Genomic DNA, 113,809 nt, shown 5'->3' with positions numbered 1-113,809 from the left:
ATTGTTTATTGCTTCTAACTCTTTATTCTTTTGTCCCCAATACAAAGCAGCACCTAATGTCTGATATTGTTCTTTAATCAATTGGTCAATTACTTTTATTCCAACAACTTCAATTGTTTTAGTTTGTTGATTTTTTCGGCCTTCTTCAATAAGTTTTGTTTCTTCTGCATCACCACTATTAAAAAAACCTCTTCGTTGTACCAATTGGTAAAATATTCTACCTAATAGCTGCTTATTATCTTTTAAGTAATTTTTGTGCTCTTCTTTATTACTTACAGCAAGCCATCTAAAAGCATAGCAGTTGTCGTGCTTGCTTAGCCCATATTGCTCAAAATCAGGCTTCCCATCGCCATCAAAATCAAAACGTAACCAATCAATAAACTCTTTTCGTTGTGGATATTTTCTTCCAGCACCTTTTTTATAATGTCTCCATTCGTTTAATTCATCAATAGTTAATGGACACATTTCTTTGTGTATTAAACACTCTAATAGTTCGTATTTTCTATATTTTTCTGCTTGATAGTTTCTGCGTTTCCCTCTACTTTCAGTGCGCTTTTGAACCATTGGATGTTCGCCAGATTTATCTTCTGTCACACCCTTATCAAAGGTCAACACACCTTTATCAATTATTTGATTCTCTATTTCATTGTTTATCTCTCTAATTGCCCATCCAATTGAGTTTGTGCCTAAATCAATTCCAAGAATTTTTTCCATTATATCGTTTATTTAAATGTTCACTATTATATTTGTCTTCGAAAGCTTATCACAATAAGGCTATAAGCCGAAGATTTTTTCTTAAGCCCTGCATATTGTGGGGCTTTTTTATGCCCTCTCTTTCCCCCTCAAAACTCATTACACATATCCATACTGCACAAAGCACAGCCCATTGCACAGGGCATGTTTGTGTAGTGATACATCCAACTTATATTCGGGGGGTAAAATTGAGAAACTAAAATAAGGCTTTATTTGATATGTGCAAATTATTAAACAAGGTTTTCAATAAACGCCAATAAAAAAGCGTCAATTATCATAAGAATAATTAACGCTTACACAAGAGTTTGTCAGGGCATATTAATTACCATTCAGCTCTTGCAGTTGGGCTTACACTTAAATCTGTAAAATCACCTGCTAAATATTTGTAGTAACCAGTAATAGCAATCATGCCAGCATTATCTGTACAGTATTCAAAAGCTGGTATATGGGTTTTCCAGCCTTTCTTTTTACCCATGTCTTGCAAGGCTTGGCGCAAGCCACTATTGGCACTTACACCACCTGCAATAGCAATGTTTTTTACACCTGTTTGTTGTACGGCTTTGCTTAGTTTCTTTAATAAAATATTGATAATTGTATGTTGTATAGAAGCACATAAATCGTTTAGGTTGGCTTCTATAAAACCTGCTTCTTGCTTTTGCAAAAAGTATAGAATAGATGTTTTTAAACCACTAAAACTAAAATTCAATTCAGGTATTTGTGGCTCTGCAAATTTGAAAGCTAATGGATTGCCCAGCTTAGCATATTTATCTATTAATGGGCCGCCAGGGTAGGGTAGACCAAGTAGTTTCGCACTTTTGTCAAATGCTTCACCAGCCGCGTCATCAATGGTTTGGCCAATAACTTCTAGCTCTAAAGGTGACTTTGCTAGTACTATTTGTGTATGGCCCCCACTTACTGTTAAGCACAAAAAAGGAAATTGAACGGGTTCGTTTACTGTGCCATCTGGCAGTTGCTGTGGAATAATATTGGCCAATACATGCGCTTGCATATGATGCACGGCAATCAATGGCTTGTTAAGTGCTAAAGCCAAGCTTTTGGCAAACTGTGTGCCTACTAATAAACAACCTATTAAACCTGGTGCTTGTGTAAATGCAATGGCGTCAATAGATGATAGTTGGCAGTTGGCAGATGCAAGTGCTGCATCTACTACTGGCACTATGTTTTGCATATGCGCTCTACTAGCAAGTTCTGGCACTACACCACCATATTGCTCATGAACCGATTGATTAGCAATAAAATTGGATAAGATTTTTCCATCTACACATACCGATGCAGATGTTTCATCGCAAGAAGATTCGATAGCGAGGATTGCCCCCCCGCCCCCCAAAGGGGGGATTTGAGCAAACGAAAAAGTATTATCTAAAATATCAGACATTAAATTTATAAATCAAGGTTTTAAAAATTCCCCCTTTGGGGGATTTAGGGGGCTACTTCGTTCTTATCGCCACTACAGGATCCATTTTAGCTGCAATTCTTGCAGGAATAATACCTGATAATACACCCAAAACAATACATAGCGACAATGCTAGAATCACAATGTTTGGTGCGATATAAATAGGAAAAGGTAAAATATTACTTAATACTTGGGTTAAAATCCACACAAAAGCCAAACCTATTAAACCACCTAAAATACATAAGAAAGCGCTCTCAATTAAAAACTCAGTAAGTATGGTTCTGCTTTTAGCGCCAATGGCTTTTTTAAGTCCTATTTGACTGGTTCTTTCTCTCACAGTAACAAACATGATGTTGGCTACGCCAAATGCGCCTACCACTAAGCTTAAACCAGCAATAGCCCAGCCGCCAAGGTTAATAGAACCGAAAAGCGATTCAGTACTTTCAGCAAATGAGCTAATATCATTCAAGCTAAAATTATCTTCTTCCGATGGGCTAAGGCGCCTTATTTGCCTTACAACACCAGTTAACTCGTCTTGCAAAGCTTTGGTAGTTACACCTTGCTTGCCTTGAATTAAAATAGATGGCTGCGATTTATCAGCTTCATAAATGCTTGTAAAATACTCGTAAGAAGTAATAGCAGCATTGTCAAAATCAAAAATATTCACTAGCGATTGCCCTTGTTTTTTAAGCACGCCTACAATCTCAAGTTTCCTACCATTGTACGTTAATTCTTTACCCACAGCTATTTCTGGCTTACCATACAATTGAGTAGCAACTTCGCTGCCAATTACCACACTTGGTGTGCCTCTATCAAATTCACCACTAGAAATATATCTACCATTATCAGTTTCTAATGATTGTATTTTGCTAAAATCCTCAGATGTACCTAAAAATGTAATACCACTCAATTGATTATCTCTGTAACTCGCATTACCATTGCCTCTGCACAAAAATGCAATATTGCCAGTGAGGTACGATTTGGCTTTTATAAACTGCATTTCTTCGTACTTAGGCACAGGTCTGTTGGCATATTTCCACCAAGGATAGTCGTTACCGCCACCATATTGCCATTTATCTAAGTACAAACTATTAGACCCAATCGATTTCAAATCCCCTTGTACCTTACGCTTTAAACTATCTACCGTAGCCAATACACCAATGATACAAAATATACCAAACGTGATACCTAGCAACGATAAACTAGTACGTAATTTATTGGCCTTTAACTCTTGAAAAGCCATTTTAAAACTGTTCCAAAGTATGGTGAGTAATTTCAGCATGTTGTAAAAGTAATTAATGAGCCGCATTTACAAGGGCAAAATATTAACACATAGAATCAGAGGATAAAAAGTAAACATAGCAAAAACTATGTGTGCTAAACTATCTATGTGCCTATGTGTTAAAAGGAGGCATTACATTTAACCCATGATATGCACATTAACCATTGTACGTTATCCTAAATACTTCGGCTGGGCTGGTTTTTTATCAATGGCAGTGTTTCATTTTCCATTATTTCTCAGTAAAAAAATTAGCTTTTACAAGTTAATGGGCTGTGGAAAAAACGGCACGTTCGATAAATCACCCGATTGGCGTCAGTGGGCGGTTTTAGTAGTCAATAGTCAGTGGTCAATGGTCAATGGTCAAGAACAGAGAATACAAAACCCAGAACTCAAAACACAAAACCCAGAACTCAAAACTTCAAACTTCCTCAATGCTTGGTTCAAGTTCTTCCGTGCAGAAGTATTAACCATCGTGTTACAACCAATAGAGGGTCATGGTACTTGGGATGGTAAAGCAGTATTTGGAAAATTGCCCAAACAAACAGATTATGAGGGCTTAATTGCAGTATTAACAAGAGCTACTATTCGCTTAAGTAAGTTACAAAATTTTTGGGCAAATGTAGATGCAGTTGCTAGTCAAATGCTTGCTGCTAAAGGCTTTGTAACATCGTTTGGTATTGGTGAAGTGCCTTATATAAAGCAGGCTACTTTTAGCATTTGGGATAGCAAAGCCGACATGAAAAACTTTGCTTACAACTTGCACCAACACAAAGATGTGATTCGTAAAACGCACAAAGAAGATTGGTATAGTGAAGATATGTTTACACGTTTTATACCCATTGCCTGTTATGGAACTATTAACGGCAGCAATCCTTTGGCAGGAAAACTGTAAATTGCACATAAGTATTTTGGAATAATAAAAATGATTTTTTATGTCTGTGATAGAAATTGATAATAAAATTTTGAATGATATAGTTTCTGAAGTAAAAAAATTAGATGAAGTAGAACAAAAAGTTCTACTTACTAAGTTGAGAGTTAAACGTTTGGCCAGTAAAAAAAATAGCATAGTTGCTAACTACGATGCAACTAAAATTGCTTCACCTACAATGGCACAAATTGATAAGTGGAAGCACGCAGCAAGAAAATTAAATACTAATGCGAAGTAATCGTTATGTATTTGATAATAATATTTGGATTAGCTATTTTATCACTAACCAACAGCATAAAATCATAAATATTATAGACGTTTATGAGATTGAAGTATTTATTTGTGATGAGTTAATAAAAGAATTTGAAACAGTTTTAAAATATCCGCATCTCAAGAAATTTAATATTGATGTAAAGAAATCTATAAAGATATTAAGAGCAATTACAACCAATTTTAAGCTTATTTATCCTATTAAAAATTATGTGCCAGACGATATAGATGATAATTATGTTGTAGCGTTGGCTTTGCAAACCAATGCTGGATTTGTAACAAGTGGCGATAAACATATTTTATCGCAAAAAGAAATACTTCAAAAGAAATTTACTAAGCTAAAAATTATTACCAAAGCAGAATTTGAAAAGAGATTCTATGTATAATTTCAGCAATCGCTTTACAAAACTGTAAATTGCCATCACTTTATGCATCACTGCACTACCATATCGTTTTTAACTGCACACTTTGCTTGGATGTATCGTGGCTTAAATTCAATGCCCGATTACTGACGAGGCAAATCAGTTTAGAGTTTGTAGTTTAAATAGTTCAAGGTTTAATTTTTTTGACGTTTCACTTTTCACGTCATTCACCATTCACTTTTCACTTTTCACAATTTACATGTCATAGTTTATGTCACAGATATCTGTTACCTCAGAAGTAGGTACACTTAAGCGTTTATTAGTACACAGCCCAGATAGTGGTTTGGGTAAAGTAGTGCCTTCAAAAGCACAGGATTGGTTGTTTGAAGATATTGTACATCTTGAAACCATTCGTAAAAACGAGTACGATTATTACACCAAAATCTTACTCTATTTTCTTGACCCAGAAAAGATAAAAGGTAAGCTTGCCGAAATAGACAGCGAAGCCAACGACAGAGCTTTTTATAAGCCAGAAAACGAACAGTTTTTTAAGAGCGATAAAGTGATAGAATTACAATGGTTACTAGCTGAAATTTTAGAAGACACGAATATTAAAACTGAATTGGTATCTTCTGTTTGCGCTATTGAAGGCTGTACCTATTTAACACACAAAGTGCTGCTAAAATACCCTGCAAAAGAATTGGCAAAAACCTTTGTTTCTGGTACTTCTAGCGATAAGCAGTTGTTGTTTGCGCCCATACCAAATTTTATTTTTACAAGAGATATTGGTATCACCATCAACAACTATGTACTGCTAAATAAGCCGGCTAAAAAGGCTAGAACAAGGGAAGCTTTGCTGGCAAAATATATCTTCTTCAATCATCCATTATTTGCAGATTATAGAGATAATATTATTGAACTAAGCGATAGTCAGTACAGCTTTTTGTTACCTAAAGAAGATGACGACAAAAAAGTAACTTTAGAAGGCGGTGATATTATGGTGGTAAGCGACAAACATTTACTAGTTGGCGTCAGCGAACGTACTTCATCTGAAGCGGCTGTAAAAATTACCAATACCATGTTTGAGAAAGGTATTGTAGAAAAAGTAACCATCGTGAAAATTCCTAAAAAGCGAGATTACATGCATATTGATACCGTGTTTACGCAAGTAAAACGCAATGTGTGGGTAATGTTGGGTAATTTTTCTCGTAAGGCAGTAAAGCACGAAGATGAAAATGCCATTGAACGCATTTTAGAAATTAAGAAAGAAGAGAAGATTAAGATTTTACAGTTTCATAAAAAATGCCCCGATAACCCTATCAGCTTTGATAGCTTGGAAGATTTATTAGTAGATATCAGTAAAACTGATTTGCATTGTGATGAAGAGGTAAAAATTATCTTTAGTGGTAACAATGAGTTTCCTTACAGCGCAAGAGAACAATGGACTGATAGTTGCAATTTATTGGCTTTGAAAGAAGGTGTTGTATTAGGTTATGATAGAAACGATAAAACCACACAAGCTTTTAAAGAGAATGGTTTCAGCGTTATCTATGCCAAAGATTTAATTGCTCAATTAGAAGCAGGAACAATAGACGTAAATACCATTACCGACACCGTTATTCTCATGCCATCAGCAGAATTATCAAGAGCAAGAGGTGGTTTTCATTGTATGAGTATGCCTTTGTTGAGAGAAGGATTGTGAGTTAAAGGTCAATAGTCAAAAGTCAATGACCAATGACCAATTTTCAGTCTTTTAAGTTACGTTTTCAATTTTAATTTATGACCTCTAATATACTCATGATACGCCCTGTGCAATTTGCTTACAACGCTGAAACGGCTGTGAATAATAGCTTTCAAGTGGCAAGCAACGATGCATCGGTACAAGAAAAAGCCTTGCAAGAGTTTGATGGCTTTGTCTCCAAATTACAGGCCAATGGTATTGACGTAACTGTTGTGCAAGACACGGCAGAACCACATACACCTGATTCTATTTTTCCCAATAATTGGATGTCGCTTCATAGTTATGGTACTATTTGTTTGTACCCAATGTTTGCCGTAAACCGCAGGCAAGAAAGAAAGCAGCATGTTCTTGATGCTATTGATGAAAAATTTGTTGTTGATGCCCAAATTGATTTTACAGGTAGCGAAGCCAATAATATTTTTTTGGAAGGCACAGGCAGTATGGTGCTCGATAGAGACAAACAAATAGCCTACGCTTGTTTATCACCTAGAACTGATAAGGGTTTGCTAGAATTGTTTTGCAAGCAATTCAATTACACGCCTGTCGCTTTTATTGCTAACGATGAAAATGGTAGCCCCATTTATCACACCAATGTAATGATGTGTGTGGCTGATAAGTTTGTGGTGATTTGTCTAGATAGTATTACTGATGCAAGTGAGAAAAATACAGTGATTAAATCAATAGAAAATAGCGGTAAAACCATCATCGATATTAGCTTTTATCAAATGAATCATTTTGCAGGTAATATGCTACAAGTGTGCAATCAACAAGGTGACGCTTTCTTGGTAATGAGTAGCCAAGCTTACCAGAGTTTAACTGCTGCGCAAATTGCAACTATCGAAAGCTATCAACCTATTATTCATGCAGATATTACTACTATAGAAACCAATGGCGGCGGTAGCGCTAGGTGTATGATGGCAGAAGTATTTTTAAAGAAGAGAAATAATATCTAATGATATTATCCCCATTAACGTTTGCACCTTAAAATGATATTTAGATGTGTAATAAATACATTTAGATTAGCAGTCTAAAATTGTCATTATGAAAAAACATTTTTTTGCTGCTTGCTTTGCTATAACTGTTGCTGCTAGCCAATTATTAGCACAAGGCGATCCTAAAGCCACAGAAGTTTGGTCACCAGTACCTAAAATTGTAACACCTGGTAAAACGGCTGCTGATGCACCGTCAGATGCGATTGTATTATTTGATGGTACTAATTTAGATAAATGGGTTTCTACAAATGACAACACTAAACCTGCTGAGTGGCTAGTGAAGAAAGGCATCATGACGGTAAATAAAAAAGCAGACAATATACAAACCAAGCAAAGCTTTACAGATTACCAATTACATCTTGAATGGCGCATACCTAAAAATATTACTGGTGAAGGGCAGGTGCGTGGCAATAGTGGTTTGTTCTTAGCATCAACTGGTGCTGGTGATTTGGGCTATGAAGTACAAATACTAGACTGCTATAACAATACCACTTATGTAAATGGACAAACTGGTAGTGTGTACAAGCAAGCCATTCCTTTGGCAAATGCTTGTAAGCAACCGGGTGAATGGCAGACCTATGATATCATTTGGACGGCGCCTCGTTTTAATGCTGATGGTTCTTTAAAATCTGCTGCAAGAGTAACCGTAATACATAACGGTGTTTTGCTGCAAAACAATTTTGAATTAAAAGGTGCTACTACTTATGTCGGTGCACCATCTTATAAAGCGCATGGTGCTTCACCTATCAAATTACAATCGCATGGCGACCCAAGTGAGCCTATAAGTTTTAGAAATATTTGGGTGAGAGAGTTATAGGTTCATGTGTCTCAGATTGCGCAGATGAACGCCGATTTTTGAGTCTGTGTGGTTTTCTGCGATAATCACCGATAACCACGTGCAAAATGAAATTGATAAAGCCAACATAACATAATGTGTTGGCTTTATTGTTTGTAAAGCAATAATATTGCGTACATAATTTTTTAAGTTGTATTAATTGATGTGTTATGGTAAATAGTTTGGCAGTTTTTTGTGGTAGTAAAAGTGGTGTAAACCCTTTGTTTTTAAGTCATACAAATACTTTGGGGCAAATGATGGCTGCTAGAAATATAAAGCTTGTATATGGTGGTGGTGGTGTAGGCTTAATGGGCGCTATTGCTGATAGTGTAATGCAGAATGGTGGTGAAGTAATAGGTATAATACCAGAATTATTAATGGCTTGGGAACAAGGTCATAAAAGTATTACCGAGCTAAAAGTAGTGCCAGATATGCACGTGCGTAAGCGCATGATGTACGAGCTATGCGATGCAGCCATAATACTACCGGGCGGTAATGGTACACTAGATGAACTCTTTGAAATGCTCACATGGAACACTTTAAAAATTCATTCCAAAAAGATATTTCTACTCAATTCTGATGGTTATTACAACCACTTAGTAGCACATATTAGCAACATGCAGCAAGAAGGGTTCTTGTATGAGAACTGGCAAGAACGTTTAATTATATGCGATACACCTGAAGCTATTTTTGCTTTTTTGGACGCAGATAATAAGTAAAACCTGCTCTTATAACTGGTATTGCTTGTGTAGTACCTGTTGGATTACCAAAAGCATCAGTTGTTACTTGGCGATAAGGCGAAGAATTATCTTGACCTAAGTCTAATAAAATGGCTGTATAAAAACCGCTTTGTCCTACAATACGTCTACCATAACCAAGGCCCACTAAAAAGCTCGGTGCTTTTTGGTTTAAGCGTAAAACACCGCTGTTAAAAGTATTGGTGAGTTTTGTACTAATAAAATTATACTCTGGTTGTACTTGAATAAAAAATTCTTGTAGAGGGTAGGCTCTTAAAAATACGCCACCACCATAGTTAAAGCTGCGTTGCTTGGTAGTACCGCCACCTGTATAACCGTAGTTGTAAGAATAGTAGTTAAGGTTTAATGATACACCTGCATCTAACCAACTATTTAAAGAGTAGCCTATTTCTGGTGTAATGCCAATATTGAAATTACTACCATAGGTGCTACTACTAAAGCCAAGACCCACACCACCACCAATAAACACATTTTCTCTTTTAAAATGCCCTGGTTCTTCTTCTTTAGATAAGCGTTTAGGCTTTTCATCTTCTTGCGAAAAAGCTGATAACACGAGTGCAGTACAAAGCATTGACAATAATAGACGCTTCATAATAATTACTTTAAGGTAGTTGATATCTTAAATTACAAAAACACAGAGTGACAAAGAAACACAAAGTTTGCTTCCTAGTCTCATCTGTGTTTTTGTACAGCTAATTTTAACATTATTTCAAATCGAAGATTTTGCCAGCGTTTAAAATATTATTTGGGTCAAACACTTTTTTAATACCTCTCATAATGTCTAAATTGGCTTCTTTAAATACAATATCCATGTATTTTTTCTGAATTAAACCAATACCATGTTCACCACTAATAGTGCCGCCAAGGCTATACACTAAATCGAACAAAGCACGTAGAATATTGGTCATTTCTTCGTTGCCATAACTATTAGGTATACCTTCTTTGTGAATGCGAACGTGTAAGTTACCATCACCAGCATGGCCATAACATACTGCATGGAAATTGTATTTTTTACCTAATGCTTTTACGCCTCTAATTAGTGCTGGCAATTCAGCACGTGGTACTACTGTATCTTCTTCTATGGTGTAGCCTACAGATTTTACAGCTTCTGCGGCTCTTCTGCGAAGTTTCCATAACTCGGCTTTTTGCTGTGCATCATCTGCAAAAAATACTTCACCACCTTCGTAAGTTACCATTAGTTCGGCTATTTGTTCCATCTCGCTCATTAGCACATCCATATTGTTACCATCTACTTCTATAATTAAGTGTGCCGCAATATCTGGCGTTACTGGTACAGCGTGGCTATCTACCATTTTGGCTACAATTTGCAGCGCATCTATTTCTATTAATTCTAAAGCGCTAGGGGTGAAGCCTGCTCTAAAAATGGCACTAACCGCTTCGCTTGCTTTTTCTAAATCTACAAATGGCACAAGCATTAATAAGTCGTACTTAGGCAATGGAATCAACTTCAATACAATTTTGGTTACAATGCCTAATGTGCCCTCGCTACCTACCATTAATTGTGTAAGGTTGTAGCCTGTTGAGTTTTTAAGCACATTTGCGCCGGTCCAAATAACATCACCTGTAGGTAATACTACTTCTAGGTTTAGTACATAATCTTTTACCACACCGTATTTCACCGCTTTAGGGCCGCCACTGTTTTCGGCAATATTGCCGCCAATAAAGCAACTGCCTTTGCTGCTTGGGTCAGGTGGGTAAAACAAACCTTTTTCTTTTACTGCATCTTGTAAAACCTCAGTAATTACACCTGGCTCGGTGGTAACTTGTAGGTTTCTTTCGTCTATTTGAATGATTTTATTCAAGCGCTCAGTGCTTAGCAATACACCACCTAAATGTGGTAATGCACCACCACTTAGGCCTGTACCGCCACCCCGTGGGGTAACTGGAATAATGTGCTGGTTGCACAATTTCATAATGGCTGCAACTTCTTCAGTAGTGGCTGGTTTTACAATCACTTCTGGTAGGTATAATAATTTTTCAGTTTCGTCGTGACCGTAGTGTTGCAAATTTTCTCGGTCGGCTAAAATGTATTGCTCGCCAACAATTTGCTGTAAGGTTTCAAAAATTTCTGGGGTAATTAGTCCTTTTGTTGCAGTTGCTTCCATTAAAAAAAATTTTCGCAAAAGTAATGGTTGTGTGGCTAAGTATTGGCACATCGATAACACAGATTGGCTAGATTGTATTGGATATTGATAAACAAAAGCGATGAATCGTTAGGTATTGATAACATTTGATTTTATTAAAAAATGTAAAACCCGTAAGCTGGTAAGGCCTTACGGGTTTTGTGAAAATATGCTGCGAAGCGATAAGAACGTACAAGTGAGATGCTTCGTAAACTCAGCACAGGCTACACGAACGCTATATAGTAGTACAACTGCTGGTTACCCAAAAGACAACTACTTACAACTTAGCGTGTATTATTTTTTTAACGATGCAATATCGATGACAAAGCGGTAGCGAACATCACCTTTTAACATACGTTCGTAGCTTTCGTTTATTTTTTCAATATCAATTACTTCTACATCGCTTACAATATTGTGTTCGGCACAAAAATCTAGCATTTCTTGGGTTTCTTTAATGCCACCAATTAGTGAACCGATGATGCTTCTACGTTTCATGATAAGGTTAAACGCAGGTACTTGTGCCGGTGCTGGTGGCACGCCTACTACAATCATAGTACCATTGGTACGTAATAAATTGAGGTAAGTATTGTAATCGTGTGGGGCAGAAACGGTGTTTAAAATAAAGTCGAAACTGTTTTGAAGACCCTTCATTGTTTCAGGGTCGCTAGTAAGCGCAAAGTGATGTGCACCAAGCCTTTCAGCATCGGCAGCTTTTGATGGCGAAGAACTTAACATGGTAACTTCTGCACCAAAAGCCACGGCAAATTTTACCGCCATGTGGCCCAAACCACCCAAACCTAAAACGGCAACTTTGTGACCTTTGGTTACACCTACATGGCGCAAAGGTGAGTAAGTGGTAATACCTGCGCAAAGCAAAGGCGCTACACCTGCAAGCGGCAATTTGTCTGATACATGAAGCGTATAGTTTTCATCAACCACAATATTGGTACTATAGCCACCATAAGTAGGTGCGCCGGTTAATCTTTCGCGGCCATTGTAAGTGCCTACCATGCCTTCATCGCAGTATTGTTCTATACCATCCTTACAGTTTTGGCAAGTGCGGCAAGAATCTACAAAGCAGCCCACACCAGCTAAATCGCCTACTTTAAACTTGGTAACATGGCTACCCACTTGTGTAATGCGACCTACAATTTCGTGGCCAGGCACCATAGGGAAAATAGAGCCGCCCCATTCGTCACGAATTTGGTGTAAATCTGAGTGGCAAACACCACAGTATAAAATTTCAATTTGTACATCATGCGCACCAGTTTCTCGTCTTTCGAAACTAAACGGTGCCAATGGCGCAGTTGCAGATTGTGCTGCGTATCCTTTAGAAGCTATCATAACTAATTGATTTATTAATGTTTAAACAACAAAGTAACAGCTGTATAGTTTAACAATGCGTTGTAGCCTGTTTAATTAGCGGTAAAATTTCCGATTACGAAACAGCGTGACAAGCAAAAAAAGTTTTTAGTGAACACGCCATTTTAAAAAAATCATATCACATTTAATTTTTAGTGTAGTTTAGCCACCTTGATAAACTGCCCACACTATGCTAAAGAAAGAAAGACAAGCGTATATACTACAGCAGATAAATATCCACAACAAAGTACTTTCAAGCGATTTAAGCATTCAAATGAATGTGAGTGAAGACACAATCAGAAGAGACTTACAAGAACTAGATGAAGAAGGCAAACTAACCAAAGTACATGGTGGCGCATTGTCGAAGTCGTTTCATTTTACAATACAGAATAACGATATATACTCACTACCAGAAAAGAAAGTGATTGCTCACAAAGCTGTGAAGCTGATAAAGGATGGTATGTTTATAGTACTTAGTGGCGGTACTACTATAAGAGAACTTGTAAAAGCCTTGCCAGAAGATTTGAGCGCCACATTTATTACACCTAGTGTGCCTACAGCATTAGAACTACTGAACCACCCAAACATTGATGTGATATTTATTGGCAATAAGCTACTAAAATCTGCTCAAATGAGTGTGGGTGCAGAAGCTGTGATGCGTTTAAAAGATATTAAAGCAGATTATTGCTTTTTAGGTACTAATAGCATTGATGCCAAAGAAGGTATTACCGACCTAGAATGGGAAGTAATTGAAGTGAAAAAAGCGATGATTGCTTGTGCTAACAAAACGGTGTCGCTAGCCATATCTGAGAAACTAAATTCGGTACAGCGTCTAAAAGTGTGCGATGTAACTGTAATTAATACACTTATTACTGAGTTGCCACCAGATAGCCCAGCATTAAACGACTACAAAGCTGCTGGCTTAGAAATTTTGTAGATTGATTATAAATACTCTTCTTGACACTGATTATACTGATAATAATTAGTTAGTTTCTCAAAAACGTTAAAACACCTACAATTTTATACACAGTTACGTGCTACGTTTAGTAAAGGCATTACTTTAGCCAATATCTAAATTCAGTACGAATGTATTATTTGTTGCAAATAGGAAATACCATAGCCGATTCAACCCAAAAAGTAGCAAACGCAGCCGCCTCTGTAGAAAGCAAAATCTCACTGTGGGATTTATTGCAAAAAGGTGGCTTCATTATGTATCCACTGTATGTGCTGTTAGTCGCTACCATTTTTGTTTTTTTCGAGCGTTTAATAGCCATCAACAAAGCGTCAAAAATTGACGTAAGTTTCATGAATATTATTCGTGACAATATTATTACAGGCAATATTTCTGCGGCTCGCAATTTGGCAAAAAATACCAATAATCCGGTTGCCAAAATGATTGATAAAGGCATACAGCGTATTGGTAAGCCCATCGATGCAATTGAAAAAAGCATGGAAAATGTAGGCAAACTTGAGATGTATAAAATGGAGAAAAACCTCTCTATTTTATCACTTATTGCAGGTATTGCGCCCATGTTTGGCTTCTTAGGAACCATCTTTGGCATGGTGCAATTGTTCTATGGCATCGCATCTACAGGTGAGTACACGCTAGGCACTATTGCAGGCGGTATTTACACCAAAATGGTTACCTCAGCAACGGGCTTAATCATTGGTTTAATGGCTTATGTGGCTTACAGTTTTTTAAACACGCAAATAGATAAAACCGCCAATAAAATGGAAGCTGCAAGTGCCGATTTTATTGACATTTTGCAAGAGCCAACAAGATAGGTAGAAGGCAAAGAGGCATGAAGATGTAAGGCAAAGAGGGGCTAGGCAAAGAGGCAGAAAGTAATAGTAGCGAATGATTTTTATGTAACCAGCAGTAGTAATGCTTTTCATCGTCTGTTGCAGCCTGTGCTGAGTTTACGAAGCATCTCACTTGTACGCTCTTATCGTTAATCAACTTTTATCTAAGCGTAAACCTTCGTGACAAGAAAATTCGTGTAATTCGAGTAATTGGAAATAATTCGTGAAATAAAGAATATATGAACATCCGTAAAAGATTAAAAGCGCATCCTGAAGTACATACTGGTGCTTTAAACGATATATTGTTCATCCTTTTATTATTCTTCCTTATCGTGTCTACTTTGGCCAATCCAAATGTCATTAAGGTATCAAACCCAAAAGCCAAAGCCGATACCAAAGCGAAGCAAGCTGTTGTAATTACGGTAGATAAAGACCAGCAATTGTTCATTGGTCAAAAACTCATTCCTTTCAGTGAATTAGAATTGCAATTAAAAGAAGTGTTGTCTAAAGAAACCGAGAAACCATCAGTCGTTATTAATGGCGATAGCACTTCGCATTTGGGCACAACTATTAAAGTAATGCAAGTAATTAAAAAACTTGGTGCTACACCTGTTATGGCTGTTGATAATAGTGGTGCACAATAATTTGTCATGCTCAGGTACAAAGCATTTGCCGATATGCAAACCTTACTTTTTCCGTTTCGATGAATCTCTTACAATTAACTCTGAAGGCACAATAATTTGCTCTTGTTTATTAATGTTCTTCTTGGTTTTTAGTTGCAGTACTAGTCTTTCAGCTATGGTTCTACCCATTAGTTTACCAGGGTAATTAATAGTGGTAATGTTTGGTTCTACCATGCGACTAACTACGTCATTATTAAAGCCTACTACAGCAATATCTTTTGGTACTTTTATGCCAGCTTTTTTCAATTCAGCAATACATACGGCCGAACAAAAGTCGTTGGTTACAAACAAGCCATCTGGTTGTTGTTTCATGGCAAGCATTTGTTCTACAATCAATTTGCCAGTATCTTCTTTAAAATCATTTACCAAAACCAAGTCTTCTTTATACGGCAACTTATGTTCTAGCAAAGCTTTTTTGTAGCCAGCAAGCCTATCTGCATATACATTACGTTTAAGATTGGCAGTAGCATGCACAATACGCTTACAACCCTGCTGTATTAAGTGTTTGGTAGCTTGGTAGCCAGCTTCAACATTGTCAATAACTACCTGTGTTGCAGCAATGCTATTATCAATTCTATCGAAAAATAGCAATGGAATGTGTTTTTTTATAAATGGGTCAAAGTGTGTTAAATCATCTGTATCATAAGCTAGCGAAGCGATAACACCATCTACTCGTTTGTTAAACAAATTGTGTGCATTGGTGCGCTCTTTAGCTACTGTTTCGTTTGAGTGTGCTATTAAAATGTCATAACCGGCTTCGGTTAATACCTCTTCAATACCAGCTAGCACGGCCGTCATAAAATAGCTGTTTAGCTCATGTACAATTACGCCTATGGTATTTGTTTTTTGCGTACGCAAATTGCTGGCAAAAGCATTGGTACGGTAACCTTTTTTTGCGGCTAAATCCAATACTTTTTTTCTAGTATCAGCATTAATAATGGGATTGTTTTTTAAGGCACGGCTTACCGTTGCTGGCGATAGGTTTAATTCTTCGGCTAGGTCGTAAATAGTAATATCCTTTTGTGGTGTCATGCGATATTTCAAACGTAACACAATGCATTTAAAAAAGAATAAAATATTTCTTTGCAATCGGTTACAAAATCAAAATAAACCTATAATTTAGCACCTCGCAAGGGTTAAATGAATCATATCTTGTATGATTTTGTTTGCTAAAAGCGTATCATAATATCTAAAATTATTTAAAACAACAATTAAATATGTCAACCGTAATTACAGGTAGTACAGAGTTCTTTAAAGGCATTGGCCAAGTAAAATTCGAAGGTCTAGAAAGCGACAATCCTTTAGCATTTCGCTGGTACGATGAAAACAGAATAGTAGCTGGTAAACCTATGAAGGAATACCTGCGTTTTGCATGTGCATACTGGCATAGCTTCTGTGGCAGTGGTGCCGATCCATTTGGCGAAGCCACCCATATTTTTCCTTGGGGCGTAAAGGCAGATCCTGTGGAAAGAGCAAAAGACAAAATGGATGCAGCATTTGAATTTATCACCAAAATGAACCTGCCTTTCTATTGCTTTCATGATGTAGATGTGGTAGATTATGGTAATAATGTTTTGGAAAATGAAAGACGCTTACAAGCTTTGGTAGCTTATGCCAAAGAAAAGCAAGCCGCTAGCGGCGTAAAATTATTATGGGGCACTGCAAATTTATTTTCTCACAGGCGTTATATGAATGGTGCAAGTACTAATCCTGATTTTCATGTATTGGCACATGGTGCAGCGCAAGTAAAATCTGCCATTGATGCTACTATTGAATTAGGTGGTGATGGTTATACTTTTTGGGGCGGTAGAGAAGGTTATATGAGTTTGTTGAACACCAATATGAAACGTGAACAAGAACATTTTGCTAAGTTTTTACATACTTCTAAAGATTATGCTCGTGCTAATGGCTTTAAAGGTGTGTTTTTTATAGAACCTAAACCTTGCGAACCAAGCAAACACCAATACGATTACGATAGCGAAACAGTTATTGGCTTTTTGCGTAAATACGATTTACTTGAAGATTTTAAACTAAACCTTGAAGTAAACCACGCTACATTGGCTGGTCATACCTTTCAGCATGAAGTACAAGTGGCTGTAGATAACGGTATGCTAGGTAGTATGGATGCAAACCGTGGTGACTACCAAAATGGTTGGGATACTGATCAGTTTCCTAACAATATTAATGAACTAGTAGAAACTATGTTGATAGTACTTGAAGGCGGTGGCTTACAAGGTGGCGGTATCAATTTCGATGCAAAAATTAGACGTAATAGTACAGACTCTGCTGATTTGTTCTACGCACACATTGGTGGTATGGACACATTTGCAAGAGCGCTAATTGTAGCTGATAATATCTTACAAAAATCTGACTACAAAAAAATCCGTAAAGACCGCTATGCAAGCTTTGATACTGGTGCAGGTGCAGATTTTGAAGCAGGTAAATTATCATTAGCCGATTTACGCCAATATGCAATAGACCATGGCGAGCCTGCAACTATTAGCGGTAAGCAAGAGTATCTTGAAAATATCATTAATCGTTTTATTTAAACAGGGTTTATTATTTGGTTTAAATTACAACATAAGGTCGCTGATTTTCAGCGACTTTACTTTTCTTGTACATATTATGTTGATGACGTTTGCTAAAAAATATTTTTTTATTCAGAAATAAGGAATAGTTTGCACTCAAGAATATTTGTAACTTCTGCGTTTTTAACGATTGCTATCTTGCTATAATCTTAGAAATAAATTAGAACTTAAGCAGTATTCACAACATCTTATAAATCCTAAATCCTTTTAGAAATGAAACAACCTCTACTAGCTTCCTACCTCCCTTTGCAACAATATTTAGCAGTTTTAATTCAATAACGTATCTACTTCGCGTTAGAAATTTACTCTAAGAAATAAAAAAGTAAGTCTAACGTTAAGTATCCGTGTATTTATTCAATCCTTTAAAATACCAAAACAAACAATTATGATGAAACGTTTACTGATGCTAATGGTTCTTTTTGCAACCATTACTAGTGTTTCTGCTTCGCACTTTAGGTACGGTTTGGTTACAGCCACCCGATTATCTGAGACGAGTACAACTGTTACTTACCGAATTAATTTGAGTGAATCATGGCGACTTGGTGCTGCACCAGGAAGCTCTTACTTTCAAATATCTGGGGGCAACACAGGTAACTTTAGTATTGCTACAACTACTGTTACCGATCCATCTGGTGGATGGTCTAATAGCACTGGTAGTACTACAATAACTTTAAACAAAACAGCAGTTGCTACTAGAATTGAATCGGCAAGTTGTTGCAAAATTCTTACCAATGTAAATAATAGTGGTTTAGGGTGGGATGAGTACATTATCCTAAACACAAATGCAGCAGGTAGTAGCCCTGTATCAACATTGCCTGCTATCATTAATATGCCTATTAATGCTACTGCAGCTACTTACACCATACCTGCTTCAGATCCAGATGCTGGTTCTACATTAACCTTTGGAACGCCTAGTTTTACTGGTAATCTTGCTGGCGAGTCTGAGCCATCAGGCTTTTCTGTAAATAGTACAACTGGTCAAATTACTTTAAATACTGTAGGTAAATCTGTTGGTCAAACTTATAATGCTTTGGTTACCGTTACAGATAATAATGGTAATCAAGTTATGCTGGATTTTATTATTCAAATGGTTGGCCCTTCAAATCCTCCTGTATTTGATTATTCTGTAACACCTGCAAATGGTGCAGTGTACAATGTAATTGCAGGTCAAAATTTATCATTCCCAATTAAAGCAACTGACCCTGATGCAGGTAGTACAGTTGGTTTTTCAGTTTCTGGATTACCTAGCTATATTACTACATCTAATTTTAGTCCTGCATTACCATCAACGGGTAATCCTGCTACTACTAATTTTAGTTGGACACCTCAGGCGGCTCAGGCTGGTACTACTAATATCATTAACATTATTGCAACTGACAATGTAGGCGTGCAAACAACGACTTCTGTTACAATAAGAGTGGTATCAGAACCTGCTCCAGTATTTATTAGTCCTACACCTATACAATCTTCTTTAAGACAAATTCAAACTGGTGTATTATTTAAAGATACGATTGTTGCACAAAGCAGTCTTGGGTCTAATGTATCAATTGCATTTGCAACGGTACCTTCTGGTGCTACATTGTCGCCTACAGTGCCTACTAGTGGTGCAAACCCTGGTCAAACAATTATGAGTTGGACGCCTACAGCAGCAAGTTTTGGTCCACAGAACTTAAGCTTTCAAGCAACAATTACGGCATTTCCTTCAATTTTTACAAGTCGTAGTTATTCAATAATTGTAAATACACCGCCAGCATTTTCTTCGTTGCCTACAACGCTTAATGTGCTTCCAGGGCAGTTATTTACTTACAATGTAACTATTGCCGATGCTGATATACCTTATGGTGATGTGGTGGATGTTGTTGGTGTTACATTGCCAAGTTGGTTAACTTTAACGAGTACTGGTAATGGTACGGCTGTATTAAGCGGTACACCTACTATAGCAAATTCTGGTATTAACCATGTACATCTTGAAGCAGAAGATACTTACCACCATGGTAATCCAGAAGAGGTTATTCAAGAATTTGATATTAATGTAAATGCAAAACCTGATGCTGGTGCAGACCATTCTGTGCTTTGTGGTGGTTTAGCATTAACCGATACGTTAAGAGCTGTTTCACCTTTAACAGGTGTATGGTCTGCCATGTCTACTAACCAAGGTGGTGCTACCATTAGCTCAACTACAAATGGTGTAGCAGTAGTAACCCTACCTGTAGCACCGTTTACTGGTACGTTACAGTTTATTTATACTGCCGATGGTGGTACTGATACAATGAGCATTGTAGTTGGTGGCCCAAGCAGTCCAATTATTGAAATTCATACAGGTTCACCAGTATTATGTGCTGGTTCTACTGTACAACTTTGTCCTTTAAACTGGGGCTTTAGTAATTACCAATGGTATAAAGATGGTAATGCTGTAGCTGGTGCAACAGGTACAAGCTCTTGTATTACTGTTGATGCAACTGGTATTGGTAGTTATTCTTTAGCTGGTACTAATGGTTCTGGTTGTTGGAGTGTTCCTTCAACGGCTGTAGCAGTTACAAGTGTTAGTTCTTTTGCTAAACCTACAATTACTGCAAATGGTACGGCTGCATTATGTAATGGAGGTAGTGTTACACTTACTTCATCATCTGCTGCTGGTAACCTTTGGTTTAAAAATGGTAATTCTACTGGCGTTACCACTGCAACATTTACTGCTACTGAAGCTGCTGATTATACAGTATTAGTAACCAACGGTACTTGTACATCGGCTGTATCACTACCATTTAATGTAAGTGGTAGAATAAATGCAGGCTTTGGTGTAACCAATGCTACTAACAATTGCGATACTACGTTACGCTTTACATCTTCTGCAACGGCTGGTACTACAAGTACATGGTCGTTTGGTGATGGTGCTACTGCTACAGGTAATATAGTTAATCACAAATATGCTAGCGCTGCTACTTTTAATGTACAACAAATTGTTACCAATAGTGGTGGTTGTACTGATACTAGTAAGCAAACGATAACTACTTATAGCTGTGGTACTACTACACCTACTTGTAATATTACTGCTGGCTTTAGCGTTGTTAATAATGCCAGCAATGGTGGTAGCTATACTTTCATTAGTAACTCTACAATTACTAACGGCAACATGACATATTTCTGGGATTTTGGTAATGGTATTACATCTACACTTATCAATCCTACATTGTCTTTCTTAACAGGTACATACACCGTGAAACTAGTAGTTACTGGTAGCCTTGGTTGTAAAGATTCTACATCTCAAAACCTTACAGTTGCTATACCTTGTACACTACCTGTGGCAGACTTCATTATTAGTAATAGCACACAGTGTTTAGCATTTAATTCGTTCAGCTTTAGTAATACATCTACTGGTACAAACCCTGTATATGCTTGGAACTTTGGTGATGGTAGCCTAGGTGTAACCACTACTGCTGCTGGGTATAGCTATGCAAGTGCTGGTACCTATACTGTAACCTTAGTAGCTAGCAATGGTTGCGGTAGCAATCAAGTAAGTAAAACTGTTACTGTAAATAGTGCACCTACTGCACCTTCACCTATTAGTGGTACTACTAGCATAGCTACTGGTGCTACTACTGCTTTATCTACTGCTACTACTGGTGGTACATGGTCTAGCAGCAATACCTCTGTAGCTACTGTAAATGCTAATGGTGTTGTTACGGGTATATCAAATGGTTCGGCTGTTATTACTTACACTGTAAATAATGCATGTAGCGCTGCAAGCGCATCAGTAACTGTTACAGTTTCTGCGGTGGTTGTACCATGTACAACGCCTGCTGCGAGCTTTAGTGTAAATACTGCTACACAATGTTTATCTGGCAATGCCTTCACATTTACCAATAACACCACTGGTACTGCACCTACTTATGTTTGGTACTTTGGCGATGGTGGTACAAGTGTAGCAAGCGCACCTACTTATAATTATGCAAATGCCAATACTTATACTGTTACGCTTATTGCTACTAATAGTTGCGGTACTAGTCAAGCAACACAATCTGTAACTATTAACGCAGCACCTGCAACGCCTGCTTCTATTAGTGGTGCTACTGCGCTTACTGTTGGTAATACTTCTACATTCTCATCTGCAACCGCAGGCGGTGTATGGTCTACTAGCAATGCGGCTGTGGCTACCGTAGCAAGCAATGGTGTGGTTACAGCAATAGCTGTAGGTAATGCTACTATTACTTATACGGTTACTAATGGTTGTGGTAATGCTAGCACAACACTTGCGGTAAACGTAACGCCAGTAGTGCCAGTATGTACTGCACCTGTTGCTGACTTTGCTGTAAATACTGCCGCACAATGTTTGGCTGCTAATGCCTTTACATTTACCAATAGCTCTACAGGTACTAGCCCTACATATACTTGGAACTTTGGTGATGGTACTGCTACAAGTACTGCGTCAAATACTACACATAGCTATGCAAGTGCCAATACTTATACCGTTACATTAACTGCAAGCAATGCATGCGGTAGCCATCAAGTTACAAAAACTGTAACTGTAAGTGCTGCACCTGCTACGCCTTCGCCTATTAGTGGTCTTACTGCTATTACTACTGGTACAAATACTACATTATCTATTGCTACACCGGGTGGTGTATGGTCTACTAGCAATGCTGCTGTAGCTACTGTATCTAGCAATGGTGTGGTGTCTGCAATAGCTGTAGGTACTGCTACTATTACCTATACAGTAAGCAATACTTGTGGTAATGCTAGTGCAAGTGTAGTGGTTACGGTAAGTGCACCAGTGGTTACACCTGCACCTTGTAACTTACAAGCTAGCTTTACTATCAATAACCCAAGCCAATGTGCTGTAGGTAACCAATACGTATTTACCAATACATCTACTGGCGGTACGGCACCATTTACTTACCTATGGGATTTAAATGATGGTACTACTGCATCTACGCAACATGTAACTAAAACTTATGCTAACTATGGCGAACACGATGTAACCTTAAAAGTTACAGATGCTAATGGTTGTGTAAGTAATGCTGCTGCACAACAGATTTATATAGGTGCAACGCCTAAAGCGAGCTTCTCGGTACTTAACAATACAGGTAGTGGTAAAAGCAAAACCTTTATTAGTTCTAGTACAATAGCGGCAGGCACTATGGCTTACCTATGGAATTTTGGTAATGGTACTACTTCAACTGCTGTAAACCCTACAGTAACCTTTACACCGGGTACTTACACCGTATCGCTTGTGGTAAGTGGTTTAGGCACTTGTAAGGATACAGCTACACAGTCTATTACTGAGTATGTGGTATCTAACGTAAATGTTTATCCTAACCCTATTATTAATGTGGTAGAAGTAAGTTTCCGTGCAGCATCTACTAGCTTAACTACTATTAAAATTACTGACTTGCAAGGTAGAGTGTTACAAACACAATCTGTAATACCTACAGCAGTTGGTGCTAATGTAGCAGCATCTTTAGATACTAGAGGCTTACAAAATGGTACATACGTTATCTATATTTCTGACGTGCAAAATGGCTTCTTAGCTACTAAAACTATCTTAAAACAATAGTTGTAATTGCATAGTGTACTTATAAAAAATCCCCTTGCTGATTACAGCAAGGGGATTTTTATTTGGTCTAATCCAAACATCACAAATTCTACATCACATATCCATTCCTATGCTTTCTCTAAAGTAATATCTACTGCTAGGGTAGTGCCTTCATATTTGGCAGTGGTGGTAGCGGTTTTGTAGCCAGCTATGGTAAACGTAAGGGTATAAGTACCATTGGCTAATTTGGCAAAGCCGTATTTACCATTACTATCGGTAGTGGCAGTATCAGTGCCATTACTTACTTGTACATCTGCTATGGCCTTGCCTGTGGCTTTATCCGTTACCGTACCTTCTATGCTGTAAGTAGTGGCAGCTTCTTCACTTGCAGGTAGTAAGTATTGCTTGTACTTAGCATAATTATCTGCAAATATTACTTTGGCAGCTTTGGCTACTTTGGTTCTAAACGTCCATACTGCATTAAGGCTTATTACACGGTTTTGTGTAATACCCAAACGGCTATTTTTAACCACTTCTTGTTGGGTTTTAGCCTCAGCAAGTGTTTGGCGTTTAGTAGCAATGGCATCAATATTTGCCTGTGTATATTTTGCAGCTAGCAACTGTGTTTTATATTTTAGGGCAGTTTTACCAAACACATCCATAAATACTATCAGCTTTTCTGGTACTTGCCTTGCGGCATCGTAATTATCGTACCCAAACTCGTTCCAGATGGCTTTTTTATTAGGAAAGGCCTTCTCAATGGCATACTTAGCTTGTTGAAAATGGTTTCTACAATCGTCCATAGCATCTTGCACAGCCGTTGTAAATCCTGTTTGCACATCTACAGTTTGTTCATCGGTGGGGGCTGCTTCGGCTGTGGTAATAGCTGCTTCCCAATCGGATGCATAGGGGTCTTTAAAATCATCATCTAAAGTAATAAACAAAGCTTTGTCTGCTTTAAAATGCACCACTGTTGTTCGGCTATCTTGCAACATGCTATCGTCTGAAATTTTGAAATCTCTGGTAATTGGTGTGGGTGTGGACATATGTTTTTTATTTTGTTAAGTGGAAATTAATCTACAATTACATATAGCTATTAAAATATGCTGTTAAAAAATTATTAAATAAACCAGAGCTGCACCGCCAATTGGTAAGGTTACAGTTACTCGTTATACGGTTGTTATTACTCGCTATACGGCAGCCTTTGCTCGCTGTACGGCTGCATCTGCTCGGTGTACGGAAGCTATTGCTCGTTAACGAGCAATGGCTTCCCGAGGGCGATGCATAGCTGCCGCAGAGCGATGAATGGCTACTACTAGGGCTAGTAGTAGGGTTGGGGTATGTGGCAATTGTAAAACACCTCTGTCTACAACTACCCCTCTACACGATGGTAATTATTCGGTGTGGCGTTCTTTCAAAATTATACCTAGTTAGTAACATATTCTCTCAACATGAGGCTTTGCTTACGCTGTTACACAAATCATCCGTAGCAACTTATCTACTCAAAACCTCAAAATCATCCCTCATACATTACTTTTACCACATGAAACGCCTATTCTTTTGTAGCATATTGTTGTGGTCTATCAGTGCATCGGCACAAATCAATACTGATAATATTGTAATGCCCTGCATTAAAACAGTAAAACTATTTCAGCAAAACAACCAAGAAAGCCTGCCTATTATCAACCTTAATTCTACCGATTTGCTAGAGCTGCATTTTGATGATATGGATGGCTATGTAAAAAACTATTACTACACATTTACCTTGTGCAATGCCAATTGGCAACCTGCTGACTTGAGCGGTTTTGACTACTTAAAAGGCTATCAACAGCAGCGCCTGAATCAATACAGACCATCATCTATTGCACAAACTAAGTATGTACATTACCAAGCCACACTGCCCGATAGAAATTGTACACCTACCAAAAGTGGCAACTATTTACTAAAAGTGTTTTTAAATGGCGATACCACACAGTTGGCTTTTACCAAACGTTTGTATGTGCTTGATAGTCGTGCTAACGTGGGTGGGCGCAGCATGGTGCCTTTCGATAATCAAATAGGTAGAACACACCAAAAAATACAGTTTAGTGTAGATGTAACGCAGCTAAATGCACAAAACCCCATGCAGCAAATCACCACTTGTGTGATGCAAAACAATCGTACAGACAATATGCATTACAATGTGCCAATAGCTTTTGTACGTGGCAACTTGCTAGAATACGATGGTGAACGTGGCGGCATTTTTGAAGCAGGTAAAGAATATCGTTGGGTTGATTTACGCAGTTTTCGTTTTGAAAGCGAACGCATTGCTAGCATTGATAAAAATTCGCAACCCAATAACATCATTGTAAAACCTGATGGCCCAAGAGTAGCACAGCGTTACTTGTATTATAAAGACTACAACGGCTGGATGAATATTCTTACCACCGAAAATGTAAATAATTGGTGGCAAACAGATTATGCCAACATTACCTTCACATTTGTACCTGAAGGCAACCAACCTTATGCTGGTAAAGACATTTACTTATTAGGCGAATTGACAGACAATAAACTCAACAGCAATAGCCTACTTGAATACAATGCAGCCAAAGGTGTGTATGAAAAAACACTGTATTTAAAACAAGGCTTTTACGATTACACCTATGTATCTAAAGACAAAGCCAGCAAAAAAACTGAAGCCACGGTCACAGAAGGTAATTATTGGGAAACAGAAAACGACTACACCATTTTTGTGTACTACCGCAGCTACAGCGAGCGCCACGATGAATTGGTAGGTATAGCAACTGTAAATTCGAGAACAGGTAGAGTTGGGTATTAGTTTTTCTCACCACATAGGCACAAAGCCACAATAGATAATTAAGGTATTGACTTAAATGTTTAAGAATGCTGCTCTTTATGAAATCTATGTGTCTATCTGTCTATGTGGTTCATTAAAAAACTTACAAAGCCTAACTTTAAATTTTCTCACTCCATAGGCTCAAAGGCACAATAGAAAGTAATGCGCTTTACAAACAAATCTATGTGTCTATCTGTCTATGTGGTGAAAGATAAAATCAATTACTTTCGTTGCAAATAATAGCTTTAGTATGAAGGTGAATACAATGGCAGAAATGATGGCTTCTGGACAAACACCAGATGTATTATTTTGGGTAGGCTGTGCTGGTAGTTTTGACCAAAGAGCCCAAAAAATAACCAAGGCATTTGCCACCATTTTAAATAAAGTAGGTATTAACTACGCCATTTTGGGTAAAGAAGAAGCTTGTACTGGTGACCCTGCAAGACGTGCTGGCAATGAGTTTTTGTTTCAAATGATGGCTTACCAAAACATACAGGTATTGAATGGTTATGGCATCAAGAAAATTGTCACCACTTGCCCACACTGTTTTAATACGCTTAAAAACGAGTACCCTGAATTAGGCGGTAATTATGAAGTAATTCACCATACCACTTTTTTACAACAACTCATTAATGAAGGCAAAGTGGTGCTACAAGGTGGTGGTACATTCAAGGGTAAAAAAATATCGTACCACGATAGCTGTTACCTAGGCCGTGCTAATGATATTTACGAAGCGCCAAGACAAGTATTAGATGCTTTAGACGCTGAATTAATAGAGATGAAACGCTGCCGTACCAATGGTTTGTGCTGTGGTGCTGGTGGTGCGCAAATGTTTAAAGAAGACGAACCTGGCGATAAAAGAATTAATATAGAACGTGCCGATGAAGCCTTAGCTACAGGTGCTAGTATTATTGCTGCTGCTTGTCCTTTTTGCAATACCATGATGAGTGATGGTGTTAAAAACCGTGAAAAAGAAAATGAGGTAGTAGTAATGGATGTTGCAGAATTAATAGCTGAAAGTTTGGCTTAATTAGTTATATCATTTAGACCTGTCAGGTTTTAAAACCTGACAGGTCTTGCAAAAAATAACACATGAAACATTCGATTAACTGGAAGAAATTGGCAACTTGGTTTGTAATACTATTGCCTATTTTATTATTGATAGATATTGGTTTTGATGCTGCAAAAGGTCCTATCAAATGGGATGAAATTTGGGCCATGAAAAACTTATTTTTCAAAGTAGCAGCAGCTTTAGTTGGCGGCTATTTTATCAGTACCTTCAACAATACACCTACAAAAAAAGCGTAGTTATTTCAACACATAGAGGCATAGATAAAAGCCAAGAACACATAGATTAAACTATGTTAGCTTTTTCTAACTATGCAACCTATGTGTTACAAAATCCTCTTTATGAACTTAGATTTTCAACAATACTTACCTACAGATTTTCACAATAATTCAAGGGTTTGGATCTACCAAAGCAGCCGCTTGTTTAGTATGAGTGAAGCTTTTGAAATAGAACCAATGCTTAACAGTTTTGTGGCTGACTGGAAAACGCATGGCACGCCTGTAAAAGGTTATGCCAATTTATTCTTTGGGCAGTTTATAGTAATTATGGCCGATGAAACGGCTGCTGGTGTAAGCGGCTGTAGTACTGATAGCAGCGTACGATTAATAAAAGATATTGAGCAACGCTTTAAGGTAGATATGTTTAACCGTCAAAACTTGGCGTTTGTACTAAAAGACAAAGTAGAATTACTACCATTGGCACACTTAAATCATGCCATAACTAATGGATTTATAAAACCAGAGACTTTGTATTTTAATAACCTTGTAGCTACAAAGCAAGAGTTAGAAACCAAATGGGTTACACCAGCTAATAACAGTTGGTTAGCCAGCAAATTTGTAACAGCCACACAAGCGTAAACTATGAAATACAAAGCATTAACCCCAATGTTGTGGACGGCTGAATTGCAAGCTACCATTGAATTTTACACATCTGTTTTGGGCTTTCAATTAGATGAACTGAACCAAGAATGGGGCTGGTGTAGTTTGAGTAAAGATGCCGCAAGCATTATGTTTGCTACGCCTAATGCACACATGCCTTTTGATGGGGCTAAACTTACAGGTTCTCTGTACATAAACATTGAAGAAGTAGATACGCTGTGGGCTAAACTACAAGACAAAGCCACTATTTTTTACCCAATAGAGAACTTTGAACATGGCATGAGAGAATTTGCCATACTAGATAATAATGGCTATGTACTACAATTTGGTAAAGAGATAGATGAGGAAGAATAGTTTGTAACAAAAAATATTTATTTTAGTAAAAAAATAATGACAATCGATATCAACACATTGCTCAATCTGCCTCAAAAACAAAGGCGTGACATAGCTGAAAAGCTATGGAAAAGTTTGTCGCCTAATAATGGCGTAAGCAAAGAAGAAGCTTCTACAATTGTGTTGCTTGAAAAAAGATGGCAAGATATACAAGCGCAAAAAACAGCTTTACTTTCTCCAAGTGATTTAAGAGCTAAAATTCAAGAGCACCGAAGCAAGAAGTAAATTGGAACAATATATAGTACAATACCATGCTGAGTTTTGGGATGATTTAAAAGCAATAATTGACTGGTATGACGATGTTGCACCTAAAATCACAGATCAATTTCTATCTCAGTTTTATGCAATAGAAAAGCGAATAAGCAACAATCCTTACGCATTTCTAAAAGTCAGTAACACTTCATTTAGAAGAGCATTACTAAAGCAATTTCCATTTAAAATTTTCTTTAAAATTGATAATTCAAAAGTATTTGTCCTCGCCTTAGTACATACAAAACGCTCAAATAAGTTTATAAAAAAGCAGCTTAAAAGGGGATAGTTGTAACAAAATGCGTGCATATACTCACTTCAATCAAAGCCGAATAAAGTTATGGCCGTACAAGTGTGCGACGCAACAGAAGTAAAATAATAGTAATACAGTTGGTTAACGAAGTCTCCCTCAGGCTATAAAATTTAAGTTCAGCCGAGTTATTTCTTACTCTTAAAATCGCCTCTTTTCCATGACTTGATGAAATCTGCCCAAGCAAATGGATTTAGAATATTCATTGGGGCAGTTTGCCCTGCGTAGTAAGACTTAGTAGCTTGCTGGCGCAGTTGATAATTTACGGCTTCTTTACCATCAGCAGGTAGTGTTGCTAGCAGAATTCTACGGGCAGCTTCGTTGGTATTTTGACGTGCAATTTCATAAGCATCATCTGGTACACGGGTATTTACAAAGTCACGCTCAAACTGCTCACGTGTAGGTCTTGGCTTTAAGATAGTTGCAGGTAAATATGTGGTATCGTTTACCAACAATTGAATAACACTGTATTGATTATCAGTAAGATTGGTAGGAATATCAATTTGCTTGTCTTTAAAACCAATAGATGAGAACAAAATTCTATCTCCTTTCAATACCGCAATAGAAAAAATACCATCGTTATTGGTAATAGTACCACGGCCTTTGCCCACTACAACAATACTTGCAGATGGCACGCCACGTAAGCTATCGGCCGTCATTACCACACCAAAAAGCTGTATCACAGAATCTTTAGAAGGCAGTGTTTGTTGGGCTTTTGCAGTGGTAACACCTGCAACAATAACAAGCAATAAAATGATGTGTATAGTTTGTTTCATGCGGTATAAAATTACAGTACTTTCTATTAAAATACAAAACAGGGTTCAGTGGTTTTTGTTGATAAGCTTTTGCATTTCGCAACAAAGTAAAGCGGTGAGCCGCTAATTTTGCCACCTATTATCTTTTTTAACAAAAACTTGCGTGATGACAGAAGCAGCGATATTACAAGCTTTGAGTAATGTACAAGAACCGGATTTAGGTAAAGATTTGGTGACGCTAAATATGGTGAAGGATATAAAAATTGATGGTAACAATGTTGCATTTACCATTATTTTAACCACACCAGCTTGTCCAATGAAAGATATGATGCGTACCGCCAGTGAAAATGCAGTGCGTTTATTGGTAAATAAAGAAGCCGTAGTTACAGTAAATTTCACTTCTAATACATCTACAAATCGTAAAGATGGGCAGCAAATATTGAGTGGTGTAAAAAATATTATTGCAGTAGTAAGTGGTAAAGGTGGTGTAGGTAAAAGTACCGTATCGGCTAATTTGGCTTTGGCCCTTGCAGAAGGCGGTGCAAGTGTGGGCTTAATGGATGCAGATATTTATGGGCCAAGTGTGCCAATTATGTTTGGTGTGCGTGGTGAAAGACCAATGATGAAAGACGTGAATGGCAAAGGTGTAATAATGCCTTTAGAGAAATATGGCATTAAATTAATGAGCATTGGCTTGTTAGTTGATGAAAGAAATGCGGTGGTTTGGCGTGGCCCAATGGCTAGCAGTGCTATTAAGCAATTTGTAACTGATGTTGATTGGGGCGAATTGGATTATTTGGTAATAGATATGCCGCCAGGTACAGGTGATATTCACTTAACATTGATGCAAACTGTACCTGTAACAGGTGTGGTAATTGTAACTACACCACAAGCTGTGGCGCTTGCAGATGCAAAAAAAGGGATAGCCATGTTTGCGCAAGCGCAAATAAATGTACCTATTATTGGATTGGTAGAAAATATGGCTTACTTCGTACCGCCAGATGCCCCGATAGCTATCGGGGTGCCAAATAATAAATACTATTTGTTTGGTAAAGAAGGTGGTAAGCGCTTGGCTGATGAATATGAGTTGCCGTTTTTAGGTCAAGTGCCGTTGGTGCAAAGCATAAGAGAAGGTGGTGATGTAGGTGTGCCAGCCATGGTTGGTACCGATGTATTATCTCAACAAGCATTTAGAGATGTAACTGCAACAGCCGTAAGAAATATTGCCATGCGTAATGCTAATGTGCCAAAGACTAAGATGATAGAGGTGATGGCGTAATGTTTTTTGATAGTTAAATAGTCTGAAGTTTCCATTAAAGCATTACTAGTTTTGATGGAAACTTTTTATTTTAAAAGAAATTGAATGTACAATTTAAAACATTTTAAAGCTGATAGCGACTTAGAGGTATTGGCTTTTATGAAGGCGCATCCTTTTATTACACTTTGTGGTGTTGATGACAATAATATGCCTGTTGCCACGCATTTACCAGTATTGTTTGAAGAAAAAGACGGTAAGATTTTTTTATTGGCACATGCCATGCGTAAGCAAGATCATACTATTGCATTTGAACAGAATCCAAATGTATTGGCTATTTTTAGTGGTGAAAATGCTTATGTAAGTGCAAGTTGGTATAACAATAAACAAGTGGCTAGCACTTGGAATTACAAGGCAGTTCATGCAAAAGGTGTCGTGAATTTTTTAGATGATAAAGGCTTATATGACGTTTTGGTAAAATTGACTAATCATTTTGAAGGCACAACCGAAAGTCCTGCCGCAGTAAAACAAATGGATGAAAAATACATAGCTGATAACATGAAAGCCATTGTTGCCTTTGAGATAGCATTAACTGATATACAGCATGTGTTTAAGTTAAGCCAAAATAGGCAAGAAGCGGATAAATCAAGGATAGTGGATGCACTAACTACTACTAATTTAAATGTAAGTGAATTAGTGAAATAGCACTTTGTATATACAGATTAAATTTATTGTATTAACGTCTTGATAATTTCATATTATATACATAAATACACCACATTTGTGGTAGAGCAAAGCCATTTGTACAAGCGAATTAATATTTTTTAATATATATCATCCATTTCAATACCAATTTTACGCATTAAAATAGAGGCATTGAGGCTTTCGCAAATGCCATTTTTCAACTTGTAATCAAAGTACAATTCATCATTTGCTACTTGAACATCAAAGTGGTAATTGGTAATATTTTTTGGATAGTTATCTGCTTGCTTGGCTAGTTCTACATCATGTGTGGCTAGTATGGCAACAGCGTTTTGCTTGATGAGTTGTTGTATTAATGCTTTGCTGCCTGTATGTCTATCAAGCGAGTTGGTACCACGTAGAATTTCGTCTAGCAAAATGAACAGTTTTTCATGGTTGTTAACAGCTTCAATAATGCTTTGTAGCTTCTTTAATTCTGCATAAAAAGTAGAGGTATTTTCTGCTAAATTATCTGCAATACGCATACTGCTCATCAAGCGAATATGCGATGTGGTAAAGCTTTCAGCGCATACAACGCTGCCCATTAAGGCCAACACTGTATTGCATCCAATGCTTCTTAGAAAGGTGCTTTTACCAGCCATATTACTACCTGTGATAAGCGTAATATTTGCTTCGCCAGTTGTTGTGAAATTATTGGTGACACACTTATTATCTGAGATGAGTGGATGGCCAAGTTTGCTAGCGCTACATGTAAAATTTGTATCAGCAATCGTTGGTACACACCAAGTTGGATGATTGAAAGCTAGTACTGCTAATGTATTGATTACTTCCATTTCTGCAATTACCTCAAACCATGTTTTTACATGCTGTTTGTAAGTGGCTTTCCATTTGTTCAGAGCTCTTATTTGCCAAACATCCCAAAGAAATAGGGTGTTTAATGCGAGAAATAAGTATACGTTTAGTCTTACATCAAAACGGTTAAGAATTTGCTTCAATTCATTAATAGCTTTTGATGCTTTTATGTCATCAATATTGAGTTGTGATTGTAAATTTTTTAATGCAGCTACTTCAAAATTCGATTGCTCTATGGTTGTAATTAATTGTTCTGCTACGCTTAATTCCTTTACAATATTGTTGAGTAAAGTGTAAGACGCCATTACTTTTTTACTTTGGGCAAAAGCAAAAATTAAGCACAATAAAAGTATGCCTGAAAATACAGGTGTTGAAAGCACATCAATAGTGTAAAGAGCCACACAAGTAGTGGTGAAAATGCCATAGAGCGGTAATACTATTTTCCAATAGTTGGCTTGTAAATGCTGTTCTTTATTTTGTAGCCATTGGTTTATTTTTTGTTCGGTTGAAATAGTTATTGCTGATTGTAGGCTAAGTGCTTGAAATTGCTGCTGCCATTGTGCTTGAGCGTGTAATTCTTTAATGGCAGATTGCCTGTTTTGTATCGCTTCCCTGGCAATGGCTTTTTGTAAATTGTCTGCTAGTAGTGCCTTGCCTTGTTCGGTATTACAGCGGTTGATGTATTGGTACAATGATGCTTTGCCAAAAATATCTAGATCGTTAGTGTAAGTATGTGTAGGCTGCGCAAATTGGTCGCCAGATTCTCTGTGGAAATATTGATAGTTAAGTATTGCGAGCTCTTGATGGTTGATATCAATAAGCGTATTGGTATGATTGATGGCTTTATTATTGGCAACATCTTTAGCAATGAAGAATAAGAAAATACTGATGCCAGGTATAATTGTAATAACGCCAAATAATATGTCTGCTTCAAAACCTTTGAATGCGCCGATTACGGTGGCAATGACTGTGATAAACCTGAGCCATGCAAGCCTAGTTTTAGTTTTTTGTAAGGCTTGTAATGTAGCTATATGTGCTTGTAAATATTGCTGATATGTAGTTGCAGGCATAGTAAATGTTATAGGCGCTGAAAGTAGGTAATGATTGATTAGTGTAGAAAGAAATTTGTACCTATTTTTGCCAACTGACTTTTATGTTAGACTTGCCAAGTTTCAAAAACTTAGTAAGTCTAATCGCTTCGATAAAAGTTTCACAAAGTATCTAACAGTACATACCGATAGCTATCGGTAGTGCGACGCAACGAAGTAAGATTGAAAGTATGCAGTTGGTTACAAAATATTTAACCAAACGTATAAGGTTTTGCAAAATCTTATACATTGAAAATAAAATGGGGCTGTACTGGTTTCGACAGCAATCCCGATAGCTATCGGGACTTTGTATGTATAAGGATGCAGTGCGTTGGATAATTAAAATAGGTAGATATGGCAGTTGTCTATATTCTTTATTCAATGCAAATTGATAAATACTACATTGGTAGTTGTCTGTCACTCGAACAAAGGCTTTTAGAGCATAAACGGAAAGCCTTTGAAGATTGCTTTACTACCAAGGCGAATGATTGGGTAGTGTATCTTTCAATAGATAAATTAGAATACGCACAGGCAAGGAAAATAGAGAGTCATATTAAACGAATGAAAAGTAGAAAGTATATTGAGAATTTAAATAACTATCAAGAATTAATTGATAAACTCGTTTCAAGATTTTCTAGTTAGCTTTAAATATTAAAAATGGGGCTGTACTGGTTTCGACAGCAAAGTTCTTTGTAGGTATAAGCATGCAGTGCGTTGGATAATTAGCACTTAAATCTGAATATTCAAAACTCAAATGGCAATACACAGTATGCCATGGCTGCTTAATCAGTGATTAAGTAACCATTCGGGCCGCCAAACAGGTTGTTCTGTTACCAAGTTTCGCCGCCGACTCAAACTAAACACAGGATGCTGTTTCAGAAGGCTGTGACTGCGACAAAAGACTATTCAGCTAAGGATAAAATTGGTTTGTTTATTTCCGGTTTTATCTCGACAATTAATAATGAACTAAGCATGTAGAAGACTTATGGCGGATTTGTTTGGACAGGGGTTCGACTCCCCTCAGCTCCACTTTTAAAATTTCCTTCCATTCTAAAGGGTTGTTGGTCTAAAACCAACAGCCCTTTTTCTTTCATTATCAGCGTGTTGTGAGTAAATATAGGCATCATGTAAGGGGTTCGATACGTTCCCCCAGAATAGTACAATCTTGAATCGAACCCCAGTCTAATTAACTGTTGTTTGTCTGTTGTACTTCCTATTTGGTACAGGTAATGCAAATCAGACAATTTTTCCAATTCGTCTTGTACCAGGTACCAAATGTGTTTTTCTTCCTGTTGTAACTTGTCAAGCTGTGCGTTTAAAGCGATGCGCTGTTGACTGTGGTGTGAGTGCCAGCGTTGGTAGCTTTCAAAATTCAATTGATTAGCTATCCATTTTTCTTCTACGCTATACAATTTGGCTTCGCAGTCTTCCAAATCTTTAGCAAGTTGCTTAATCCGGTGCTTGTTTTCTTTTTGCGTAGCTTCTAAATCTACTGTTGTTTGGTGCTTGATGGCAGTGATCAGGCGCTGTGGCAGGCTCATTAGCTTTAAAACTTCCATCAGCTGGGCATGCGCTTTCTTTACACTAAGGTTTAAGTGTGTACTGGTAGCGCATTTGTAATAAAAGAATCTACCACCGTGGCGGCCCGTACTAGCTGCACCGGTTACAGCTTTACCGCAGTGGCATTTTAATACACCACGAAGTGGCATTTCATCGCTAATGATAACCTTGGTAGTACCACCTTTCAATTTTTGCTGAGTGGCTAGCCATTGTGTCCGCATTATAATTGGCTCATGGCTTGCCTCTACAATTTCGGCTGGTCTATCTTGGTAAGCTTTCACCGTTAATAAACTGGTGTAAGCTTGCCTAGTAAGTATTTTAGTAATGGCGCTATTGCCACTTTGTTTAAAGCCCATTGCAGCAGCTTGCTTGCGTATTTCTTGCATTGGCATATCTGCATTGTAGGCGTCAAAAATGAAGCGTACAATTTTGGCCGGCTTTTCATCTATCACCATTATAGGTACTTTCTTTTCATTCAGTACCTTTTTATAACCGAATGGCGCTGCACCAATATAGCGGCCTTCTTTCTTTTTGGCAGCATAAATGCCTGAATTTATTTTGCCTGACCTTCTAATGTTGTCATCTTCAGCAAGCAACAGTTGCAAGCCAGTACGAAAGAAAGAACCAGGATTATCGTAATCGAAGGTTAAGCCTTCGTTTACACCTACAATTTGAATGCGGTATAGCTTCTGCAGCTGCTTTATCATTACAATCGCTTCGCCAGCATCACGGCTAAAGCGATCTAGTTCTTGCACTACCAGGTAATTAACCGTTTTGTAGTGCTTTTGTATAAATGCTTTTAGCTTGGCCATATCGGGCCTATCAAATGTTTTGGCGCTGTAACCTTCATCTATAAACGTATCTATCACTCGCACATTATTCCTCTCGCACCACTCTAAGGTGCGCATGTCCTGACCTTGGATAGAGTAGTGGCTTTGCTTGTCTGTGCTGATGCGTAGGTAACGAATGGCTGTTTTCTGAATCATAAGCTTTGCTTTTGCAATGATTAATGATAGCTTTAGAAAATAAAGCTACGAGTTGCGCTTCTTCTTGACTCAACGAATTTTCGGCGGTGGTAAGGGGTAATATTTTAGCATTGGTTGGCATTTATGATAATTCTTCTATTTCAGTATCATAGTCAGAGTCTTCACTTATAATTTTTATGCTCAATCCTTTTGCATAATCTTCATCAGTAAGCAGCACAATTTGTCCGTTTTCTCTTTTGAGCCCTTTGCTATGGCTGCCATCTTTTCTGAACTTTTTTACCCACCCATAACCTTCAACAAAATCGCTATCAACTTCTCTCATATAGGCTCTTGCAAGGTGTCCTGCTACATCTTCTAAAGAATCTACTTGACCAAATGACTCGCTAAAATCTTGCATGTAAGATTCATTTATCACTTCGTCGTCTAGCTTAATATGGTATTCATCCGTTCTCGTAACGGCTACCTTAAACTCATGTACTGCCATAGTTTTTGAATTGATTTTTAAATAGAGGCCTGTAGAAACAAGCCTCGGATTTTAAATAAAAAAGAACGTGATATTTCGCACCTCAAAACCCCGTGCCTTGTGGGGCTACGGGGCAAAAGGGCTAGTGACCCACTAGCAGCGTGTACTACTTTGTTTTAACAGCAAACAATAATCTATTTCACTTATTAGTTCTGTTGGGCTGCTTTCGCCTTGCATTACCGCCCGTTGCTTTTTATGGTAGGACATTTCCAAACGGTAACCTTCTTTAGTCCTTGTGGGTAGAGCAGGATTCGAACCTGCAACAGACAATGCACATATGATAGCATTGGATTTCTCTTTATTGGAACTCTGATTTGCAACTCAGCTAACATCTTTTCTGTAACCGTGTCATATCACGGCCTGCGTCTACCAAGTTTGCAAACTCTACTTCAATTGCGCTCTATTCTTCATAGCGAACTCCTTCCTTGGTTTTGTTTGCAATCATTCCGCCATCTACCCAATTGTGAGCAGGGTAGAAACCCCGCTCTTGCCTGTAAAATCCAAACCCTTATCCGAAAACAGAAGCGCTGACAGGACTCGAACCTGTGACCTCTGGGTTATGAGCCCAGTGAGCCGACCAACTGCTCCACAGCGCATATAATGATTACCCGTTAATAATGTTAGCCATTAATTTACCATAGCGAGTATGCTGCTTATGCAGTGTTTGCCAAAGGTTGTAAACATCTTCTGGCAGTGCTTTTAAATCAAGATGATTTACATTATGGTCAATAAAAATTTGCTCCATCCTTTTGCTGATAGCATCTGCTTGGTTAAGTAATCGGTCAATTTTCGCCCCCTTTGTGGATAGGTCTTTTATGTCATCCAGTATATCTTTATAAGCACAGGCGCTACACAAATTTTTCTCTACCCAAAAGCAGGGTTCACCAGTTTTTTCAATGCAGGTTTTACAGTTATTATCTGTACAGCCACATTCTCTACATACTTGTTTTTTAAGCTTTGCCATTATCTCATTTTTTTAATTTTTTTAATTACCTTGTTACGATCAAGCTTTCTTTCGTCAACTTGTATTGGTAGGCTGGCCATAAATTCTTCTAATGGCTTTTCTGCTACTTGCAATGGTTCAACTGTAAATACTCTCTCGTAAGGGTTAGAGATATTTTTTATGAACGCATTTGCCAAAGGCTTGGTATCAAATATTTCAGCATCTACTTGCTTGGTGCTGTATTCTACCTGAAGCAGATTACCTGTGGTTTTGCCAGTACCAACTAGGTAGCGCTTTTGGCGGCCTATAAATGTGGTTACAATGTATTTAGTGGCTATCATTTTGGTATTTCTTTCGTTGTTTACGATCGGTAATGGCTATCCATAATAGCCAGGCTACAAGGCCAAGTGTAAGGGCTAGTATTACTAGCAGCCAGTACAGTAGCGTGTCGTGTTGCAGTTTCATGTTATTGGTTTAGTAGTAAATGTTTATTTCGGTTTTTGCCAAGGCTTGCATTTCGGCTCTGTAAATTTTTTCGGCTTCATCACTAATAAATGCCTGTACAAGCTTGCTTTTATCTTCACTAGGCGTTAACACTATTTCGCCTTTATCATCCTTCTCTACAAATGAAGCGTTAAGCCCATCTACTATATTTTTAAAATAAGCTAAGGCTTCGGCATTTGTTTTATAAAAGTTTTGTACCGCTAGCTTATTGATATACGCAAACCAAGGTGAGGCTTTGCATTGTTTAAGTACATCTAACTCAATGTTGATGAGTTGCTGAATGGTGCCTTTGTAACTATTCATTGTTCGGATTTTTGTTAATGGGTTAAAAATGCGCCACCAATACTGTGGCGCCTATGGTCACTCATCACATCTATATAGGGGGTAATTAAAGGGCTAGTAGTTAGTTAATTCTTGGCGCCAATTTAGTAGGCGTTCTTCCATAAACTTGGCTATGTAGCCAGTTTGTACAGCATAGTTGCGTTGCTGCCATTGGTACACTACTTGAGTAAATTCGGTAGATGGCTTTACACCGCCATGCACTTTCTCGTTGTAAACAGATTTAAGCCATCCACAAAACTTAGCAGCGTGCATACCTGCTGTGGTAAAGCTTAATACATCACGGATGGCTTCGAGGCGGATATTTTTGGTGGCTACAACTTTTGCAAAGCCGAAGCTTACACCATCTACTACAATTTCGTGCACATCGCCTACAAAGTATTTATCATCGTTGCGAAGGCGAACGGTTTCGAAATTGTCGGCAAAAATTTTACCGCCCCATATTTTATCAAACTTGGTAGTTGTGGTTGCAATAGTTGATGCCATGGCTTAATTGTCTGAATCGGTGAAAACATCTAATTGGTTACTTAGCATTGCCTTGTCGAGGCTATCAAGGCTTTTTTTGGTAAGGCGTAGTTTGCTTTGCAAATGCTTTAGCTGTACAAATGCTTCGTTAGTAGCTAGTTCTTGTTTTATTGTATCCATACTTTCTAGCAACTCTACCTTTTGCTGTAAAAACTTGTTACGCCTTGTAATTGTGCCGTGGAAATAATTGTAAAGCAGTTCGTAGCATTTCCATTTATAAAATAGTAATTCTTTACTATCAGATACTAAACCAAAAATCCAACCGTACACATAAAATTCAGGCAAGCAAACCATTTCTCTCATCTTTCCATCGGCTGCAACTATGGTCTGTAGAGACCATAGTTGACCAAGAATTTCGTTGCTTTTTAAGGTGCGAACTTGTCTTGAATAGTCAACATTTAAAGCCTCACAAATTGGTTTAATGGCTACGTAGTAAATGCCTTTATCGTTAGTGAAATAGACATTTTTACCATTAAACTGTAAAAACTTTTGAATATCTGTTTGCATTACTAAAATTTTGGTGGTTTAAAATGGTAGCTAGCTTACACTAGCTACCTCTACTTGGCACGTCGAAGTTTTCGCAAAACGCTTATATAAATGTTGTTTGTGGCTGTGGTATTCTTGAAGGGTCTCTTTCAGGATTAGTAACATAAATTAATGCAGGGCTATAATGCTCAACAATCCCTTTAGCAGTATGCTTTTCTTGAATCCTCAAATTTGCAAGCAACTTGCTATTAGGGTTTTCTTGACTCAAAAGATTGATAAAATTTGTTAATTGAATGAAACGTGCCTTGCTTACGAGCCACTCTTTCGTAATTTTATTTTTCACTGCTTGAGCCTGTGATTCATTAAATTGCACAGAACACCATTTACCTATAGGATATTCATAAAAACCTAAAATGTACTCTAGCTTTTGTTCAAGCGTTAAAGCTTTTACTTCTTCTTTAGTGAAAAATCTGTCTTCAAATTTTGGCTTTGCCATGTTTTCGGTTTTATTGTTAAGAATGATTAAGCAGCTACAGAAAGTTTGTTTTCAAAATATTCTAGTAATTTTTTACCTACATTTTCTTTACCCACTAGCCCTTTTAGATAACGCTTTACAGTTTGATAACTTAGTGGCATTTCTAAAGCAGCTTTTAAAACCATTTCCTCAGTCACTTCATCAGCTATTTCAAGAAACTTTTTTGCTAATTCTTCTTCATTTCTGGTCATAAAACAATTTTTCTTTTTAATTTGCGTTTTGTTTTTGTTATCTTATTTGACGTTGTAAAAATATACCAATTTGGAATAAAAACAAATTTTTTATACCAAAAAAGTATATTTATTTTAAAATAATTTATATGATGCAGATTTCCAATAATTTAAAACAAGCTAGACAGCTTATAAATAAAACTCAAAAAGAGTGCGAAGACCTTTGCGGCGTTAATCAGAAAGAAATTAGTTTGTTAGAATCTGATAAAAGAGAATTTATCCCTAACGAATACCTATTTTTTCTTAATGAGAATGGTATTGATTTGAATACCATTTTTAAATACAATAGTGAAGTTGCATTGAAGGAAGCCAACGTTAATGTGATGAATGAACAACAAGCTACTTACGGTTTACCCAAAGAAGATAAATACATCGCTTTTTTAGAGCAAACAATGCAAAGTTTACAAGCAGATAAAACAAGCCTACAACGCACCATAGACCAGCTACAAGAGCAGCTAAAATATATGCGTAGCTAGGGTTACCTGCCTCTTATACCGCTTTGTTTTTTTGCATTATCAATATTGGTTAAAAAGCGTTCGTATTCTTTATTTGAGAAAATTACTTTAAACGTAGTGGCCCAAGTATTCATTTGCTCACCATTTCTTTTGTGCTCATCTAGTATTTGTTTCAGCAACAATGTTGCGTCATCATTACTCACAGTAGTTGTATCGGTACTTGTAGTTGTTTGAGGCTTGCTACTGCTTACACTTTGGCTACCGTATGCCACGCCACCCATTGCCATAATTTTAGGCATCATTGAGTTTAAGTACCTTGGTTGCTCAGTACGCCATTTTGGTGCACCAAAGGTTGCGCCCGGTGCCCAGCTAACACCATTCATGCCATTAAGCGCACTCGTTATTTGTGCAGGTGTGCCCGTTACCGTATAGGTATTTTTATCAGTCATAGTAGCGGCATTAATTACGGCTTCATCACGCTCTATTTTGGCATTAATACCCCCACTTTTATCGCTGTGTTTATCGCCTTTAGTAATCCACCCACCTGTACCAAGTTCTGGTAGCGGCTGTGCAGCAATAGTAGCCACATTGGCCAAGCCTAAAGCACCTGCAATAGCGGCTTGTACAAAGTTCCAAGGCCCTACAGGTTTTGCTGTTAAGAAGCCAATTACGGCTAAGGCTGTTGTACTTAAGCCAGCAGCAATATCTATGGCTTTTTGGCGTTTTGCTTGCTCGTAGGCAACTTTTTTCTTTTTCTTTTCTAGCTCATCATCTAATTGTGAGGTTTTTAAATTATACTGTTCTTGGCTAATCAATTTACCTTTTAGCTGCTTATCAAGGTCTTTTTTCTTTTTATCGTGCATGGCAGTTTCTTTAGCTAACTGCCTGTTTTCAATTGCATTTAATAGGTTATTTAATGTAGTTGTGTATTTAACTGCATCGTCTATTTTTCGTTGCCATTTTTTAAGATTGCGCTGCGTTTCATCATCATCATATTGAGCATCAACTTGTGCTTTTAATGCAGCATAATCATCATCAATTTGTTTTATGGCTTTTTGTTTGTCGTCTTCGTTTAGTTTAGCATCTTCTAGTGCTTTTAATGCTTCTGCTTTACGCAATGCCAATGCTTTTAAAGCCTGTTCTTTTTGAAACGCAATTTGGTCTTTCTGCGCTTGGTCGTTACCCTTGCTACCAGGTTTATTAATAATCAAGCGGCGTTTTATATCTGCTTCTTTAGCATCTTCACTAAGTTTTTCAAGTAATTTCTTTTCTGCCTCTTGCGCTTTTGCAGCAGCAATTACATCAGCCGTTTGCTTTTTAAGTTGTTCTGCTTTAAACTTAGTTACATCTTCGGCAGCTTTTTTTACTATGTTGGCATAGTCTTCTGCATTTTGTAATTGCTGGTTACTTGCTTGCAATTCAATAGCTGCAATATTAGCTTGATAAGTTTTTTCGTTTATCTCACCATCAACAAGTCTTTTTGCTTGCAATGTTTTTTGGCTTTCAAAATATTCATTAGTAAGCCTTAGTTGATTATCGTATTCTTTTTCAGCATTTTTTAAAAATATATCATGCTGCGCTTTATCCATCTCAATCATTTTTTGCTGAGTAAGCGTAGCAATTTCTTCTTGTGCTTTTGCTTCTAATTCTTTGGCATTTTTACCTTTCAGGCTATGTACTTTCATCAAATACTCATTAGCCTTGCCTAGTAAGTCAGCATATTTTTTTTGTACCCTAGCAATTTCTTTTTGGTCAATATTGGCAGCGTCAATTTCGTTATCGCTTTTAATTTTGGCTACTTCTTTTTCAAATTGCAATATTTCTTTTTTTAATTTTTCATAGTCACTTTCTTTAGAACTTGCGTTGCCACCTTTTGTTTTATCCTTCTTATCTGCTGGCGGCTCGTCATTTTTTACAGTACCTATAGTTTGTTGGTCAGCTCTAAATGTAGCTAACGCTTGCCCATTAATTTGTAAATTAGAAAACGCCTTTGCTGCTGCTTCTTTATAGCCTCTTAATCTAGCGGCCTTAAACGCTTCATATTCTTTATTTACATTATCCTGTAATTTCTTTAAAATACGTTGGCTTGCATCGGCTTTGCCTTGCTCTTCTTGTGTGTATACATCTATAATTGTATTCACCTTAGTATTATTGGCAGCTTGTGTTTTTTGGTCTGCTAGGTTTTTTCTAAGGTTACCAAGTTTGTTAAAATCTAGGGTTATTAATGCTGTACCTATACGCACTACATTACCAAGTGTTTTCAAAGCGCCTTCACCAAACTTTACTATGTTTTTTAAGAAGTTAGTAAAAGCGCCGCCTTCTTTTAAAAATTCAGACGCAGCAAGGTTTTTAAATCTTTCCCAACTGTCTATTAATGTATCGGTATTCGTTACAGCTTGCTCATGTGCTATACCTACTTCTTTTACTTGAGTAGCTAGTTGCTTATACCTATCAATATTTTGCAGTACAATTTGCGCAGCATTAAAGTTTTCTTTGCCAAATATGTTTACCAAAGCACTTGCATTATTGCTTACTTTGCTTAGTTCGGTTAATCTATCACCAAGGCTTAGGCTTTTGTCTTTTAGCTTATCCGTATTTACCCCTGCATCTTCTAGGCTTTGTATCGCTTTTTTATCTAGCCCATCAACCGCATTCATGGCAAGTAATACGTTACGCAATTTTACCCCTGCATCTGCACCTTTTTGCCCTTTTTCTGCCAGTAACTCAATAGCCGCTGTACTTTCATAAATATTAATATTGCTGCTTTTGGCTTGTGAGCCGAATTGCAATAAGGCATCTGTAATATCTGGTATTTCTGCTGCGCCATATTTTGCACCAGCCGCCAAAGCATCTATGTATTTATTACTTTGTCTAGCACTTGCCCCAAATTGGTTTAATGCATCGGTAAGTCTAGTAGCTGCATCTGGTAATTCTAAGCCACTTGCATCAGCTAGTGTGCTAGCTGCTTGTGTAACCTGTACTAATGCTTCTTTTTGCGTAAGCAATTCAGGCTTAGCACTAGCAATTAGCTTCATTGCTTCTACATAATCTTTGGCACTACGTGTACTAGAAGCAGATAAGTCAATAGCTGCATTTTTTAAATACTCTAAATCTTTACCTGTAGCACCTGTAATAGCAGATAGGTTGGCAACTGATTTTTCAAATTCTGCATTAAAACTTACAAATGCTTTTACCCCTGAAGCAATTGCTTGTACACCCATTGCAGCTGCGCCAGCAATACCAATACCTGTAAGGCCTGGCGCAGCTTTATTTAAGAAATAGCTAAACCCTTTGCCACTGTCACGTACTTCATTTAGTCGGTTAACTACTGCTTTTATCTGTTGGTCTAGCTGTTTAAACTCAGCACTCATTGGCGATACATTGCCCTTTAACGCTTTAAGTTTATTTAACTCTTGTGTCAATTCTTTAGTGCTTAATGCTGAAATACCAATCTGTTTTTTCTGTTTGTCCATTTCACCAGTCACCTCGGCTAGCTCTTTCTTTTTAGCTATATATTCTTCAGTACCCTTTTTAAGGCCTTTCATTTCATTGGTTATATCGCCTGCTTTCTTGCGTAAATCATTCAATTGCGCCTGTGCTTGATTGCCATTTACATTTACAATAAGATTCACCACATCATTACGTACACTCATAAAAAAGCTGCAAGCATTTGGCTTGCAGCTTTAAAATTGTTTTTATAAAATAGGGTGGTAAAGGACAACCGAGAATCAGATAACTACATTGGTATTAAATAAATTACCATTGGTTCGGTTTGCGGTATGGTTCTTTCGTTTTTTTGTACTAAGTATATTACACCATCAATTTCTACCTGTGTAGCTTGCTGTATTTGTGCCCACATTTTTTTATCTACCGTAATAGAAGTTTTAACTGTTTCAGCCTTTTCTTGTACATCCTGCCACTTAGTATGCATATTGGCTGCAAGCCCATCGCTACCATGCAGGCTAAGGCTATATTTTTCTATAATATTGTTGGCCGCATCATGGTTATGCGTAAAAGTTGTAGGTATGTTGTTGCCATTTATCACCTGCTTTTTTATGTAAAATACACTAAGGCCAAAGGTGGTATTTACACGTATGCCTTTGGCTGTGGCATAGCTGCCAATGCCTCTAGTACCAACGAATGGTTTTTTCTCGTACAGGCCAGTACTGTTATTCAATTCTACATAATTGCACAATGGCGCCATACCTAAAGTTATGGTTCGGCCAGGATCTTCATTTTTAGCATTGCGTTTTTCATAATCGTGCAAAGCTTCAGCATAAGCATCCCATTTTATAGGCGTACTTGTCGCATCTGCAACGCTGTAATAAATATTATCAGCTTGTACCAGTACACAATAATCTGTAGTAAGTGTAACGCCTGTAATTGTAAGTGTGGCCAAATCTGCAAAAGTGGCTACGGTGGCCAATAAAATTTTATCGCCTATCCAAGTTTCGTTATTTTGTTTAATGCTCAATTCTTTCACTCTATCGCCATGGTAGCCATCGTTGCTATCCCAACCAAACGCTAATTTGTAACCCTTGTTTTGGCTGTTGGTATCTATGGTACTGTCAAATTCATCAATTACATATTGGGTAATTGGTACCACATTTCTTTCGGTAATATTTCTATTGCGGTAGCGCACTTTTACCAGGTTATTTGCCCCATCAAAAACAAAGTAGGCATTGAAGAATGAGAAGGTGTTTTTGAGGAAGTCGCTAATGAGCATGTACGTGCTATTAGGTGTATTGGGCACATGATTAGCCGGGTTAATACTGCGGTTAAAATCTTGATGCTGTTGGTAAGCTTCAAGCGAGTAATTGTTAAATAAAAATAGGTCGTCAAAGTCGGTACCATCTACCACATCGCCTACAAGCGTAAAGCCAAATTCTTCAAACACTTTTTTAAGTAGCCACTTCAGCTGAAAAAATGGTACAGTTCTAAAATCTGCGTGTTCTGTATTGCCAATTACTGTAGGCGTATTAGGGCTGCTAGATTGTGGCCTTGCAAATTGCCAATCATCTGCACCACTACCTGTAACAACAATATTGTTTACCGTGTCTTTTACTAAAAATTCATTGGCATAATCGGGGCGGTTTTTATCAAAGTAGTTTTCTATGGCCACTGGTGCAAATGCCAAGAAAGGATATTGCGGGTAAAGGCCTTTCATTACATCGGTGGCAAAGGCTCTACTTTCAACAGTAGGCCAGCTGATGGCGCCGCCTAGTTTTAGGCTGTTCATTTTTTTGTTGTAGATGAGGCTGCCAAATAAGCCCTTGGTAGCGGCTATACTTACGTTGAATTTGCCACGCTTGTAACTGAATTTACCCACTTTTTCCAGTATGGTCATTTGTGCCGAAATGAGTTCTGGCCAGTCATCATCTAGCACGTCCACTTTCCAAGTGGTGGTATTGGTATTGGCATTTTCAAGCCTTTCAGCAAAGCCAAGTAATCGGCGGTTGTAATCAGTCCAGGGCAGCTCTAGCGGCAAACTAAAATCTCCAGTACTCAAATCATCGTCAAAAGCTTCAGCTAAACCTTCAATATCTAATTTGGCATTTTGGCCCAGGTATAAAAAGCCCTGCTCTGTAGCGCCGTAAACATAAACTTGTAGCATAGGGTAAAATTGCTGCTACAAGTGAGGGTAGGAAAGGACAAAGCCAACTACTGTTGTAATTGGCTTATCACTTCTATTAATTTGAGTAAATGTTTTTTAGGTATTTTTTGTACTGTACCGTGCCCATCGGTACGGCCAGCAAGGGCATTGTTTAATACAGAAGTATTAATATCGCTTGCCTTTGCAATACCACTAAGGTTAAGCAAATGCTTATTTTTATTAAGGTAAGAAAGTAGTTCGTCGTGTGTCATTATTTAAAATTAAAAATCATCGTCTTCATCCCAAGTTTCCATTTCATCCTCTAAAATTCTATCTTCTATAGCTAGATAATTCCAAGCTTGCGTTAATAGTTTTTGTTTTTCGCTTTCAGAAGGTGCTACACCATCAAGCCATTGCAACTCTACAATGCCATCAAAAAAATCTTCAAAATCTGCAAATTGCCCCTCAGCAGCTTTCCATTTTAATAAAAAGCGAGGAAATCCAAGATGTATGATATACTCAAATTCTGGATGTGTGATTTTGTTTTCGGCAAAAAAGAATGGCGCAAAATCTTCTGGTTTTTTGGTGTACTTGTAGTTCATAAGCGTTATTTGCCTACAAATTTACTTTCAAATTCAATCCAACTTTTGCTAAACTCATGATTGGCAAATGCCTGTTTTAAACCTGTTGCTTGTTTTAGCTTTAAAACTTCTTCCGCATCCATACCTAGGTGCTTTGCTATTTTATAGTCATCCCATTTAAGCTGCGCAAGTTCTAACACTATTTGGCTCATGCCTTTTATAGCATGAGTGCCACGAGCTCTATTGTGCCTAATAGTAGCTGCAATACGATTTTGCTTCCCTTTTTGGCTTTCTCTAATACTAACTAATGGTAAATAACCGTGTAGTTTTGTTTTAACTTCTTTAAATTCTTTACCTACTCTGTGCCGATGGTAGCCATCAACTACCTCTCTGTCATTATCAGCTATTTTATCGCTTACAATTGGTTGTGTATAACCATCTTCATCTATACTTAGCTTTAAAAGCTTCATTTCTGGTGGTGCTACTGCATTAGGATTGTAATCATTTGCATGTACATTATCGCATTTTACCCATTCTACAAAGTCAACCGGGTTATTTTTAAATGGACTAATGCCGTGCAGCATTTTTCTGGTATAGTTTAAGGCGTCTACTTTTTCGTGTAAATCGCCTAAGTCTTCAATTGCTAAAAGCAATTCATCTACAATACCTCTAACAAGCATTTGCTTGCGGAATAGTTTTTCAGATTTCATAGCCTATTTCTTTTGCGAGATTTTTCATCTCTTTTGTTTGATAATGTTCTAATCCCAATAAAGTACCCCATTTGTCTTTTAATCGCTCCATATCTATTTTATCCTGCTTAGTAATGCCGTAATTACAGCCAGTAAGTGCGAAGTCGTTTTTTTCAATACACTTTGCTATTCGCTTCCATTGAATCCATCTGCCGTTTTCACGTTTCTTTTCGGCAATAACAGTTTGTTTGTCAATTTCTTGCGGAATTTCATCAATAGAATTTATTCTTCCTTCTTCAATATAATGGTCAAGATAAATGCGTATTTTTTTATAGTAATGCTCCATCAATTCAGGGCTTTGCAAGCCTAAACTTTCGAGCAAAAAAACAAGGTATTCTTCCCACGTTAAATGGTCTGGTTTACTAGTACCATTGTTGCCTAACAAGGTAGTTTTTGCGTACATATTTCCAAAATTTGCTCCGCTCACACGATTTACAACTTTTTCCCAACTTTCAGGTTCTACAATACTCCATTGGTTTAAGCCTTGTATTTGTCTGAAACCATAAGGTTGTGCTATTCGCTGTTCGTGAATAGGAATACCCATCTTAAATAAAACCTCATATACTTGATTGTAACTTAGATTAAATTTTGAAACGGCAGCCCAAATATCTTCAGTTCGCCAATCGTAAATTGGGTAAAAGCTAAACGTGCCATCTTCATTATCGGTACTGTAATTAATGCCTTTGTATATTTTTTTACCAAACGCAACTGCCCTAAAGCGATTCATGCTTTCATCTGTACGTATGCCCTGAATATTGGCAACTTTATTGGTTTTATGATGTTGCATGTACCAATTGGAAAACATTTGAAATAAACCTCTTAAAAAAAGATTGTCATTATACAAATTGCCAAATGGGTGATTGTATTCAGTAATGGCATCTTGTGGCAAATCTCTCGTCCAAATGTTTTTAAAAGCTTTGTTCCAAGGATACCAAAAACGATTAAAAACACTGCATGAGTTATTGGCTTTAAATGGTAGTGCTATGTGGTAAAATGTACCAATGTTGGATAGTTTTTTTAGTTCATAAATATGATTAATAGTAGCCAAATATTGAGCTTCATAATCTATAAACATAACATCAAATGTTCTATTCAATTTTTTAGCTACTTCATTGGCAAGTTGTAAGGTAACACTGCTATCCTTGCCACCGCTAAGGCTTATATATACATGCTCAAACTCATTGAATATGTAAGCCATTCGCTGATTAAAAGCATCGTATACATTTTGGTCAAGGTATTTTTTCATAATTGTTTCATTATTTCTTTATAACCTTTTTCTTTAAAATAAGTAAGCAAAGCACCTTTTTTGGCAATGTTGGCGTTCATCAAATCTTCTAAGTTGCAGTTGCCAGTCATTTTTACAAAAGTGCATGTTTCAGTTTGCCCGGTGCGAAAAGTGCGGTGTTCGCTTTGGTCTTCTACAGCGTAATCCCAAGTTTTATCCCAATAAATGGTGATGTTATACTGCTGCATATTTAGGCTCATGGCGTGGCTTTGTATGCTAAGTACTGGTATATCGGGGTAACGCTTTTTAAGGGCTTCTTTACTTTCTATGAATTTACAGTAAATAATCACCTTACTTGTATCTACCGTTTTTAAGTAGGCATCTAGTACCTCAAATTTATCTTCGGTGCAGCAATATAGATGCTGCATTTTCATGGTTAATTCAAGAAAGATGTTGTTGTTTTTCCATTGCAAAGTCTCATCGTCAAGGTACTTAGTTTTTAGCTTTTGGTATTCCTCTTTGTGTTCGTCACTTAGCTTATAATCTAAGTCAATGTACTGCTTTCCTACTTCTAGGTGCAAGTTACAGTCGTACACATACGGTTCTATGATGCTAAACAAGTAATCTATATTGTGATAGCCTTTTAAAAATTCTTTGCTACGCCAGCTATTGCCAAAGCGTTTTTTAACGGTAATGTATTCGCAAATGGTATTCTTGTATTCAGCTTGGCTCATGTTCAGAATGAGTGGCGAAAGGAATTGCATTTGTGCCCACACATCTAGCAAGTTGCGGCTGATGGGTGTACCGTTGAGTATCATTTTGTACTCACACATTTTACCAAGGTCAATAATACGTTTGGTACGTTTAGCATCCCAATTTTTAATCTTTAGGCTTTCATCTACCACCATAAACGTACACCAGTTTTCGCTCAGCTTACGGTATAATTTTAAGTAGGCTCTATCGCTGCTACTAATAGTTTCAGGTGCAATAAAAATAGTTTCAATACCAAGGCCACCCCATTTTGCCACTTCATCTTTAATGCCGCTTTGCCCTTCTGGTGGGTTGATGGTACCAAATGGGGCAACCCAAACGCATAAATTGGCAGTGGTACTTTTTACAAGTTCCATAGTACTGCGAGTTTTACCAGTACCAGGCTCGCCAAAGTCAGCACCTACTTTAAGGTGCTGGAACTTTGATATTTTATTGGTTTGGTTAACGAGTAAGGGTTGCATCAGGCACGGCTTTTACAGGTTCTTTACGCTCTGGTATGTGATGCGTAATTTCAATATTATCGCTGTTAAAAGCCAAGGTTACTTTATGTGTTTCAGGATTATACCAACCTTCTTTTTTGGTAGAATAGGTAATGCTTTTTTGCTCTAAAATCCATGCGGCTATCCAATAAGCTTCTGATTTACTTACATCGTAATCGCAGCCAAATACTTGGCTTTTTGGTATTAAATCTTCATTACCGTTAAAGTCTGTGGCTTTGTAGCATTTGGCAGAAATACTGGTGAGGCTTTGCAACCTCACCGAGTAGACTTTTGTTTTTTTCATGGCTTAGAATTTAGAAGTCAAAGCCAAAAGTTTCTTTCAAATCTGTACCCCAGTTACCGCCTTGGCCTGCATTTTGTCCATATTTCTTTTTAGCAGCACCACAAACTGTACCACCTCTATATCTACGTTCTTCGGTTTCTTCACCTAAAGCTGGCATACCCACACAAGGAATGCCGCCTGTACCAGCTAAAGCCCAGTAAGGGTAAACACGTTTTAAATCCATTTCTTTTTTACCTTCTGTCAATTCTACACGGTAAGAAACACCGTTTTTAATAAATACCAAAGTGTCTGCAATTTCATCAATAAACTTTTGTAGGCGTTTAGAAACTGGCTTTGTGATGGTGTCTTTAATTTTGGTATTCATCAAGTAAATTTTACGGCAATAGTTAGCCCTATTTACATTAATTGATTGATGACCATGATTAGGCATAAATACATAAATCCATTCGTCGTTCATAACTTCTCTACCAGAACCTGTAACAATTGGCTTGTTTTTTACAAAAACGCCATTTACAAAAGAAGAATAAGTAAGTGGTTTTACTTTTAAATCAACGGTTACTGGTATTGGGCTGCCATCGCTACCAGAGGTTACTGTTCTTTTTGTTGTAGTTGCCATGTGAAGTTGTGCAAGTTTTGTATCAGGTTGCGCACCTGTTTTATTTTGATAGAACAAAAGTAAAGGTTTCTTTTTTACCAAACAATTTTATTTGGTAAAATTTATAAAATAATTTTTGGACAAAAAATTGGCCAGGGTAAAAACCCTAGCCGCAACCAAAACTAACTGCTTATGAGAAAATTTAAAATCTTATAAAATTCCGTTGAATACCAAAGCCCACAAATGGCTGTGGCTGTAAATTTTTACCCAAACCATAACCTACCATAAACCCAACACCCCACTTTTTAGGTTTGGCTTCATTTAGCTTAAAGGCTGTTAATCCTGTAAGGTGTGTATTTGGGTTAAAGCTAAAGCCATCTATATACAGTTCTCTAGCACTGTGCCAGTGCTTTCTTCGCCAATAAGTAACTAACGCAATACTATCAGTTACACGATATTGCCACGCACTATCAATATTTACATAGCCTTTCAGCTTTAGCCACTTGTCTTTGTAATTAATAATATAAGTAGGTGACTCGTAATGGTTCGTATCTAAGTAAACCGTATCTATTTTAGGTTTAAAGCTGCCATTGGTTTCTGTGCCAATAAGCGCCACATTTTGCACTGATTTTACTTTGGGCTTTGCCTTAATTACTTTAACCAAGCTATCAATCACTTCTTGGTAATAGTTGTTAATTCCTTCAATATCAACAGCGGTTTCAGTATGCACGGTACCACCATCATCAGTGTATTGTGTAGGTGGTTTTACAACTAAAGTAGTATTGCCGCTTGCTGGCTTTTGCTTTGATTTATTGCAGGATTCTATTGAGAGAAAAGCAAATAGGCAAATTAAACAACACAGTATAAATGATATCAATAATTGATAGTAGGTAGTTTTCATTATTTGTTTAAATTTTCGGTTAAGTCACTTGTGTTTTCTACGGCAAATTGTGCTACAAGTACCATTACAGCACCTGCAATTGCAGCATGGCCAGCAATAGCAACAATAGTTGCAGGCACATTAGGTATAGTTATTAAACCTGCACTTAACCCAGATAATGACAAGCCTAATCGGCGAAGTTTTTTGAAAAACTTTGGTGTTGGCGAAACGAGTCGCTCATACAAATGTTTCATTGGTTAACGTTTTATAGTAATGAATACTTTTTCTTTTTTAGTGGCTTCAGTAAGCTTTGCATTTAATGCTTCAAATGCACGCACACTATTTACCACCATGTCTTTAGTAATACCAGTACCAGGTAACAAACAGCCGTCTGTGTTAGCTGCATAGTTGCCTACGTGCATTCTAATACCATCAAACCCTTTTACATTCAATAACAATGGCAATAGGCGTTTAAAGCGATTGCTCCATGTAATTACCACTTCGTATCTACCAGCAGGGATGGCGGTTTTGCCAAACACCTTTTTTTCTGCTATTTCTGCCTCAGTCATAGATTGGTCTAAGCCTCTATCTACATCTTCTAAAATGAAACATTCTGGCTGGCCATCAATAAACAACCTGCTAATGGTTGTGAGGTCAGTTTTTGTTAGGGGTGTTAATAGTAATTCCACGTTGCTTTTTTATACGAGTGATTAAATTTTTACAACCTGCCCAAATTGCTTTCATAATGGTTTGGCCAAGCCAAGCAGCTGCGCCAGTAACCAAGGCAAGAAGTACTGCATTGATAGCTTCTTTTGTAACGGCTAGTTTTACTAAACCAACTACCCAACCTGCCATTACTGAAAGTGTGCTTTTGCTATCCATTTCTAAATTTCTTTTACCAAAAATGTGTTCCATCACCAAAATTTTAAAGGACAAAAAATTAAAACATGCCAAAGGATCCTTTCAAATCCTCATTGCCGTTTCGTGTACATTTTTCAGTTGTGGCTACAGGATATAATGGAAAGTCCGACGCGTTATTTTGCAAGTAGCCGGTTGCAAGATTCATCCAGCTTTGAGCGCTAGATGTGGCTTCTCTAATTAGTACAGATAAGCGGTTAGCATCTGCGCTTGTACGATTATTGTCATCATTGGTGCCAGAACTGCTAGTATCTACAACGGTAAGACCATTATCATCAAGCTTCACTGTCATGCTTGGTAGTGCAAATGTGATGGTGTAGTAAGCAATGGCTTTTTTAAGCATTACTAGTAGTTCTTTTTCTTTGTCACTCAATGTAACAGTGCTTGCTGCAAGCTTTGTTTTTAAGGCATTGTATAGCGCATCACCTAGTTTGGGCTTTATTTGTTGTGCTTCTACATCTACCATTTTCCAGCGCATAGCCCAAAAGTTGCGGTAAGGTGTAGCGGTATTGTATTGATCGTTAAAGTCGCTAGCGGTTTGTATAAACAAGCTGCGATACTTTTTAAACTCTGCACTTTCTACCCACTGTGGGTAGCTACTAAGGTTTTCCTCTAAAAATTGCAATAGCAATTCACTAGCTATTTCTGCTTCTTGCAATTCTGCTTGCCTAAACTTAGTTACCTGATACTGATAAGCGGTTTTTTCGCTATCTGTTTCTGTACGCCTAGCACCACTAGCCGTTAAGCTTATTTCTGCAATGGGTGCATAATAATAACCAAGGTAAGGGCCTATCACATTGCGGCATTCGTGTAGTAAATTTTTTAATGATTCGCTTAAATCATCTTCATTTGTTACACCTGCTAAAGCATTATTTAAAGTATTGTACAGGCTTGTGCCTATAAGCTTTTTAATGTGGTTTCGCTCAATGCTTCGCAATGTGCGCTTAATAGCGTAAAATTCTATTTTGCCCTTAAAAGAAGCGTAATCGGGTAACTTAGTATTGTCTTTAAATAACATTAGCTTACTTTTTTAACTGTTCCTGTATTTTGGTCAAGCGTTGTAAGTACAGTATCACGAAAGCGAAAAACAATGTCTTCTGCCCATTCGCTTACGCCACCTACTATACGGTTAAATTCTTTCATCAAATACAATGGCTCTAGTAGCACATTGCGTTCAAGCTGTAAGCCTGCGGTATACATAAGGTAAGCTTCTCGCTTATCGCTACCGCCACTGCGTTGCTGCCCACTGCCAAAGCTGCCTGCACCAAACAATACCGGATCTAAACCCATTGCAACCATTAATTGATTATCTGCTGCAGATTGTGTGATGATTTCTTTGTCGAGGTTGGTTTTGTCTTCTATTGGCGTTATTTTAATGCGGCCATATTCTACATTGCCATGCTTATCGTAGCTGAAGAATGATACAAATGTTTTGTAGGCGTTCTCGTTACCAGTCAAGTATTCATCCATTTGTTTTAGCAATTCTTTTTTGGCTTGCACCTGTTCATTACCGTTATTTTCACCCATGGCTGCCCATTTTTCTATACCATATTTTTCTTCAAAATAGGTTTCTGGTATTTCTACATGGTACTTAATGCTAAATGCTTTATCGTACAGCATTTTAATCATGCCAGGTATTTTGCTAGCAATCTCTACCCAGCCAGCCATACGAGCGCCATCCCAAGCAGGTACTTGGTAGTATGTTTTATTTACCGATGGATAGTTAACAGGTAATATGGCAGATTTAGCAGCTGTCAAGCCCTTACTAGCACGCTGATTTTGTGCAATTTCTTTAAGGCTTTCAAGCGCATCGTACATATCAATACAGTCAACCGCTTTAATAAACTTATTATCTACGGTTGATAAATTCTCAAGATTGTTAGGGCTATTAATTAGGCCACGGATAGTTTTTTTATCGTCGAATTTGGCGTATTGGTCACTGGAAGCACCCCATAATTTAGACAGATAGACTTTATCAATATCGCCTCTATCGTTCATTTGCTTAAAGCGGCTATCGCAGCTTTCTTGGTGTACCCATCCTGTAATGGTTTTAGCGTCGTAACTTAAAATTGCTTCAGAGAAACAGTTACCAAACCAAGTCCAATCTTGCAAGTACTCAAGCATAAAGCGGTGAAAGCGTCTATCATTTAGGGTTTTGTAGATAAGCGGATTATTGGATGGCTTTATCACCTCAAATACTTCTGTTCTGCCACCATCGGTAATATCTGTAACCTTACCAGCTATAATACCAGAACCCCAAAGGGCACGGGCTTTCCAGTCTAGCCCAGATTTACCCACACCACAGTATCGCATTTGGTTTTCAATGTTTTGAGGAAAACGGTTGTCTTCGCCCCAAAACGCCACATCTAGTAAATTCTGCAAGCTTTTAACAGCTGGTGCTGTACCACGAGGGTTAGATGAATAAGTACCCGCTGTAGTATTAATTTTAGAAAAGTACACAGCAGTATTGCTGGTACTTAAAAAGGCAATTGGGCCAGAAATGATTGCGCTTTCGCTCATAGCACAGGAATTTGATTGATATGGGTAATTAAAACGGGGTGAACACTGCGTATTTTTTTATTAGGCAACTCAATGTTTCTAGTAAAATTTAGGTTGTGATTGGCATTTTTAGGCGTGCTAGTTTTGGTAGCAATGGCTTCATCATCTGTAAGTTTAGCGGCCTGCTCTTGTGGTAGTTGGCGGCAAATGCGGCACTTTGGTATTTCAATAACTTGACCGCCTACACCTTTTTTTACATCGGCTGTAATAAAGCGTAGGCTTACCCATTGGTAGCTTTCTAAAATAGCAAGCGCCTCTTTGAGATTGATTGAATTATTTGCCATGAAGTAAAAGTGGCAAATATGATGTGTGATGGAAAGGACAAAAAAGAGACAAAATACCGCTATGGCTTTTGGCAAAATTTTTCGCAAGTGAGAGCCGTAGAAACGAGCGCAGCGAAAAATTTTGCCCCCACCCGCTGACGGATAGGGCAAAATTTTAATAGTTGACTAGTTTAAAAAGTCGTTAGCCGTGTTGCAAATTTCAAAAGCTTTGCGGCTGCGTTCGTTACCTGTACCAAACAAAAAGCCCCGTAGAAACGAGGCTCGGTTGCGAAAACTTCGGTTTTTTAGTCCGAAAGCTTTTCTAATTCTTGTTTGCGTTCAAGTTCATCGGCTGTAAAACGCTTGCCATTTGCATAATCTAACTCATGCAATAGCATATACAACGTACCAATTGGCTCTGTACGCATCACATCATTTATTTGTAATACACTTTGGCTACCCAAATGCTGCATTTGCGGTATGCCATTTTCTTTCTGCATATTGGCTTGTAAAAGGTGTAGCACTAGTTGGTGCTTTACTTCATGCACATTTTTAGCTACTTGGGTAAGCATTGCTTCTGCTTGCTCGTTAATTACTGCGGTTTCGTATACGGGTTTGTTATTTACTATTTTATTAGGTAACATGATTTTTAAGTTTTAAATGTTTTCGGAAATAAAAGAAATGGATTTTGTGGCTTACTCGAAATTCCAGAATTGTAGTTGCGTGCTTACATAATTAGCATCTAAACTATTTAAAGTAGCGGTAACAGCCTTTTTTGCCTGTAATAGCTGCTGCAACTCTTCGTACTCTGGTAGCTGCTTAATGCGCTGCTGCAACTCAATAATTTTTCTTTCCTGTAAGGTTTTTTCTTTTAATGCACGTTGCCTATTGGCTAATACACCGTGAAAATGCTCGTAAAGCACTTCGTAACATTGTAACTTAAAATTTTTTAATTCTGGGCTATCACTTTTGATAGAAAATAGCCAACCGTAGATAAACTTTTCGGGTAAACAAATCATTTCTTGACGGCGATTTAAGGTGTCACGCATATGCTGAATAGCATACACGTCTCTTAAAATTTCGTCTTCTTTAATATTCTTTTGCTGCCTGTCATAATTGACTTTTAAGGCTTCGCAAATGGGCTTTACAGCTACCCACCATTTGCCATCAACGTTGGCAAAAATGATTTCCCTACCGTTAACTTCTAACGTAGGTGTAGAGCTTTGCTCTTGTGTTTGTGTGTTTGTCATAATAAAATAAATATAGCCTAATAGCCAGGGTGACAAACACACAAACACGATTAAGTGAAGTATTAAACGGATTGACTACCGTTTCCCTGGCCATTAGGCTGTTAATAAATTGAATTTGAATTGAGAACATGCTTTGTGTGTTTGTCAATTCAAATGTATGTTAAGTTTTGTAACTACCAAAAATAATTTTAGTACGGTGCAATAACGTTAGAAATTCTAACATTATTGTGAGTGAGGCTTACTTTTATTAGAAATACTAATATTTTATTCTAGTACCAAAGTGGTTTTTTGAAAAGTAGTACCGTCTTTGTCGTAATACACATCGCATAGTTTTATAAAATCATTTGCTGTTATTGATGCATTTAAAAATTTACTAACTGCACTTTTAGGCGCAACCAATCCGATAAACTGATATTGTTTTTTGTCTTCATCATCTGTAACAAAATTTCTTATGCCGTAAAAACAAGAAACCGCATAGTATTTTATTGATGGATTTTTAACCTCATCAAATGCTTTCAATTTTTCAAGTAAAACATCTTGCGTAACTTTTGCTGCAATTTGTTTAGGCGTTTTCAAGTAGCTATTAAATATGCTTGTTTCAAAAATATTTGATAGGAAAAGACATAAGCCATTGTCTACATTTTTAGTTATTTCTATCGGGAAATTCAATTTGTTATCATACAAATAAAAACAATAACTATTTTTTAGAACGCTGTTTACTTCACTCAAATTCGCTTTTATAAATTTTATGTTATCATCCAATTTGCTTCTTTTAATAAAAGCTTGTAATGAATCTTCCATGTCTTCATAGTTAACTTTTAAAACACTTCTAGGATAGTCTGGGAAAATTAGCGCCCCAAACAAACTGCGAATCTTCATTTCAGTTTTAATATCGCCAATTTTCAATTGAGCAAATCCATTTGCGCAAATTAAAATTGCCAAAGAAAATAGTAGTTTTCTCATAATGTTAATTTTAGCTGCAATGTACAATTTACAGGCGTTAAAGTGGCAATCGTAGGTTAATTTTTCATACTTTTTAAGGGTTATCGTTTGGTTATCAATCAATTATTTTCAACCAATATTTTTTAAACCCCAAAAGCCCAAAGAAAACTGCCGCCCGCACTATGCCGTTGAGGCGTTCGCCAATGGTGCTTTTTATGCATATATGTAGGCTGCGCCTTCCCCTATGACTGCGAAGCACCATTGAAGCCCCTATGATGGCGATAGACAGCATAGGGTTGCCGGGCAGTCCTTAGACATGCCTGGCGTAACCATTAACGTATTGTGTACACATGAATGAGCGAGAGATGTACCCGGCGCAGCGTGGTACAAACGAGTGGATGAGTGGGTTCTGAATACGTGTGTTATGGATAGGCAGCAGTACCTTGTACTGCAGATAGCCCGACGGCTTGCCGTAACACCATAAACCTATCCAATAATAATACTATTGTTTGCTGTTAATGTAGTAAGACTATATTTTAATTTACTTTCAAGCATACCATACACTAGCATATCTAATGCATCGCTATAGTGTGTTGCTTCATCAGCTGGATACTTAGGGTCTTTCTCTGGGTCTTTATTCTTCTCAAATCCATTCTGACCATACTTAGTACCTGCAAGGTTCACTGACGTAATTAAACTCTTACAGTTCTCTCTATTAAACATTAGTACTCTATCATAGTACTTATCTTTTTGAAGTAAGTGGCCATACATTCTATACTTACCCTCATGGCTAGGCGCTTGCCCCATATACATAGGCTTAACTATCCATCCACCTTTACGTAATGCTGCTATTACATCATCACATATACGTGTCTCTTCCTTATCAGATACAGCCGTGTGATCATACCAGTAATAGATGAGCCGCTTCTTCAATGGCTTGTAGTAATCATTAAACTGTTTTAGTACATCTTTTAGTTTGGCAGGGTATAGCGAGTGTAAGCCATTTAATATCTTAATCTCGCTACCAGTATCTTGAGCAACAACTAACGGGTGTATGCGCCTGTTATAGTCAAGCGCTATATGCAAGGGTAGATTAGTGTTAAGGTCTTTATCCTTTCTGCAATCTAGAGTAGGGTTTAAAAAGTCAATATGGCTATTATCAAAGTAGCTTTCATTCTCACTGAAATAACCGTGATTCTCTTCATCAAAGTCAGGATAAAAGCCATCTTCAAGCTTCATTGGTCTAAGGTTTAATATCTGTGTATCAAACTGAAACTCTGATGTATCACGTATTTGTTGTTTAATGTAATCTATACCAAGTGCATGTATATTATCTAGGGTTGAAGCTTCATGGTAGTATAGTAACCCTTTACGTAAAGAATTTATTTCTTCATCCAATACAGCAATTTGTTTGCTTGCTTCAGCTTTTTGTTTGGCGTTTCCATTTTTAAAAATATGCTTTAACTTAAACCTGCAAACTTGAAGTTCCCAAATTTGGTTAACGACTGTAATATCCATGTCGTTCAGCTTATCCAAAATCCATCTACCAGAAGTACCAACAGGCATATCCGTAGTAAAAGTGATACCATGATGGTAAGGATTATTTTTAAACGCAGGCACAATACCACGATTTGCAGGCAATAACTCAGTTGTTATTTTTTCTTCGTTAAACAGTTTGGCTTCATCGCCTTTAATATGGTCAATGGTTAAACCATTAGAGGATCCTTTTCTGTCTTGGCTTATTAAGTGATTGCCAGAACCATTCCACCAACACATGAAGTACTTAAAGTTAAGTGGTCTTCTATAAGGGCCTTCCCATTTCCATTTTTTAATCCATGCTTGAGATGGTGTTTCCCCTATTAAATAATGGTGGCCATATTTATAACCAATTCGTTCTAGCCCAGCCATATAGCCAGGTAAGGTTCTAGTCAATAATTGCGTGAAAGTTGCACCTAATATTACACCAGTGCTGCGTGGCATTGTTCCTAAATAACAATTGGCATCTTTCGGCGCTAGTACACCTTCACTTTTACCAACACCTCTACCACCTACCAATATTTCATTTTGTGCGCCAATAGTATGGCTGCGAAGCTGTGGTTTATTAAAGTGTACCTGTTTAATCATTTGGGTTTACCTCCTCATAAGAAATATCTTCAAACATGTCTATTTTAATCTTCTTGCCACGTTTCTCATTCACCGCTTTAAGTACTTCTTTCATATCTACATCAGGTGCACCTAATTTACGAGGATCAAATACCGCCTCAAACGTATGGCCTTCAAATTCGTTAGCGCTTTCTTCTTCAATCTCTTCAATTTCTTTCAATAGGGCAACAGCACTTTTATAAATGCTACCATAGTTTTTCATGTCACCAATTTCTTTGCATCTGCGAAGCATTTTTTTGCCTTCTTCAAGCAAAAGCTTCATCTCAAATGCTTTATTGATTTTGATTACAGTGGTAAACAATTCTTGCGAACATTCTAGGTCCTCATAGGCTTGTGTAATGCCAATATCATAAATGCTACAAACCGTATTTAATACCTCAGCTTCTGAGTATTTGCCCGACATTAATTCGTTGTAAATGAACTGGTAACGTTCTAGTTTATCCTGTTGATGTTTAGTTAATTGAATTTTAGAAATACGATTGCTGATGTGTTCTTTAATAACCTGCCAATCCCTTGTTTTAGACACAAGAATGTCAGTAGCATTACCTATTTGTTCTGCTTTCTTCTGCAATGCTTTTCTAAGGTTATCGCTCATTAGTCTATCATCTTGCTTTTAGCCTGTTTCAAAATATCTAAAGCCATTGTTTGTGCTGGGCTGCTACCTGCTTTGGCCATTTTCATAATGCCGGTTCTTAAGTCAACTTGCCCCTGTAAGTAGCCATTATTGTAAGCATCAAAAATTTTACCGCTAGATGGCGTTTTAGTTTTACAAGCCATCTTAAATGCTACGTCATCAACCTCAATCATCAAAGCAATTTCACTTGGTGTAAAAAATAAGGCAGCCAAATAAGTAATTGTTTTCAATTCATCATTAGTTAAATCATTCAAAGATTTCGGCATTATCACAAGTTTTTTCTATCCAATCAATATGAAAATTCGCTAACTCATCGTTTACACAAATTACCCCTGCTTCTATGCGTGGGTTACTGGTAAAGTTGGCACTACCTACAATGGTTACACTACCTTTTGCACTGCGTATTACGGTAACTTTTGCGTGTATTTCGGTTAAGCGAATACGGTTAAAATTATTATTGGTCAACTGATATACTTCAGGCGTTCTTGTCTTAGCCCTAGCATCAAGCAGCATTGTTACACTTAGTAACTGTTTACGATCGATGGCGTTTATTAACTGCCTAGCGGCAAATTCTCTAATAGCATAAGTGGTGATGAAAATATCTGCAGGTGAGTAAATATGCAGCAGCTCTGTTACAAGGTCGTGCATGCTCCAATCGCCATCGCTTACAAAATGCACCGTACAACCTTCTTTTACTTGGTCTAGCAACCGCTTTAGCTTATCAGGACTTTTACAGATTACAAAATCTGTTGCGTCGCACACTTGTACGTTTAAAAAGTCCCCATCATTAACTATTGGTGCTATTGTTGGAATTTTAATAAGTGCCATCTTGCCTCCAATTTTTTAATGTTTGCTTCATGCTTTTGCAGCAGAGCCACACGCTCAGGTGTTTTTTCTCGCTGCTTCATTTTATTGTAATTCTTGCGCAAGTTGTCTAAGGTGCTTTTTACCAATTCATCCGGCACAGCATCCATTTCTGTTGCCTCGTCATGCTCAGTATCTTCATTGGGTAAGCGGCCGTGATCATGTACATATTTAGCAATGTCATACAGCTTACTCGCTCTTTGGTATTTTACAACTGCATCCACTGCAATGGGGCTTCTTTTCGTAACCAAATCAGGTCTATTCACATCTTCAAAGCCGTCAACTGTGGCTAGGCTAAAAGCAACGGCTCTCAAATTCATTGACTCCTTAAACATATTAGTAGCCTTTAATAAACAGGCTTCGTAAAGCTCTGGATTAGCCGGTTCTTTAGGCGTTGAAACCAACATGGCGCTTTCGGTGGTTCCGGTATTCTCGTTTGTCTTTGATGACCCAGTGGCGGTGGCGGGTTCTTGAATGTTGGAAGATTGTTGTGTTTGGGTGGTACTGGTATTACTCTCATTATCTATAGCTTTTAAACGGTTACATTCTGCTAGAAGTTCTTCGTATAATCGTTTATTAGTAAAGTCGGTTTTGCCTTTTTGCATCAAAGAAATTAACCTGGTATCAGGATTACACTGAGAATACAAAATTACCCCAGCCCAGTACTCTCTTTTACCATTTAGCCATAAACGTAACGCCTCTAACATATTGTAATATTAGAGGCTTTCGCTTTTCTTGTAAAGGACAATTATTTTACCATGTAAGTGTACGTAATGCTACTTGTGCTTTAAGCCACATTTGCATATCAAGTAACAAGGCAGTATTCAAAGTTTCGCCCGGTATTGGTACTATTTGCCTAGTGCCATTTATCAATTCTACTTTGGCTATTACCCTAGGCTCTAGTGTATGAGTGATATAATAGCCAGGATGCTTGGTATTAAGGCTTTTACTAAATAAGAATCGTGGGTATTGTCTAGCCATAAAATTGGTGCAAGTTTTACAGGTTGCGCCCCTGATTAAGGCAATAAATGTATAGAAACTTATTAAATGTTTACTCTAAAACCAATGTTGTTTTTTGAAAAGTTGATCCATCTTTATCATAGTAAACTTCACAGACTTTTAAAAACTGCTCTGGTGTTATACTAGCATCAATAAATTTTTGTACTGCAGCCTTGGGCGCAACCAGCCCAATGAATTGATATTCCTTTTTATCCTCACTATCTGCAAGAAAATTTCTAATGCTATAGATGCAAGAAACTGCATAGTATTTTATTAAAGGGTTTTTAACCTCACTGAATGCCCTTAATTTCTCAAATAAAATGTCTTGAGTAATTTTGGCTGCAATTTGTTTAGGGGTACTCTTATAACTATTAAATACACTTGTCTCAAAAATATCTGAAAGATAAAGGCACAGTGCATTATCTGTATTTTTAGTTATTGTAACAGGAAAATGAAACTTGCTTTCGTACAAATAGAAACAAAAGGTGTTTTTAAGAAGATTTTCAACGTCTGCCTTGTTACTTTTTAGAAACTTGACATTTTCGGTTATTTCTCTATTTACCAAATAGGCATTTAAAGAATCCCCCATGTCTTCATAGCTAGCCTTTAAAATACTTCTTGGATAATCGCTAAATGCAAATTTTCCAAACAAGCTATACATTTTCATTTGCGATTTTATATCATTAATTTTTGGCTGAGCATAAATATTTGTACTAATTAAAATAAATAGTATTGCAAGTAGTTTCATCCTGTTAGTTTTAGCCGCAATATATAGAAATGATTTCACTATATCACCACATAACCTGCACCTGGTAATACTTCAAACGTATCATTAGTGTAATATATTGATGGAAAAAGAGGTTCATAGATGCTACCATTATTTTTAGTACCTACAATTATAGAAGTACCTACAGCTATTACATTAGTTGTATTGCTGGTGCTGCCTGTGCTTCCGTTAAAATCTTGCGTGTCAGTAGTTTTTCTTACGTTTACTACTAAACCTGTACTAGTAACATCTATTGGTATAGTGCCAAATGCATTGCTGTAAAACTCAATGTACATGTCAGCATTATAGTAACTACTACCATCGCTACTAATACTGCCAATAGCATTTCTCTCTACTAGTTTCACATAAACTACCGCTGCATTTGCCCCAACATTAATGGTAACAGTTGCACTTACCGTAGGTGTGGTAGTGCCTACACGCCTTAATTGATAGGTAAATGTATCAATACCGCTAAAGCCTGATGATGGTGGTGTGTAGCTTATAATACCAGCCGTATTAATATCGTAGGTACCACTTTGTGCGGTACTACCACCTGTTACTGGTACTACTTCAATAGGGTTACCGTCAGGGTCGCTATCATTAACTAATACGCTACCACTTAATGTAATGGCAGTATTAAAGCCATTGTTGATACCGTAAGTATCATTTTGTGCAATTAAAGTACTGCTACCACTAATTGTTAATACCCTTGTAGTAAATGCGCCAGCATCTATAGGGTTGCTATCAGCATCACAAATTACTCTAGCTTTTATACTTATGTTAGCTGTGGCGCTACCAGTAATAGGGTTGTCGAATGGTTGTCTGATAGTGGCAGTGTTACCTTGGTATGTATAATCGTAGGTAGTAGAGCCTATAATCACCTGAACGTTACATAAATTGTAAGGTATTGGTAACGAATACATGATGAGTAAATAGTTTTTATTGACCTGCTTTACTACCAAACTTTCTACAGCTGGGCAACTGCGAGAGGCTGGCATTAAACCTTTTGGTGTGTAAGCTTCATTTTGATAGGCAGGCGAATAATCAATTTGTATACCATATTGCTTGTCTTTATTGCTGAAGAACTTGGTGTTTTTAGCAATTACTACAATGGGTTTTAAGCTGCCATTTTCAGCAACATAACATTCTCTCGTTAAGAAGATGTCACGCAACTTATCGGCTACATCTTTTTTTATAAAGCCTGTATAGGCGCTAAACTTGGTAGTTTCAAAAACGGTTGTTTGTATGTTTTGTGCCTGAACTAATACATCTGTAAATGATAATGGCGGCACTATTCTTTGTGCTTGCTGCCTATCATAATCTGCTTCAAAATCGCTTTGGCCACGAAGCTTGATGGTTTCTAAAGCCCCTAAACTATTTCGGTAATACAATTGTGTTGTGTTATAAAAATTGCGATACTCAACTTGTATGGCAGGCATATTTACTATTATGTACCCATTGTTACAAACTACTTGCACGCTGTACGATGCTATTAACAAGTTTGCAGATGAAGCTATAGAAGCTAAAGTTTGTGGCCCAATTGGCGCTATGCATACAGCCCATTTATCGCAAGTAATACCTACACTGTTTAAAGTGTAAGTTGTGGTTGTACCATCTTCAAACGTAATGGTAAATATTACTTTCTGCGGTTCATTATCTGCAAATGGGTAGAGCCAGTACAAAAATCGCTGTTCATCCATTGCAAATTTTTCATTAGCAATAAACAATAAGCCTTGCTTGTTTTGTGTAATGGCTACCTCGAAAAACTCGCTGGTGTGCCATGCCTCATAAGCTAGCTTTCCTTTAAGTGCTAGCCTATCGCCGCTAAAAGTAGAAGCCACACTGATGGCATTATCTACCGTCAATACCCAACTTATTTTGTAGCGTTTTTTATGGCCATTTAGTACCAATGGCTTTGCCAATGATAGTTTTGGTATGTACCAGTCAATATATGGTGTTACAATAGTGCTTACATCAAATTGCACTAGGCCATTGTTATTGGGTATAAATACCTGGCTTTTCTTCTCGGTAAATATGCCACTATTATACGTGTCTTCTACCCACACTTTCACCTGAAGCTTTATATCCTGCGATTTCTCAAATGTGTCATAAGGTGTTATGGCCAATACATATAGCATAGGGTTACCAGTGAGGGCAACTTCATAGGGTTGTTTCAATAATGTTACGTCCATTAGGTGGTGGTATTTTGGTACTGTAATTCTTTTTTAAGCATCTCAATAGTTTCTTCGGTATAGCCGTACAATATTTGGTTTTGTAGCCAACCAAGATTACCATAGGCGGTTTTACTATATATTTTTTTTGGTTTTCTCACCCGGTCTTTTACCAATACGCTACCAGATTGCCTACGGCTTTGTAATTCTACGGTCATGCTGCGTAAGCCACCTAAAGGATGCCCTCTACCAGCACCCATATCTACCATTCTTAGGTATTCTTTAAACGATAGTTTACTTACTGCACCATTACCCTGTGCAGCTGCTGTATAGGCAATAGAATTATAGGCATCATCAGTAACGCCAATTTTTCGCTTACGCATTAAGCCTTGCATCTGCGCTTTTACCATTTGGTTATACTGGGTAAGCGCATTTAGGATAAATGTTTGTTTTAAATCACCGTTCATTATAAAAATATGCCTTGTGGTAAATCTTGTGTGATGTTGTAATTGTTGCTAAGGGTAAATGAAAACTGAAACCGCCAGCCATAAGCATTGGTTAATACTGGGCCAATTGGTACACGTTCTGCACCTGCCAATTCAAAGAACTTAAATGGTGAAGCGCATAAGGTTTTGCCCTTGCCATAGTGATCATGCCAAATTTTGTTCAGCAACTGTTGCATAATGGTTTCAGTTGCTGCATAGGCTCTTTCTTCATCTTGTGGATCATTGGTTTTCGCCTCGCTGACTACCGAAAAAGCCCCCATCAAATTACACTGAACGTTAAAAGCATGTTCTGCTTTGTAATTTTCTTCATAAAGTTCTAGCAGCAAACAAGTAGGCGCAACAGATGTACGCATCCCTTTTATTAGGTCTGTAGCGTTCCAGCGGCTAAAGCTGCAACTGCCCGGTGAGCCGTTACCTGTTTCACTTGCAATGTTATGTACTAAATCTTTGTGCTTTACCGCTAATTGGCGGAAATAATCAATATAGCTTTCTACATTAGTTGCTGTGTTGCTCATACTGTGCCTCCATTTCTTTTGCGTGAATTGCCTCTTGTTCCATATCAAAGAAAAACTCGAGAATTTTAAGTTGTCGTATTTGTAAGCGAGTGCCATTTTTAGGGCCTGCACCTGCGTGAATGCACTTGGTAAAGGCTAATACATCTGGCTTGTTAGTAGTCTTGCCCCCTTCATGAATAGTTGGGAAAAGCAATGGTAACCTAGCCCTGCAACCATAGTACCACATAAACGCTGCGTACAATTGCCATGGTTGTAGCTTTAAAAATTGTGGTACCATCTTTTCGTATTGGTAGCGTTTTTCGCTGCCATTACTATTGGTTACATAAGGTTGGTTTGGCTTGCGCCAAAGTATGGCCATTAAGTTAGCCAAAGGCAATGGTCCAGGATCTGCAATAAATTCTGCAAAGTGTATTTCTGCATCTTCAAATTCGCCACAGGTAATATTGGCAAATGCATCTTGCGGGCCATAAAAAGTGCTAGAAAAAAAACTCGATATTTTTATTTTAGTAAGCGGCTGCTTAGTAAGTTGATTGTTGTCAAATAGAAATTGCAGTAATGCAGGTGCGTTGATGCTAAAATCTGTTACATCGATGTTTTGATGCCAATTACTAGGTAGGGTAATTTTTTGAAGCTTTGCCCTGTGTCTTATAATAAACAACAGCAATTCAGCCTTTGCCATGCCTTGGCTTTCTGCTGGTGCAATTTGTTGCTTGCACAGTTGAATGATTTCTTCGGTATGCAATTCTTCCCATGTTGATGGTAGCTCAATTGTTACATTGAATTTACCCGGCTGAAAAAGATTAATACTTACCATGGTACTAAAGTAGCGTGGCGGGTAGGGTAGGTAAAGGACAAGCTAGAGCTTACGCATCATCCATTCAAATTGCAATACACCATAGTCGTAAAATGTAAAGCCACATTCATGCAGCCACACGGCCACATCTTCACTGGTGTATTGGTAGCTTGGTACAAGCTTCTGCAGCTGTAAAAATATTTCGTTGGTACTGTAATGTAGGGTAGCTTCTTTGGGGCTAGTTACAGGCTCGTAATGCTGGCGAAGGATTTGTTTTACTTTATTAATTAATCCGGTTGGATCTGATTGGGGGTTTTTTGATGATTCTTTTGGTTGATCATCGTCATCATCTTCCTCGTCCTCAATTAAAAATTTCGCAGGTTTCATAAAGTAAGTGGTTGGTGTCTGCGAAAACTCCATCTAACGATAGTGTGCCAATAAAGGCCACCAACCACTATGAGGTTGTAGCCACTATCGTTTTTGTTCAATAAAGTTTTCGCACTTCAAATATAGGCACAAAAAATCCCCTACCAATTGGCAGGGGATTTTTGCATTTCTTAAACCTAATATTACGCTAACAACACAGGCGCTGCTGATACTTTGTAAATGCGTGCCTTGCCATCGTACATCGCTTTACATACATAGCCTTTAGTACCATCTTTGGTTGTACCAGTTTCAAAGTCACTAGTAACCCATGCACTTGTGCAATCGCAACCAAGTTGGTAATAAAAGTCGGCATCGCAATTAGCATCTGGTACTAAAATTACGTGCGGTACATTCATAATCGCTTCAACTTGCTCCATCAAAGCTGCTGAAATACCACCCATTACAAATTCAAGTTCCCAGTTTTGCTTGTTGCTACCAAGGTCACCCACGGTTTTTGCACCCAACTTATTTTTTTGCGGTAGCAAGTCAAATTTAGCAAAGCCATACGCTGAAGCTGGTGGCGCCGCAATGCTTACAGTAGGTGCGCTACTATAGCCGCTACCGCCTGAAGTAATTAAAATACTATCTACCACACCATCTACTAAAATGGCTGTAGCTGCTGCACCTGTACCACCACCACCTGTAATAGTTATGGCTGGCGCCACTGTACCATAGCCATTACCACCATTTGCAACGGCAATTACAGTTACGGCTTGTGCTGCCAAGGTAGCTGCACCTGCTGTAGCACGTACATTGGTATTTGCAGGTGTAATAAATGTGTGTGCGGCTTTAACCGTAACACTATCACCTGGCTTTGTAAATGGTGCCTGAGGCGAACTGATGGTATCAAACCAAGCCTTAGGCGCAATTAGCACATGCTCACCAATACCGCTATCGGTATTAATCGCATTGCCATTGCCTCTTATTTTATCATATACACCCATGATTGAAAAAGATTTTGTTATTAATTAATAATTTTTTACTTGTAACCCTAGTGTAACAAGACGTTACGCTTGTTCTACCAAAACGTTTTGACCAGAAATAGCTAATAGCTTTTTGATAATGTCTTTATCTAAAGCAGCCTCAGCAGCAATGTATAAAGTAGAATCGCCAAGCAATCTGAAAGTAGGGAAAGCCCACTTGTACTTTTTCTTACCTACCTCTACCAATTCTTCAGGTATAGTTGGCTTTTCAGCAACTTCCTTTGTTTTTAAAACGATGCCACCCAATTCAGCTTTTTGTAACTCTAGCTTGCCTATTTTTTCTGCTTGCTCTTTTTGCTGTGCCAATAGTTCAGCAATTGTTGTGTTTTGCTGCCCAATAAGAAGTTCTTGAGCATCAAGCTTTGCCGAAAGTGATTCTAAAGTGATTTCCACGATATAAAATTTAAAATAAGATAATAAGGTTTTGAGAAGCGGTTAAGCTGTCTACTCTTTCTGTATAGACTTTCGCTGTGTGACCGATCGCCAATAAATTGTGGTTGCGGCTTTCCCTTTTACACGTAGATATATTTTGTTACTGACGACTGAGATAGTAAATGTTGCTGTACCTAATCCTGAATCTGTAACTATTGCCGAAACGTCTGAAACTGTACCAAGTGTAACCGTGCCGTTTACTACTTTGTAACGATAGGCCTTAATACCTGTAACAGCATCAGAAGTGGCAGGGCTATAGCCTACAACATTTACTAGCACTACACCAGCTTCGTTGCTAGTGGTAATAATACTATCAATAGCTATAACGGTGCTATCGGTAGTTTTTAAGCTTTTGGCAAAACCTTCATCCGCATTACGGTTAAGATACTTTTGCGCTGATACTGAAGCTGTAACCATTGTACAGGCAAGCAGTAATAATAATGCAATTTTTTTCATGATTGTAAAATGTGGGAGATTTCTCCCCCGATTATGTAATAAGGTTTACGAGTGGCTTACGCTTGCTCGTTTACAAATAATAATTTAGGCTGAACGAATCCAATACCTGCGAACCAATCAGTCCACGCTTTTAGCTTTCTATCAACACGCTCAAGGTTGTAGGCATTGATGTTCTCAAAACCTTTAACACCCATGATTGCGTTGAATTTTGGTGTACACCAAATACGGTTTTTACCTTGCATACTCGCACGACCAACGATGGTGATGTTTTCAAAATCTACAACACTTGTTCTATCGCTTACTTGCTGATAGTTCATGTTGTATTTTGTACGCATACCCTCTTTAAACTTTTGTACCAAGGTTCTGTTCATGTTTAATTCCATTGGCATGAAGCGGTATTTCTCCTCAATAGATTTGATGAACGCTTCTACCTGAGTTACAAAGTCAACAGCACTAGAAGCAATAGTGCCAGTAGTAATTGGGGTTAAATCACCCGCAGCAATAAAGTCGGTAAATTGCTTTTCAATACCATCCATTACGCTTTCTGCTGGGCTTGCTACACCTTCTTCTGGCTCTACACGTACACCTTTATATATGGCTTTCATTTCCATATCCTCAAGGCTCTTCATGGTTAAGTACTCTTCAAAAATGTAACGGATAAGCGGCCATTCTTCCACCGTAGCTTTATTGGTAGCTAAAAAAGCTAACCAGCTTCTTTGTACAGCACCTGGGCGGATGTACTGATCAATCTTCATTTGAAATAGTGGTATGCGCACTGGTGCAAATGAAATGCTTCCTTTGGCCGTAAAATCCTCTTGGTAAGCTTGTAAAATTTCACCTACTTCTACATTCGCTTCTCTAAGCTCTGTATTATTAGTAGGCACAATAGTAAAGGCATCTCTTGTGCCAAAACTTTCGAAAGGTAACATGTGTAGGTTTTGTACACCTTGCCCTTCTGGTACATAATACTCACCAAAGTCTTGAACAATTTGTTCAATATCTACGGTTGTGGTTAACTTTAACGACATAATTAAAAGTTAATAAGTTATAAAATATTGTTTACTTACTCTGTTGTTTAACCAAGGCTTTAGCCGCTTGATTGGCTGGATGATTTGGCGAATCGTAACGAGGGCGCTCATTTTCTTTTTTCTCAGGATCTACCACAACATCTTCCTTACCTGTTACAATGCTGCCTTTTTTGCTACTAGCACCTTTGCTTAACACGGTTACTTGGTTTTGCAACTCAGTAATGGTTGCAGCTTGCGTACTAGAAAGGGCAGTTGCTTCATCTATACTAGCTTGCATGGCAGTGATGGTACCGTTTAATTCTTCAATTGTAGCAACATGAGTTTCTATAGTGCTATTCGCTTGCTCTAGTGCTGGTGCAGATGTTGCAAGTGTTTGCTCAATACTATCTAAGTGTGCCACACTTAAAAAGCCACCTTCGTTAATGATGCCGCTTTCGTCAAAATGTTCCCCTGTAGGAACCAATGCTTGTATTTGTGCGTATTTCATAAAAAATTATTTTTTGTTTCGTTTACCTAACCATGCTGCTTTACTTACCACTTTATCGAATGACATTACGCCATCACTCAAGCCTATTTTCTTGCTTTCATTGGCGTAGAACATTTTACCGGTGTTCCAGGCATTTACATTAGCAGCTGCTTTTGGTCTACTAGTGCTTACGTGTTTTATAAATTGATCAACATGTAGTTTTAAGTCAGCTTCTATGGCTGCGGTATCACCAGCCAATGCAGCTCTGGTGTCACCGTTTTTATCTGTGCTTTGAGGGGCGTAAATTTGAATTAGCTTAATGCCCTCTTTTTCTAGGTAGCCGGCAAAGTCTAGCAAGGTGTGATAGCTACCAATGCTACCTACTTGATCCATTTCGTTACTGAGGTAAAACTCATCTGAAGCAGAAGAAAACCAAACACCTAAACTTGCCACCATACCATCTGCATAGCTTAATACTGGCTTGTTACGGCGCTGTAACACAGATACATAACCGCTTGCGGCTCTAGCCTCACCACCAGGCGTATCCATTAATTGAATGATGCTACCTACGTTGGTACGATTCATCATATCCATTAACCAATTGGTACGTTGTATCATACCAGGTTCGCCACAGTCACCATTATATTTAGTGCAAGGGCCAGTAATAGGAATTACGCCAACGCTATTAGGTACAATATTTGGATTTGGTACATAGCCCTTATCTGGTACATAAGCGTACATCGCTTGGCGTTGCATGGTATTAGGATCAATAATAAAAGGACCTTCGCCTTCGTAACCACTTCTTACAACAGCAGTTTCTTTAATTCCACCAAAATTTACAGGGCTACCCTTGAGCATCAATGCTACTAGCGGTAGATGCTCAAGCGCCCATTGCTGGTCAATCATCCAACGGCCTCTTAATATAGCTGATATGGTGTGGTTGAATGGCATTAATTGTTTTTCATTTTATGTCCAGTATTTCAGGATATAAAAATGCCCTCGAATTGAGGGCATTTAAAGGACAAAAAATGAGGGTTTATTTAATTAATCACCCTATAATAACTAGCACCTGCAACTAACGTTACAGATTGACCAGCTACTAAAGCATAATTAGTTGCTGAGCCACTATTGCCAATTACTTGGCCACCTGAGCTATTAATATAACAAATGCCTGTTCCTGAATTTATAATTTTAAAGCTCAAGTTCAATACAGCAGAAGCAAGGGGAAGAAAAATATTACTAGCACTAGTATCTTGTATTTCTAAAAAATAGTCATTATCAAAAATATCAGCCCCATTTGTTATTATTCTATAATTAAGCTTAATATTGTTAGATTGAACTCTATTTACAATTAAATTTCTTCCAACAAAATCATTTGGAATAGTTAATTTACCTATACTGTCTAGGTCAAATATGGGGTAATTGTTTACACCATACGCCTCTAAGCCACCACCTTGTAGCAGATTATAATTAAGAGAAATTTTCCCTCTTGGGGATGAACTAATTTGACCATAAGTTTGAACTTTTAAAAAACCAGATAATACGACATTGCCAGAAACATCTATTGTTGACCCACTTTCTGACATAATGCTATTTTGAACATTATCGCCAGTGCTATTGAATTTGGTAATGGTGTTGGGCGTGCCAGCAATTACAGTGCCGCTACCTGTTGCTGTACTTTTAGTATTATCTACCATCGCTTGCACAAAAGCTGCAGTAGCTAATACAGCATTAGGGTTTTTTGCCGCATTTGTAATACTAAATTTTTGAAGAACTGAATTAAAGCCGTATAAATTAACCAATTTTTGATACAGTGGACTTGAAATAATCGTATTAGCTATTTTATCGTGTCCTAGTTGATTAGGGTGTATATTATCGCCACTATTATAAATGCTATTCATATCTGTACCATTCCCTAATAAAGCTGTATAGGTGTCAATATATGCGTTAGGAAATTGTCTTTTTATCCAGTTTGTCAACCACAAAATATTTGAATATCCTGTACGTGGTGTAGGTGTTAAATGGATAATATTTAATAAACCGTAATTAGTTAAACTATCTACTATACGCTGGTATCTTATTTTAAAATTAGCGGTATCAGAAAGGCTTGCAGCAATATCGTTACCACCAATCATCATAGTAACATTCTTACCTTTTAAATAGTCTCTAAACTCTGGCAACCTTTCTAGTACCTCGGTAGTGCCATCACCTGGTGCAGCCCAAATTACACCACCTATTTGCTCACCATATCTAGCTGCTGAGCTAGTTGGATAAGAAGTTCGTGTAATTGAGTTACCTATACAAACTAAAGGCATGTTACTAAACTCATCACTACTGTATTTAAAACTACAAATTTGATAGCTTGCATTACCTGCGTATATAGTTGGGTAGGCAGTATTTGAAACAATACCTCTAATTACACCTGCACCACCATCGAATAAATAAGGTAGCTTCTCACTAATTGTATTACCAGTAGTAAAGTTTATTGCCGTAATAATAATTACTCCTTTTATCCAACTTAGCGAAACCTTTAAGCTGTCGCCAACAGAAATAGAAGATAATTGATTTGCACTATAATAATTGGTATTATTATAAGTCATATAGCCTGTTATTCGTCTAGTAACAGGGTTTAAATATACACCACAGCTTGTGCCGCTACCCCACAAACTAACTCTTAAACCGCTATCACCAGCGGGTGTCGAAGTGTACTTATAACTAGCTGAAAGGTTGTAATTGTCTAATGCAGTTGCGTAATTCAAACGCAAATAATTACTGTAGCTGTTATTACCTGCGGTAGCAAGTATTTTAGTATTACTAACAGTAAAGCCTGCATTGGTTGTAAACCTGTTTAGATTTACCCATGATTTTTCATTGTAAATATCACCTATAATTCCAGTGGCGGTTACACCATTTACTGTTTTACCACCTAGGTTAATACTGTTAAACTTGCCACTTTGGCTAAAAGAAAATGCTGCAATAAAAAGCGCAAAAATTGTAATCGTAATCTTTCTCATTGTATGTAAAATTTAAAATAAGTTGAGGCTGTTAAGCCAGTGATATAAATGGTTGAATTGCTTGTAAAGAATTTATTGATGCCAAAAGGGTTATTGGCACCACCACCAGCTGGTATAATTTCATTATCTAAAATATCAGTACCATTTGGTGTAGTACCTATACTTATTGTTTGATCTACTGATGGTATAATCACAACTTGTGATAGTAAATTATTGGCTATAACTAACTGAGTAAAATTCAATGTTCTAGTAGACTCAATTCCATTGCTAGCAGTTCGTATGTAAAATTTAAAATAAGTTGAGGCTGTTAAGCCAGTGATATAAATGGTTGAATTGCTTGTAAAGAATTTATTGATGCCAAAAGGGTTATTGGCACCACCACCAGCTGGTATAATTTCATTATCTAAAATATCAGTACCATTTGGTGTAGTACCTATACTTATTGTTTGATCTACTGATGGAACTATAATTATTTTTTCGAGCAAATCATTTGCCATTACCAAAAGTTGATCATTGGCATTAATTTGTAATTCTGGGTAAAAAGTAGGTGGTATGCTAGAATTATTATTTGCCTTCCACCCACGGCTACTTATCTCATTTTTATAAGCTATATCCATCAAAATATACAAGCCATTTTTAGTAGCGTCACTTTCATCGCACACAACAACAGGCATGCCTGTGTAACGACCAGTAAGGGTACTACCTGTAAGGTCTGTGAGGTATTGAACCGTTGACCGCTCATCCAACGGCGCAGCTTTCTGCACATTGATACTTTGCGACAATGGAATATCACCTCTTGTTTTTTTTGCCATAATTATCTTAATTCAATATTTAAATCAATAGCACCTCTATCACCACCATTGTACTCATACAATACATAGTTGTAGCCGCCAATAACTACACCAGCAGTAGTTACCCAGCTGCTAGTTTCGTTAATGGTATACAAGCCAGTTAAGCCATTCTTAGCTTTAATAGTTACGGTTCTACTTTCGCTATTAGATAGCCAAAACTTTTGCTTATAGCCGCTACCAAGCTGCGTTTTGGCAGTAAAGAAAATATCCTGATTACCTGTGCTTGAAAAAAGTGGTAATTCATCCTGATTATTAATGCCAGTAACACTTGCATACATTGCATAAACTGCTTCAAAACTGGCAGTTTGCAAGGCACTGGTAGCACCTGCCAATGGTGCACCACTATTATTACCATCGCTATCTACAGGCTGTGGGCCAGCTGCATAAGTAACCAAGGCTTTAAATTCATTATTACCAATAGTGGCTGTGTAACCTGTTATCGTGTAAGTATTGCCACCTTGTGGCATGGCTGGGTAATCGGTACCAGCAGCATCTTTAAATGTGTAGCCAATAGCTGCGCCTGCTCGTTCTGTTACAAAAACACCGTTTAGAGAAATTGAGCCACGATTAAAATTGAAGGTCAATAAAACATCCAAAACCTCATCAACTTTTACAAAGATTTTATTAGTGGCCAATGCAAAGCCTGGTGCAACTATTTGTGGGGCAAATGTGGCTTTGTATCTTAATTTAAGATATTGAGTAAATGTTAAGCCAGCATTAAACACAGTGTTAGCAGGTATATTATTATCAGGCACATTAGTTGTAAACGTTTCTGTTAATAATAATCTACCAAGGTCTACAGCGTCACCATCTGGTGAGGGTGAGCTAGCTTTTAATACAGGTACTTTAACCCCTACTAAGCTGCCTGAATGAACAGGCATGTCTGATATTTTACTCATAAATTATCCCATTAAAATGTAATTACCATTTGGTGTGAGGATGTAGTGGCCGTTTGGCGATTGTAAAGCATTATTTGGTGCCCACATAAAATACGGTGGTGCATCCTCTAACTCAATTACCATTTCTACAGCTATTGTTTTTGAGCCTGTAACAATATTAGAATTTTTACTTGCCGCAGAAAATGACAGCCCATTGTCTTTATTGCCAATAATTCTTTTATATCCCTCGGTATCGGTAATAATACCGATATGCTCATGGTAGCTAAAGGTTTGCATTACGGCTAAAATAGTAGGCGAAGTATTGTTTAATAATCCAGAAATATTTACTTCAGTATAATTTCCTGCTTTTGATTTTTTCGGTTTTTCATCATAGGTATAACTAGGGTAAATGAAATCTAGTTGTAAAAAGCTTCTACCATTTTGTAGCAATACATTATTTGACACATTTTTAGTAAGAAAATCTGAAACAATATCATTGTTTAACCATTCTCTTGGTGCTATTTCTACCGATACAATACCTGCCTGATGAATGCCTGATTTTAGTGCAATTGATAAATAACTTGGCTTCATAAAACAAAAATAGCCCGCCATGTAGGGGGCTATTTCGTATCGGACAAATCGACCAAACAAATACTTAAAAAATAGAAAGGCCTTCACTTATTCTGTAGCGGTAATAATCCTTCTTCATGCTATCATCTTGCCAGGCTTCAATATCTATACCTAGCTTTCTGCGAGCTTCTGGAAGGTTGGCTTCTATAACTGGCAGGTAAAACATAAGGTCGTCCATCACTTCATGAAAGCGGTCTTTAATTTTCTTCTCTAAAAAACGGTTGAAGTTTTTAATATTGGTTTCGTTAAGATTAGCGCCTCTTCTATGAAAGGCTTCTTTGTGAATGAACAACCTTATACGAGCATCGTACCTTGTAGAAAACTCGGTTTTTTTATGATTGGTTTTGTGTTCTAGCAAATCATACAATTTGCAGCCAATCTCATTGCGCCTATCTAAAACTGGCTGCGGCCCTAGCCTGTGAATGAGAAATGCTTTGATGTACTTTTTAGTAGGAATATCCACTGAAATAAATCCCTTCATGCAGTAAAAGAGGTTTACATCAAAGCTACTAATAATTATTCTGTTTTGGTATAATCTAGCTGCCACATTTTGTAATTAAAATCGCCATTTGCTTTTAGCTTCCATACTTCTACACTTTTTTCATTTCTTGGTGTCATGTTAAACATTAAGTCAGCAGAAAAATTATTGGTGCGAGGTATTTCTGTTACTCTGCTTTTAAATGAATTGATCAACTCGCCTGAATTGCTTGCAAAGGTGTATTCAGCCATTTCTTTAAGTAGTATACTTACTTTAGTTTCTTGCTGCGTTTTTGGTCTAGTTAATTGTGTCAGTTTCCACATGGTTCTTTATTTTATTAGTTCTAAAATTTTTACATTCTCATCAGCCAATTCTAAAAACTCATCAGCGGTAAGCATTATGTAATCTTTATACCAATCTAAATAATCCATACCGCTAACTCGGTAATTCCAATTAACGCCTTTTGCTTCATTTACTCTGGTAAAGCTTACAATACCTTCTGTATAGTTGATAGTTTCTATATACTGACCATTGCTAAATAATTTGCAAATAGCATCTAACTCATCTTTACTAAAAAAGTGTATGGCCACTTTGTTTTCTCTACAGTAGTCTAGTATCATTGCCGGTTCTTTATTTTGTTATCTAATGTTTTGGCGGCTTTGTTTAGTTGCCACTGGCCAAGTGTTGCTAGCACTAGCATGAGCATACTGGCACCAGCCAAGCAGCCACCCCAAAAGCCTTTTACATAAAACCCTGCACCTAGCAATATGGCTAGTATAATAAACTCGATGATGCGTTTTTTACTCATGGTTGTTGGTTTAATTTTTTGTATGAGTAGCAGGCTATTTCAGTATCAAACGTTAGCCACTCATGGTTTTTAATAAATAAGAAGTCGCATAGTTCCATAGCTGTCATACCGTGGCTAGCCAGTGCCATCATATCAAGCAGATACTTCAAAGGGAAATAGTTGATGTTGTGCAGCTCTACTACAATTGGCTCGTGGCTATCATCTTTGGTACTTATCTTAAACTGCAACTTATCTAGCACCGTATTGGTGGTTGGTCTTTTACGTGGCGCTAGATCAATATGCATAAAGCCATCGCAGCACATTTTATTGTTGTAGTTGGTGTTCCAAATCATCTCAGGCAAAGCAGCAGCAGGTTTTACATCCGAAATTATTTCGGGTTTTGCATTTTTGGCGTTTACTGTTACAACTGTGTTTTGTTCCATAACTAATTGATTTATAAATATTTATCTCTGTTACAGTAGTGTAACAGCAACCTTTTACTGTTACATTTTTACTGTTACAGTGTGTAACACATTTGTAACAGTAACCTTGTTTTTTGTGCTTACTGTTACAGTAGCGTAACCATTGATTTTATTGAGTTTGTTACCCTTTATTATATTACTTGTAACAGTTGTAACAGTTAAAACAAAAGGTAGAAAAACACCAGTAACAGGTCTGAAACAAGCCGTTTTTTGGATTTTTGGCGCCGAGTAAACCCTACTACTACTACCCCTACTGGTAAGGCGTCGGCTGAAACTCAATAAAATCAAGGGTGTGACAGTAATGTAACAGTTGCATGAAGTGGTGTTTTTAATGATTTAATGGTTCAAAATCTCGTTGTCTAGGTTCTATGTAGGTAATGCCAAGCCAGCTGAAGAAGTCATGCTCACTTAGCCACATAGGCGGTAGCTCACCGTTTGGGTTAAGGCATTTCCATTTTACCTTGTCGCCACCTGTATCTACCTGTATGCAATCTTCTAATCTGCGTAGGCTCATATCGCTGCCACACCAGCCTTTGTGTAGCCAGGCATTGGCAATTACTTTATGAACGTACACAGATGAGCCTGTACGAATGGCCAGCTGTCGGTAATAGTCTTTTGGTTCTGGAAGAAACAAATCAAGCTGTGCACCGCCTTTCAGTTCTATTTGCATGTAGCGGCCATCAATGTTGCCCTTAATTATTCTATTGGCCATTTGATCAATAACCTTGTTGATGGCGATAGGAATACCATAAATGGGGTCTGCAAACAATTTGCCCGGCTGTTCTATAAAAACCTTCGTCGGTATGGCTACTACTTCTACATCCTTCACTTCTGGGCGCTCTCGTCTTATGCTGCCGGCAATATCAATCGTGTCGCAGTGAGGCGCAAGCAACTCTACAACACGATTGGCCAGGCGCTGTGCTTGTAGTAATTGCATGATTAGTTGCCAAAATTTGGATTAACATCTTCATTGGCCTTAAGGAACTGTTTGCTATCCTCTCTAGCAATCATCATCCAACCAGCATATTCATATGAGGTTGCAGCCAAGTCTTTCTTAAATGTTTGTAAAGCATCATCACTAATTTTTGCACCATGCTCTTGTTTTGTATCATAAAAAGGTGCTTTAGCAATCAAAGCTTGAAGTGCTGAAGCTGCGAATTTGTCTAGTAGCTTCTGTTTTTTGTTTGACATTGTTTGTATTATTTGAGGGGTTAAAAAATGCTAGCGGTTTATTCCTGGTCTCGCAATACGGTAAGGGCTGCGATTGCTGTATTCAGCTGGTGGCCTTTGAATCTTAACAGTAGGGGTATTGCGGTATTGCTGCGGTTTAGTTGAGCGTTCTTGTTTGTTCTTAAAGCGTCTAGCAGCTGCATCATACATTTTATTTACATCCTGCATGGTTGTATTTAATTCTGTAGCTACTCTGCGTAGTGTTTTCTTTTCTGTGTCGATGGCTTGCCATATCATGGCCAAGGTTTCATCGCTGTAAATTTTTGGCATAGATTATTTATTTAAATGGTAATTCATCGTTTGCTGCTGGTGGTGTCGCCATAGCTAATTCTTCTTCAGCTGTTGGCGTCATGCCGTTTATATAAGCATCATCAGTACTTACACCAATACCGGCTATTTCATCAGGGGTTAAATACTTATCTCGTTTAAAAATGTATGGCCTACCTATTCTTGATACATCAGTACGTATGGTTTCTTCTTGGCCAGTAGCACCCATTTTTTTACCCCAACGAGGGTAGGTGTAACGCTTGGTGGTATAAATCTTTATTGGCTCGCCAAACATGTCTTTTTTTACAGGATCAAGCTTGTAAAACTGTTCTGCTTTAATCTCGTCCTTTAGTATTTTTTCTATGTAGTTGGCTTCGTATCTACCTTTAAAAAACTCTTCGTGAATGTCTTGGCGACTCATGGTTATTTCTTCCACACCAAAATCAAAAAACATATCTCTAAGCTTCTGTAGTATCTCTTTTTTTGGCGTGCTACCACTGTTGGCCACAACACGTTTTTGCGCTTCGGTTTTTAATAAGCTAGGGTAAAACCACATTCTATTTAGCTTTTCTGTGGCTAGCTTGCGATGGTTAAGAAAGGATAAGAATGCCGGAATTTCTTCGGCCATATTATCCAATATGTTGGGGTTTTCGGTTTTAAGTACAGGTACTTTATTTACCCAATAACGAATGTCATCATCCGTCATGTAGATGAAATTCTCCTCGTTGTTGGTGATGAACATGAACTTGATAAAACAGTCAATTTCTGTTTGATCCTTACCCTTTGCGTTGAGGGTAATTTTCTTCGCAGTAGATAAGCTTTTTACTTTTTCAATTACGGCGTGTTTGTCAATTTTTGTTTCGTCACAGGCTACTATCAACTTAGTACACCAGTGCGCATTAAAGTCTCCAGCCAAATCCTGATTACCTACAATAGCACAATTGCTTGCGAAAATGAGGCGCAACAGATTGGCAAAGGTTGATTTACCTGTATTGTTTTCTTTACTTACCAAACACAGGATGGGTAATTTTTCAGTAGGGCGTTGGTACAATATCTGCACATAATCTAACCCCAAATCAAGATTGGTATAGGTTTTCTTCTCTTTGGTGATTGGATGGGTAAACGATATTTCACGTTCACCAAACAAATGTTTTAAGTAACCAATAATGGTAGGGCAATCTGCTTCTGTGCATGGCTCATCATCTGGCTCATAGTCAAGCTTTTGATACACATTAAAGCAGCCGTCATAACTAGGTTGGTAGTTTACGTGGTCAGGCACATTTATAAAGTCTTCGTATTTTATTACGTGCCTGATAAAGTTCTTACCATGATCATCGGTGATGGTGGTTTTTTGGCGACTTTTAAATACGGTCTCATATTGCTTATGTGCGTTCTGGCGCTTCACCCACTTGTAATAACTGTCGCCAACTCTAAAGTATTTACTAGCATCACCAGGAATAATGATTTCGCATTCGCCCTTATCTTCGTTATAGCGGTATTTGGTACCGTTGAATAAAAAGTCTGTACCCTTCAACCATGGGTTACGCTGTACATGGTGCAGATAAAATTCAACTACGTTACCAAGGTTAAATAGCTTTCTTACTTTGGCCAAGCCTGCATCTACATTGTACTTTGCAAACCATTCGCCCGGCTTACTTACTTGGTTAATGTCGTTTACTATTTCCTCAATCTTATCTGGACAGTTTACTAGAATATCATCAAGGCCCTTGTATTGCTCACGAGGTGTACGGTCTTTAAGGTCTTTGATGAAATTCTGTTGCTCCCAAATGGCATCGGTATTTACAAAGAAGAAAAACTTATCTACCTTATAATCGTCTAACAGAATTTTAAACGAATTGACTGAGGCGAAGAAAGAAGATGGGCGCTTGTACAGATCAATTTTGTTTTTTGGGTCAGCAGCTTTGCTGCTTAGATCCAAACAGTCACCATCAACCAGGTACACTACTCGCTGAACATCGCAAGCGTGTATCAGCTTCAGTATTTCTTCATGAAGTTGCCCAGTTTCTTTGCTCTTCATGTGCGTGATGGAAGCAAGGCCTACAATGTCAATGCCATGCATACCACCTTTAAACGCTTTAAAAAATCCCTCAGTAATAAATAGCGTATGGATCTTTTCTTTCTTCTCGTATTTATCTACCAAGTGTGGCGGAAAAAATGGGTAACTACCATGCCCTTTAGGCATGATGTATTTGGTTTCGTTACCATTTTTTTCAATTGGGTGCTCAAGGCGAATGATAGACCAGTGTTTTCTTACTCTACTGCCTGTTTCTTTACCATTTTCATCAATCTTAAGATTATCAAAATGGATGTAAGTGCGGTTAAGTGAATAGCATATTATTTCGATACCTCTTGGATGCCTTCTAAATATTTCAACATCTTTAATAATGTTAGGGCCAAATAGATTGTCTAAATCTGTATGCCAAATTCCAATTTTATTGTTCTCTGGCGTAATGCCAAGTTTGGCTAGGCGTTCTTCGTAATAACTATTTATCTCTTGATTCATTGGTAGGGGCTAGTGCTTAGGCTTTGGGAAAAAACAAGAATTTGATTTGTAAATGGTAAATGAGAATCTACCATCTGTACCTGATAGAGTCAAGTCGCCTTTTGGATAAGAGTCGTCCCAAAAGCTAAACTTGTAAGGCTTACAGCGAGGGTGCTGTTTATTGCATTCTTCTAATGCATCAAGCATTTCTTTTTTAAATACATCAAGCTCAATGTCAGCAACCAATACACGGTTGTATTGATTAAGTACAGCACCAACTGCTGTATCCAAATTGTTTCTAAGAGATAAGCAAAAACCCTTGTGAGTTAGGTAATACATCGTTAAGCAGTTTTAAGCTGCTGAACAAAAAGAAGTAGGTTTGTAAGGGAATTAAAAAAGGTGTGGGGTTCGATTATGTTCCCCTGAAGTCCACTAGCTTTAAAGCCCCGAAAGGGGCTTTTTTGTTGTAATAAAATACATTAGTTTAATTTAAATGAAACAAGTACTTCAAATCCGTTATTTGGCTCAGATATAAATTTGGCAGAACCATTAAATAATTCAGTTCTACTGATGATATTATGTAACCCCAAGCCTTTCTTTGGTTTCTTTAGTACACAGCCTTGGCCATTGTCGGTAATTGATAAGGTTAATTGGTTACCTAAAATGTCAATATTAATAGTAGCAATTGTTGCGCTTGCATGTTTTACTATATTGTTAAGCTGCTCCTGTATAATTCTAAAAACTGCAAGTTTTTGTTGCTTATTTAGCTTTTTATCTATTCGGTTGTCAATATTTTTATTTATTTCCAAAGCATTTGCCTTTTGTATTGGTATCAATATTTCCATAAGCGAGCTTACAAAATCATCATTAATATACAGTGGCGGGATTAAATTTCTTGACAATGCTTTTACTTCCTTCATTGCTGTCGCAATATGTTCTTTACAAGCAACAGCCATGCAAGTATTCGTTTTTTCTGATGCAACAAAATTGTCTAAGTAGAGTAGTGATGCTGCGAGTATTTGGTTAACGTTTTCATGTAATTCTACCCCAATATTGTAACGTTCTTTTTCTTGCGCATCATTTGCGGCTTTTCGTATTTGAAATTCTTTTTCTTTCTGTTCTTTTTTTAGCGCTTCTTGTAATAATATTTGAGGGGTAATATTCTGAACCTGTATTTGATAAACCGTTCTATTATCATAAATAATATGGCATAAAGTAGCATTTACAAAAATGATATCACCATTTTTCTTTTTGTGCGTTACTATTTTTTTATTGTTACTAACACTTTTAATGCTTGCATCTATATTTTTTGTTGGCCATATATCTCGTAGTTTTAAATTCAAAAATTCTTCACGCACATATCCATATTCAATAATAGCAGCATCATTACATTCTAAAAAGTGTAACGATGCACTGTCTACTATAAACATCGACATTGCATTTTCGTAAAATATTTGTCGGTATCTTTCCTCAAGTGCAAATGCTTCTAGTTCTGCTTTTTTTCTCGCAATACTAAAAAGTATTGTTTTGTCTAATGTATTAATGTTAAAATTATCTTTTACCAAGTAGTCTTGCGCACCAAAATGTAGTGCCTTTACAGATGTATCAATATCATTATGTGCAGTGAGAACAACTGTTGCTATTTGTGATGTAAAGTTTTTCAGTGGCTTGAACGACGCTAGCCCACTGCAATCTGGTAAATGCAGGTCAAGAAAAATGATATCTGGCTTATTGCTGTTTAAAAATGCAATCGTTTCACTTAATGTTATCGTATTTGTAAGTGATACGATGTTTAACTTAGAGGAATTTAACAATAACCTAAATGCAGTGAAATTTAAAATACTATCTTCTACAACGAGAATATTCAATGGGCTTTTCATGCTTAAAGGGGTATATTTTTTAGTAGGTTATATGGAAAAGACTATTTTGTATTAGGATAAAAGAATCATTTCAACTAGCAAAAGTAGAACCTCCAACGCTTTTTTGGTGTAGTGATTTGACTAATTAATGAAGAATTTGGTTGTATGATTTAAAACAAAATTCATAGATTGTTAATCATTTATTCTCAATTTTATTGGTATCTTGCAACAGAAATTAGATTAAATATCCTAAAAACATTATTCTCTTACAAATTATTGTATTGATATTTTAAAATATGTTGTCTAGAAAACGAATAGCTATCAAAAATTATTAGTTAGTCTGAATGAGAACGGTTGTTATGCCTTGCGAATTATTAATTCATCAACTGAAATCTCTTTCTTATGACTTTAAAAGACTTTGTATTTACTGACACTAACAATTTTGTTGTTTGCGAGCGCCATTTATTATTTTCCAAGCGAATTTACCTTGTGCTTATTACTAAAAATTATTTGGTAGGATTGGTTTGTAACAAACTACTTCGTTTAGAGGATGGTAGCGAGTTATTTTCACATCAACAATCTGCTTTACTAGAATCAACTACTAAAAGAGGCGATAGTTCTAATGCCTACTCATATTTGAGCGCTAAGTATGTAAGAAACGTGGAAAACAAATATCTCTTCGATCAAAGCATTTTTGCTGTGCAAAAATCAAATTTTAGAATTGATCGAAACGATGTTAAAACCGTTTTACATAATTCTGCGAAAGTTGATACGGGCAAATTTCCTAATGACGGAATAATCGTTTTAGAAGCTGCAAGACATGAAACGAAGGAGCTAATAGTTTTGGGTAACCAACATGGCTATAATATAGTAAAATGGATACAGACTCGATAATCTGTATCTATTCTTTTTAATAATGCCATCTTACAAAAGCTTCAATGCCTGCATATTTTGTAAGGCCTAATTGTGCATAAAAATCAGCTGTATTCGCATTTCTTTCTTCAGCTCTTTGCCAAAACTCTCGTGTGTCTGTACCTTGAAATGGCACCATATCTTTTTGAGATTGATGGATAAAAATACCAAAGCGTTTCTTCATTACTTGGTCAGGACTCATGGCTATTGCCATTTCTATTTCATCTATTTGCCACTCTTGCCAAGCGCCTTTGTACAACCACACCCAACAATCATCTATCCAAGGTTCCTTGGCAGCTTTTAAGCGTCGCATACTTTCAAACACGATTTCTAAACATACTTTGTGCGTACCGTGTGGGTCGGCCAAATCGCCTGCACAATAAATTTGATGCGGTTGTATTTTGCGTAGCAGTTCCATTGTAATCTCAATATCTGCTTCACCCATTGGTTTTTTTTCTATAGTACCTGTTTCGTAAAATGGTAAGTTTAAAAAATGCGCTCTATTATCTGAAAGACCCACATATCTGCAAGTCGCTTTTGCTTCGCATACTCTTATCAAACCCTTGATGGCTCTAATTTCTGGGCTATCTACAGCGTTTAAACCTTTGGTAGATAAATAGGTTCTTGCAGCAGTTAAAATTTCTTGGCTTTTGTTGCTGTCAATACCAAAAAGATGTTCAAAGCCTACGGCAAAATCTAAAAAGCGTGTTACAAATTCATCTGTAACCGCAATATTGCCACTTGTTTGATAGCCTACGTGTACTTCATGCCCTTGATCTTGCAAGCGCATAAAAGTGCCGCCCATGCTAATGATGTCATCATCAGGATGGGGCGAGAAAATTAGGCAACGTTTTGGGTGTGGTGAACTTCTTTCAGGGTGTGCCGGAATAACTGCATTTGGCTTGCCACCTGGCCAGCCAGTTATACTATCTCGCAACATATAATATACTTGCAGGTTTATCTCGTAAGCGTCGTTTTTCTCTACTAACAAATCGCTTAAGCCATTCTCATTATAATCGTGCGGTGTGAGGCTTAGTACGGGTTTTTGCAGTTTTAGCGACATGTTTACCACGGCTCTTTTTATCATTTTGTCTGTCCACTCACATTCACCTGTAAGCCATGGCGATTTAATGCGGGTTAAATCACTAGCAGCCATTTCATCAACTACAAAAACACAATCGTTGTGCTGCTGTAAAATGCTGGCTGGTATTTGCTCAGTTACATTACCTTCTACCGCTTTAGCTACAATGGGCGCTTTATTGCCCCAAGCTAAAAGCACTACTTTTTTGGCCTTTAAGATCGTACTAATACCCATCGTAATAGCTAGGCGAGGTACTTGCGAAATACCCTGAAAATCTCTAGAATTGGCCATTCTAGTAGAATTATCTAGCGTTACCAATCTTGTTTTCGAGAAGATGCTACTGCCAGGCTCGTTAAAACCAATGTGACCATTGTTGCCTATGCCAAGTATTTGTAAGTCAATACCGCCCAATGCATCTATTAATTGCTCGTATTTCTGGCATTGTTTTTTTATATCTTCTTTGGCAATTTCGCCATTGGGTAAGTGAATATTTGATGGTAATATATCTACATGATTAAACAAGTGACGATGCATAAAAGACCAGTAACTCTGTATTGCTTCGTGCGCTAATGGGTAATATTCGTCAAGATTAAAAGTGATAACGTTTTTAAAACTTAGTCCTTCATCTTTATGAAGCCTTACAAGTTCTGCATATAGCGTGATAGGGGTAGAGCCTGTTGCTAATCCTAATACACAATCTTCCTTTTTTGCCTGCTTTTCTTTTATAAGTGCTGCAATTTCTTGTGCTACAAAGGCCGCACCTTGTGCGGGTGTAGTAAAAATTTTTACAGGAATTTTTTCAAAACTGTCAAGTAGGTCAATATTCTTTTGTAAAGGCATAATAGTTGCATTATTTTGCAATGTAAATATAGTTATTTGCGGTATAATGCAGTTAATTGATTGTAAATTTCAATCAAACTGTTTAAGATTCTTATTAAAATATTGATTTGATTGCGGAAAATTGCCTGTAACATAATTACTTTTTGGTTATATTTTGTTCCCTAGAGTGTAGGCAAGGTAGCAACACTTGTTATTTTATTCCCTAGAGTGTAGGCAAGGTAGCAACACTTGTTATTTTATTCCCTAGAGTGTAGGCAAGGTAGCAATACTTGTTATTTTGTTCCCTAGAAGGTAGGCAAGGTAGCAATACTTGTTATTTTGTTCCCTAGAAGGTAGGCAAGGTAGCAACACTTGTTATTTTATTCCCTAGAGTGTAGGCAAGCTAGTAACACTTGTTATTTTGTTCCCTAGAGTGTAGGCAAGCTAGCAACACTTGTTATTTTGTTCCCTAGAGTGTAGGCAAGGTAGCAATACTTGTGATTTTGTTGGCTAGAAGTTAGGCAAGCTAGTGGTATAGCTTTAAATAGTTGATGTGTAAAATCGGTAGCTGTTATTAAAAAGGATTTACGTAAAAATGAGTAAGCGAAATGCAGAACTAGTGCTATAGTTAAGATAGTATTTATGTTAAATGAAGAAAGTTTTTTTACATTTACCGCTATGCAAATTCATCAAGCGGTAAGCTATGTTTTAAGTTAGGTAAAAATCGTAGATGTGATAATGGATATTGTAATTTGTGCCTTTAATTGTGGGGTTAACTTTAACTTTTAGTAATGAAATATTATCTTATTTCTGGCGAAGCAAGTGGTGATTTACATGGTAGTAATTTAATTAAACAATTGTTGCTGCTAGATGCAAATACTAATATGCGTTGCTGGGGCGGCGATTTAATGCAGCAGGCTGGTGCCACCTTAGTAAAGCATTACCGTGACCTTGCTTTTATGGGTTTTGCAGAAGTGATAAAAAATTTACCTACCATTCTTAAAAATATTAGTTTCTGTAAAAAAGACATACTTGCATTTAAACCAGATGTTTTAATACTAATAGATTATCCTGGCTTTAACCTACGTATAGCAGAATGGGCTAAGCGGCAAGGTATAAAAGTGGTATATTATATATCGCCACAAGTATGGGCTTGGAAAGCCAATAGGGTAAAAAAAATGAAGCAATGCATAGATAAAATGCTAGTGATTTTGCCATTTGAAAAAACATACTTTAAAGAGGTTTGGCAATGGGATGTTGAATATGTAGGGCACCCTTTGGTAGAAGTAATTAGTAATTACAAGTTGCAGGTTGCAGGTTACAAGTTAGAAGATTCAAGTAGTAACCAGCAACCAGTAACCAGTAACCAACCTATCATTGCTTTATTGCCGGGCAGCCGCAAGCAAGAAATAGCCAAAAAGTTACCTGTAATGCTTGCGGTAGCCAAACATTTTCAAGACCACCAATTTGTAATTGCAGAAGCACCGGGCTTAGAAGCGGCATTTTACCAATCGTTTTACGCAGAAGCTGGTATTACAGATAATGTTACCACATCTAACAATAAAACCTACGCTTTATTATCAAAAGCAGCGGCAGCGCTTGTTACAAGTGGTACTGCTACTTTAGAAACTGCCTTGTTTGGTGTGCCTGAAGTGGTATGTTATAAGGGTAGTAATATTAGCTATCAAATAGGTAAGCGACTTATAAAAATTAAGTTTATAAGCCTTGTAAATTTAATTATGGATAAGTTGGTGGTAAAAGAGTTAATACAAGATGAGATGAACGCTAACAACCTAATTTTAGAGCTTGAGGATTTGTTGCTAAATAAACAACGTAAACAACAAATTGCAGCAGACTACAAAGCGCTGAAAAACATTTTATCGCAAGGTGGTAATGCTTCTGAGAAAGCGGCTAAAAGTATTTATGAATTTCTTGTCTGAACCTTGACCCGATAGCTATCGGGTTAGAATGATTTTAAGGATTTTGATGATTACCCTTTAGTACATGAATTCTGTTAATCATTCTGTTAATCATCTTAATCCAAAAAATCTAGGTTCAGACAATTGATAGTTATTTTACCAAGTTGAAATACGGCGTTAAGTAATGTTTTGGATAATCTTCAAAGTCTGCAGCAAACACAAATTCATCGTGTAAGTTTTCGAAATTTATTTTAGGGAACACCTTTTTAATTTTATCGTACAATGGTGTTTTTACTTCAATATTGCCTGATAATTCTACCGTTGTTTCGTCAGTAGGTAGATTGTATTGCTGCAACACATTTAGCATAAAGTACAAAGCATCTTCAGGTGCATTTTGCTCATAGGTTTGTACTAATAACAGCTTCTCGTTGTGCACTAAAGCTATCGTCATTTCTTTGTTGTAAAACTGTACTTTAAGCAATGTATGGTTGTATGGTCTGCTAGGCGATAACACATCTTCAATAATATAGCTAAATGTGTGACGTGTTGTAATCATCATCAAGTTGCTATTAACAGTATCACTTAAGGCACGTCTTATTTTGTAAGCCACTACAACTGAAGGCGTCACTTTTACTTCGTCGTATTTTAATACATGATTGCTAGTATCGCCATGCATTAATTGCAGGTAACCTTCTGCCGCTTCTGGGCTAAATTTATTAAACGGAACAATAACCGTTTCAGGCAAATTATAAAATACTCTTGTATCAATATAGCCTCTATCTAGTATGCGAGATTTAGAGCGAATGGCTTGAAAGATATCGTACCAATTTTCTTCGTTGCTGTTAAAATGAAACACTTCTATGGCACCAAAAGTGCTGTTGGCGCTCATTTTTACAATGCAGGCTACATGGTGTAAACCTACTTCTATAAATAATTGATCACTATTAAAAGGGCTTTGAGAGGCGATGTCACCATACAAACCAACCACTTTCTTTGCCATATCGTCTAAGAGTTTATGTGCAATGATAAAAAAAAAATAACAGTTTACCGAAAGCAATTGCAGTTTGTGTAAAGCCTAGCTTTGCTGCCACTTATGAGTTCGCCTTCTGCACCTTTAAATTTACAAGTAAATATAAGCTATCAGCAAATACTTAACATTGCTTTGCCTATTTCTGCGTCTATTGTAGTGCCGCAAATAAACTTTATTACCAACAATATTTTTTTGGGTGGCTTAAGTACACAAGCTTTGGCTTTGGGTGGTATTACTGGTGTGTATTATTTGGTATTTGCTGTTATTGGCAATGGGTTTAATAGTGGTTTACAATCGTTAATTGCTAGGCGTGCTGGCGAAAGTAAGTTCGATGAAATTGGTAGCTTATTTGCCCAAGGTGTGCGCATTGCTATTGTAATGAGTTTGTTTGGTATGTTAATGACCTGGTTTGTAGCACCTGCTATTTTGGGCTGGGCCATGAAAGATGCAAGCAATGTAACAATGGCTGTTAACTTCTTGAATATTAGAGTATTAGGGCTGCCTTTTTTGTATTTGTACCAGTTGAGAAATGCCTTGTTGGTAGGTACTAATCAAAGCAAATTTCTAGTAATAGGTACTGCTACAGAGGCAGTTACCAATGTTTTCTTCGATTATGGTTTTATCTATGGCAAGTTTGGCTTACCGCAATTGGGTTTTAATGGTGCAGCTTATGCATCTATTATTGCTGAGGTCGCTGGCTTAGTAAGTATATTTTTTGTGGTAAGGAATAATGATGTTATCAAACAATTGCATTTATTTAAAAACTTTGCCTTCAATTTTATTAACACCAAACTCATTTTAAAGCAATCATTACCATTGGTTTTGCAGTTTGCAATAAGCATTATTAGTTGGGAATTTTTCTACATTTTGATAGAGCATCATGGTAGTAAAGACTTGGCTATTTCTAATACTATGCGCAATATTTTTGGCTTCTTCGGTTGTTTTACTTGGGCATTTGCAGCTACCACTACTACTATGGTAAGTAATGTAATAGGGCAGGGCTTGCAACATAGAGTGATAGAATTATTGCATAAAATATTACATCTGTCAGTGGGCTTTGCCGTTGCGGTTTGCATCTTTTTAAATCTATTTCCAAGCCTATTTTTATCAATGTATGGCCAAGGTGATGATTTTATTCAGTCTGCCATACCTGTGCTTAGAGTTGTGTCTACTGCATTGGTAATCATGAGTGTATCTGTGGTTTGGTTAAATGCTTTAGTAGGTATGGGCAAAACGCAACTGAACTTATTTATAGAAATGGCTGCTATTATTTTTTATTGCTTGTACGTATATTTTGTGTTAGAAAAATGGAATTTATCTATTATGTATGGCTGGGCAAGTGAGTGGTTTTATTGGATAATTATGCTGATACCGGCCTATTTTTATATTAAAGTAGGGAAGTGGAAGACTAAACAAATGATTGTAGAATAAACTGTTCGCTATTATTTTGTTTCAATTATTTATTCTAAAAAAATTGTGTGACCAAAACAACCACCGTATCGGTAATTATTACAGTGTATAACACGTCTATTGATTTGGTAACAAGAGCTATAGATTCAGTCATTAACCAAAGTTTCCAAGATTTTGAAATTATTGTGGTAGATGATGGTAGTAGCAATGATGTGTATAATCAATTATTAGATTATGTAAAGGAAAGAGAACATAAAATTACCTATATACGTCATCGAAATTGTGGCCAATCTCTATCTATAAACAGAGGCATTTTAAATAGTAATGGAAAATATATCGCCATTTTAGATTCTGATGATGAATACAAGCCTCACCATTTAAGCAAATGCTTAGAACAAATGCACTTTGCGGATCTGATTGCGTCCACCACCACTACTATCGTTGGTCATCATGATGATTATTATGTACCAGATAGATTGGATAACAAAAAAATGGTGCATGTTGATGATTGTATATTATTGGCTACGCTTTTTGGTAAAAAGGAAGTGTTTGATATGCTTAAATTTACAGACATGTATGCTGCTGATGCACATTTTTTTGAGCAAGCTTCTTTATTTTTTAGAGTTAAAAAAGTATCGCTTGGTAGCTATATTTATTATCGCAATAGAGCAGATAGTATTTGCTCTACTTTGAAAACAAAGCAAGTGTTAAACCATGTTTAGCGAAGCGGTAGCATTTCCATTTAAAGCTGGCGAACCACTGGTTATGACGTGCCATTTCACAGGCATTTATGATGTAAATAGAAGTACCACACTACTAGACGATGATTTTTCATTGTTAGCCGATTGGGCTAATTCGCTTCAAAGCCATCATGTAAATGGTATTATCTTTCATAATAATTTTAGCGATGCTACTTGCTTAAAATACCAGCATTCACAATTACATTTTATCAGAGTTACACATGATGTTGCGTTTAGCCCTAATGTGTATCGATACATTGTATACCGAGAATTATTAAAGCAATATGCGTCTAAAATTTCGCAATTATTTATAACAGATGCTACTGATGTAGTAATGCTTAAAAATCCATTTATAGATGCTTTTTTTACCTCAAATAATAACAAGCTTTTTTGTGGTGATGAACCAGAAATATTAGACAATGAATGGATATTCCATCATTCACAAACGTTGCGAGAAAAAGTAGAGGATTATGCAGATTATGAGGTCCAATTTAAAGATAGTACCTTATTAAATTGTGGTATTATTGGCGGTAATATATTGGTAATGAAAGTTTTTTTAGAAAAATTGGCATGTGTTCACGAGCAATATAACCGAAACAATACTTCGCTATACACTGGCGATATGGGCGCATTTAACTATTTAGTTCGTACTGTTTTTAATACTTATTTGCTGCACGGTATACCTGTAAACACGGTCTTCAAACAATACGAAAAAGATAGAATTGATTGCTGGTTTTGCCACAAATGAAGCGAAAAATTATCCCCTAGCACCAAATAGCAAACTGCCAATACGTACCATATTACTTCCTGAAGCAATCGCTAATTTATAATCACCACTCATGCCCATACTGAGTGTTTGTAGTTTAAAGTTTGGGGTTTCTATTTTAGAATACTTGGTATAAATGCTCTGTAGATATTTAAATTCTGATGCGACTTTATTTTCATCATCACTAAAACTTGCCATGCCCATCAGGCCCACAATTTTTACATGATTTAAGTTGGGTAATTCATTAATTATTGCTTCAATTTCTGCTTCATCAAGGCCAAATTTACTTTCTTCTTGTGCAATGTAAACTTGTAGTAAACAATTGATTATCAAGTTATTTTTGCCAGCTTGCTTGTCTATCTCTTTTAATAGCTTTAAACTATCTACCCCATGAATGAGGTGTACATATGGTACAATGTATTTTACCTTATTAGTTTGTAAATGGCCAATGAAATGCCATTTAATATCTTTGGGTAATTGGGGTACTTTTTCTATAAATTCTTGTACATAGTTCTCGCCAAAATCACGCTGTCCTAGGTTGTACAATGCTTCAATATCACTAGCAGGTTTTGTTTTGCTTACTGCTACCAAAGTGGTTTTACTTTGTTCTAATTCTTCTATAATTGATTGATAAACAGTTGTATTAATTGGCATCTTCTAATTTTTCAGGGTAATCATTTCAATCATTTAATCAGCGGTCAGCACATCCATACACTTTTTTAAACTTATCTGCCAGTCTACCATTGCTACACCAAAATCTGACACAATAGATGTTTTATCTAATACAGAATAGGCTGGTCGTTTGGCAGGTGTAGGGTAGGCGCTAGTAGGTATGGCAGATACATGACAGTTTAAGCCTGCATTTGTTTTAATAGCTGCTGCAAAATCGTACCAAGAAATGACACCATCATTACTGTAATGATAGTAACCGTAATGCTCGTTGCCTTTTTCAAGTTCTGTAACAATGGTTATTAATGCATTGGCTAAATCAGCAGCGTAAGTAGGCGAACCAATTTGGTCACCAACTACATTTAAGTTGTCTCTTTCCTTCATCAATCGCAACATGGTTTTTACAAAATTGGCACCATGTACACTGTACACCCATGACGTTCTCACCACAATAGTTTGTGGATTATTAGCAAAAGCAAGGTCTTCACCAATGGCTTTTGTTTCACCATAATAGTTAAGCGGTTGCTTTGGTTGATTAGGTAAATAAGGCGAAGTGCCATTACCATCAAACACATAATCTGTAGAAATGGTAATCAGTTTACAATTCACAGCAGCACATTCTTTAGCAATTACACCTACGCTTGCCGCATTAATATTGTAACATAATTCTCTTTCTGTTTCGGCTTTATCTACGGCTGTATAAGCACCGCAACTAATAAAATATTGTGGTTGATGCTTTGTAAAAAAACTTGGTATTGAAGCTGGATTACTTAAATCGAGTTCTTCTCTGTCTACAAAAACAAAGTTGAATTGCTCGGCAAATTGTGGCGCTAGTTGCGAAAGTTCCCAACCAAGCTGTCCATTTTTTCCTGTGATGATGATAAGTGGCTTTTCCATGGCACGAATTAAAAACAATTGCATGAATTACACGAATTAGATTTGTACACGAATTCTATAATAGTGTGCCAATTTGAGTAATTTGTGTAATTCGCCTAATTCGTGATTACAAGCTCCAATAATGCCTAGATGTAATGGTATTTCTATAAATGCCTTTAAGGTCGGCAATAATTGCATGTGGTTTTGTGATAGAAGCAAAATAAGCATCGTCTAGGCTTTTGTAACTATCATGCGGCACTATCACAATCACAGCATCATAATCGTTACTAATTTGCTCTGTTAATGCAATACCATATTCATGTTCTAGTTCTTTGCTATCAGCATAAGCATCGGTTACATCAACACTAAGGTGAAAATTGGTTAAGTCTTCAATTATCTTAAATACTTTACTGTTTCTAATATCGCTCACATTCTCTTTAAATGTTGCGCCCATAATCAACACTTTGGCTGCCTTAACTTGGCTTGAATGTAAAATAATATGCTGAATAATCTTATTGGCAATATGGTTACTCATACTGTCATTTATCAATCTACCTGCAGATATTACTTGTGGTTTATAGCCAAGTTTTTCAGCTTTGTAAGTTAAATAATGCGGATCTACACTGATGCAATGCCCACCAACTAAACCTGGCTGAAATTTTAAGAAATTCCACTTGGTGGCGGCAGCTTCAAGCACATCGTAAGTGTTGATGTGCATCTTATCAAAAATGATAGACAACTCGTTTACAAAAGCAATATTTAAATCACGTTGTGTGTTTTCAATAATCTTGGCTGCCTCTGCTACTTTAATGCTAGTAGCTTGATGTAAACCAGCTTTTACCACCAAGCCATACACATTGGCAATGGTTTCTAATGCTTCTTCATCGCAGCCTGCCACTACTTTTACGATGTTTTCAAAACTGCGTGTTTTATCACCTGGGTTTATGCGTTCAGGTGAATAGCCTAACTTAAAATCAATACCAACTTTTAAACCGCTAATACTTTCAATGATTGGCAAACAATCTTCTTCTGTACAGCCTGGATACACGGTAGATTCAAACACCACATAGTCACCCATTTTAAGCACTTTACCAATGGTGGTAGAAGCTGCTTGTAGGTAACTTAAATCGGGTAAATGATCTTTTGTAACTGGTGTAGGTACTGCTACGATGTAAAAACTCGCCTGTTGTAATATATCAAGCGAGCTAGTAAAAGTGATGTCGCAACCTTCAAAACCCGTAGGAGCAATTTCTTTGCTTGGGTCAACATGTTGTTGTAATAATGCAATTCTATCAGAATTGGTGTCAAAGCCAATAACAGATAGTTTTTTAGCAAATGCCAATGCTACAGGCAAGCCTACATAGCCCAAACCAATCACAGCTATTTTCTCTTGTTTATTTAGTAAGGCTGATAGTTGCATTGGTATAATATTAAGACCTGTCAGGTTTTCAAAACCTGACAGGTCTACATAATTTTAATTCGCATTCACGTAATTCAATACTTCGGTAGTAATTAATTCCAATTGTTCTTGCTCAAGTTCTGTATGCATTGGTAAAGAAATCACACGCTCTGTTAACCAATCGGTTATTGGTAAATCCATGTTTTCTAAATCAAATGAGGCAAACATTTTTTGCTTATGGCCTGGCACAGGATAGTAAATCATAGAAGGAATTTTCTTCTCAGCCAAGTAAGTATTTAAACCATCACGATTTACGCCATTTAATACCAAAGTATATTGATGAAAAACATGGTTTGAATATGCAGCTACAGAAGGTGTGGTAATTTTTGGATTGTTTGCAAATGCCTTTGTATAAAAATCTGCCGCAGCATTACGAGCAGCTATATAGTTATCAAGCTCACCTAATTTAATATTTAAAATAGCCGCTTGAATAGCATCTAGTCTAGAGTTACAACCAACCACATCATGGTAGTAGCGCACAACCTGACCATGATTAGCAATCATTTTCATTTTATCTGCTAAAGCATCGTCGTTGGTAAATATAGCACCACCATCACCAAAAGCACCTAAGTTTTTACTTGGGTAAAATGAGGTACAACCAATATGACCAATGCTACCTGTTTTCTTCACAGTACCATCGCTAAACGTATAATCACAGCCAATGGCTTGTGCATTATCTTCAATTACAAATAAGTTGTGTTCTTTAGCAATAGCCATAATTGCTTCCATTGGCGCAGCATGACCATACAAATGCACTGGTACAATAGCTTTTGTTTTTGGTGTAATGGCTTTACGTACAGATTCTGGATCTATGCAAAACGTCTCTTTATCAACTTCTACAAATACTGGTGTTAGTTTTAATAAAGCCACCACTTCAGTTGTAGCGATGTAAGTAAATGAAGGCGTAATGACTTCATCACCAGATTGCAAGCCCAAAGCCATCATGGCTATTTGTAATGCATCTGTACCATTGGCACAAGGTATGGTGTGTTTACTGCCTATATAGTCATTTAACGAACTGGTAAAAGTTGCCACTGCTTTACCACCAATATAAGCTGCACTGTCAAGCACTTCGTGTATAGCTGCGTCTACTTCAGTTTTTATTTTAAGATACTGAGTTTTAGTATCTACCATTTGAATTGGCTTCATATCTACTATGTATAAGGCGGCAAAACTACGGGAAAATGTTGTAGGGCTGTTGTGAGTTTATAGCTACTTATCAGCACAATAGCTGTTATTTTGTAGTTGTAAATTCTGTACAATTTTGAAATTCTTATACCATTTATTTATTGCAGTTTATCCAATAGTTGCTCGTTTATTAAGCTTTAGTAACGAAAAAGCAAAGCTGTGGATAAAAGGCAGGCAATCCATTTTTAATGAATTAGAAAAAGCATTTGCCAATAATACCGCCAAGGTAGTTTGGATGCATTGTGCGTCTTTAGGCGAATTTGAGCAAGGATTGCCTATTGTAGAACAACTAAAATTACAACAACCTGATACCAAATTTTTGATCACGTTTTTTTCACCATCTGGTTATGAGATACGTAAAAATTACCAAGGTGCAGATTGGATATTTTATTTGCCAATGGATAGCGCTAAAAATGCTAAGCGCTTTTACGATATTGTAAAGCCCTCATTGGTATTATTTGTAAAATATGAGTTTTGGTTTTATTACTTGCAAGAAGCCAAACAACGTCAAATTCCTTTGTTGCTAGTATCAGGTATTTTTAGAGATGACCAAGTTTTCTTTAAATGGTACGGTGGTTTTTACAGAAAAATGGTACAAAGTTTTAGCTATTGTTTTGTGCAAAATCAAGCTTCGGCTGATTTATTAACCAGCATTGGTGTCATAAATGTTAGCGTCAGTGGTGATACTCGTTTTGACCGTGTAAAAGAAATAGCTGCCCGTTTTTCGCCCATTAAAATTGTAGAGGATTTTATTGGTAACGAGCCTGTAATTGTAGCTGGCAGTACCTGGCTAGAAGATGATAAAGAGTTACAGCATTATGCCAAGAAACATCCACATATCAGGTTCATTATTGCACCACACGATATTCAACAAAGTAGGATAGATGAATGCGTAGGTTTGTATAAAAACGTGGTGTTGTATAGTGATTTAGCCAATATTCAATGGTCAACAGTCAATGGTGAAACAACTAGCAATCAGCAACAAGTAGCCAGTAACATTCTTCTCATCAACAACATCGGCTTGCTCAGCAAACTCTACCATTACGCTACTATTTGTTTTGTAGGTGGTGGTTTTGGTGATGAAGGTATTCACAATGTGTTAGAGGCAGCTGTGTATGGCAAACCTGTCGTATTTGGTCCCGTGTACGATAAATACATTGAAGCAGAAGAGTTGATAGATGCAGGTGGTGGCTTTACAGTAGATAATGCACTAGAACTAGAAGCCTTATTCAATGAGTTACTAGCAGATAAAACAGCTTATGATAAGGCATGTGTTGATGCAGGTAATTATGTTGCTAGTAAAGTGGGCGCAACAGATGAAATTGTTGGGTATATTACTTCTATTCTTTAGAAAGTAATTTACAAGCTGTGTGGATTTATGCATGTTAATCCAACAATATGTTTGAAATCATTGGTATTCCTGCTTATCAAAACAAGATTGTGAGTTAAAGCAGTGGCAGCGATAATAGCATCTGGTGTTTTAATTTTATACAATTGCCTTAGTGTAATTGTAGCATTAATTACTGCTTCATCTAATGGATATTGCTTAGTGCTACCTATAAAAGGTTGTAACTGTAATAATTGATTTGGTGAGGCTTTATACCAACCTAATACTTCAATACGTGTAATTGTAGAAATTGATGGAATAATATCATCCATGAATGCTTCACCCGCTGGAGGTAAAATGTTGCCTAAATAATCAATAACAGCGTTTGTGTCTATTAAATACTGTCTTTCCATTCTTCTCTGCTTTTTGAAACTAAATCTTGTAATTCAGTTGCTTCAGCTTTACTCAATAACCCTTTATAGGCTGACATAGTAAGCGGTTTTGTAGCTTGTATATCTACCAATTCATCCACTTTGTACATCAAAACTTCTACTTGCTTGCCAATATAATCTTGTGGCACTTTTATAGAAATATTGCCATCTGTTGGCGTTACATGTGTTTTTATCATGTTTGTAAATTAGGTACTTGTGTTCACAAATGTACTTCTTTACTAGCTCATGTGCATATTAATTGATTGCCCCAAATCTGCGTTTTCTGCGAAATCTGCGAGCCACCCCACTACGAAAACCGTCTACTCACCAATTGATCAAACAATTTCACAGCAGGGCTACCTTCTTGCCAGCCAAGTTTTACTTTTAGTTCTCTTTGTATCCAAAATATCGCTTCAGGCAATATGCTAAACCCTTGAATGGTTTTCAAGCTGCGTTCATACATTGCTTCATCGCCTCTAAATAGCTCGTTGATAAATAAGTAGCGGTCGTTTACATTAATGGCTTTTTTCAAATCCTTAATTGGCGATTTTTCTAATACTGTCGCTACTTCTACTTGCTTTGCTTGCCATTTAGTATTTACATTTTCTTCCTCTGTCATCATTACATCGTTCAGTGCAAATACTTCTTTAGGCTCTTGAAACGCTACAGTAGGCAGGTTGGCAAATGCATCGTCAAAAAACTGATGGTGCTTAAAAGCTACCGCTTCTTCTTTAGCCACAATTTCTTCTTCGGCTATAAAATCCTCTGTATCTAATGGTTGTGGAATTTCTACAATTTTAGCTTCAACTGTTGGTGCAACATAGTCTTGCTGCTGCCTGTAAGGCATAGTTACAGCCACTTTGCCACTTGGTTGTTGCAAGTGTTTTGCCTGCAATTCTATCACTAGCATTTGTGCAGTTATAAGCAAACTATCGTTGCTAGCTTGTTGTTCAAGCTGTTCTTTCAATCTGTTAATAAGAAGATGTACCTTTTCCATAAGATGTGATATTTTTGGCGTTTTAAAGAAAGCAATCTATTTACTAACGTTTTTTACTACAATATATTTTACATGTTTATAGAACCTAGTTTAAGTGGCGAAAGAAGAGGCTGGATTGAAGTGATTTGTGGCAGTATGTTTAGCGGTAAAACCGAAGAACTCATTCGTCGATTGAAACGTGTAAAAATTGCCAACCTAAAGGTAGAAATTTTTAAACCCGCTATCGATATTCGTTACGATGAAACCAAAGTGGTAAGCCACGATGCCAATGCCATACAATCTACACCAATTGATAATTCACAAACCATTTTACTATTGGCGCAAGATGTAGATGTGGTAGGTATAGACGAGGCGCAATTTTTTGATGACCAGATTATGAATGTATGTCAAACCCTTGCGCTACGTGGCATTCGTGTAATTGTAGCAGGTTTAGATATGGATTACAAAGGTCAGCCTTTTGGTCAAATGCCTAACCTTTTGTCAATAGCCGATTACATTACCAAGCTACACGCTATTTGCGTAAAATGTGGGCATATCGCCAACGTGTCGTACCGCAAAACCGAAGAAGGCGGCCAAGTACTACTAGGCGAAAAAGATACCTACGAGCCTCGCTGTTGGAAATGTTTTGCCGAAGGCGAAGCCGCCAAGCAAGCTATCTAAGAAGCCTATAAGTTTTTCAAAATCTTTCTAAGGGTTAAATCCTTTTTTCTTTTGTAACCAGCGCTAGTACTGCTATTTAGCGCCTGTTGCGTCCTTGTACGTTCTGTTCGCTGCGCTACATTTTGTAAAGCAACACTTAACACGTAAGTCAACCTAAAAGACATTTCGCCTAATACCTATAGCAGTACTGTAGCATAATTATAACGAAGGATGAACGAAGGATGAGTATAGATAGAGCATAGAAATACATAGCCAAGCCTTTAGTTATCAGCTAGCTTTTTAGCCCCAATCCTCGGTTTTGCTCGTCATTTTTCTATTGCGATAACTTGTGTTAGCTATACATATTCACTTTTGCTGCATTTTTGCTGCTTCAACCATTGTTATGACAAGCGTAGATATCAACAAAAAGCTTACATCGCTTAACACCCTTATTCAAGAATTTGGCGTAAGCCAGTTTTCTAGCCGAGACATTTGGAACAGAAAAAAAGAAATAGACGAAAACTTAAAAGCTGCCCAATTTGAAAGCGTAGAAGATAAAGCCACCACATTGGCTGCCTTTGAACAATTAGTAAAAACCATTACCGAAAAAGAAGCCACTGTAGAAGCAGCCAATGAAGCGTTTACTCAAGAGGGCGAAGAGATGGTGGCAAAGCTAGCAGTAGCTGCTAACAACGTATTGGCACAAGACATCATTACTAAAGACGATTTTAAAAGCCTAAGAGAAATAGCCAACCAAACCTTCGAGTTTTTTAAACATCAACGTTGGGCTACTAAAGACCGCCGCACCACCGCTTGGGATACTTACAACCATATTAGAACTATTGTAAAAGATAAGGAAGATGAGTTATTTGCCCAAGAAAGAGAAATACGTTCAAAGCAACAAGCTCAATCCTTAGCTATAACCGAGAAATTGTGTGTGTGGTTGTAAATGCTTGTGCGCCTGCCACAGCCATTGAAGAACTGCAAGCTTATGTGGTAAAGTTTTATGCATTTTTACAAGAGCAAAATTTAGTTGCAGACGATGCAAAACCTTGGCATTTAATAGCCAAGCCAGAAGACAGTAAGTACAGCCTTCGTAGCCGTACCGAAACCTTAAACGATGTACGCAATTTTATCGGTACGTATAAAGATGTGTTGACTAGAGAACATAAAGGACAAGTGTTTGCAAATATTGATGCCATCAAAGAGGACTTAAATAAAGCTTGGGAAGAACACAAAGAGGCGCAACAAAAACGCCAAGAAGAATGGGAAATAAAGAAAAAAGAGCGTGATGAAAAACGTGAAGAATGGTCTAAAAAACAGCGTGAGTTTTTAGACATGCTAGAGAAAAGATTGGTTAATCAGCAAGATTATAAAGCCAAGCAAGAAAGTTATTTGCAAAACCAACAAGCATTTGCACAACGCTTTCAAGACCGTATTGCACAGCAAAAAGACTATATAGGCAAGCTAAAAGACCAATTGAAAGACTTAAATGAAAAGTTAGAAACCGCTTGGACAGATAGTTTTAAAACCAAAGTAGAAGCGTGGATAATTGAAAAAGAAGAGAAAATTGTAAGCGTAGAGAAAGATATTGAAGTACTTAAAACTAAGCTTGAAGACATTTCTAAAAACACAGAAGCACTACCACTTAAAATAGCTGACTTAGACGCATCAATTACAGAAATACAAAGCAAAATTGTAGAGGTGAAAGAGAAATTGGCTAATGATCTGGTGGTTGAGAAGGGCTAATTTTTTAAGAGTTTGCCAGCAACAAAGTCGCAAATGGTAATCTCATCATGTAAGTTGAGATATGCTATAACGTACTTTTTTTTATAACTCACACAATGATAACCTAAAGGCTGCCATCTTTTGTAGCTGCATAATTTGTGTGTAGCTGTATCAATTGCTATCTCATCAAAGTAGTCAAAAACGTCATCAACCAATTTTTTGGCTGTTTCGGGTAATCCTTTTGCTTCAATGTAAAAGGCTATCTCTGCAATTGAAGTTGCGGCTTCTTCAAGTACGGTTATTTTCCTTTTGCCCATGCATCAATTAATTTATGAGTATGTGATTTTGCAGCTTTTACAGAAAGCTTTTTTTGTGGGGTGCTTTTAGCTGCGGCTAATGATTGCAGTTCTTCAAATTTCTTTTGCTCTACTACAACATATTTTTTCTTTTCAATAGTAATCGTTTCCATAAAAACCTTTTAGTAAAAATAGTGATTTGTCTTAAAATTAATCTCTAAAACTGCAAATAAATTGGCTTAATCACATCTGCTTGTTTAAACTGAATAGCTAAGTAAATAGCTGCAAATAGATACACAATTTTAAGTGGTGTAGATAGCTTGGTTAAGAACTTTTGGTATTCTAATTCGGTAGGTGAAGTAATGCTATGTAGCAAAAAGCCAAGCCACAGCATGATAATGACATTGGCATAATTAGCCACTAATTGTGGTAAAACCGCAATACTAAAATGTGAAAAAATTTGGTTGATAAAAGTCCAACTATCAGTAAAAGAATCACACCTAAAAAATATCCAACCAAGGCATACAAAATGAAATGTTGCCATCACTTTTAGCATTTTGGTAAGGGCTGGTGAGTAAGGTACTTTAAATACAGGTAAGTCAACCAATATTCTATTAACGATCTTGGTGGTTTTAGGTGAATATGGAATGACTAAAAGCGGCTTTGCCTCGTAATCTTTTTGCAGCTTGTGTAGCGCCAAAGCCATGCCATGCAAAGCGCCCCAAGCAATAAAATTCCAACTTACACCATGCCAAAAACCACCAATAATCATGGTGATAAATAGGTTTCTATAAGTATTAAAATACCCACTACGGTTACCACCAAGTGGTATATAAATGTAGTCTCTTAGCCAGCTAGATAATGAGATATGCCACCTGCGCCAAAACTCAGTAATAGAACTACTTTGATAGGGCGATAAAAAGTTGAGATTGATTTCAAAGCCAATCCATTTGGCCATACCTCTTGCCATGTCAGAATAGCCCGAAAAATCGCAATAGATGACCATGGCATAAGCATAAACCGCAAGTAAACATTCAAGCCCAGTATGTGCTGCGGGATTATCAAAAATATACATCACATAGTTGGCATTAATATAATCGCTGATGACGACTTTTTTAATAATACCTGCTGTAATTAAGTACAAGCCTTGCCCTAATTGTTCATCGGTTACAAAGGGCTTTTTCTCTATTTGCGGTAAAAAATCAGCAGCACGAACTATTGGCCCCATCATTAATTTGGGAAAAAATGATAAGAAAAATAAGTAGTCTATAAACTTATCTACAGGCTTTATTTCTCGTTTGTAAACATCCACTGTGTAGCTCACATTTTCAAACGTATAAAACGAAATACCCACTGGTAATATTAACTTCAATGGATGCAACTGCTGTTGCGAAACATCATTGATAATGTCGATAAAGAAGTTGGTATATTTAAAGTAAAACAACAAACCCACGTTTAGTAAAATGCTCATTGTCATTAATACCTTGCGTGCATGCTTTGAGGTAGTTTCGTAAATGATTTTACTAATGTTAAAATCTACCACCGCAGCTAGTAAAATAAAGCCCACGTACCAACCACAGGTTTTGTAAAAAAAGTATAACGAAAACAGCGTTAAGAAATAAATTCTAGCGTTCTTAGTTTTTTGAAATAGTAAGTAAGCCGTTAAAAAGAAACCAAAGAAAATTAAGAAAAACGCACTATTAAATAATAGCGGGTCATTCTTGTCAAACGCAAGCTGATTAAGCAGTTTATGTACATCAATACGCATCATGTGGTTCGTTATTTTTTAGCGTATTGTTGGTAATATTTTTTCGATGCCATCAGTTTATTATAAAAAATGTCAGCTACTTTTTTTGCACCTCTATCATTCACATGAATATAATCTTTATAAGCCAAAGTCGGCTTGTCTTCTGCCCACTGTACCATCGTGTTTTCACCACCCATGGCACTGTATAAATCCCAAAAGGCCACTTTGTTATTAGTTGCAATTTTTTGTTGTGTAGCCACCATAAAAGGCACTGCTTTATCGGTGCTATACTTGCCATTGTAGCGGTAAGCAACATCGCTTGTACTTATCAAAAGTATGGGTGTGTTCGGTAAGTTTTGCTTAATCGTTTGTATCAGCCTGTTCATGCTATTTTCAAACCAAGGAAAACGTTCTTTATCATGTTCTATAGCATTAAGGCCGTAGTGTAAAATAATTAAATCGTATTGCAGATGTTTATTAAAAGCTTGCCAGGTTTCTTTGGTAATTAGGTTGGTCAATAAGCTACTATTGCCACGGTAAGCATAGTTATCTAAATATACACCTTCACTGTTGTCTATACTTATACCATAAACAGGTAGCTTGTTATCAGATGCAGAGATGCGTACATCGGTTACAGGTGTATTAGCAGCATTAATATAGGTTTCATTTACAAGCTCAGTGTTGCTTACGTTTATTGTGGCTGCTTTACCATCTTTTGCTATAAAAATGGTAGGGGCTTTATTGGTAGCATGTAAGCCTGTATACAATTTTATATCGTAAAATGGCACTTTATTTTTAGCAACATAAGCGGTGGTAACATTACCCAACGGATAAAAAATATGACCAGTAAACCCTAGTGCTAGCTTGTAAGGATTACTTTTAAAATGATAGTCTTGCCAAAAGCCTTTTGTAGTAAAATTGATGCTATGGTATTGTGCACTTACTACAGATTGCATAGGCAAAAAGCCAATGCCACTACCACCAAATTGTGTTTGTAAATGGGTGCGTAAGTCGGCCGTAATATTATCAGATTCAATAAATGAGTCACCAAAATAAGCAATGTGTACTTTTTTGTTCTTGGGTTTTGCTTGATCTAGTTTATTGAAAAAGGTGAGTAAACTTGTAAGTGAATCGGTACTATAATCAGCTATTAACGCAGTATCTAATTTTTTGGCGGTAGCTGTAGTTTTAGCTGTATCTACAATAGTTGGTGTAACTTTTTTTGTGGTATCTTTTTTTAAATCTGATAGAATGTCTACGCTTTTGTAACTGTTTAAATATTTAATGTTTGGCAATTTAATAATAGACAAAACCAGCAATATCAATGTAACCGAGCTAACAATTATTACAGGTTCTTTAATTCTATTCTTCATTGCACTTTAACAGTTAAGCGAGCCTCTTATTTTGATGTTTTTTAGTTGTTTGGCGTAATTAAATTTTTTGCTGCCAGCAAAGTTTTTCTTTTGCAAAAATTGGTAATAATCTTCTTCACCATGATAATATTTGTCTTGCCATTTTTTATAAAAATCTATGCAGGTTTTCCACGATTTAAATTTTAAATAACCTTTCGAGCGCCTAAACCCAAATAGGTTATTTTTTGCTTTAAAAATATTCGATTTAAAGTGCCCCGTTTCGTAAATAGCTTGTTTTAGTACCACTTCTGAGTGCTGTATACCAATGCTATTCATGTAGCAGTAAACATCATTTTCGGTAACTGCAAATATTGGCGAGTAAATGCAAATACCAATGAGCACTAGAAATATAATTTTCATGGGTAGCAATTGTTTGGTTTATTAAATGTAGGTAAAAAAGTGACTTTATGATAAGCCAGTTTTCTTATTTCGACCACTTAAAAGCCAAATGTGTTTTATTGGTGTAAAACATTTATGCAACGATTCGTTTGCGGCTAAAAATGGTACACCAAATTATTGCTAAGCGTGTAGTAGAAATTCATAATTGGCACCACAGGTTGTGCATCATAAGTACCTGTGTATTTTAGGCTTAAGCCAAAATGTTTGGTAGCATCAATATCTAAACTAAATACGGTAGCTACCCTTGGTTTAAAAAAATTACTAAATCTTGCTTGGTAAAAAATGGCAAAAGTTAATCTGCTTATTGGCGAAATATTGCCATCCCATTTGATGTAGTTATTGCTTTTAAGCCTATTGTTAATGATGTCTGCTGTATTACTTGGTAGTTTATTGCTATCTACGGCATCATAATCCCATGTTTCTCGTTCATACATTACACCTGTTGCAAAAGTCATTTCCCAGCTGCGCTTATGCCAAAAGTTGTAACGCAAATTTTCACCTAACAAAAACCTATTGCGTAACCCAATTTTAGAATCCCAACCAAACTGCGTGTAATTTTCTATGTGCAGTTGATTCTTGTAATGATGTCGCCATCTCAAATGAAAATAGCCAGTATTTAAAAAATCCTGTGGACCATTGTATGTAAACCTGTTGCTTGCAGAAAATATCAATAGTTCTCTTTGTTTTTGTAACGATATATCTAGAAAATTGCTTGCATCATATAAGGTGCTTTTTTGTTTATCAATTTCTAAACCCGCAGCAATATTACCGTTCCATTTTGCCTTTTTATAGTAAGGTAATGTGTCTATTTTATCAATATTAATAATTTGCGAAGAAGCTTCGTTAGCCATTAAAATACAAGCGATATACGTAAGCCATCGAGGTACTTTCTTCATAAATTAATTTGTAGCAATAAAAATACAGTAATTGTATATTCTCAGTTTATTTTTGCTTTATTCATGCAACAAAAAGTCTCACATCCAATTATTGCCCTTTTACGTAAAGATATTCTGCTAGAAACTAGGCAGCAATACACTTTGTATGGCATTTTGCTTTACGTAATTTCTACCATATTTGTCATTTATCAATCTATGGGGCAGCCAGAAGATAAAGTTTGGGACGGCCTTTTTTGGATTACGCAGTTGTTTGTGTGTGTAAATGCGGTAGCCAAAAGTTTTTTACAAGACAATAAAGGACGCCTTTTGTATTTCTACACCATTGCTAGCGCTAAAGATTTTATCATCAGTAAAATATTGTTCAATCTGTTGCTCATGGTATTGATGAGCTTGCTCAGTCTTGCCATGTTTACGTTATTATTAGGCAATCCGCTTACCAATTATTTGCAGTTTGTAGGCATTACTATTTTAGGTGGCGTCAGTATTAGTTTGGTATTCACTTTTTTAGCGGCCATAGCTGGCAAAGCACAGCAATCAGCTGCATTAATGGCTATTATGGGCTTTCCAATTATTATTCCTCAAATACTCTTACTCATGAAAATTACAACCACAGCTTTCAGTGCTGTGGTGTTAGAAGGGTGGTGGTTTCTAGTATTTTCTTTAATGGGTTTAGATGTATTGGTAATAGGCCTAGCAGTAATTCTATTTCCTTTTTTATGGAAAGATTAATGTTTTGGTAATCGCTCTATTGCCTTTACCAGTACAGTATTATCTATTGTTTGATAAGTGATAGCATCTTTTTGTGCATCAATGATAATAGCATCTGTAGGCGTGTTAGCTGCATTAATTAGTGTGGCAATAATTTCGTCCAATACTCTTCTGTCTAATGTTTTTTTGTCTAATGCTTCTTTAGCATAAAATAAGCCGTAGGCATTGGTAAATTGATAGCCACTTATTAGTGCAATGGCTTCTTTACTTTTTAACTGTAAAGCTTGCCAGCCTTGCTTTTCTAAAGCTTCAGCAGCTGTCATTAATATACCTTGGTAATGCACTTTACCCAAGCCAATTAAAGGCAAGCTTAGTTGACTTAAAATCGCAGCATCATTAAAGTTGCCATCGCTATAAAGTACTGGTAGCATATCGTTGTTATACATTTCCATCAGGCGTTTTACAGTTTCTATATCTATACCAGATTTGCCATAGCTAAGGCTTTTTATTTTTAGCATCAGCGTAAGCTTTACTATTGGTGTAGGTAGTATTGCACCTTCGGTAAATGCATTTCGCACAAGTATTTCTTGCTGAATATTTACTATAGCGCTTGCTTCTATGGCTTTGCCATCTATCGCATTGATATTGTCTAATAAAGCACCTTCAGCTATTTTTTTATCTAGATAATCTCTACCTATTAATATCTGTTCATGTGCGTCAAACGTAATAGAAACAAGCTGTTCGTAGTCAAGCAGATTAATTATTTGGTCAAAGAAAAGTGGTTTTCTATCAAGTGGTAGGTAATTATAGCTCATCAAAAAGGCGATTTAACACTAAAAATACAAGGTTTATTACAGAATTAAATTGAGAAACTTGTTTTGCGAATAATTTTCCCCTTAAATTTGCCATCCAAAATAAATGACTCGGTAGCTCAGCTGGATAGAGCTACAGCCTTCTAAGCTGTAGGTCATTGGTTCGAATCCAATCCGGGTCACTTATAATAAGCATAAAGCCTTGTAAATCAATTGATTACAAGGCTTTTTTATTTTTGGGGTAAACATGGGGTAAACAAATTAATACTGCTTTTTAAGGAAGAAGTTTAACCACTTTTTCTAATTTAAGCCCCATGTATTCGCAAAATTCTTCAACTGTAACAAGCTGATGCGTTTCTTTAGATAGTTTCTTTTTAATGTGCTGAATAACACTTCTTCCATATCTCTCGCTTTTGCCAGTAACTACTTGCACATCTTTAGGATAAATACATATACGTTCCATTACTATAATTCAATTTAATGCTTGATTAATACACTATCCATGCTTCATCTATACACTATCTATGCTTTTGATATAGTGATGCCCTTACAAAAATACTAAAGAAATTGACAGGAAATAACTACAATAGTTGGCAAAATCGGCAGGAACGGCAAAGCCGCTTGCTGCTTTGATTTTAGTGGCTTACATGCTTTATAGCTTTGAGAAATGAAGCTGTTGCAACATACTATCCTTATTGGTTTAATGTGCCTTAACGGGGCTGTATTACATGCACAATACACTGCAACGGTGATACGTGTAATAGATGGTGATACTTACCAAATGCTAAGAGCTGGCAGGGTGTTTACGGTAAGGCTTGCCAATGTAGATGCACCAGAAAGCACACAGGCTTTTGGTGGCGAAGCCACGAAAAACGCCAATGCCTTGCTGCTTGGTAAAACTGTGTTGGTTGATAGCATCAGTAAAGACAGATACGGCAGAAGCATTGCAAGCATAAGTATTAATAACATGGCTTGGGATAGTTTGATGGTGAGCAATGGTTTGGCATGGCATTACAAAGCGTATAGCCATAACATGGCATTAGAGAATCTACAAGAAATAGCGATAAATAAGCGTAAAGGGCTGTGGCAATGCGGAAGCAATAAAGTATGCCCACCTTGGGTTTACAGGAATTTAAACGGCAAAAACAGGGCTATTTTTTGTAGTGCCTGTAACACAAAATAAGTAATTAAATAACCCCCATAAATTAAAAAAAGATGGCAAAGCAAAAAGGTATTTTAAAATTAGATGGCACTATTGGTGGCATTACTTTTTACAAGAGTCAAGATGGCTATTTAGCAAGAGAAAAAGGCGGTGTAAGTGCCGACCGTATTGCTAATGACCCAAAGTTTCAACGTACTAGAGAAAATGGTAATGAGTTTGGTGCTGCGGGCAAAGCAGGTAAGGTATTGCGTAATTCATTGCGTGTGATATTGCAGAATAGCAATGATAACCGTATGGTGAGCCGCTTAACGCAAAAAATGGTTGAAGTAATACAAGCAGATATTACCAGTGTACGTGGGCAAAGAAATGTAATTGATGGCGAAGCCGAATTATTGGAAGGCTTTGAGTTTAACATCAATGCCAAACTTGGTAATACTATGTATGCACCATATACACCAAGTATTGACCGCATTACAGGTGCTTTAAAAGTAACTGTGCCAAGTTTTATACCTGCTGATTTGGTGGCTGCACCTGGTGGTACAACCCATTTTAGATTGGTAGCAAGTGGTGCAAGTATTGACTTTGAAAATGAAGTGTTTGAAGCCGTATCAAGCAATACCGCAATATTGCCTTGGGATGAAACCGCAACTACTGCAAATGTTTTAAACACTGCACTAGCACCTAATAGCACACACCCTTTGTTTTTGGTGTTTGGTGTAGAGTTTTACCAAGATGTAAACGGTGTGAAATACCCTTTAAAAAATGGCTCTTACAATGCTTTATCAATTGTAAAAGTTGATGGGGTGTAGTTGTGAGGAAAGACGACCGTCAACCGACCACAGACGACCGTAAGGAAGGCAAAGAGGTAGGAAGTTTAAATTTGAATAGTGAAATGTGAGACTGATAGATGATTGTAAAAGCCTTCTCGTAAGAGAGGGCTTTTTTATTGCCTGTGTTTCAAACAAAGGAAAATCCTTTGGATTTTTTTATTGGATAGGTTGAAGTTTCGTTTAATCCAAAATCCCTTAATAAAAATCTTAGCGACTAGCCATTAGTGGCATGGCTTAACACCAAAAAGCAACGCAATAAATGATGGCTTTTGTGTGTTGGGTTTTGTGTTTATGGCGGAATTTTTTGGTGGGCTTTGTGCGGTGGGATGCCACAATACTTTCGCTTTAGCATTTTTATTAAAAGATGGGAACGTGTTGCTTGAAAGTAGATGATTATTGCTACTGGGCAGATGCCTATTGGGCAGCACCTTTGGCGGCATGAATCAAACCACAACCCAAAGTTTAGAAATGTTATAAAGCTCTATTTTGTGCTTGACTGTACAAAAGTTCATCTGTGTTAAATGCCGGTGCAGTGCTGACCTAAGGTAACTGCATATTACACTGTCAACACCCCCGACCCACGACGCTGCCGCCTTGATGGCTTTGCCATGCTGGCAGCGGAAATGTTACAAGCGTGGGCGGGGGAAAGGAAATGCTGCTGCTATATTGAAAAACTGAACGCTGCATGACAGGGGGTGGGGCAAACCAATGAAAAACAACAATAGACCCTGCTGCGTACCTTATTGGCTTTATTCCTCAGTAGATATGCTGTTATGTGCTGGGCTTTGTTTTGTGGCTGCTGTGAAGCGTGGGCAAGATGCCTGACAGTTATGCCCCTAGCCCCTAAAGGGGAATAATAGAAGAAACTGTGTGGCATGCGTGTTGGCGGTTGTTGTAAAAATAAGGGGCTGTGCTGTGGGTTTTGCAGCTTGGCAGCCTGTTATTTTTATTGTTCTGTGTAGATGTGATTAATTTAAAAATATAAACCAATTATCTAAATTGCTGACTTCTAACTTTTGCGACTTTAATACTATTAGGATGGAATATCAATTTTTCAAGTGAGGTTTTATGGTCCATAAAGAGGACAAAATTTTCTTTTGAAGGATTTTTAGAAGAGGGATAAATAATACCATCTGCATTTAATTCTGGATTGTATCTAATATATTCAGTTACAATTTGTGTTGGGATATAATCAATTATAGTATCAATACTGATAATTGGTTTTGAAATATCTGATATAAACCCTTTTAAGAAAAAAAGTGTGTCGATATACTTATTCTTCACTTTATCAAAAATACTTGGAATAGGTGGAAGATTAGTAAAATCTACCAAGTTAAGATTTACTTTAGGTGTGAAGTATGCAGTTGTATAAAAAGGCTTCTCTTCATTATCTGCATTTACTGCTTCGAAAATACAAGTTTTCTTACTAGGGCTGCCATAAAACATGGATATACCAGCAGGGCTCATTCGATTATTATGTTTACAGAAATGAGTAGGACTTGAAGCAATCCTTGCACCATCTACTCCAACACTGTCAAGCTTATCGTGTTGTGTACAACGATAAATTTTGTCAGTAGTTTTAATAGTTCTAAATAAATTCAAATCTAAAATTGAAGATTGAACCTTCGAAAGTATAGAGGATGGTTTGAAGTAGTTATAATTATCAAAAGCGTTATCGTAATAAAATACAAACCTCGCCTTATGTTTTACTATTTCTTTAAAAAAATCCCATAAACTAGTTAAATAATCAGATTCACTACCAAATTCATCCTTTTGACAATAAATAATTTCTGAATTTTCTAGGTATTTATAAATAACATCAAGTAGTTTATTATCAATGTGCAATTCTAAAAAATCTTCATAAAAAACATCGTAAAAATCTTTTGTATCTCCAATAAAGCCATGCTGACCTTCTTTATCTCGCCACCTGCTTTCTACAGCATCTTCAAACACACATTCAATACCTAGTACAATCAGTTTCAATACCTCTGAAAGTGATATAACTTTCATCAATCTATCACAAAATTCACATCGACCTCTTTTGCCATTTGCAAGGATGAATTTTTGAATGAGGGGTTGATTTATATGGTGACTACAAATCAATTCAGGTGCATCAAAATTATATACAGAATAATCCACATCATTGCCAAATTTTTTCATGCGAAATAGATATTAAGAATTATATCATTATGCTAAGCCATTAATAAAAGTATCAATAAATTTCATCACTTTATCTATAATTCTTTCGGTTAGTTTTTTGCGTTCTAGTAGTTTGGGTTTTGTTTCGAGCATGTTTACAATATCATCTGGCAAAGGTTTACGTTCTGTAAATAAATAGTCGCCTATTACAGTATTTAGTTTTGTGGGATCTAATTTTTCTTCTTTGCACAACTCATTAAATGCAGCTTGTTTTTCGGCTTCTAAAAATGTGTTGAAGGCTTCTGGTATTTCTTCTGCATCATTGATTTGGGGTAAGTTCTCTTCTATGAATTTTTCAATTAATTCTTTCTTAGAACGTAATTGTAATTCGCCTGTGAGCAAGTCAATAATTTGCTTACGTTGCTTTTCTTGCTCTTCTTTTGTACCGCCTTTTAAGTTTGCCAATAGCTTTAGAATATAGGCCACATTTATTTCGTCACGGTGAATGAGTTCTAACTCAAAATCTACATCGTTTAAGATGGATGCTTTTTCTTTTGTGCCTGTATTTTTTGTGCTGTCGTATAAGTCTAAATATTTACTGCGATAGTCTGCAAAATCCTGTTCAGGCATTTCTACTTTATCAAAAGTAAAATCGGCAAATGTGGTTAGGACATTTTTGAGCCTCATTAACTCTCTAAAGGCTTTTATGAACTCTAGCTGTTCATTTTCGTCTTTTAAATCATCAACACTATTTACAGTTGGTGCTATATTTTTTAATTGTTGAAAGGCTTTATTGAATTGCTCAATATAATCTTCTACTGGTTGCATGATTATAACATCTATTGCTTCTTTGTTTGAAAACAAAGTAATTGCATCATCTGTAGCAGATTTTAGGTTGCGAAAGCAAACGATATTGCCTTGTGATTTTTGTTCGTTTAAAATACGATTGGTACGTGAGAATGCTTGAATCAAACCATGATACTTCAAGTTTTTATCTACATACATGGTATTAAGCTTCTTGGCATCAAAGCCTGTAAGAAACATGTTTACTACTAATAAAATATCTAGTCTATCATCTTCTTTAGCTGTTGCTTTTTCTCTTTCTTTTACTCTTTTTGCAATGTCTTTATAATAATTAACGCAAGTTGCTAGTTATAAAATAAGTGAGCATCGAAAAGAGTTTAAAAGTTACCACACTCATCAAACTCA

126 protein-coding genes, 2 tRNA genes, 1 other RNA gene and 1 pseudogene (1 of these 130 cut by a window edge) are annotated in these 113,809 nt (G+C 37.1%); 37 read left to right on the top strand and 93 right to left on the bottom strand.

The window, feature by feature from the left end:
* The 3 genes from cas9 to ACT9TX_RS06165 all read right to left on the bottom strand — a co-directional run.
* Positions 1-714, bottom strand: the 5' end (the start) of a protein-coding gene (gene cas9 / locus ACT9TX_RS06175; RefSeq protein ID WP_481337373.1) for a type II CRISPR RNA-guided endonuclease Cas9. 3,687 nt of this gene lie to the left of the window's left edge; the window shows 714 of its 4,401 coding nt (coding positions 1-714); the start codon lies at positions 712-714; the stop codon falls past the left edge of the window.
* 361 nt (positions 715-1,075) lie between these two features.
* Positions 1,076-2,149, bottom strand: coding sequence for a tRNA (adenosine(37)-N6)-threonylcarbamoyltransferase complex transferase subunit TsaD (tsaD, locus tag ACT9TX_RS06170; protein ID WP_481337372.1), 1,074 nt, complete (start codon positions 2,147-2,149; stop codon positions 1,076-1,078).
* Positions 2,150-2,201: 52 nt separating this feature from the next.
* Positions 2,202-3,449, bottom strand: a complete 1,248-nt coding sequence (locus ACT9TX_RS06165) for an ABC transporter permease (RefSeq protein ID WP_481337371.1) — start codon at positions 3,447-3,449, stop codon at positions 2,202-2,204.
* A 145-nt stretch (positions 3,450-3,594) separates the two neighbouring features.
* Between ACT9TX_RS06165 and ACT9TX_RS06160 the strand changes: the two genes are divergently transcribed.
* From ACT9TX_RS06160 to ACT9TX_RS06130, 7 genes are all read left to right on the top strand, one after another.
* On the top strand, positions 3,595-4,341 hold the full coding sequence (locus ACT9TX_RS06160) for a spheroidene monooxygenase (protein WP_481337370.1): 747 nt from the start codon (positions 3,595-3,597) through the stop codon (positions 4,339-4,341).
* 40 nt (positions 4,342-4,381) lie between these two features.
* Entirely contained in the window at positions 4,382-4,615 is a 234-nt protein-coding gene (locus ACT9TX_RS06155; protein ID WP_481337369.1) for a hypothetical protein, read from the top strand.
* The gene (locus tag ACT9TX_RS06150; protein ID WP_481337368.1) at positions 4,605-5,033 is read left to right on the top strand and encodes a putative toxin-antitoxin system toxin component, PIN family; all 429 of its coding nucleotides are present in this window, start codon (positions 4,605-4,607) and stop codon (positions 5,031-5,033) included. Before ACT9TX_RS06155 ends, ACT9TX_RS06150 begins: the two co-directional genes overlap by 11 nt.
* Positions 5,034-5,280: 247 nt before the next feature.
* Positions 5,281-6,711 (top strand): arginine deiminase family protein, encoded by a 1,431-nt coding sequence (locus ACT9TX_RS06145; protein WP_481337367.1) that lies wholly within the window; start codon positions 5,281-5,283, stop codon positions 6,709-6,711.
* A 77-nt stretch (positions 6,712-6,788) separates the two neighbouring features.
* The gene (ctlX, locus tag ACT9TX_RS06140; RefSeq protein ID WP_481337365.1) at positions 6,789-7,703 is read left to right on the top strand and encodes a citrulline utilization hydrolase CtlX; all 915 of its coding nucleotides are present in this window, start codon (positions 6,789-6,791) and stop codon (positions 7,701-7,703) included.
* An 88-nt stretch (positions 7,704-7,791) separates the two neighbouring features.
* Positions 7,792-8,559, top strand: coding sequence for a 3-keto-disaccharide hydrolase (locus tag ACT9TX_RS06135; RefSeq protein ID WP_481337364.1), 768 nt, complete (start codon positions 7,792-7,794; stop codon positions 8,557-8,559).
* A gap of 188 nt (positions 8,560-8,747) precedes the next feature.
* Positions 8,748-9,296 carry an LOG family protein gene (locus tag ACT9TX_RS06130; protein WP_481337363.1) on the top strand — a complete coding sequence of 183 codons (549 nt, stop codon included), beginning with the start codon at positions 8,748-8,750 and terminating at the stop codon, positions 9,294-9,296.
* On the opposite strand, the gene ACT9TX_RS06125 is transcribed toward ACT9TX_RS06130, so the two are convergent.
* From ACT9TX_RS06125 to ACT9TX_RS06115, 3 genes are all read right to left on the bottom strand, one after another.
* Positions 9,262-9,927, bottom strand: a complete 666-nt coding sequence (locus tag ACT9TX_RS06125) for a hypothetical protein (protein ID WP_481337362.1) — start codon at positions 9,925-9,927, stop codon at positions 9,262-9,264. The two genes, ACT9TX_RS06130 and ACT9TX_RS06125, sit on opposite strands and share 35 nt — an antisense overlap.
* Positions 9,928-10,039: 112 nt before the next feature.
* Entirely contained in the window at positions 10,040-11,461 is a 1,422-nt protein-coding gene (locus ACT9TX_RS06120) for an FAD-binding oxidoreductase (protein WP_481337361.1), read from the bottom strand.
* Positions 11,462-11,773: 312 nt separating this feature from the next.
* Entirely contained in the window at positions 11,774-12,823 is a 1,050-nt protein-coding gene (locus ACT9TX_RS06115) for an NAD(P)-dependent alcohol dehydrogenase (RefSeq protein WP_481337360.1), read from the bottom strand.
* Positions 12,824-13,031: 208 nt separating this feature from the next.
* On the opposite strand from ACT9TX_RS06115, the gene ACT9TX_RS06110 reads away from it, so the two are divergent.
* From ACT9TX_RS06110 to ACT9TX_RS06100, 3 genes are all read left to right on the top strand, one after another.
* A complete protein-coding gene (locus ACT9TX_RS06110; RefSeq protein ID WP_481337359.1) occupies positions 13,032-13,778 on the top strand; it encodes a DeoR/GlpR family DNA-binding transcription regulator in 747 nt (248 codons plus the stop codon).
* Between the two features lie 149 nt (positions 13,779-13,927).
* Positions 13,928-14,626: a MotA/TolQ/ExbB proton channel family protein gene (locus ACT9TX_RS06105; RefSeq protein WP_481337358.1), complete on the top strand. Its 699-nt coding sequence runs from the start codon at positions 13,928-13,930 to the stop codon at positions 14,624-14,626.
* A 257-nt stretch (positions 14,627-14,883) separates the two neighbouring features.
* Positions 14,884-15,288, top strand: a complete 405-nt coding sequence (locus ACT9TX_RS06100; protein ID WP_481337357.1) for an ExbD/TolR family protein — start codon at positions 14,884-14,886, stop codon at positions 15,286-15,288.
* Positions 15,289-15,330: 42 nt separating this feature from the next.
* On the opposite strand, the gene ACT9TX_RS06095 is transcribed toward ACT9TX_RS06100, so the two are convergent.
* Positions 15,331-16,359, bottom strand: a complete 1,029-nt coding sequence (locus ACT9TX_RS06095; RefSeq protein ID WP_481337356.1) for a LacI family DNA-binding transcriptional regulator — start codon at positions 16,357-16,359, stop codon at positions 15,331-15,333.
* A gap of 185 nt (positions 16,360-16,544) precedes the next feature.
* On the opposite strand from ACT9TX_RS06095, the gene xylA reads away from it, so the two are divergent.
* Together xylA and ACT9TX_RS06085 are read left to right on the top strand one after the other, a co-directional pair.
* Positions 16,545-17,876 carry a xylose isomerase gene (gene xylA, locus ACT9TX_RS06090; protein ID WP_481337355.1) on the top strand — a complete coding sequence of 444 codons (1,332 nt, stop codon included), beginning with the start codon at positions 16,545-16,547 and terminating at the stop codon, positions 17,874-17,876.
* A gap of 424 nt (positions 17,877-18,300) precedes the next feature.
* On the top strand, positions 18,301-23,466 hold the full coding sequence (locus ACT9TX_RS06085) for a beta strand repeat-containing protein (RefSeq protein ID WP_481337354.1): 5,166 nt from the start codon (positions 18,301-18,303) through the stop codon (positions 23,464-23,466).
* A 107-nt stretch (positions 23,467-23,573) separates the two neighbouring features.
* Here the strand turns inward: ACT9TX_RS06085 and ACT9TX_RS06080 are convergent, their stop codons facing one another.
* Positions 23,574-24,491: a carboxypeptidase-like regulatory domain-containing protein gene (locus ACT9TX_RS06080; RefSeq protein ID WP_481337353.1), complete on the bottom strand. Its 918-nt coding sequence runs from the start codon at positions 24,489-24,491 to the stop codon at positions 23,574-23,576.
* Between the two features lie 497 nt (positions 24,492-24,988).
* On the opposite strand from ACT9TX_RS06080, the gene ACT9TX_RS06075 reads away from it, so the two are divergent.
* The 7 genes from ACT9TX_RS06075 (at position 24,989) to ACT9TX_RS06045 (ending at position 29,159) form a co-directional block, all read left to right on the top strand.
* Positions 24,989-26,263 (top strand): type IX secretion system plug protein, encoded by a 1,275-nt coding sequence (locus ACT9TX_RS06075; protein WP_481337352.1) that lies wholly within the window; start codon positions 24,989-24,991, stop codon positions 26,261-26,263.
* Positions 26,264-26,531: 268 nt separating this feature from the next.
* Positions 26,532-27,311: a (Fe-S)-binding protein gene (locus ACT9TX_RS06070; RefSeq protein WP_481337351.1), complete on the top strand. Its 780-nt coding sequence runs from the start codon at positions 26,532-26,534 to the stop codon at positions 27,309-27,311.
* Between the two features lie 62 nt (positions 27,312-27,373).
* Positions 27,374-27,589, top strand: a complete 216-nt coding sequence (locus tag ACT9TX_RS06065; protein ID WP_481337350.1) for a hypothetical protein — start codon at positions 27,374-27,376, stop codon at positions 27,587-27,589.
* A 102-nt stretch (positions 27,590-27,691) separates the two neighbouring features.
* Positions 27,692-28,207 (top strand): hypothetical protein, encoded by a 516-nt coding sequence (locus ACT9TX_RS06060; RefSeq protein ID WP_481337349.1) that lies wholly within the window; start codon positions 27,692-27,694, stop codon positions 28,205-28,207.
* A gap of 3 nt (positions 28,208-28,210) precedes the next feature.
* Positions 28,211-28,582 (top strand): VOC family protein, encoded by a 372-nt coding sequence (locus ACT9TX_RS06055; protein WP_481337348.1) that lies wholly within the window; start codon positions 28,211-28,213, stop codon positions 28,580-28,582.
* A gap of 36 nt (positions 28,583-28,618) precedes the next feature.
* Positions 28,619-28,846 carry an addiction module protein gene (locus tag ACT9TX_RS06050; RefSeq protein ID WP_481337347.1) on the top strand — a complete coding sequence of 76 codons (228 nt, stop codon included), beginning with the start codon at positions 28,619-28,621 and terminating at the stop codon, positions 28,844-28,846.
* Position 28,847: 1 nt separating this feature from the next.
* The gene (locus ACT9TX_RS06045) at positions 28,848-29,159 is read left to right on the top strand and encodes a type II toxin-antitoxin system RelE/ParE family toxin (protein WP_481337346.1); all 312 of its coding nucleotides are present in this window, start codon (positions 28,848-28,850) and stop codon (positions 29,157-29,159) included.
* Positions 29,160-29,308: 149 nt separating this feature from the next.
* Here ACT9TX_RS06045 and ACT9TX_RS06040 read toward each other — a convergent pair whose 3' ends face one another.
* The gene (locus ACT9TX_RS06040) at positions 29,309-29,956 is read right to left on the bottom strand and encodes a carboxypeptidase-like regulatory domain-containing protein (RefSeq protein WP_481337345.1); all 648 of its coding nucleotides are present in this window, start codon (positions 29,954-29,956) and stop codon (positions 29,309-29,311) included.
* Between the two features lie 145 nt (positions 29,957-30,101).
* Between ACT9TX_RS06040 and ACT9TX_RS06035 the strand changes: the two genes are divergently transcribed.
* Together ACT9TX_RS06035 and ACT9TX_RS06030 are read left to right on the top strand one after the other, a co-directional pair.
* Positions 30,102-31,214 carry an Mrp/NBP35 family ATP-binding protein gene (locus tag ACT9TX_RS06035; protein WP_481337344.1) on the top strand — a complete coding sequence of 371 codons (1,113 nt, stop codon included), beginning with the start codon at positions 30,102-30,104 and terminating at the stop codon, positions 31,212-31,214.
* Between the two features lie 84 nt (positions 31,215-31,298).
* Complete coding sequence (locus ACT9TX_RS06030) at positions 31,299-31,895, top strand: FMN-binding negative transcriptional regulator (protein ID WP_481337343.1); 597 nt, start codon at positions 31,299-31,301, stop codon at positions 31,893-31,895.
* A gap of 119 nt (positions 31,896-32,014) precedes the next feature.
* Here the strand turns inward: ACT9TX_RS06030 and ACT9TX_RS06025 are convergent, their stop codons facing one another.
* Complete coding sequence (locus ACT9TX_RS06025) at positions 32,015-33,814, bottom strand: MutS-related protein (protein WP_481337341.1); 1,800 nt, start codon at positions 33,812-33,814, stop codon at positions 32,015-32,017.
* A gap of 372 nt (positions 33,815-34,186) precedes the next feature.
* Here ACT9TX_RS06025 and ACT9TX_RS06020 point away from each other — a divergent pair, with 372 nt between their 5' ends.
* Together ACT9TX_RS06020 and ssrA are read left to right on the top strand one after the other, a co-directional pair.
* Positions 34,187-34,474, top strand: a complete 288-nt coding sequence (locus ACT9TX_RS06020; RefSeq protein WP_481337340.1) for a GIY-YIG nuclease family protein — start codon at positions 34,187-34,189, stop codon at positions 34,472-34,474.
* 17 nt (positions 34,475-34,491) lie between these two features.
* Positions 34,492-34,864, top strand: a transfer-messenger RNA (tmRNA) gene (ssrA, locus tag ACT9TX_RS06015).
* On the opposite strand, the gene ACT9TX_RS06010 is transcribed toward ssrA, so the two are convergent.
* The 11 genes from ACT9TX_RS06010 to ACT9TX_RS05960 all read right to left on the bottom strand — a co-directional run bounded on the left by ACT9TX_RS06010 (position 34,816) and on the right by ACT9TX_RS05960 (position 40,424).
* Positions 34,816-36,378: a recombinase family protein gene (locus tag ACT9TX_RS06010; protein ID WP_481337339.1), complete on the bottom strand. Its 1,563-nt coding sequence runs from the start codon at positions 36,376-36,378 to the stop codon at positions 34,816-34,818. The genes ssrA and ACT9TX_RS06010 overlap by 49 nt on opposite strands.
* 121 nt (positions 36,379-36,499) lie before the next feature.
* A complete protein-coding gene (locus ACT9TX_RS06005; RefSeq protein ID WP_481337338.1) occupies positions 36,500-36,862 on the bottom strand; it encodes a hypothetical protein in 363 nt (120 codons plus the stop codon).
* Between the two features lie 561 nt (positions 36,863-37,423).
* Positions 37,424-37,497 (bottom strand) — tRNA-Met (locus ACT9TX_RS06000).
* Between the two features lie 8 nt (positions 37,498-37,505).
* Entirely contained in the window at positions 37,506-37,865 is a 360-nt protein-coding gene (locus tag ACT9TX_RS05995; RefSeq protein ID WP_481337337.1) for a hypothetical protein, read from the bottom strand.
* Positions 37,865-38,185, bottom strand: a complete 321-nt coding sequence (locus tag ACT9TX_RS05990) for a hypothetical protein (protein ID WP_481337336.1) — start codon at positions 38,183-38,185, stop codon at positions 37,865-37,867. Before ACT9TX_RS05990 ends, ACT9TX_RS05995 begins: the two co-directional genes overlap by 1 nt.
* Complete coding sequence (locus ACT9TX_RS05985) at positions 38,172-38,309, bottom strand: hypothetical protein (RefSeq protein ID WP_481337335.1); 138 nt, start codon at positions 38,307-38,309, stop codon at positions 38,172-38,174. The genes ACT9TX_RS05990 and ACT9TX_RS05985 overlap by 14 nt, the downstream gene beginning before the upstream one ends.
* A gap of 9 nt (positions 38,310-38,318) precedes the next feature.
* Positions 38,319-38,651 carry a hypothetical protein gene (locus ACT9TX_RS05980; protein ID WP_481337334.1) on the bottom strand — a complete coding sequence of 111 codons (333 nt, stop codon included), beginning with the start codon at positions 38,649-38,651 and terminating at the stop codon, positions 38,319-38,321.
* A 93-nt stretch (positions 38,652-38,744) separates the two neighbouring features.
* Positions 38,745-39,173 (bottom strand): hypothetical protein, encoded by a 429-nt coding sequence (locus ACT9TX_RS05975; RefSeq protein ID WP_481337333.1) that lies wholly within the window; start codon positions 39,171-39,173, stop codon positions 38,745-38,747.
* A 3-nt stretch (positions 39,174-39,176) separates the two neighbouring features.
* On the bottom strand, positions 39,177-39,719 hold the full coding sequence (locus ACT9TX_RS05970) for a phage antirepressor N-terminal domain-containing protein (RefSeq protein ID WP_481337332.1): 543 nt from the start codon (positions 39,717-39,719) through the stop codon (positions 39,177-39,179).
* Positions 39,720-39,801: 82 nt separating this feature from the next.
* Positions 39,802-40,194, bottom strand: coding sequence for a hypothetical protein (locus ACT9TX_RS05965; protein WP_481337331.1), 393 nt, complete (start codon positions 40,192-40,194; stop codon positions 39,802-39,804).
* Between the two features lie 26 nt (positions 40,195-40,220).
* A complete protein-coding gene (locus tag ACT9TX_RS05960; RefSeq protein WP_481337330.1) occupies positions 40,221-40,424 on the bottom strand; it encodes a hypothetical protein in 204 nt (67 codons plus the stop codon).
* A 128-nt stretch (positions 40,425-40,552) separates the two neighbouring features.
* On the opposite strand from ACT9TX_RS05960, the gene ACT9TX_RS05955 reads away from it, so the two are divergent.
* Positions 40,553-40,939, top strand: a complete 387-nt coding sequence (locus tag ACT9TX_RS05955; RefSeq protein ID WP_481337329.1) for a hypothetical protein — start codon at positions 40,553-40,555, stop codon at positions 40,937-40,939.
* 2 nt (positions 40,940-40,941) lie between these two features.
* On the opposite strand, the gene ACT9TX_RS05950 is transcribed toward ACT9TX_RS05955, so the two are convergent.
* The 52 genes from ACT9TX_RS05950 to ACT9TX_RS05695 all read right to left on the bottom strand — a co-directional run bounded on the left by ACT9TX_RS05950 (position 40,942) and on the right by ACT9TX_RS05695 (position 84,229).
* Positions 40,942-44,571 carry a phage tail tape measure protein gene (locus tag ACT9TX_RS05950; protein ID WP_481337328.1) on the bottom strand — a complete coding sequence of 1,210 codons (3,630 nt, stop codon included), beginning with the start codon at positions 44,569-44,571 and terminating at the stop codon, positions 40,942-40,944.
* An 83-nt stretch (positions 44,572-44,654) separates the two neighbouring features.
* The gene (locus ACT9TX_RS05945; RefSeq protein WP_481337327.1) at positions 44,655-46,532 is read right to left on the bottom strand and encodes a hypothetical protein; all 1,878 of its coding nucleotides are present in this window, start codon (positions 46,530-46,532) and stop codon (positions 44,655-44,657) included.
* A gap of 47 nt (positions 46,533-46,579) precedes the next feature.
* A complete protein-coding gene (locus ACT9TX_RS05940) occupies positions 46,580-46,783 on the bottom strand; it encodes a hypothetical protein (protein WP_481337326.1) in 204 nt (67 codons plus the stop codon).
* A gap of 9 nt (positions 46,784-46,792) precedes the next feature.
* Positions 46,793-47,113, bottom strand: a complete 321-nt coding sequence (locus ACT9TX_RS05935; protein WP_481337325.1) for a hypothetical protein — start codon at positions 47,111-47,113, stop codon at positions 46,793-46,795.
* Between the two features lie 5 nt (positions 47,114-47,118).
* Positions 47,119-47,802, bottom strand: coding sequence for an IbrB-like domain-containing protein (locus ACT9TX_RS05930; RefSeq protein ID WP_481337324.1), 684 nt, complete (start codon positions 47,800-47,802; stop codon positions 47,119-47,121).
* Positions 47,792-49,087 carry a DUF3440 domain-containing protein gene (locus ACT9TX_RS05925; protein ID WP_481337322.1) on the bottom strand — a complete coding sequence of 432 codons (1,296 nt, stop codon included), beginning with the start codon at positions 49,085-49,087 and terminating at the stop codon, positions 47,792-47,794. Before ACT9TX_RS05925 ends, ACT9TX_RS05930 begins: the two co-directional genes overlap by 11 nt.
* Entirely contained in the window at positions 49,084-50,298 is a 1,215-nt protein-coding gene (locus ACT9TX_RS05920) for an SNF2-related protein (RefSeq protein WP_481337321.1), read from the bottom strand. Before ACT9TX_RS05920 ends, ACT9TX_RS05925 begins: the two co-directional genes overlap by 4 nt.
* Positions 50,279-50,620 (bottom strand): hypothetical protein, encoded by a 342-nt coding sequence (locus ACT9TX_RS05915; protein ID WP_481337320.1) that lies wholly within the window; start codon positions 50,618-50,620, stop codon positions 50,279-50,281. The genes ACT9TX_RS05920 and ACT9TX_RS05915 overlap by 20 nt, the downstream gene beginning before the upstream one ends.
* 10 nt (positions 50,621-50,630) lie before the next feature.
* A complete protein-coding gene (locus ACT9TX_RS05910; protein WP_481337318.1) occupies positions 50,631-51,236 on the bottom strand; it encodes a hypothetical protein in 606 nt (201 codons plus the stop codon).
* A 181-nt stretch (positions 51,237-51,417) separates the two neighbouring features.
* Complete coding sequence (locus ACT9TX_RS05905) at positions 51,418-52,116, bottom strand: hypothetical protein (protein WP_481337317.1); 699 nt, start codon at positions 52,114-52,116, stop codon at positions 51,418-51,420.
* Entirely contained in the window at positions 52,116-52,349 is a 234-nt protein-coding gene (locus ACT9TX_RS05900; RefSeq protein WP_481337316.1) for a hypothetical protein, read from the bottom strand. The genes ACT9TX_RS05905 and ACT9TX_RS05900 overlap by 1 nt, the downstream gene beginning before the upstream one ends.
* Before the next feature lie 3 nt (positions 52,350-52,352).
* The gene (locus tag ACT9TX_RS05895) at positions 52,353-52,784 is read right to left on the bottom strand and encodes a DUF5675 family protein (RefSeq protein ID WP_481337315.1); all 432 of its coding nucleotides are present in this window, start codon (positions 52,782-52,784) and stop codon (positions 52,353-52,355) included.
* The gene (locus ACT9TX_RS05890) at positions 52,750-53,010 is read right to left on the bottom strand and encodes a hypothetical protein (RefSeq protein WP_481337314.1); all 261 of its coding nucleotides are present in this window, start codon (positions 53,008-53,010) and stop codon (positions 52,750-52,752) included. The genes ACT9TX_RS05895 and ACT9TX_RS05890 overlap by 35 nt, the downstream gene beginning before the upstream one ends.
* Before the next feature lie 25 nt (positions 53,011-53,035).
* Positions 53,036-54,031: a DUF6712 family protein gene (locus ACT9TX_RS05885; RefSeq protein ID WP_481337312.1), complete on the bottom strand. Its 996-nt coding sequence runs from the start codon at positions 54,029-54,031 to the stop codon at positions 53,036-53,038.
* A complete protein-coding gene (locus ACT9TX_RS05880; RefSeq protein WP_481337311.1) occupies positions 54,031-55,533 on the bottom strand; it encodes a hypothetical protein in 1,503 nt (500 codons plus the stop codon). The genes ACT9TX_RS05885 and ACT9TX_RS05880 overlap by 1 nt, the downstream gene beginning before the upstream one ends.
* Entirely contained in the window at positions 55,530-55,856 is a 327-nt protein-coding gene (locus ACT9TX_RS05875) for a hypothetical protein (protein ID WP_481337310.1), read from the bottom strand. The genes ACT9TX_RS05880 and ACT9TX_RS05875 overlap by 4 nt, the downstream gene beginning before the upstream one ends.
* 284 nt (positions 55,857-56,140) lie before the next feature.
* On the bottom strand, positions 56,141-56,479 hold the full coding sequence (locus tag ACT9TX_RS05870) for a hypothetical protein (RefSeq protein ID WP_481337308.1): 339 nt from the start codon (positions 56,477-56,479) through the stop codon (positions 56,141-56,143).
* Between the two features lie 51 nt (positions 56,480-56,530).
* On the bottom strand, positions 56,531-57,085 hold the full coding sequence (locus ACT9TX_RS05865) for a phage antirepressor N-terminal domain-containing protein (protein WP_481337306.1): 555 nt from the start codon (positions 57,083-57,085) through the stop codon (positions 56,531-56,533).
* Between the two features lie 264 nt (positions 57,086-57,349).
* Positions 57,350-58,048: a hypothetical protein gene (locus ACT9TX_RS05860; RefSeq protein ID WP_481337305.1), complete on the bottom strand. Its 699-nt coding sequence runs from the start codon at positions 58,046-58,048 to the stop codon at positions 57,350-57,352.
* Between the two features lie 465 nt (positions 58,049-58,513).
* Entirely contained in the window at positions 58,514-60,151 is a 1,638-nt protein-coding gene (locus tag ACT9TX_RS05855; protein WP_481337304.1) for a hypothetical protein, read from the bottom strand.
* The gene (locus ACT9TX_RS05850) at positions 60,144-60,785 is read right to left on the bottom strand and encodes a hypothetical protein (RefSeq protein WP_481337303.1); all 642 of its coding nucleotides are present in this window, start codon (positions 60,783-60,785) and stop codon (positions 60,144-60,146) included. Before ACT9TX_RS05850 ends, ACT9TX_RS05855 begins: the two co-directional genes overlap by 8 nt.
* On the bottom strand, positions 60,785-61,090 hold the full coding sequence (locus ACT9TX_RS05845) for a hypothetical protein (protein WP_481337302.1): 306 nt from the start codon (positions 61,088-61,090) through the stop codon (positions 60,785-60,787). Before ACT9TX_RS05845 ends, ACT9TX_RS05850 begins: the two co-directional genes overlap by 1 nt.
* On the bottom strand, positions 61,071-61,652 hold the full coding sequence (locus tag ACT9TX_RS05840) for a phospholipase D-like domain-containing protein (protein ID WP_481337301.1): 582 nt from the start codon (positions 61,650-61,652) through the stop codon (positions 61,071-61,073). The genes ACT9TX_RS05845 and ACT9TX_RS05840 overlap by 20 nt, the downstream gene beginning before the upstream one ends.
* Positions 61,625-62,395, bottom strand: a complete 771-nt coding sequence (locus ACT9TX_RS05835) for a hypothetical protein (protein ID WP_481337299.1) — start codon at positions 62,393-62,395, stop codon at positions 61,625-61,627. Before ACT9TX_RS05835 ends, ACT9TX_RS05840 begins: the two co-directional genes overlap by 28 nt.
* Before the next feature lie 46 nt (positions 62,396-62,441).
* Entirely contained in the window at positions 62,442-62,669 is a 228-nt protein-coding gene (locus tag ACT9TX_RS05830) for a hypothetical protein (RefSeq protein ID WP_481337297.1), read from the bottom strand.
* 70 nt (positions 62,670-62,739) lie between these two features.
* Positions 62,740-63,435, bottom strand: coding sequence for a hypothetical protein (locus ACT9TX_RS05825; protein WP_481337295.1), 696 nt, complete (start codon positions 63,433-63,435; stop codon positions 62,740-62,742).
* A gap of 38 nt (positions 63,436-63,473) precedes the next feature.
* A complete protein-coding gene (locus ACT9TX_RS05820; RefSeq protein WP_481337294.1) occupies positions 63,474-65,645 on the bottom strand; it encodes an Ig-like domain-containing protein in 2,172 nt (723 codons plus the stop codon).
* The gene (locus ACT9TX_RS05815; protein WP_481337293.1) at positions 65,645-66,091 is read right to left on the bottom strand and encodes a hypothetical protein; all 447 of its coding nucleotides are present in this window, start codon (positions 66,089-66,091) and stop codon (positions 65,645-65,647) included. Before ACT9TX_RS05815 ends, ACT9TX_RS05820 begins: the two co-directional genes overlap by 1 nt.
* Positions 66,091-66,645 carry a hypothetical protein gene (locus ACT9TX_RS05810; protein ID WP_481337292.1) on the bottom strand — a complete coding sequence of 185 codons (555 nt, stop codon included), beginning with the start codon at positions 66,643-66,645 and terminating at the stop codon, positions 66,091-66,093. The genes ACT9TX_RS05815 and ACT9TX_RS05810 overlap by 1 nt, the downstream gene beginning before the upstream one ends.
* Complete coding sequence (locus tag ACT9TX_RS05805; RefSeq protein ID WP_481337291.1) at positions 66,626-67,459, bottom strand: hypothetical protein; 834 nt, start codon at positions 67,457-67,459, stop codon at positions 66,626-66,628. The genes ACT9TX_RS05810 and ACT9TX_RS05805 overlap by 20 nt, the downstream gene beginning before the upstream one ends.
* A 42-nt stretch (positions 67,460-67,501) precedes the next feature.
* Entirely contained in the window at positions 67,502-67,825 is a 324-nt protein-coding gene (locus tag ACT9TX_RS05800) for a hypothetical protein (protein ID WP_481337290.1), read from the bottom strand.
* 182 nt (positions 67,826-68,007) lie between these two features.
* The gene (locus tag ACT9TX_RS05795) at positions 68,008-68,808 is read right to left on the bottom strand and encodes a hypothetical protein (protein ID WP_481337289.1); all 801 of its coding nucleotides are present in this window, start codon (positions 68,806-68,808) and stop codon (positions 68,008-68,010) included.
* Positions 68,809-68,871: 63 nt separating this feature from the next.
* Entirely contained in the window at positions 68,872-69,240 is a 369-nt protein-coding gene (locus tag ACT9TX_RS05790; protein WP_481337288.1) for a hypothetical protein, read from the bottom strand.
* Positions 69,241-69,291: 51 nt separating this feature from the next.
* On the bottom strand, positions 69,292-69,735 hold the full coding sequence (locus ACT9TX_RS05785) for a hypothetical protein (protein WP_481337287.1): 444 nt from the start codon (positions 69,733-69,735) through the stop codon (positions 69,292-69,294).
* Between the two features lie 56 nt (positions 69,736-69,791).
* Entirely contained in the window at positions 69,792-70,763 is a 972-nt protein-coding gene (locus ACT9TX_RS05780) for a hypothetical protein (protein ID WP_481337286.1), read from the bottom strand.
* A gap of 31 nt (positions 70,764-70,794) precedes the next feature.
* Positions 70,795-71,250 (bottom strand): hypothetical protein, encoded by a 456-nt coding sequence (locus ACT9TX_RS05775; RefSeq protein ID WP_481337285.1) that lies wholly within the window; start codon positions 71,248-71,250, stop codon positions 70,795-70,797.
* A 6-nt stretch (positions 71,251-71,256) separates the two neighbouring features.
* Entirely contained in the window at positions 71,257-72,180 is a 924-nt protein-coding gene (locus tag ACT9TX_RS05770) for a S49 family peptidase (RefSeq protein ID WP_481337284.1), read from the bottom strand.
* 89 nt (positions 72,181-72,269) lie between these two features.
* Positions 72,270-74,243 carry an SGNH/GDSL hydrolase family protein gene (locus ACT9TX_RS05765; protein WP_481337283.1) on the bottom strand — a complete coding sequence of 658 codons (1,974 nt, stop codon included), beginning with the start codon at positions 74,241-74,243 and terminating at the stop codon, positions 72,270-72,272.
* Positions 74,240-75,055, bottom strand: coding sequence for a hypothetical protein (locus ACT9TX_RS05760; protein WP_481337282.1), 816 nt, complete (start codon positions 75,053-75,055; stop codon positions 74,240-74,242). The genes ACT9TX_RS05765 and ACT9TX_RS05760 overlap by 4 nt, the downstream gene beginning before the upstream one ends.
* A gap of 2 nt (positions 75,056-75,057) precedes the next feature.
* Positions 75,058-75,993 carry a hypothetical protein gene (locus tag ACT9TX_RS05755; RefSeq protein WP_481337281.1) on the bottom strand — a complete coding sequence of 312 codons (936 nt, stop codon included), beginning with the start codon at positions 75,991-75,993 and terminating at the stop codon, positions 75,058-75,060.
* A gap of 3 nt (positions 75,994-75,996) precedes the next feature.
* A complete protein-coding gene (locus ACT9TX_RS05750; RefSeq protein WP_481337280.1) occupies positions 75,997-76,563 on the bottom strand; it encodes a hypothetical protein in 567 nt (188 codons plus the stop codon).
* A gap of 64 nt (positions 76,564-76,627) precedes the next feature.
* Positions 76,628-77,149 carry a hypothetical protein gene (locus ACT9TX_RS05745; RefSeq protein WP_481337279.1) on the bottom strand — a complete coding sequence of 174 codons (522 nt, stop codon included), beginning with the start codon at positions 77,147-77,149 and terminating at the stop codon, positions 76,628-76,630.
* The gene (locus ACT9TX_RS05740; RefSeq protein WP_481337277.1) at positions 77,119-77,403 is read right to left on the bottom strand and encodes a hypothetical protein; all 285 of its coding nucleotides are present in this window, start codon (positions 77,401-77,403) and stop codon (positions 77,119-77,121) included. The genes ACT9TX_RS05745 and ACT9TX_RS05740 overlap by 31 nt, the downstream gene beginning before the upstream one ends.
* A gap of 6 nt (positions 77,404-77,409) precedes the next feature.
* The gene (locus ACT9TX_RS05735; RefSeq protein ID WP_481337276.1) at positions 77,410-77,700 is read right to left on the bottom strand and encodes a hypothetical protein; all 291 of its coding nucleotides are present in this window, start codon (positions 77,698-77,700) and stop codon (positions 77,410-77,412) included.
* Positions 77,697-77,888, bottom strand: coding sequence for a hypothetical protein (locus ACT9TX_RS05730; RefSeq protein ID WP_481337275.1), 192 nt, complete (start codon positions 77,886-77,888; stop codon positions 77,697-77,699). Before ACT9TX_RS05730 ends, ACT9TX_RS05735 begins: the two co-directional genes overlap by 4 nt.
* Positions 77,885-78,310: a hypothetical protein gene (locus ACT9TX_RS05725; RefSeq protein WP_481337274.1), complete on the bottom strand. Its 426-nt coding sequence runs from the start codon at positions 78,308-78,310 to the stop codon at positions 77,885-77,887. Before ACT9TX_RS05725 ends, ACT9TX_RS05730 begins: the two co-directional genes overlap by 4 nt.
* Positions 78,311-78,677: 367 nt before the next feature.
* A complete protein-coding gene (locus ACT9TX_RS05720; protein WP_481337273.1) occupies positions 78,678-79,286 on the bottom strand; it encodes a hypothetical protein in 609 nt (202 codons plus the stop codon).
* A gap of 2 nt (positions 79,287-79,288) precedes the next feature.
* The gene (locus tag ACT9TX_RS05715; protein ID WP_481337272.1) at positions 79,289-79,540 is read right to left on the bottom strand and encodes a hypothetical protein; all 252 of its coding nucleotides are present in this window, start codon (positions 79,538-79,540) and stop codon (positions 79,289-79,291) included.
* Positions 79,541-79,570: 30 nt separating this feature from the next.
* Entirely contained in the window at positions 79,571-79,849 is a 279-nt protein-coding gene (locus ACT9TX_RS05710) for a hypothetical protein (RefSeq protein ID WP_481337271.1), read from the bottom strand.
* A 7-nt stretch (positions 79,850-79,856) separates the two neighbouring features.
* Positions 79,857-82,370, bottom strand: coding sequence for a primase-helicase family protein (locus ACT9TX_RS05705; protein WP_481337270.1), 2,514 nt, complete (start codon positions 82,368-82,370; stop codon positions 79,857-79,859).
* 9 nt (positions 82,371-82,379) lie between these two features.
* Positions 82,380-82,640 (bottom strand): hypothetical protein, encoded by a 261-nt coding sequence (locus ACT9TX_RS05700; RefSeq protein ID WP_481337269.1) that lies wholly within the window; start codon positions 82,638-82,640, stop codon positions 82,380-82,382.
* 188 nt (positions 82,641-82,828) lie between these two features.
* Positions 82,829-84,229, bottom strand: a complete 1,401-nt coding sequence (locus tag ACT9TX_RS05695) for an ATP-binding response regulator (protein WP_481337268.1) — start codon at positions 84,227-84,229, stop codon at positions 82,829-82,831.
* Between the two features lie 381 nt (positions 84,230-84,610).
* Between ACT9TX_RS05695 and ACT9TX_RS05690 the strand changes: the two genes are divergently transcribed.
* Positions 84,611-85,102 carry a hypothetical protein gene (locus ACT9TX_RS05690; protein ID WP_481337267.1) on the top strand — a complete coding sequence of 164 codons (492 nt, stop codon included), beginning with the start codon at positions 84,611-84,613 and terminating at the stop codon, positions 85,100-85,102.
* Positions 85,103-85,118: 16 nt separating this feature from the next.
* On the opposite strand, the gene nagB is transcribed toward ACT9TX_RS05690, so the two are convergent.
* Positions 85,119-87,041 (bottom strand): glucosamine-6-phosphate deaminase, encoded by a 1,923-nt coding sequence (nagB, locus tag ACT9TX_RS05685; RefSeq protein ID WP_481337266.1) that lies wholly within the window; start codon positions 87,039-87,041, stop codon positions 85,119-85,121.
* Between the two features lie 770 nt (positions 87,042-87,811).
* Here nagB and lpxB point away from each other — a divergent pair.
* Positions 87,812-88,960 (top strand): lipid-A-disaccharide synthase, encoded by a 1,149-nt coding sequence (gene lpxB / locus ACT9TX_RS05680; protein WP_481337265.1) that lies wholly within the window; start codon positions 87,812-87,814, stop codon positions 88,958-88,960.
* Between the two features lie 130 nt (positions 88,961-89,090).
* Here lpxB and ACT9TX_RS05675 read toward each other — a convergent pair whose 3' ends face one another.
* On the bottom strand, positions 89,091-89,939 hold the full coding sequence (locus ACT9TX_RS05675; RefSeq protein WP_481337264.1) for a DUF3822 family protein: 849 nt from the start codon (positions 89,937-89,939) through the stop codon (positions 89,091-89,093).
* A gap of 93 nt (positions 89,940-90,032) precedes the next feature.
* Here ACT9TX_RS05675 and ACT9TX_RS05670 point away from each other — a divergent pair, with 93 nt between their 5' ends.
* From ACT9TX_RS05670 to ACT9TX_RS05660, 3 genes are read left to right on the top strand one after another with little or no spacing between them, the layout of a single operon-like run.
* The gene (locus ACT9TX_RS05670; RefSeq protein WP_481337263.1) at positions 90,033-91,400 is read left to right on the top strand and encodes an MATE family efflux transporter; all 1,368 of its coding nucleotides are present in this window, start codon (positions 90,033-90,035) and stop codon (positions 91,398-91,400) included.
* Between the two features lie 47 nt (positions 91,401-91,447).
* Positions 91,448-92,101, top strand: a complete 654-nt coding sequence (locus ACT9TX_RS05665; protein ID WP_481337262.1) for a glycosyltransferase family 2 protein — start codon at positions 91,448-91,450, stop codon at positions 92,099-92,101.
* Complete coding sequence (locus ACT9TX_RS05660; protein WP_481337261.1) at positions 92,094-92,867, top strand: hypothetical protein; 774 nt, start codon at positions 92,094-92,096, stop codon at positions 92,865-92,867. The genes ACT9TX_RS05665 and ACT9TX_RS05660 overlap by 8 nt, the downstream gene beginning before the upstream one ends.
* Before the next feature lie 9 nt (positions 92,868-92,876).
* Here the strand turns inward: ACT9TX_RS05660 and ACT9TX_RS05655 are convergent, their stop codons facing one another.
* The 4 genes from ACT9TX_RS05655 to ACT9TX_RS05640 all read right to left on the bottom strand — a co-directional run bounded on the left by ACT9TX_RS05655 (position 92,877) and on the right by ACT9TX_RS05640 (position 97,038).
* A complete protein-coding gene (locus ACT9TX_RS05655) occupies positions 92,877-93,539 on the bottom strand; it encodes a YggS family pyridoxal phosphate-dependent enzyme (protein WP_481337260.1) in 663 nt (220 codons plus the stop codon).
* Between the two features lie 33 nt (positions 93,540-93,572).
* Positions 93,573-94,451, bottom strand: coding sequence for a dTDP-4-dehydrorhamnose reductase (gene rfbD / locus ACT9TX_RS05650; protein ID WP_481337259.1), 879 nt, complete (start codon positions 94,449-94,451; stop codon positions 93,573-93,575).
* Between the two features lie 106 nt (positions 94,452-94,557).
* Positions 94,558-95,850, bottom strand: a complete 1,293-nt coding sequence (locus ACT9TX_RS05645; RefSeq protein ID WP_481337258.1) for a nucleotide sugar dehydrogenase — start codon at positions 95,848-95,850, stop codon at positions 94,558-94,560.
* Positions 95,851-95,904: 54 nt separating this feature from the next.
* On the bottom strand, positions 95,905-97,038 hold the full coding sequence (locus ACT9TX_RS05640; protein WP_481337257.1) for a DegT/DnrJ/EryC1/StrS family aminotransferase: 1,134 nt from the start codon (positions 97,036-97,038) through the stop codon (positions 95,905-95,907).
* Positions 97,039-97,153: 115 nt separating this feature from the next.
* On the opposite strand from ACT9TX_RS05640, the gene ACT9TX_RS05635 reads away from it, so the two are divergent.
* Entirely contained in the window at positions 97,154-98,428 is a 1,275-nt protein-coding gene (locus tag ACT9TX_RS05635) for a 3-deoxy-D-manno-octulosonic acid transferase (protein ID WP_481337256.1), read from the top strand.
* 8 nt (positions 98,429-98,436) lie between these two features.
* Here ACT9TX_RS05635 and ACT9TX_RS05630 read toward each other — a convergent pair whose 3' ends face one another.
* From ACT9TX_RS05630 to ACT9TX_RS05620, 3 genes are all read right to left on the bottom strand, one after another.
* Positions 98,437-98,817: a type II toxin-antitoxin system VapC family toxin gene (locus ACT9TX_RS05630; protein WP_481337255.1), complete on the bottom strand. Its 381-nt coding sequence runs from the start codon at positions 98,815-98,817 to the stop codon at positions 98,437-98,439.
* Positions 98,799-99,032, bottom strand: coding sequence for a hypothetical protein (locus ACT9TX_RS05625; protein ID WP_481337254.1), 234 nt, complete (start codon positions 99,030-99,032; stop codon positions 98,799-98,801). Before ACT9TX_RS05625 ends, ACT9TX_RS05630 begins: the two co-directional genes overlap by 19 nt.
* 110 nt (positions 99,033-99,142) lie before the next feature.
* Entirely contained in the window at positions 99,143-99,832 is a 690-nt protein-coding gene (locus ACT9TX_RS05620; RefSeq protein WP_481337253.1) for a hypothetical protein, read from the bottom strand.
* Between the two features lie 72 nt (positions 99,833-99,904).
* On the opposite strand from ACT9TX_RS05620, the gene ACT9TX_RS05615 reads away from it, so the two are divergent.
* The 3 genes from ACT9TX_RS05615 (at position 99,905) to ACT9TX_RS05605 (ending at position 102,220) form a co-directional block, all read left to right on the top strand.
* Positions 99,905-100,492 carry a thymidine kinase gene (locus ACT9TX_RS05615; protein ID WP_481337252.1) on the top strand — a complete coding sequence of 196 codons (588 nt, stop codon included), beginning with the start codon at positions 99,905-99,907 and terminating at the stop codon, positions 100,490-100,492.
* A 382-nt stretch (positions 100,493-100,874) separates the two neighbouring features.
* Positions 100,875-101,420: a hypothetical protein gene (locus tag ACT9TX_RS05610; RefSeq protein ID WP_481337251.1), complete on the top strand. Its 546-nt coding sequence runs from the start codon at positions 100,875-100,877 to the stop codon at positions 101,418-101,420.
* A complete protein-coding gene (locus tag ACT9TX_RS05605) occupies positions 101,405-102,220 on the top strand; it encodes a hypothetical protein (protein WP_481337250.1) in 816 nt (271 codons plus the stop codon). Before ACT9TX_RS05610 ends, ACT9TX_RS05605 begins: the two co-directional genes overlap by 16 nt.
* On the opposite strand, the gene ACT9TX_RS05600 is transcribed toward ACT9TX_RS05605, so the two are convergent.
* The 6 genes from ACT9TX_RS05600 to ACT9TX_RS05575 form a co-directional block, all read right to left on the bottom strand.
* The gene (locus ACT9TX_RS05600; RefSeq protein WP_481337249.1) at positions 102,217-102,516 is read right to left on the bottom strand and encodes a type II toxin-antitoxin system RelE/ParE family toxin; all 300 of its coding nucleotides are present in this window, start codon (positions 102,514-102,516) and stop codon (positions 102,217-102,219) included. The genes ACT9TX_RS05605 and ACT9TX_RS05600 overlap by 4 nt on opposite strands.
* Positions 102,498-102,668 (bottom strand): hypothetical protein, encoded by a 171-nt coding sequence (locus tag ACT9TX_RS05595; RefSeq protein WP_481337248.1) that lies wholly within the window; start codon positions 102,666-102,668, stop codon positions 102,498-102,500. The genes ACT9TX_RS05600 and ACT9TX_RS05595 overlap by 19 nt, the downstream gene beginning before the upstream one ends.
* A 44-nt stretch (positions 102,669-102,712) precedes the next feature.
* Positions 102,713-104,266 carry an MBOAT family O-acyltransferase gene (locus ACT9TX_RS05590; protein WP_481337247.1) on the bottom strand — a complete coding sequence of 518 codons (1,554 nt, stop codon included), beginning with the start codon at positions 104,264-104,266 and terminating at the stop codon, positions 102,713-102,715.
* A gap of 8 nt (positions 104,267-104,274) precedes the next feature.
* Entirely contained in the window at positions 104,275-105,615 is a 1,341-nt protein-coding gene (locus ACT9TX_RS05585; RefSeq protein WP_481337246.1) for a GDSL-type esterase/lipase family protein, read from the bottom strand.
* Positions 105,616-105,621: 6 nt separating this feature from the next.
* Complete coding sequence (locus ACT9TX_RS05580; RefSeq protein WP_481337245.1) at positions 105,622-106,014, bottom strand: glucosaminidase domain-containing protein; 393 nt, start codon at positions 106,012-106,014, stop codon at positions 105,622-105,624.
* A 134-nt stretch (positions 106,015-106,148) separates the two neighbouring features.
* Positions 106,149-106,949 carry a hypothetical protein gene (locus ACT9TX_RS05575; protein WP_481337244.1) on the bottom strand — a complete coding sequence of 267 codons (801 nt, stop codon included), beginning with the start codon at positions 106,947-106,949 and terminating at the stop codon, positions 106,149-106,151.
* A gap of 63 nt (positions 106,950-107,012) precedes the next feature.
* Between ACT9TX_RS05575 and ACT9TX_RS05570 the strand changes: the two genes are divergently transcribed.
* The gene (locus tag ACT9TX_RS05570; protein ID WP_481337243.1) at positions 107,013-107,678 is read left to right on the top strand and encodes a heme exporter protein CcmB; all 666 of its coding nucleotides are present in this window, start codon (positions 107,013-107,015) and stop codon (positions 107,676-107,678) included.
* On the opposite strand, the gene ACT9TX_RS05565 is transcribed toward ACT9TX_RS05570, so the two are convergent.
* Positions 107,675-108,472 carry an aromatic amino acid lyase gene (locus ACT9TX_RS05565; RefSeq protein WP_481337242.1) on the bottom strand — a complete coding sequence of 266 codons (798 nt, stop codon included), beginning with the start codon at positions 108,470-108,472 and terminating at the stop codon, positions 107,675-107,677. The two genes, ACT9TX_RS05570 and ACT9TX_RS05565, sit on opposite strands and share 4 nt — an antisense overlap.
* Before the next feature lie 105 nt (positions 108,473-108,577).
* Between ACT9TX_RS05565 and ACT9TX_RS05560 the strand changes: the two genes are divergently transcribed.
* Positions 108,578-108,651 (top strand) — tRNA-Arg (locus ACT9TX_RS05560).
* A 92-nt stretch (positions 108,652-108,743) separates the two neighbouring features.
* Here ACT9TX_RS05560 and ACT9TX_RS05555 read toward each other — a convergent pair.
* Positions 108,744-108,932 (bottom strand): hypothetical protein, encoded by a 189-nt coding sequence (locus tag ACT9TX_RS05555; RefSeq protein WP_481337241.1) that lies wholly within the window; start codon positions 108,930-108,932, stop codon positions 108,744-108,746.
* Between the two features lie 204 nt (positions 108,933-109,136).
* Here ACT9TX_RS05555 and ACT9TX_RS05550 point away from each other — a divergent pair, with 204 nt between their 5' ends.
* Both ACT9TX_RS05550 and ACT9TX_RS05545 read left to right on the top strand, forming a co-directional pair.
* On the top strand, positions 109,137-109,652 hold the full coding sequence (locus tag ACT9TX_RS05550; RefSeq protein ID WP_481337240.1) for a thermonuclease family protein: 516 nt from the start codon (positions 109,137-109,139) through the stop codon (positions 109,650-109,652).
* A 32-nt stretch (positions 109,653-109,684) separates the two neighbouring features.
* Entirely contained in the window at positions 109,685-110,440 is a 756-nt protein-coding gene (locus ACT9TX_RS05545) for a hypothetical protein (protein WP_481337239.1), read from the top strand.
* 1,011 nt (positions 110,441-111,451) lie between these two features.
* Here the strand turns inward: ACT9TX_RS05545 and ACT9TX_RS05540 are convergent.
* The 3 genes and pseudogenes from ACT9TX_RS05540 to ACT9TX_RS05530 form a co-directional block, all read right to left on the bottom strand.
* Positions 111,452-112,621 carry a HEPN-associated N-terminal domain-containing protein gene (locus ACT9TX_RS05540; RefSeq protein ID WP_481337238.1) on the bottom strand — a complete coding sequence of 390 codons (1,170 nt, stop codon included), beginning with the start codon at positions 112,619-112,621 and terminating at the stop codon, positions 111,452-111,454.
* Positions 112,622-112,648: 27 nt separating this feature from the next.
* Positions 112,649-113,428 (bottom strand): type I restriction endonuclease subunit R, EcoR124 family, encoded by a 780-nt coding sequence (locus tag ACT9TX_RS05535; RefSeq protein WP_481337378.1) that lies wholly within the window; start codon positions 113,426-113,428, stop codon positions 112,649-112,651.
* Positions 113,429-113,506: 78 nt separating this feature from the next.
* Positions 113,507-113,731: pseudogene (locus tag ACT9TX_RS05530) on the bottom strand (type I restriction enzyme subunit R domain-containing protein); the annotation flags it as partial.
* Positions 113,732-113,809 lie beyond the last annotated feature (78 nt).

This window comes from Parasediminibacterium sp. HNIBRBA5674, from assembly GCF_056745525.1.
The sequence above is the reverse complement of the archived record's forward strand: the minus strand, read 5'-3'. Positions and strand labels throughout refer to the sequence as shown.

Coding starts and splice junctions, on each gene's coding strand:
- ACT9TX_RS06080 (WP_481337353.1), bottom strand. CDS start 24,491: ATGTCCACACCCACACCAATTACCAGAGATTTCAAAATTTCAGACGAT.
- ACT9TX_RS05880 (WP_481337311.1), bottom strand. CDS start 55,533: ATGAGCGAAAGCGCAATCATTTCTGGCCCAATTGCCTTTTTAAGTACC.
- ACT9TX_RS05970 (WP_481337332.1), bottom strand. CDS start 39,719: ATGCAAACAGATATTCAAAAGTTTTTACAGTTTAATGGTAAAAATGTC.
- ACT9TX_RS05785 (WP_481337287.1), bottom strand. CDS start 69,735: ATGAAAAAAATTGCATTATTATTACTGCTTGCCTGTACAATGGTTACA.
- ACT9TX_RS05565 (WP_481337242.1), bottom strand. CDS start 108,472: ATGAGCTATAATTACCTACCACTTGATAGAAAACCACTTTTCTTTGAC.
- ACT9TX_RS05675 (WP_481337264.1), bottom strand. CDS start 89,939: ATGGCAAAGAAAGTGGTTGGTTTGTATGGTGACATCGCCTCTCAAAGC.
- ACT9TX_RS06075 (WP_481337352.1), top strand. CDS start 24,989: ATGAAACGCCTATTCTTTTGTAGCATATTGTTGTGGTCTATCAGTGCA.
- ACT9TX_RS06160 (WP_481337370.1), top strand. CDS start 3,595: ATGATATGCACATTAACCATTGTACGTTATCCTAAATACTTCGGCTGG.
- ACT9TX_RS06125 (WP_481337362.1), bottom strand. CDS start 9,927: ATGAAGCGTCTATTATTGTCAATGCTTTGTACTGCACTCGTGTTATCA.
- ACT9TX_RS05620 (WP_481337253.1), bottom strand. CDS start 99,832: ATGGAAAAGGTACATCTTCTTATTAACAGATTGAAAGAACAGCTTGAA.
- ACT9TX_RS05915 (WP_481337320.1), bottom strand. CDS start 50,620: ATGAAAAAAACAAAAGTCTACTCGGTGAGGTTGCAAAGCCTCACCAGT.
- ACT9TX_RS05545 (WP_481337239.1), top strand. CDS start 109,685: ATGGCAAAGCAAAAAGGTATTTTAAAATTAGATGGCACTATTGGTGGC.
- ACT9TX_RS05900 (WP_481337316.1), bottom strand. CDS start 52,349: ATGAAACATTTGTATGAGCGACTCGTTTCGCCAACACCAAAGTTTTTC.
- ACT9TX_RS05910 (WP_481337318.1), bottom strand. CDS start 51,236: ATGGCAACTACAACAAAAAGAACAGTAACCTCTGGTAGCGATGGCAGC.
- ACT9TX_RS05920 (WP_481337321.1), bottom strand. CDS start 50,298: ATGCAACCCTTACTCGTTAACCAAACCAATAAAATATCAAAGTTCCAG.
- ACT9TX_RS05960 (WP_481337330.1), bottom strand. CDS start 40,424: ATGACCAGAAATGAAGAAGAATTAGCAAAAAAGTTTCTTGAAATAGCT.
- ACT9TX_RS06145 (WP_481337367.1), top strand. CDS start 5,281: ATGTCACAGATATCTGTTACCTCAGAAGTAGGTACACTTAAGCGTTTA.
- ACT9TX_RS05735 (WP_481337276.1), bottom strand. CDS start 77,700: ATGATACTAGACTACTGTAGAGAAAACAAAGTGGCCATACACTTTTTT.
- ACT9TX_RS05660 (WP_481337261.1), top strand. CDS start 92,094: ATGTTTAGCGAAGCGGTAGCATTTCCATTTAAAGCTGGCGAACCACTG.
- ACT9TX_RS06120 (WP_481337361.1), bottom strand. CDS start 11,461: ATGGAAGCAACTGCAACAAAAGGACTAATTACCCCAGAAATTTTTGAA.
- ACT9TX_RS06115 (WP_481337360.1), bottom strand. CDS start 12,823: ATGATAGCTTCTAAAGGATACGCAGCACAATCTGCAACTGCGCCATTG.
- ACT9TX_RS05760 (WP_481337282.1), bottom strand. CDS start 75,055: ATGGCAAAAAAAACAAGAGGTGATATTCCATTGTCGCAAAGTATCAAT.
- ACT9TX_RS06135 (WP_481337364.1), top strand. CDS start 7,792: ATGAAAAAACATTTTTTTGCTGCTTGCTTTGCTATAACTGTTGCTGCT.
- ACT9TX_RS05750 (WP_481337280.1), bottom strand. CDS start 76,563: ATGAAGCCAAGTTATTTATCAATTGCACTAAAATCAGGCATTCATCAG.
- ACT9TX_RS06070 (WP_481337351.1), top strand. CDS start 26,532: ATGAAGGTGAATACAATGGCAGAAATGATGGCTTCTGGACAAACACCA.
- ACT9TX_RS05980 (WP_481337334.1), bottom strand. CDS start 38,651: ATGAATAGTTACAAAGGCACCATTCAGCAACTCATCAACATTGAGTTA.
- ACT9TX_RS05775 (WP_481337285.1), bottom strand. CDS start 71,250: ATGAAATACGCACAAATACAAGCATTGGTTCCTACAGGGGAACATTTT.
- ACT9TX_RS05875 (WP_481337310.1), bottom strand. CDS start 55,856: ATGGCAAATAATTCAATCAATCTCAAAGAGGCGCTTGCTATTTTAGAA.
- ACT9TX_RS06035 (WP_481337344.1), top strand. CDS start 30,102: ATGACAGAAGCAGCGATATTACAAGCTTTGAGTAATGTACAAGAACCG.
- ACT9TX_RS05580 (WP_481337245.1), bottom strand. CDS start 106,014: ATGAAAATTATATTTCTAGTGCTCATTGGTATTTGCATTTACTCGCCA.
- ACT9TX_RS05800 (WP_481337290.1), bottom strand. CDS start 67,825: ATGAAACCTGCGAAATTTTTAATTGAGGACGAGGAAGATGATGACGAT.
- ACT9TX_RS05615 (WP_481337252.1), top strand. CDS start 99,905: ATGTTTATAGAACCTAGTTTAAGTGGCGAAAGAAGAGGCTGGATTGAA.
- ACT9TX_RS05730 (WP_481337275.1), bottom strand. CDS start 77,888: ATGAGTAAAAAACGCATCATCGAGTTTATTATACTAGCCATATTGCTA.
- ACT9TX_RS05830 (WP_481337297.1), bottom strand. CDS start 62,669: ATGGCTAGACAATACCCACGATTCTTATTTAGTAAAAGCCTTAATACC.
- ACT9TX_RS05945 (WP_481337327.1), bottom strand. CDS start 46,532: ATGCTACAAGTTTATGTTTACGGCGCTACAGAGCAGGGCTTTTTATAC.
- ACT9TX_RS05725 (WP_481337274.1), bottom strand. CDS start 78,310: ATGGAACAAAACACAGTTGTAACAGTAAACGCCAAAAATGCAAAACCC.
- ACT9TX_RS06040 (WP_481337345.1), bottom strand. CDS start 29,956: ATGAAACAAACTATACACATCATTTTATTGCTTGTTATTGTTGCAGGT.
- ACT9TX_RS05710 (WP_481337271.1), bottom strand. CDS start 79,849: ATGCCAAAAATTTACAGCGATGAAACCTTGGCCATGATATGGCAAGCC.
- ACT9TX_RS05995 (WP_481337337.1), bottom strand. CDS start 37,865: ATGGCAAAGCTTAAAAAACAAGTATGTAGAGAATGTGGCTGTACAGAT.
- ACT9TX_RS05885 (WP_481337312.1), bottom strand. CDS start 54,031: ATGTTATTTAAAGACAATACTAAGTTACCCGATTACGCTTCTTTTAAG.
- ACT9TX_RS05585 (WP_481337246.1), bottom strand. CDS start 105,615: ATGAAGAATAGAATTAAAGAACCTGTAATAATTGTTAGCTCGGTTACA.
- ACT9TX_RS05645 (WP_481337258.1), bottom strand. CDS start 95,850: ATGCAACTATCAGCCTTACTAAATAAACAAGAGAAAATAGCTGTGATT.
- ACT9TX_RS05955 (WP_481337329.1), top strand. CDS start 40,553: ATGATGCAGATTTCCAATAATTTAAAACAAGCTAGACAGCTTATAAAT.
- ACT9TX_RS05825 (WP_481337295.1), bottom strand. CDS start 63,435: ATGAAACTACTTGCAATACTATTTATTTTAATTAGTACAAATATTTAT.
- ACT9TX_RS05855 (WP_481337304.1), bottom strand. CDS start 60,151: ATGATTAAACAGGTACACTTTAATAAACCACAGCTTCGCAGCCATACT.
- ACT9TX_RS05820 (WP_481337294.1), bottom strand. CDS start 65,645: ATGGACGTAACATTATTGAAACAACCCTATGAAGTTGCCCTCACTGGT.
- ACT9TX_RS05975 (WP_481337333.1), bottom strand. CDS start 39,173: ATGGCATCAACTATTGCAACCACAACTACCAAGTTTGATAAAATATGG.
- ACT9TX_RS06085 (WP_481337354.1), top strand. CDS start 18,301: ATGATGAAACGTTTACTGATGCTAATGGTTCTTTTTGCAACCATTACT.
- ACT9TX_RS05600 (WP_481337249.1), bottom strand. CDS start 102,516: ATGGGCAAAAGGAAAATAACCGTACTTGAAGAAGCCGCAACTTCAATT.
- ACT9TX_RS05850 (WP_481337303.1), bottom strand. CDS start 60,785: ATGAGCGATAACCTTAGAAAAGCATTGCAGAAGAAAGCAGAACAAATA.
- tsaD (WP_481337372.1), bottom strand. CDS start 2,149: ATGTCTGATATTTTAGATAATACTTTTTCGTTTGCTCAAATCCCCCCT.
- ACT9TX_RS05575 (WP_481337244.1), bottom strand. CDS start 106,949: ATGAAGAAAGTACCTCGATGGCTTACGTATATCGCTTGTATTTTAATG.
- ACT9TX_RS05925 (WP_481337322.1), bottom strand. CDS start 49,087: ATGAAAAAATACCTTGACCAAAATGTATACGATGCTTTTAATCAGCGA.
- ACT9TX_RS05740 (WP_481337277.1), bottom strand. CDS start 77,403: ATGTGGAAACTGACACAATTAACTAGACCAAAAACGCAGCAAGAAACT.
- ACT9TX_RS05610 (WP_481337251.1), top strand. CDS start 100,875: ATGACAAGCGTAGATATCAACAAAAAGCTTACATCGCTTAACACCCTT.
- ACT9TX_RS06060 (WP_481337349.1), top strand. CDS start 27,692: ATGAACTTAGATTTTCAACAATACTTACCTACAGATTTTCACAATAAT.
- ACT9TX_RS05695 (WP_481337268.1), bottom strand. CDS start 84,229: ATGAAAAGCCCATTGAATATTCTCGTTGTAGAAGATAGTATTTTAAAT.
- ACT9TX_RS05805 (WP_481337291.1), bottom strand. CDS start 67,459: ATGGTAAGTATTAATCTTTTTCAGCCGGGTAAATTCAATGTAACAATT.
- ACT9TX_RS05935 (WP_481337325.1), bottom strand. CDS start 47,113: ATGAACTACAAGTACACCAAAAAACCAGAAGATTTTGCGCCATTCTTT.
- ACT9TX_RS05755 (WP_481337281.1), bottom strand. CDS start 75,993: ATGAGTAAAATATCAGACATGCCTGTTCATTCAGGCAGCTTAGTAGGG.
- ACT9TX_RS05905 (WP_481337317.1), bottom strand. CDS start 52,116: ATGAAAACTACCTACTATCAATTATTGATATCATTTATACTGTGTTGT.
- ACT9TX_RS05625 (WP_481337254.1), bottom strand. CDS start 99,032: ATGATAAAAACACATGTAACGCCAACAGATGGCAATATTTCTATAAAA.
- ACT9TX_RS05670 (WP_481337263.1), top strand. CDS start 90,033: ATGAGTTCGCCTTCTGCACCTTTAAATTTACAAGTAAATATAAGCTAT.
- ACT9TX_RS05690 (WP_481337267.1), top strand. CDS start 84,611: ATGACTTTAAAAGACTTTGTATTTACTGACACTAACAATTTTGTTGTT.
- ACT9TX_RS05815 (WP_481337293.1), bottom strand. CDS start 66,091: ATGAACGGTGATTTAAAACAAACATTTATCCTAAATGCGCTTACCCAG.
- ACT9TX_RS05640 (WP_481337257.1), bottom strand. CDS start 97,038: ATGAAGCCAATTCAAATGGTAGATACTAAAACTCAGTATCTTAAAATA.
- ACT9TX_RS05795 (WP_481337289.1), bottom strand. CDS start 68,808: ATGGGTGTATATGATAAAATAAGAGGCAATGGCAATGCGATTAATACC.
- ACT9TX_RS06010 (WP_481337339.1), bottom strand. CDS start 36,378: ATGATTCAGAAAACAGCCATTCGTTACCTACGCATCAGCACAGACAAG.
- ACT9TX_RS05965 (WP_481337331.1), bottom strand. CDS start 40,194: ATGGCAAAGCCAAAATTTGAAGACAGATTTTTCACTAAAGAAGAAGTA.
- ACT9TX_RS05865 (WP_481337306.1), bottom strand. CDS start 57,085: ATGACAAACACACAAACACAAGAGCAAAGCTCTACACCTACGTTAGAA.
- ACT9TX_RS05780 (WP_481337286.1), bottom strand. CDS start 70,763: ATGTCGTTAAAGTTAACCACAACCGTAGATATTGAACAAATTGTTCAA.
- ACT9TX_RS05890 (WP_481337314.1), bottom strand. CDS start 53,010: ATGGAACACATTTTTGGTAAAAGAAATTTAGAAATGGATAGCAAAAGC.
- ACT9TX_RS05870 (WP_481337308.1), bottom strand. CDS start 56,479: ATGTTACCTAATAAAATAGTAAATAACAAACCCGTATACGAAACCGCA.
- ACT9TX_RS06110 (WP_481337359.1), top strand. CDS start 13,032: ATGCTAAAGAAAGAAAGACAAGCGTATATACTACAGCAGATAAATATC.
- ACT9TX_RS05570 (WP_481337243.1), top strand. CDS start 107,013: ATGCAACAAAAAGTCTCACATCCAATTATTGCCCTTTTACGTAAAGAT.
- ACT9TX_RS05765 (WP_481337283.1), bottom strand. CDS start 74,243: ATGAGAAAGATTACGATTACAATTTTTGCGCTTTTTATTGCAGCATTT.
- ACT9TX_RS05550 (WP_481337240.1), top strand. CDS start 109,137: ATGAAGCTGTTGCAACATACTATCCTTATTGGTTTAATGTGCCTTAAC.
- ACT9TX_RS06020 (WP_481337340.1), top strand. CDS start 34,187: ATGGCAGTTGTCTATATTCTTTATTCAATGCAAATTGATAAATACTAC.
- ACT9TX_RS06030 (WP_481337343.1), top strand. CDS start 31,299: ATGTACAATTTAAAACATTTTAAAGCTGATAGCGACTTAGAGGTATTG.
- ACT9TX_RS06025 (WP_481337341.1), bottom strand. CDS start 33,814: ATGCCTGCAACTACATATCAGCAATATTTACAAGCACATATAGCTACA.
- ACT9TX_RS05555 (WP_481337241.1), bottom strand. CDS start 108,932: ATGGAACGTATATGTATTTATCCTAAAGATGTGCAAGTAGTTACTGGC.
- nagB (WP_481337266.1), bottom strand. CDS start 87,041: ATGCCTTTACAAAAGAATATTGACCTACTTGACAGTTTTGAAAAAATT.
- rfbD (WP_481337259.1), bottom strand. CDS start 94,451: ATGGAAAAGCCACTTATCATCATCACAGGAAAAAATGGACAGCTTGGT.
- ACT9TX_RS05770 (WP_481337284.1), bottom strand. CDS start 72,180: ATGCCATTCAACCACACCATATCAGCTATATTAAGAGGCCGTTGGATG.
- ACT9TX_RS05810 (WP_481337292.1), bottom strand. CDS start 66,645: ATGAGCAACACAGCAACTAATGTAGAAAGCTATATTGATTATTTCCGC.
- xylA (WP_481337355.1), top strand. CDS start 16,545: ATGTCAACCGTAATTACAGGTAGTACAGAGTTCTTTAAAGGCATTGGC.
- ACT9TX_RS05845 (WP_481337302.1), bottom strand. CDS start 61,090: ATGCCGAAATCTTTGAATGATTTAACTAATGATGAATTGAAAACAATT.
- ACT9TX_RS05540 (WP_481337238.1), bottom strand. CDS start 112,621: ATGAAAAAATTTGGCAATGATGTGGATTATTCTGTATATAATTTTGAT.
- ACT9TX_RS06095 (WP_481337356.1), bottom strand. CDS start 16,359: ATGACACCACAAAAGGATATTACTATTTACGACCTAGCCGAAGAATTA.
- ACT9TX_RS05985 (WP_481337335.1), bottom strand. CDS start 38,309: ATGAAACTGCAACACGACACGCTACTGTACTGGCTGCTAGTAATACTA.
- lpxB (WP_481337265.1), top strand. CDS start 87,812: ATGAAATATTATCTTATTTCTGGCGAAGCAAGTGGTGATTTACATGGT.
- ACT9TX_RS05715 (WP_481337272.1), bottom strand. CDS start 79,540: ATGTCAAACAAAAAACAGAAGCTACTAGACAAATTCGCAGCTTCAGCA.
- ACT9TX_RS06105 (WP_481337358.1), top strand. CDS start 13,928: ATGTATTATTTGTTGCAAATAGGAAATACCATAGCCGATTCAACCCAA.
- ACT9TX_RS06100 (WP_481337357.1), top strand. CDS start 14,884: ATGAACATCCGTAAAAGATTAAAAGCGCATCCTGAAGTACATACTGGT.
- ACT9TX_RS05860 (WP_481337305.1), bottom strand. CDS start 58,048: ATGAGAAAACTACTATTTTCTTTGGCAATTTTAATTTGCGCAAATGGA.
- ACT9TX_RS06150 (WP_481337368.1), top strand. CDS start 4,605: ATGCGAAGTAATCGTTATGTATTTGATAATAATATTTGGATTAGCTAT.
- ACT9TX_RS05940 (WP_481337326.1), bottom strand. CDS start 46,783: ATGACACACGACGAACTACTTTCTTACCTTAATAAAAATAAGCATTTG.
- ACT9TX_RS05630 (WP_481337255.1), bottom strand. CDS start 98,817: ATGGAAAGACAGTATTTAATAGACACAAACGCTGTTATTGATTATTTA.
- ctlX (WP_481337365.1), top strand. CDS start 6,789: ATGACCTCTAATATACTCATGATACGCCCTGTGCAATTTGCTTACAAC.
- ACT9TX_RS05705 (WP_481337270.1), bottom strand. CDS start 82,370: ATGAATCAAGAGATAAATAGTTATTACGAAGAACGCCTAGCCAAACTT.
- ACT9TX_RS05835 (WP_481337299.1), bottom strand. CDS start 62,395: ATGTTAGAGGCGTTACGTTTATGGCTAAATGGTAAAAGAGAGTACTGG.
- ACT9TX_RS05595 (WP_481337248.1), bottom strand. CDS start 102,668: ATGGAAACGATTACTATTGAAAAGAAAAAATATGTTGTAGTAGAGCAA.
- ACT9TX_RS05535 (WP_481337378.1), bottom strand. CDS start 113,428: ATGCAACCAGTAGAAGATTATATTGAGCAATTCAATAAAGCCTTTCAA.
- ACT9TX_RS05590 (WP_481337247.1), bottom strand. CDS start 104,266: ATGATGCGTATTGATGTACATAAACTGCTTAATCAGCTTGCGTTTGAC.
- ACT9TX_RS05950 (WP_481337328.1), bottom strand. CDS start 44,571: ATGAGTGTACGTAATGATGTGGTGAATCTTATTGTAAATGTAAATGGC.
- ACT9TX_RS06155 (WP_481337369.1), top strand. CDS start 4,382: ATGTCTGTGATAGAAATTGATAATAAAATTTTGAATGATATAGTTTCT.
- ACT9TX_RS05720 (WP_481337273.1), bottom strand. CDS start 79,286: ATGCAATTACTACAAGCACAGCGCCTGGCCAATCGTGTTGTAGAGTTG.
- ACT9TX_RS06005 (WP_481337338.1), bottom strand. CDS start 36,862: ATGGCAGTACATGAGTTTAAGGTAGCCGTTACGAGAACGGATGAATAC.
- ACT9TX_RS05840 (WP_481337301.1), bottom strand. CDS start 61,652: ATGGCACTTATTAAAATTCCAACAATAGCACCAATAGTTAATGATGGG.
- ACT9TX_RS06055 (WP_481337348.1), top strand. CDS start 28,211: ATGAAATACAAAGCATTAACCCCAATGTTGTGGACGGCTGAATTGCAA.
- ACT9TX_RS06065 (WP_481337350.1), top strand. CDS start 27,374: ATGAAACATTCGATTAACTGGAAGAAATTGGCAACTTGGTTTGTAATA.
- ACT9TX_RS05655 (WP_481337260.1), bottom strand. CDS start 93,539: ATGCCAATTAATACAACTGTTTATCAATCAATTATAGAAGAATTAGAA.
- ACT9TX_RS06050 (WP_481337347.1), top strand. CDS start 28,619: ATGACAATCGATATCAACACATTGCTCAATCTGCCTCAAAAACAAAGG.
- ACT9TX_RS05930 (WP_481337324.1), bottom strand. CDS start 47,802: ATGAAATCTGAAAAACTATTCCGCAAGCAAATGCTTGTTAGAGGTATT.
- ACT9TX_RS05990 (WP_481337336.1), bottom strand. CDS start 38,185: ATGATAGCCACTAAATACATTGTAACCACATTTATAGGCCGCCAAAAG.
- ACT9TX_RS06130 (WP_481337363.1), top strand. CDS start 8,748: ATGGTAAATAGTTTGGCAGTTTTTTGTGGTAGTAAAAGTGGTGTAAAC.
- ACT9TX_RS06165 (WP_481337371.1), bottom strand. CDS start 3,449: ATGCTGAAATTACTCACCATACTTTGGAACAGTTTTAAAATGGCTTTT.